This window comes from Providencia sp. CIM-Carb-044 (genome assembly GCF_033901115.1).
GTDB lineage: Bacteria > Pseudomonadota > Gammaproteobacteria > Enterobacterales > Enterobacteriaceae > Providencia > Providencia hangzhouensis.
In genome coordinates, this window is sequence record NZ_JAXADV010000007.1 from 1 (window position 1) to 112567 (window position 112567).

The following is a 112567-nucleotide window of genomic DNA, read 5'->3' on the forward strand; positions in this document are numbered from 1 at the left end:
CGGCACTACACGTTCAACGAAACCGACCTGTCGGTGATCCGTCAGCGTCGCGGCGCCGCGAATCGATTGGGCTTCGCTGTGCAGCTTTGCTACTTGCGATTCCCTGGCACCTTTTTGGGCGTCGATGAGCCTCCGTTTCCGCCCCTGTTGCGCATGGTGGCCGCGCAACTCAAGATGCCAGTGGAAAGTTGGAGCGAGTACGGCCAGCGCGAACAGACACGGCGGGAGCACTTGGTCGAGCTGCAAACGGTTTTTGGGTTCAAGCCCTTCACCATGAGCCACTATCGGCAAGCCGTGCATACATTGACCGAGCTGGCCTTGCAGACCGACAAAGGCATCGTGCTGGCGAGCGCACTTGTCGAGAATCTGCGGCGGCAGAGCATTATCCTGCCCGCCATGAATGCCATCGAGCGCGCAAGCGCCGAGGCCATCACCCGTGCCAACCGACGCATTTACGCGGCGCTGACCGATTCTTTGTTATCACCCCACCGTCAGCGCCTGGACGAACTTCTCAAGCGCAAGGACGGCAGTAAAGTGACGTGGCTGGCATGGCTGCGCCAGTCGCCTGCCAAACCGAACTCTCGCCACATGCTCGAACATATTGAGCGCCTGAAATCCTGGCAAGCACTTGATCTGCCCGCAGGCATCGAGCGGCAGGTTCACCAGAACCGCCTGCTCAAAATCGCTCGTGAAGGTGGCCAGATGACGCCTGCTGATCTGGCAAAGTTCGAGGTGCAACGACGCTATGCCACGCTGGTAGCGCTGGCCATCGAAGGCATGGCCACCGTCACCGATGAAATCATCGACCTTCACGATCGCATCATCGGCAAGCTGTTCAACGCGGCCAAGAACAAGCATCAGCAGCAGTTCCAGGCTTCCGGCAAGGCGATCAACGACAAGGTGCGGATGTATGGGCGCATCGGTCAAGCGTTGATTGAGGCCAAGCAAAGCGGCAGCGATCCGTTCGCCGCCATCGAGGCCGTTATGCCCTGGGACACCTTCGCCGCCAGCGTCACCGAAGCGCAAACATTGGCGCGGCCTGCCGACTTTGATTTCCTGCACCACATCGGTGAAAGCTATGCCACGCTACGCCGCTACGCGCCGCAGTTCCTGGGCGTGCTCAAATTGCGGGCTGCGCCCGCCGCCAAGGGTGTGCTCGATGCCATCGACATGCTGCGCGGCATGAACAGCGACAGCGCGCGCAAGGTGCCCGCCGATGCGCCAACCGCATTCATCAAGCCGCGCTGGGCAAAGCTGGTTCTGACCGACGACGGCATCGACCGGCGTTACTACGAGTTATGCGCCCTGTCGGAGCTGAAGAACGCGCTGCGCTCCGGTGATGTCTGGGTGCAGGGTTCTCGCCAGTTCAAGGACTTCGACGAATACCTGGTGCCGGTCGAGAAGTTCGCCACTTTGAAGCTGGCCAGCGAATTGCCGCTGGCAGTGGCCACCGACTGCGACCAATACCTGCATGACCGGTTGGAATTGTTGGAGGCGCAACTCGCCACAGTCAACCGCATGGCTGCGGCCAACGACTTACCGGATGCCATCATCACCACCGCGTCAGGCCTGAAGATCACGCCGCTGGACGCGGCAGTACCAGACGCCGCGCAAGCCATGATCGACCAGACAGCTATGCTGCTGCCGCACCTCAAAATCACCGAGTTGCTGATGGAGGTCGATGAATGGACGGGCTTCACCCGCCACTTCACACACCTGAAGACCAGCGACACGGCCAAGGACAAAACCTTGCTGTTGACGACGATCCTGGCCGACGCGATCAACCTGGGTCTGACCAAAATGGCCGAGTCCTGCCCTGGCACCACCTACGCCAAGCTGTCTTGGCTGCAAGCCTGGCACATCCGCGATGAAACCTATTCGACGGCGCTGGCCGAGCTGGTGAATGCGCAGTTTCGGCAACCCTTCGCCGGCAACTGGGGTGACGGCACCACGTCATCGTCGGACGGCCAGAACTTCAGAACCGGCAGCAAAGCAGAAAGCACTGGTCATATCAACCCGAAGTATGGAAGCAGTCCAGGACGGACTTTCTACACCCATATCTCCGACCAGTACGCGCCCTTCAGTGCCAAGGTGGTCAACGTGGGCATTCGTGATTCAACTTACGTGCTTGATGGCCTGCTGTACCACGAGTCGGACTTGCGCATCGAGGAACACTACACCGACACGGCAGGCTTCACCGATCACGTGTTTGGCTTGATGCATTTGCTGGGATTTCGCTTCGCGCCGCGTATCCGTGACTTGGGCGAAACCAAGCTATTCATCCCCAAGGGCGATGCCGCCTATGACGCGCTCAAGCCGATGATTAGCAGCGACAGGCTGAACATCAAGCAAATACGCGCCCATTGGGATGAAATTCTGCGGCTGGCCACCTCCATCAAGCAAGGCACGGTAACGGCTTCGCTGATGCTGCGCAAACTCGGCAGCTACCCGCGCCAGAACGGCTTGGCCGTGGCGTTGCGCGAGCTGGGGCGCATCGAGCGCACGCTGTTCATTTTGGATTGGCTGCAAAGCGTGGAGCTGCGCCGCCGCGTCCATGCGGGGCTGAATAAGGGCGAGGCGCGCAACGCGCTGGCCAGGGCGGTCTTCTTCTACCGATTGGGTGAAATCCGCGACCGCAGTTTTGAGCAGCAGCGCTACCGGGCCAGCGGCCTCAATCTGGTGACGGCGGCCATCGTGTTGTGGAACACGGTATATCTGGAGCGTGCCAGCAGTGCTTTGCGTGGCAACGGCACGGCGCTGGACGACACATTGTTGCAATATCTGTCGCCGCTGGGGTGGGAGCACATCAACCTGACCGGCGATTACCTATGGCGCAGCAGCGCCAAGGTCGGTGCGGGGAAGTTTAGGCCATTGCGACCGCTGCCACCGGCTTAGCGTGCTTTATTTTCCGTTTTCTGAGACGACCCCTAATAGCATGATCGGTCATATTTCATTTTGTAAAAGTCGCCATGAAATATGCCAACATACAAAAGATGGTGTAGTTACATGGGCGTTCCACCCTGAACAGCCGCGTCTAGAGAAAAGGGGGAGAAAAAAAGAGAAAAAGAGAGAAAAAAGAGCGAGTCAGGGGCGCAGATGTGTAAGTTTTGCTCCTGTATTTGTTAGACACCTATTTGTATGTTGGCATATTTGGTTATGATTCTTTCTTTCTAAGAACAGGAGTTTCATGTGATGCTTGATAGCTATATTGGTTCATTGCTGAAGTACCTCCACCAGCTTGACTCTCTTTTTCGAGATACAAAGGTAATTTCAGCTCTTACCTGTGTCATTCCACCGGTAGAAAATGGTTGTGATGATATCGGTAAATGCATTGAGCCGGTTGTGAATTGGGGTCCTCATGCCTATACATCGGTTATTATTATCATCAATACTTTGACCGGTGAGCCTCATTCCGCAATACATAGCCACAGTGACGATATATTGCCCGACTGTAAAAACTATGCATATGGGATAGGGTATGAGTCTGCTACTGTTTTGTTTGTGGTGATTGCGGGGATTGAGAGTTACTATCTCGCGCTTAAAGCAAAAGCATATCTGAAGAACCAGAATTATTTACCGTTACTAATAAAATTAAACGGTTTAAATAAACATGCAGGTCGTTCAAACTTCCACTATTAATTATGTAAAAATCATTATGAAAGGCAAGGTTACTATTCCTTTAGATGAGGTAGTTGGCAAGATGCTGGATGCGAAAAATGCTCATTAGATCCCATTGAGCTTACCTCATAAAAAGGTATACACCTCAGAGTTTATCGGCAATTCAAGCCCTATTTTCAGCTTTCTCTTCCCCAAAAAATTTCATACAATTCAAATTGTAACCTCACATAAAAGTGGGGTTTGTAACCAACTTTGGTATGTAGAGGGTTAATATGAGTAGACAACGGGTATCAAAAGGCAGTGTTATACCAAAAAAAGAATTCAAAATAGCAACGGTGCTGTCTCTCCTTGCTGTTGATTGTGATTTTGATTCCTTCTTTTCTGAGTTTAAACGTATCTATCCAAAGGATTGGGAAAGAGTTAATAAGCGTTACCAAGAGCATGAGAGATTAACAAAGCCGGGTAAATCACATCCTATGGCAGAGCCTTTGCAATACATGAAGACTGCTTTCAATAGTTTTAAAAGAAAGCTATTAAAAGAATCTATTACCGCTAAGGATTTCTTATTATCTCTTGAGGAGCCAAAAGAGAAATATAGTGAGTCAGAACCATCAGAAAAAGTATGGAAAGATATTAAAAGAAATATAAGTGTTGTTTACTCCTTTGAGAAAAGGCTACTGGCGATTCACTTACTTGGTAAATATAAGTGTACAGAATGTATAGATATGCTAGTTAATACTATGAACAACGATCATATCTTTGAAGTACAAAAGTTGGCTCATGATAAACTTGTTCGTTTCGGACTCGATGTCGGTGCTCAACCGAAAAGACCACCACACCACACCGACCCTCAAATTACACAAAAAATTGCTTCACTAGGTTTTTCATCAGAACAAGTAAAAGATAAAAAAACATGCGAACGAGCTATCAGCGAGTTCCGTAAAAAGTATCCTATTGATTACGACCTGTACACTCACTCAAAACGCAATCAGTTCAAGGCTTGGTTTAGAAAACAGATCAGTTAATTAGAAATAGCCTCTATTTTCGTTCTCGAAATCATCTCATGAAAACGCTGGTAGTCTGGCTGAAATATCGTAACGGGCATCTCGCATAGTTTCGTCTTAGACTCAATTATGATTGGGGGAAAATGTGCTCTCCCCCATCGCGCATTCAGTTCAATAATAGGCTTACAGTACAATAATTATCTATATCGTGATTTGTGAGCAGCTAAACAGTAAATGCCGTTATCCAGTCATTTTAATATCTAATACATAGCTTGCAATTTCCTAACTCGGATGTATACAATACTGTGTTTTTATACAGTATTGAGATTCGTATGAAATTAATCCCATGTACCGTAGATGAAGCCCTTCCATTACCTTTTTTCGCAGAGCAGATCCCTGCGGGGTTTCCTTCTCCTGCGAGTGATTACTTAGAGGATCGTATCGATTTAAACTCTTTGCTGATCAAGCACCCTTCAGGCACATACTTTTTACGAGTATCTGGTACTTCTATGATGGACGCACAGATTCTAGATGGAGATATCGTCATAGTAGATAGTTCGATTGATGCAAAACATGGAGATAACCACGGAAGCTGGCTGGAAAGCATTCCATATACTGAATGCTATTAATACGCCCTATCGCAACAGATTTGCAAAGAAATATAATCATCGAATGTTTGCAAACTTGAAGGATATCGCTTTTCCCTACCCTATAGGAAAGAGCGCATTGCACACAGTAATTAATACGAAGTTTAACCGCGATAAATTTAATTTTACACTTACAGCAGAAGATATGGGGTATTTACAGACTTCAGACCCAACCCAAACATCTTTTAATCAGGGCGATAAATTTCACTTCTCTCCACATCAGACACGGCGCTCCCTCGCATACTACTTAATTGGTTATGAATTGTGTTCTTTCCCCGCCTTGAAGCAACAGTTTTCGCATTTGTCGATGGCGATGACGCGATGGTATGCCCGAAATGCCTATTCATTTGAAAAACTATACAGCGAAATACAAAAAGAGCGTGTCACACAACAAGCTGAGATATTTGCTCGCATATATCAAAAAATGGCGAATGGTGAGCGTATCGCGGGCGGTAAAGGTCAAGCAGCCGTTGCTGAAATTAGTCGCCAAGGTGAAAGTTATTTTGAAGATGGGGTAAGCAAACGCAAGCTATCAATTGACTACTGGATAGATCGGTTGACCAACGGGAAAGAACACTTACACGCTATTGCTCCTTCGATGTATTGTACTAACACTCAATGTTCAATGCGTATCAACATTGATTTAAGTGAATGTGTAGACTGCGAATATGACTTTATTGAAAATGCTGCTTATGCTGAATCCTCCCGTATGGACGCAATGCGCAACATTGAGTTTTTAAAAGAAAACAATGAATTAAATTCCAGTTCTGCAACCAAATACATGATGCAGGTAAAAGCTGCGGAAGCGATCATGGATGATCTAGGGTTTAAATATGAAAAGTATGAATTTGCAGAAGATGTGCTGAATTTAGTGATCGAAACGACAATGGGGACGTAAGGCATGGCAGACAAGTTTGGATTAAACTCAACAGAAAGGCAGTTAAGAGACGCATTGGCGCGACTTGTTGATCAAAAGCCGATTAACCGGGAGTTGAAACAAAAGCTTAAAGCTAACAAGCTTAAAATTGTTGTTTCTAATGTTGAAAAAGAAGCTGGGTTATCAAATGGATCGGCCAGACGCTATCCAGAAATAAAAGCGCTGATCGAAGGCGCTGAAGCAACGCGTGTTCATGGTGCAAGCAATGTGTCCGATAATGTGATTCGCAGTCACCCTCTCCACATAAAGGCTAAGGAAGACTTAGACAAAGCCAAAAAAGAAATCAAAAAGCTCAAGGGCGAAATTAAAAAGAAAGAACAAAAGCTTGGAGATTATAAAAAACGCTTAAAGTCTCAAGCCGTGAGAATGCACGAAGTCACCGTTGCCATGTGGAAACATATACCTGAAGAATGCAAGCATATTGAGTTAATGATCAAAATGGAAAAAACGGGGTCAACAAACAACGTTCTAGAATTCAAAAAACGAGAGAAGCTAGATTAGTTTTAGCCTCAACCTTTCGTATCGGAATACGGTTAAGTTATTGATGGCTTCTATTTATAATATATTTACAACTACTAAGGACAGATATGAGTGAAAATGAATTGCGATTAGCCTATTTCAAAAAGAAGCTTTTAGCCATGGAACGAGAGTTATTCGATGAGTTATCTGTAGGGATACAAACTGGCGGACATGCAACAGTACAGCTTGATCAACAAAGTGTCGGGCGTTTATCAAGAATGGATGCGATGCAAAGCCAACAAATGGCTTTAGAACACCAAAGAAGACGAGAAATGCAACTGGTTGCTATTCGAGGTGCATTACATAGGATAAAAGAAGATGATTATGGCTATTGTGTTCAATGTGGTGAAGATATCAACCCCAAACGCTTAGACGTTAATCCTTGTGTTATTAAGTGTATAAACTGTGCAACCTAATGACATGTAAAGGATTTGTTAAAAGCAAGCTTTACTTTGATAACAGTCATTGATACTATCAAGGAAACTTTTTTTAGAGCAGGCCAATGTAACAATTATCCATATCAACTATAACTCAGAAAATTTATCTGTTTTTAGTTTTCTTATTTCAAACTAATGAAATAAGTGATGTGGATTAAGTATGGTTTGCAATATTCCATTCACTTATCTTCATTAGATTCTATATAAATTATTTTATAATAAGGGTTTTAATGAACGAGCAAGATGTAGAACTTTATCACCACATGTTAAATGTTGAGTTAAAGTTCGTTTTTAATAATAAACTCCGAACAAATTATGATGAATTTAATTTCCCTAAGTTTGTAATTAAAGAATTTAAAGATCTTAAACGGAAAAAGAAAATATCATTATCATTATTTAAGTTTTTTAATAATGCTTTTATCCCTAATCAAAGCGGATTCTTAAACCGTTGGTTTAAAAGGTTCAAGCGATATGGTGATATATATAAAGTTAATGAGAGATTAAATGGTTGCACGGTCGAAGAACGGCTAGAGATGCTATTTTCTAAGTTGAACGACTATCAATTTGTCATAAAAAAACCACATAATGATAACATTGAGTTTTATGAAAACGAATCCCCTCACATATTATCATTTGGTTTTGTAGGTATACATAGCAATGAATTAGTAAATATAAAATCTGGCAGTAATGAAATTATGCTGACTTATTATATTGGTACTAGTGGGATTGCAGCAGAAACACTACTTATTTACCAACTGCAAAATTATGGCTTTAACATTTCACTTGAACTTCAAAGATCACAAACTCGATTAGCTCATAATGAATTTTCATATTTATTTATCGAACCATTCTATGAAAAATTAAGCTTGTGTTCTAAGGAGATAGAAAAATGATAAAAAATAAAGCACTTGTGGTTGAAGGCGGAGCGATGAGAGGAATATTTGCAGCTGGAGTACTAGACGCACTAATGGCTCATAATTATTATGATTTTAATTTTTTTGTAGGTGTTTCTGCTGGTTCTACAAATCTTGTTGGTTATTTATCAAAGCAAGTTGGCCGTAGTGAAAAAATCATCAAAAAATATGCTACTAGCTCTGAATTCATTAATCTGAAACGTTATATTAAGGGGGGGCACTTGTGCGATGTCGGGTGGCTGTGGAGAAGCTCATATGACAATGAGCCGTTACATAGACCATTTTTCATGCCGCTTTGGGTAGTGACAACAAATATTACTACGGGGGAGCCCTGCTATTATCAAACTTCGAGTGATAATATTAACCATTCTGCGATCATGGCTTCTTGTGCTATTCCGTTAGTTTATCGTTATTATCCCATGGTTGATGGTATACCAATGACTGATGGAGGGATCGCTGATGCTATTCCTGTCAAGTTTGCTTATCAGCAAGGCGCAAGAGATATTACGGTGATATTATCTCAGCCCTTAGGCTATAGAAAAAAGAAGCCATATATTTTAAAGTGGATGAAATCATTAGAAAAAGAGTATCCTCAATTATATACTGCGATGCTTAAGCGTCATGAAATGTATAATCAAGCGTTAGACTTTATTCAAGCTCCTCCTAAAGATTGCAAAATTAATGTGATTGCCCCCCCACCTTCATTCCCTGTTTCTCGTTTTACTCGATCTAAAGGAAAACTAGAATTAGGGTATCGACAGGGATTGGAAAAAGGTATCTTATTTCTAGAAAACGTATGATTGTTGTTTTCCAATCAATTGATTATTGGAGTGATTTTTGAGTAGTTATTTTCGTTTTATGAGCCAAGAATGGCCGCTTTTAAGCTTTGGCTTTATTACTGTTTTTATCGGTAATATTGGCCAATCATTTTTTTTGAGTTGGTATGGCGCAGATATTCAACAATCACTTAACATTTCTGCTGAGGACTATGGTTTCATTTATGCCATTGCCACGTTGTGCAGTAGTGCCGTCATTTTTATGGTTGGCGGCCTTGTTGACCGTTGGGCTTTGCATAAAGTGGTTATTGTCGTGTCATTTTTACTTTGTGTTTCCTGTTTATTAATGGCGAACATTCAAACTGTGTGGATGTTATTTTTTGCATTTTGGGGACTGAGGCTCGCTGGACAAGGACTCTTTCCACATACCGCGCAAACAACCATGCTTCGAGTTTACACTCACCAAAGGGGGAAAGCGCTTAGCCTTTCTGCTAGCGGAGTTGCCTTCGGTGAAATGGTGCTTCCCATAATTTTAATGACGACTATCGCTTTGCTTGGTTGGAGGTGGAGTTGGTTGATGTTGGCATTGATAGTCATGATTATTTATTTACCAATGGCTTTAACTTTATTAAAAAAGTCGAATACATCTGATAAGAAAAAACCTTTGGAACCCAAAAGCACAAAAACACAAGAGCAAGGGCGTAGAGATGTCGTGAAAGATTGGCGATTTTGGTCGATTATTCCTGCCGTTTTATCCGCTCCATTTATTGTGACGGCCGTATTTATTCAACAAAATTACTTACTGGAACAAAAGGGATGGCCTGCAAGTTTATTAGCGAGTAGTTTCGTTGCATATGGTTTTTTACATTGGGCAAGTTCTATGGTCTCTGGCTCTTTGATTGATCGTTTTCAAGCTAAATCTTTATTACCATTTCTTCCATTACCTTTAATTGCCGGTTTATTAGTCTTAACGTTATTGGATAATTACTGGGCTGCACCTCTATTTATGTCCTTATTTGGTCTAGGCATTGGTAGTTCCAGTCCTGTTATTAGTGCATTATGGGTAGAGATTTATGGGACTCAGCATATTGGAGCAATCCGCTCTATGGTGACCTCAATGATGATCTTTTCTACAGCAGCTGCCCCATGGATATTTGGGATATTTATTGAAAAAGGCTGGACAGCTTCCACTCTATTTGGTTTGTTTAGCGGCCTAACTATGATCGGATTATTACTTCTTATACCTGCTTATCAGTCCTTTAAAGATAAACAGTGTCATAGTGACTAAAAGAGTGTTAAAGATTAATTCATCTAATGATGAAGTGAAAAACCGTTTCTTTTTTGTTCTTACCATATAGACCTTTTGTGATATTCGTGTAACAATTCACACATTATTAATTTTAAAAGGATTGTAAGTTGCATATTACGCCGCCTTAGGCTACCCACCTCTTTCTTCAAAATTGTCACCATTTTGCGTGACTATTATGCCGTTTGCCGGCAGGTACCTTAGTACCATTTATTCTATTAATTTCATTAAATACAATTTCAAAGCAGCATAGTGCGTTCACTAAATTATCTTAGGCTAAATCTGCCTATAGGATCTTGTGTGCATCGATGTCGCTTTCTTTTATGATAGGATTTTCATGTTAGAAAAAATAAAACTTGAATGGTTTTCGAATGTTCGTGGCGATTTGCTCGCGGGTATTGTTGTGGCTTTAGCTCTGATCCCAGAAGCTATTGCTTTTTCTATTATTGCAGGTGTTGACCCTAAAGTTGGTCTTTACGCTTCTTTTTGTATCACTTTCATTATCTCTATTGTGGGTGGCCGCCCCGGAATGATTTCGGCTGCAACGGGTGCGATGGCGTTACTTATGGTCACTTTGGTTAAAGACCACGGTTTAGAGTATTTGTTAGCGGCAACTATGTTAACAGGGGTATTCCAAATCATAGCCGGATATTTAAAACTCGGCAGCTTAATGCGTTTTGTATCACGCTCTGTCGTGACGGGGTTTGTTAATGCATTAGCAATTCTTATCTTTATGGCTCAATTGCCCGAGTTAACCAATGTAACTTGGCATGTTTACGCGATGACAGCAGCAGGGTTAGGAATTGTTTATTTATTCCCATATGTTCCTGCTATCGGTAAAGCGATCCCATCTCCTTTGATTTGCATCATCGTTTTGACAATTGTAGCAAGCGTCTCTGGAATGGATATACGAACTGTTGGTGATATGGGGCAACTTCCCGATACGCTGCCTATTTTCTTATGGCCAGAAGTTCCACTTAATCTTGAAACTTTATTCATTATTTTACCTTATTCATTGGGCCTCGCTATGGTTGGTCTGTTGGAATCAATGATGACCGCCACGATTGTGGATGACCTTACGGATACCAAAAGTAATCGTAATCAAGAGTGTAAGGGACAAGGTATTGCTAACATTGGTGCAGGCTTAATGGGCGGTATGGCTGGTTGTGCCATGATTGGCCAGTCAATTATTAATATTAAATCTGGCGGACGTGGACGATTATCCACCTTAAGCTCCGGTATTTATCTTATCATCATGGTAGTTTTTCTAGATGAATGGCTTAAGCAAATCCCGATGGCAGCGTTAGTTGCAGTAATGATTATGGTAGCAATTGGTACCTTTTCTTGGAGTTCAATTAGAGATCTTAAAAAGCACCCATTATCAACAAATATTGTGATGATAACGACCGTTGTTGTGGTTGTGGCAACGCATAACTTAGCAATTGGTGTTTTTGTCGGGGTGTTATTAGCGACGTTATTCTTTGCCAATAAAATTGGTCGTTTTATGGTGGTAAAAACAGAGTCACCAGTAGATGCAAGCCGAACTTATCAAGTTATGGGACAAGTCTTTTTTGCATCATCAGAGCAATTTATTGAATCATTTGATTTTAAAGAGGTGGTGAATAAAGTTGTGATTGATCTCACTCATGCTCACTTTTGGGATATTACTTCAGTATCATCACTTGATAAGGTGGTGATTAAATTCCGACGCGAAGGAACAGATGTTGAAATTATTGGGATGAGTGAAGCAACAGAAACCATCGTTGATAAGTTTGGTGTGCATAATGATCCTAAAGAAGTCGAAAAGCTCATGGCAGGCCACTAAGGAGAAAGTAATGAATAACGTAATTACCTGTATTGATGGCTCAATCTATGCTGATTCCACTTGCCGTGCTGGCATTTGGGCATCGAATAAATTGAATAAAAAATTGTTGTTGTTACACGCAATTGAGAAAACACCATCAACCCAAGCCGAAGATCTTAGTGGTGCTATTGGCTTAGGCGCTCGTTCATCTTTATTAACTGAAATGGCCAGTTTAGATGAACAAAAAAGCAAATTAGCCTTGGAGTTAGGTAAAGAGATGCTGGAACATGCTTCTCAATTAGCGCAAGCACAAGGTTGTCACACAATTGAAAAAATGCAACGACATAGCGGTATCGTTGAAGCCATTTATGATCTGGAAGAAGAGGCTCGTTTAATTGTGATTGGACGCTCTGGTGAAAGCCATGGTGATAATTTCAATGTGGTGGGCTCTCACATTGAGCAAATTATTCGTCAAGTTCATACTCCTGTTGTTATTGCCAATAAAGAGTTTGCAGCCCCTAAAAGTTTTATGTTGGCTTATGATGGGCGTGAAACCGCAGATAAAGCGGTGAAAACTATTATTGAAGGAGGCTTACTTCATGGTTTGACATGTCATCTTGTCAGTGTGAAAAACAATCAACCTAAACAACAAGAAAAGTTTCAGCAAACCGAAGCTATGCTGAAAGAGAATGGATTTGAAGTATGTTCGAGTTTATTGGAAGGCAATGTATTTAATTCATTGATGGAATATAAATCGAGTCATGATGTTGAAATGCTTGTGATGGGCGCATTTTCACGCTCTAAGCTGGCACAGGTTTTCCTTGGCAGTAATACACTTAAAATGATGGAAAGTACTCAACTACCAATGGTAATTCTTCGCTAAGAAATTTTATTGGTTGTACTATTAGTCCAGCACAATTGAGTGCTGGTCTTTTTTGTCAAATTAAGTGTGATATACCTTATCCCTCCTTAATTCTGGTTCAGAAAATCTTTCCACAGAAGTTTCTGTGCGTTTATTGATGACTCAAGTATCAATGAACAACATGTAAAAATCCGAAGTGCAGTGACACTATTTGCCCCTCAATATCAAGAGTACTTGGTTAAAACGAAAAGGCTAACTCGCAACTCTTGGAATGATCCTGTAATGGCTGCTCTATAAGTTACTGGGTATCAAATGTTTGAGTCTAGTACAGTGAAAGTTGCACGCAGGGTTCTCAAGAAGACGGCTTTTAATAACAAATGTCGTCCACCCGACAAAGTGAATTGTGTTGGTGCTGAGTGAAGATTGTACATTCGATCCCTCGGTACTAAACTTAGTACATCTTAGTAATCCAATTGGTAAAAATTAGACATGTTGATGAATACTTACTATTAAAAATAGACAGCTGATTAAGCTCGGTGATTTTTTTAATATTAGATACTATCAACCTATGAAAGGTAATGGTTAATCGCTTACTTATCTATCTTTGACAGGAATTCTTAGCCAACTGTACGCGCTTTATGCTGACATCAGCAACCGCGTAATGGACACACTATCAGGTTTTGCCCCACGAGTAGAAACATATAGTATTGACGAACAATTCCTTGATATGACCGGTATGCTTAGAAATTTCCCGTTAGAAGATTACGGTCGCAAGATACAACAACGAATTTTGCAGATTGCTCATGTACCTGTCGGTGTTGGTTTTGCTCAAACTAAAACACTGGCTAAACTGGCAAACCATGCTGCTAAAACATGGACCAAAACAGGCGGTGTAGTCGATTTGAGTGCTACTTCACGTCAGAAAAGGCTCATGTCCCTTGTGCCTGTTAATGAAGTATGGGGTGTGGGTAGAAAAATAAGTAACCGGCTAAATGCTATGGGAATAGTTACAGCGCTTGATTTGGCTAGGGCTGAAACAACCATGATCCGTAAAACATTCGGTGTGGTTGTAGAACGCACTGTGAGAGAGCTGAACGGTGAATCTTGCATCGAGCTTGAAGAAGTAGCAAAAACTAAAGAGCAAATCATTTGTTCACGTTCATTTGGAAAAAAAATTGAGCTCTATGAGCATATGCATCAGGCTATCTGCGAGTATTCAGTGTAGTGGTCAACTAAAATTGGCCACGGTTTTAGAGTTTTTCCGGTATTGGTTTTCTGATTCGTTTGGTGGTAATCCACCGTTATATTCATGCGGCCTGACCTCGCTGTAATACCCGACGATATAATCCGTTATTGCATGGGCTGCTTCACTGAAGCTGATGTAGCCGGTCACCGGCACCCACTCATTTTTCAGACTTCTGAAGAAGCGCTCCATCGGACTGTTATCCCAGCAGTTACCACGCCTACTCATACTTTGTTTTATCCGGTATCGCCACAGTAACTGTCGGAACTGCCTGCTTGTATAGTGGCTACCCTGATCACTGTGGAACATGAGCCCGGATGGCTTATTTCGTATTTCCCATGCCATTTTCAGCGCTTTGGTGGTCAGTTTGCTGTCCGGTGAAAATGACATTGCCCAGCCCACGGGTTTCCTTGCGAACAGGTCGAGTACAACGGCCAGGTATGCCCAGCATTTACCGGTCCAGATATACGTTACGTCGCCGCACCATACCTGATTGGGCTCTGTCACTGCGAACTGTCGCTCAAGGTGGTTCGGGATAGCAATGTGTTCATGACCGCCACGTTTATACCGGTGAACAGGCTGCTGACAGCTCACCAGCCCCATCTCCTTCATTAGCCGTCCGGCAAGCCATCGTCCCATCCGGAAGCCCCTGTGTGTTGCCATTACAGCGATACTTCTTGCTCCTGCTGAGCCATGACTGAGGCCGTGCAGCTCCTGAACCTGACTACGTAATACGGCTCTCCTGCCGTCCGGATTGTCAGGCCGGTTTTCCCGGTATCTATAGCTGCTGCGGTGAACTCCGAACACGCAGCAAAGAGTGGCCACAGGATAATGCGCTCTGAGTTTCCCGATCACCGAGACCTGTTCAGGGAGTCTGACATCAAGAGCGCGGTAGCCTTTTTTAATATTTCGTTTTCCATTTCAATACGTTGAATTTTTTTCTTCAGCTCACGTATCTCAATTTGTTCCGGCGTGATAGGGGATGCTTTCGGTGTTTTGCCTGCCCGTTCGTCCCGTAATTGCTTTACCCACCGCGTCAAGGTGGAAAGCCCGACATTCATGGCTTTCGCGGCATCTGCAACTGTATAGTTCTGATCCACAACCAGCTGAGCTGATTCACGTCTGAATTCTGCACTGAAATTTCGTTTTTTCATTAAGGCACCTGTGTTGTTCTGAGGTAAGCATATCACCTCTGTTCAGGTGGCCAAATTTATTAAACCACTACAATCCTATGTGGTTCGAAAAAGCCGAACGTTCCCACGGAGGGCCGGGCTCGAAACACTGGCCATTGCACTTGCAATCAGCCCACCCCGATTTTCGTTTGCATTCCCAGCTATGTGAGTCGCCCGTATTACGTCAATATTATGCCGTCAGTGGAAAAGAACCAGTATTTATCAGCCCTCAAGATGCTAGAGCAAGAGGTATTCACAACGGAGATATTGTCAGAGTATTCAATGAACGTGGACAAGTATTAGCTGGCGCGGTGGTTTCTGACCTATATACCCCCGGTGTAGTACGTATTCATGAAGGGGCTTGGTATGATCCCACTAAAGGTGGCGAAATCAATGCGCTATGTAAATACGGTAACCCAAATGTATTAACACTAGATATTGGTACATCTCAGTTGGCACAAGCCACCAGCGCTCACACTGCTTTAGTTGAAATTGAAAAATATACAGGGCAAATAGATAACGTCAATGCATTTAATGGGCCAATTGAAATGGTAGCTCAATGTGAATATGTCCCCGCACAGCAGGTAAAATAAATGACCAAGTCAACCGCCTTAACGCCGGAACAGATAGCCTGTGTTTATGCATGGCTAGCACAACTATTCTCTCATGAATTAGATACGCAGAAACTCGCTCAAATCCAATCCGCTGAAATGGCGGATTGGTTTTCAACCCTCAAAAGTGAAGCCGCATTATGCACTGAGGTTCAATTATTAGAATCGAAGATAGCTACTTTACATGTCAGACACGATGCACAACTTGAATTGGCTGCTGATTTTTGTAGTTTGTTTTTAATGTCAGATAAACAGTCCGCTTTACCTTATGCTTCTGTTTATCCCCACATGAAGCAAGCAAACGAACACGTTAAATGCTTATTACTGGAGGCTGGGTTACAAAGTCATGACGCATTTAACGAACCGATAGACCATTTATCTATCATTCTTGAACTATTGAGTCATCTGCATTTTTCATCGGGCGAATTGCATTTATCCCTTGAAAAGATTGAAATATTACGCCAAAAGACCTTAGATATGCTACTCCAGTGGCTGCCTGAATTTAACGCTCAGTGTATGCGCTATGATGAATTTGGTTTCTATAGTGCATTAAGCCAATTGTTATACGCGTTAGTTCAATTAGATCAGTGCCCACTTAATTTTGTTAAACCTCGTTGAATACATAATAAATTCAGGATAGTTGAAAGGTAAATATCAACTATCCTGATAAATTTATTGTAATGAAATTAATTCTTCACGACTTAACCCTGTACTTTCCATAATAATTTCCAGGCTAACGCCATTTCTAAGAAAGTTACGTGCCAAGGTAATTCTAGCGTCTTGTATGCCTTCTTTTCGACCTTCTTCTCGACCTTCTTTTCGACCTTCTTTTAGCCCCTCTTCTCTACCTTCTTCTCGGCCTTCAAGAAGCCCTTCTTGGCGACCTTTATTATGTAAGCGTTGCGCTATATTCATGACTGTTTCCTTGTGTTTTTCTGTTTGTTCCTCTAACTTTTGTAAGCCACGTTAAATGCATAATAAATTCAGGATAGTTGAAAGATAACTATCAACTATCCTGATAAATTTATTGTAATGAAATTAATTCTTCACGACTTAACCCTGTACTTTCCATAATAATTTCCAGGCTAACGCCATTTCTAAGAAAGTTACGTGCCAAGGTAATTCTGGCGTCTTGTATGCCTTCTTTTCGACCTTCTTCTCGACCTTCTTCTCGACCTTCTTTTAGCCCCTCTTCTCTACCTTCTTCTCGGCCTTCTTCTCGGCCTTCAAGAAGCCCTTCTTGGCGACCTTTATTATGTAAGCGTTGCGCTATATTCATGACTGTTTCCTTGTGTTGTTCTGTTTGTTCCTCTAACACTTGAATAACGTGTTCAAAGTCAGTCGTATCCCAAGTAGCAAACAGATAATTGAGGATAGTAATCACATCATTGCTGCTATTATAGTGCTTATTAATCGCCTGCGCCAAGAGTGGGAGTACCCGTTGGATCTCATCACGGATATGTTTATGTTTCATTGCCAATTCCATCACAGCAACCTTTCGGTGATTAACCAGTTCATCATCATCAATCACCGTGACATCAACTAATGGAAATGGCTGGGTATATAAATCATTAGCAATATCAGGAAACGGGAAACAGTCAGTCCACAGCTGTGTATAGGGATACGGTGAACGCCCTCCATGATAAAAAAGGACAGGGATCACCGTCGGTAATGAAGTATTCCCTTGCTGCATATGTTGATTCATGGCTAAAAAAGCATAGTGCATTAAGCGCCAAGCCATGAGTTTATCAGGAGTTGATTGGTGCTCGACTAATAAGTAAATATACCCTTGACCTTGTGTTGTTTGCACGGAATACAGCACATCAGATAAACGAGAACGTAATTGTTTATCTATGAATGATGAATTAGTCAGCGACAACGTGTCAAAATCGCATAAAGAGCGGAGATGCTCAGGCAGGTGGATCTCAAAAAAATCCCGAGCATTTTCTATTTGCGCCATAAATCCTTTAAAGGCCGCATCATGTGCAGCAGCGATATTTTTTTCCATCATCCCACCAGCTCCTGTGAACAGATGCCAGTCACAATAAGATAAAATCTCCACTACGTCATTTCAGAATTTATTGCTGAAAATCATCGACTTTAAAGATTAAATGATTTTTAAAGGTGATGAGTTACCGATAAAAAAACAAAAAACATTCAATTTTACAGCCCCATATTTTTCAAATTTAAGTTATCAATAAGCACTCTAGACATCATAGATACCCGTTATATGTAATACAATTCGCACTCATAAACTTGGAAAATGAATTTAACGTAACGAAGCCCCCTGCGTTTGGACTTATCATTAAAAGTGAGATTTTTTCTATGCCTATAGATTTTCATGATGAAAAAAACAAATCGACTTACGCTACTCGTTCAGTAGCTAAAGAATGGATGGATTTCATTGAGAAACAAGTGGATATAAAGAATAAAATCGTTGCAGATATTGGCTGTGGTGGTGGAATATACAGCCGAGCGTGGGCTGAATTAGGCGCAAAAAATGTCATTGGTATTGATTTTTCTGAACATATGGTTAAAACCGCTAGAGAAAAATCGATAGATTATCCACAAACCACGTTCCAACAAGGTAATGCTGAAAAAACAGGTTTAGCCTCTTCAAGTATTGATTTAGTTTTTGAACGGGCGTTGATCCATCATTTAGTAGATTACAATAATAATTTTCAAGAAATTCATCGAGTTCTCTCCGATAAAGGCTACTTTATTATTCAAGATAGAACCATGGAGAATGTTACCCTCCCGGGTGGAGAACAACACTTACGTGGTTTCTTCTTTGAATGCTTTCCCAAACTGATTGACGTTGAAGCTAAACGCAGACCCACTCAGAAACAAGTCGAAACTGAATTACAGCAAAATGGCTTCAAACTTGTTTCCTCTCAGGTTTTTTGTGAGACTCGACGTATTTATGATAATTTTTCTTCACTAGAACAAGATATTAGCGCGCGTACAGGGCGTTCCATTTTGCATGAGTTAGATGATAATCAAATTACCTTTTTAGTGAATACATTACGTCATCATCTATCCCATTTATCCCCAATTATTGAACAAGATTATTGGCATATTTGGGTCGCCCAGAAAAACCGTTGATTCTATTTACTTTTATTTCTAACGTTTTAAGAGACGCTATGACTATCCAATATTTCGGTCGCCATACATCGCAGTTATCGAATGACCAAAAAGAGACTATCTACACTTTGTTATACCAAAGCTTTGACAGTGATTTTTCTCGAGATGACTTTCAGCACGCTTTAGGTGGCATGCATATTTTAGCTTATGACCAACAACATATTGTTGGCCACGTTTCCATTGTTCAGCGCAATATGGCATTAGGTCATCAGCCCGTCACAGTAGGCTATGTCGAAGCTATGGCGGTCTTAGATAACTACCGCCGCCAAGGTATTGGTCGACAACTCATGTTAGAAACTAATGAGATAATCGCTAATTGTTATCAACTCGGGCTGTTATCTGCTTCTGAAGAAGGCCGCCATTTATATCAATCGGTTGGATGGCATGTTTGGGAAGGGAAGCTCTATGAGCTCAAACAAGGCTCTTACATTCATTCCATTGATGAAGAAGGCGGTGTTTTTGGATGGACAAAAGATAAAACAATTGATTTTTCCCAACCACTCTATTGTGACTTTCGCAGTGGTGATCAGTGGTAATAGATTGAAGATAATTGATAACGATGCAGAGACTCCCCATGAAAGAACAAAATATTTATGATGACCCCATTTTCTTTAAAAATTATCAAGCATTAAGAGTCAATGATACAGGTCTTAATGGCATCATGGAAGAGCCGGCACTAAGGGCGCTATTACCTGATTTAAAAGGTAAAATCGTTCTCGACTTGGGATCTGGCTTTGGTGATTTTGCACGGTATGCGCACAGTAAAGGGGCGAAAAAAGTTTACGGTATTGAGCTTTCAAGTAACATGATAGAACAAGCCAAAAAGCTGACCCATACTGATGATATTGAGTATATTCATGCGTCAATGACTGATCCTATGACATTCGTTGAACATTTTGACTTTATTATTTCCTCTCTTGCAATCCACTATATCGAAAACTTTAATCAGCTTGCAAGCGAGGTCTATTCTCACCTCAAAGAGGGCGGGAAATTTATATTTTCGGTTGAACATCCAATGTGTACGGCTCATGCATCTTCATTTATGAAAAATGAGTCTGGTGAGTTTATCTGTATGCCTGTCGATAATTATCAGGATGAATCTATACGTCATACCTCATGGTTTGTTGATAACGTCATTAAATATCACCGAACTGTCGAAAGTTATATTATGGGGTTACTCAACGCAGGATTTGTTATCGATGCACTTAAAGAGCCCAAAGTCATTAATGAAGCCCTATTGGCAAAACCAGAAGCTGAAATTTTTAATCGCTATTCACCTTTTTTAATTATTAGCGCACACCGCTAGCACATTCTTAACAATGGGTAAAATGTTGCACCTTTGCTATCTCGGTGATTGCGTTATACTCGTCGCGGGCAAAAAATAAGAAATGTCGCGTTTTGAATGGATATGCCCCAACAACAGGACATATCCACCAAAAAAAAATAAAAGTTAACTCAAAGGGTTACGTTGTTTATCCACCTCTTCGATTAAGCGATTAACGTGCTGACTGGCAAACATCTCTTCTAAAGTATTCGTGAGCTTACGGCGCCAGTTAGGGTATTCATAACTGGTTCCGGGGATATTTACGGGCTCCTTTATTCCTAACCAATCTTCCGGTTGTAACCCCAATAATGCACTGCTTGAGCCCGCGACAAAACGATGTAATTGCTCGACAAGATCTTGTGATACTTCATCTGCCGATAAATGCCCGTTCGCAAGTGGATTATCCGTGTTTCTCGACCTTAACGCGGTTAACAAGCCCTGTTTTACCGCCTCGCGATCCTGTCTTAGGTGAGCTAACATGTTGGCATCGGGATAAAGACCTAATTGCTCACCCAATACAAAGTCATGCCCTTCCCAATATCCTTTTAGTGTTGCCATATCATGTGTCGATATGACAGCCATCGCTTGCTCCGCCCACATTTCAGGAGGTCGGGCTTGACGTTGGTCGTCATGCTCAAACCACAACACTTTGTATGAAAACACACCATAGTCATGCAGTTTACTGACGATTTCCTCAGGGACGATACCAAGATCTTCGCCAATAACCATGCACTTCATACGCTGACTTTCTAATGCCAAGATAGCCAGAAGATCATCCACGGGATAACGCACATAGGCGCCACGCGCTGCGCTTTCTCCTTCGGGCACCCACCAAAGACGTAATAATGACATCACATGATCAATACGCAATGCCCCGCAATTTTCCATATTTGCACGTATTAAGTCGATAAAAGGCGCATAAGCACGTTCTACTAAGGTGTATGGGTTAAAAGGCGCCACTCCCCAATTTTGCCCTAGCGGCCCTAAGATATCAGGCGGAGCACCAGTAGAGGCTTGAGTACAATATAACTTGCTGTCGAACCACGTCTCAGCCCCTCCTTGGGTAACACCAACGGCTAAATCTCGGTATAAACCTATTGGCATATTGGCATCACGGCAACGTTGCCAACAGTCAGAAAATTGCTGCCATGCCAACCATTGCAACCACGACCAAAATGCGATTTCATCTTGATGTTCTGTGCAAAATTGTTTTACTGATGGAGAGTCTGCATGGCGATACTCCTCAGGCCAAACAGGCCATCCCCAATAAGCTTCGTTTTGCGCCATCAAGGTCGCATGTAGTGCATCAAAGGCGGCTTGCCAATATAAACTCTCACCACGTTCATCGACAAACTGTTCAAAAGCTAAACGTAATGAGTCTGCTTTCTCTCGTAATGAAAATTGTTGCCAAGCAAAGGTTAATGCCGTTAGTTTTAATTCAGTAACCGTCGAATAGTCAACAAGATCACTCGTTCTAGCGGAGTGTAAACGAGCCTGCGTTTCCGCTAAATCCCACCAGCGCTTTCCTTGCTCACTTAATTGAAAGTCAGCAACCGAATCCACATCAATATAGATAATATTGAGCCAACTACGTGAAGATGGGCTGTATGGGCTGGCACTTTCTGGGTTTGCTGGAAATAATGAGTGAATGGGGTTTAAGCCCACAAAGCTACCGCCTCGAGTCGCTATTTCCCCGACTAAATGCTGAAGATCACCAAAGTCACCAATCCCCCAATTACGGTTTGATCGTAATGTATAGAGCTGAATATTCGCGCCCCACAGCTTTTTGCCCTTCTCAATTTCAGCCGGTATATAACAACGCTTTGGTGCCACAATCACCGTACAATGCCATTGCTTTTCTTGCTGCTTAAGGAGCAAACTGTGGTAACCCACAGTAAGATTTGCAGGCAACACTAGCGGATGCCCAGCCAACACATTTCCTTGGTGTTGGCATTGCTGATTTTCCGTTTCAAACACCCATTGAAACTCGCCACTCCCTTGAATGGCGATACTGATTTCATCATTCTCACGAATGACTTTTACGGTTGGCAAAGGCAGACTTTGTTGTTTTAAATGGGGGGCCTCCCCCCCCATAGCATCAAACAACTTTTGCTGGATATCTAATTCAATATCCTGCAACTGACCATAGGCATTAATATAGTTTGCAGCGATGTCTGGCGAGAGCCTTTCAACATTCTTTCTTTCACACTGCATATTCTCTCCTATGCCTCACGCTTTGCTTGCCAAATACGCGCTTGATAATCAGCAATGGTACGGTCTGAACTGAACATGCCGCAGCGTGCTGTATTTAAGATGGCTGTTCGTGTCCATGCATCTTGATCTTGATATAACGTTGCCGCTTTTTGTTGTGCATCAACGTAGCTCGCAAAATCAGCCATCAATAAATAAGGGTCTCCGCCTTCTTTGCCCAGACTCTGTACCAACTGTGCAAAGGCTTGCGTATCACCGTCACTGTAGGTGCCATCTTCTAATTCAGTGAGAACCGCATCCAGTACAGGATTATTTTTACGCCATGTGAGTGGGTCATACCCGTTCGCTTTCAGTTGCTTAACTTCATCAACAGTCAGTCCAAAAATAAATATATTTTCTGCGCCCACTTGTTCTGCAATTTCCACCGTTGCACCATCCAGTGTTCCCATCGTCAATGCCCCATTTAACGCTAACTTCATATTACCCGTTCCTGAAGCTTCTTTGCCCGCCGTTGAGATTTGTTCAGAAATATCCGCTGCTGGGATAAGTTTTTCGGCAACAGAAACACAGTAATCAGGTAAAAAGACGACTTTAAGTTGATCCCCCACAATTGGGTCATTGTTTATCGCTTCAGCAACTTTATTGATGGCATAAATAATATTCTTAGCCAAATAATAGCCAGGTGCCGCTTTAGCGCCAAACAAGAATACGCGAGGTACGCGTGGTGTTGTTGGGTTCTCACGAATATCTTTATACAGAGCAAGTATATGTAATAAATTAAGGTGCTGACGCTTATACTCATGCAACCGCTTGATTTGAATATCAAACATGGCTTGCGGATTGATCACGATACCTGTACGCGCTTTGACAAACTCTGCTAATCGTTGCTTATTACGTTGCTTAATTGCACGGTATTTTTGCTGGAATTGGCGGTCGTCAACATGTTCTTCCAAGACGTTGATCGCTTCAAGGTCATTAGCCCATTCATGCTTAACCGTCTCATCAATTAACGCTGCTAACTCAGGGTTACACTGTTTAATCCAACGACGTGGTGTGACGCCATTGGTGATGTTCAGAAATTTCTCAGGCCATAACTGATTATATTCAGGGAATAAATCTGTCGTGATTAACTTAGAGTGCAACGCGGCAACACCATTAATCGCGAAGCAAGATACGACGCACAAGTTTGCCATGCGTACCTGCCCTTCATAAACCACAGCAACTTTAGGCCAAACCGTCTGGTCAGTTGGCCATTTTTGTTCGACCAATTTTTTAAACCGCTGATTAATTTCATGAATGATCTGCATATGACGAGGTAACAACGGCTGCATAATGCTTTCATCCCAGCACTCAAGCCCTTCTTGCAACAGAGTGTGATTAGTATAAGCAAATGTTTGGCTCGTGATTTTCCATGCGGTATCCCAATCGAGCAGGTGTTCATCCAGCAATACACGCATCATTTCAGGAATAGCAATCGTTGGGTGCGTATCATTCAATTGAATCACTTCGTATTCAGGTAATGACGCTATCGCTCTGCCTTCACGATGGTGACGGCGTAAAATATCCGCAACAGAGCAAGCACATTGAAAATATTGCTGCATTAAACGTAATTGTTTTCCTGCTAAGTGATTGTCATTTGGGTATAAAACTTGGGTCAGTTTCTGCGCGTCTACCCCTGTTTTTTCTGCCTCTAAAAAGTGTCCTTCATTGAATAATTCGAAATTAAATGGTTGAGCATGTGACGCTTGCCATAAACGTAAAGGCTGCGTTTCATTATTCAAATAACCGACAACCGGTAAATCCCACGCTTCACCCTGTATGATAAAAGCAGGTTCCCAACGTGAAACATGACCATCTTGTGTGACGTTGCCACCAATACCTACTTGTACATTTAACTCAGCATTATGTCTAAACCATGGATAGCTATCACGCTGCCAATTATCAGGGGCTTCCACTTGCTTACCATCCACAAATGACTGTTTAAACAAGCCATATTGATAATTCAAGCCGTAACCAATCGCAGGTTGACCAACAGTGACCATTGAGTCTAAGAAGCAAGCTGCAAGCCGCCCTAATCCGCCATTCCCTAATGCCGGATCAACTTCTTCTTCAAGTAAATCACTTAACTCAATATGGTATTCTTTTAATATATCTGCAATTTCCTGGTACCAACCTAGGTTTAACAAGTTATTTCCTGTTAAGCGCCCAATCAGAAACTCCATTGAAATATAATTCACATGACGAAGTGTGGAGGATGTGGATTTTTTAGGATTCGCTGCCAATAACTCAGCAACAGCATGACTAATTGCCTGCCACCATTGGTGGGAAGTCATTTCCTGTTCTGACTCCAGCCCTAAAAATTGCCATTGACGTTTTAGTGCTGCCTGAAATTGTGTTTTGTTGAAGGTAAGATGCGACATAAATAACCAGACCTCATTATTAGTAAGAATGTATTGGCCTAGTATGCAGAGCGCTTTAACCCCCTTCCTCATCCCAGACAAAATTCTATCGGGAGTAGGTAGGAGGAGGAGAAAAATAAAACAAAAAATAAATTAAAATCAAAAAGTTAATTTAAATCTTTATCATTCCTCCTATCCCATCTAACCGTTATCTCAATATTCTTGATCGCCTCATCCCCCCATAAAAGCTTTTCGATATTGTTCTATTGCCTCACGCTAAAAATGCGTTCTAACGAAATCAGAGTAAATTGTGATACTGCGCACCTTTGTCATGATCAATGATCTAACATGCTTGCATAAATCTAGAATCTGATAGAAGTTATATAAAGAACTTTGATATATCACGAGCGAGTACTTCTTCCGTATGGTTACCCCACTGAGTATGTTAATTCCGTCTAAGTTAAGCCGTCCTGTCCGCCATCAAAATACGGTGGTGCGCGAGCGACTTTTAACTTTATTAGGGTCAACAACACATTACCGCCTTATTTTAGTCACTAGCCCTGCGGGGTACGGAAAAACGACGTTACTTTCCCATTGGGCAACCGAGAAACAACATATCGGTTGGTACACACTCGATGATGGAGACAACCAATCGGAACGTTTTGCCCATTATTTAATTGCGGCAATCCAACAAGCCACCCAAGGTTGTTGCCCAAATAGCGAATCAATGGCACAAAAACGCCAATACGCTAATTTAAACTCATTGTTTTCATTGCTTTTTATCGAATTAACACAATGGCAGCACCCCATTTGGCTAATCATTGATGACTATCATCTGATCAATAACCCAGCCATTCATGATGCTATGCGTTTTTTTTTGAAACACCAACCTGATAACCTGACACTTGTTATCTCCTCCCGCAATGTCCCTCAGTTAGGTGTTGCTAATTTACGAGTGCAAGAGCAGCTTCTTGAAATCGACAGTCAGCATTTAGCCTTCACCCATCCAGAAGCCAAACAATTTTTTGATAATCGCCTTGAAATCCCACTGGAAACAAGCGAATGCCAACGGTTATGTGATGATGTTGCGGGTTGGGTTACGGCATTGCAGTTAATCGCCCTATCAGCTAAGCAAGACTCCCATGCAGCAAAACACTCCGCACGTCGATTATCAGGGATTAATTCCAGTCACCTAAATGAATATTTAGTGGATGAGGTTCTCGACAATGTAAATGGGGAAATGCGCCGTTTACTTCTGACCAGTTCATTATTGCGCTCAATGAATGATGCATTAATTGCGCGTATTTCTGGTACGGAAAATGGCCAAATGCAATTGGAAGATATCGAACGCCAAGGGCTATTTTTACAACGAATGGATAGCTACGGTGATTGGTTTAATTACCATCCCTTATTTAGTAGTTTCTTGAGGCAGCGTTGCCAATGGGAACTCGCCAGCGAACTTCCTCAACTGCATCACGCTGCCGCAGAAGGCTGGATGGCACTGGGTTTCCCGAGCGAAGCTATCCACCACGCTCTCGCCGCTGAAAATCCATTAATGTTACGGGACATCCTACTACAGCATGCATGGGAGCTATTCCATCAAAGTGAATTATCATTACTCGAAAGCTCATTACAGGCTATACCGTGGGAAATGCTATTGGATAATCCTAAGCTTATTTTATTACAAGCTTGGTTAATGCAAAGCCAGCATCGCTATGGTGAAGTGAATACTTTATTGGATAGCGCCGAGCGAGAAATGACCAAAGAACTCGACCATGCGCTACGGGGTGAATTTGACGCGCTACGCGCCCAAGTTGCTATCAATAAGGGTAACCCAAATGAAGCAGAGAAACTGGCACACTCCGCGCTCAATTTGCTTCCTGAAACCAACTATTATGGGCATATCATTGCAACATCTGTACTCGGTGAAGTTCATCATTGCACGGGGAATTTACAGCGTTCCCTTAGCATGATGCAAGAAATCGAAGCCATGGCCCATCGCCATTCAACTTGGCACTATGTTCTATGGAGCATGCTGCAACAAAGTGAGATTTTATTCGCGCGTGGGTTTCTGCAATCAGCCTATGATATTCAAGAAAAAGCGTCTGAGTTAATTCATGAACAACATCTAGAACAATTGCCTATGCATGAATTTCTCTTACGTATTCGCTCACAATTAATGTGGGCTTGGGGAAGACTCGAAGAATCGGAAAGTGCAGCACGTTTAGGCATGAAAGTACTGTCAAATTACCAACCTCAACAACAGCTGCAATGTGTTGTTTTAGTTGTACTCAATGCGCTCGTTCGTGGTGATATTGATAACGCTCGCAGTCATTTGCATTTAATCGAAAATTTACTCAGCAATGGGATCTATCATGATGACTGGGTCTCAAATGCTGATGAAGCGAGAGTCATTTATTGGCAGTTAATCAATGATAAAACTGCCGCTGAAAGCTGGTTACAACAAACATTAAAACCCGCTTTGGCAAGTAATCATTTTTTACAACGTCAATGGCGTAATATTGCCCGTGCCCAAATTCTACTTGGTGAATATGACTCCGCGTTTGAAATCCTTGAAGAGTTGAATCTTAATGCGCGCAATTTGGAGCTAGTGAGTGATTTAAATCGCAATTTACTGCTGCTTAATCAACTTTATTGGCAGAAAAATGACAAAAATGCCGCCCAATCGACACTGATTGAAGCCCTTAATCTTGCGGGTCGTACTGGTTTTCTGAGCTATTTTGTCATTGAAGGTGAATCGATGGCGCAGCAATTGCGCTTGTTGCTACAGCTTAATGTCCTTTCTGAACTAGAAAGACACAGAGCACAGCATATTTTACGTGAAATCAATCAACATCATCGCCACAAGTTTGCTCACTTTGATGAAAACTTTGTAAATCGCTTATTAACCCATCCTCAAGTTCCTGAGTTAATAAGAATTAGCCCGCTAACTCAACGCGAATGGCAAGTCCTTGGGTTGATTTACTCAGGTTATAGCAATGTGCAAATAGCCAATGAATTTAACGTGGCTTCGACCACAATAAAAACACATATTCGCAATCTGTATCAAAAACTGGGCGTGCTTCATCGCCAAGAAGCAGTGGCACTCGCTCGCCAATTACTGCAAACCATGGGCTATAATGCGGTTTAAATCGAGTAGAAGACAGGAACACTCCTGTCATCCTCTCACACCACTAATAAAAGAGGCCGCACTAGGCAACCTTGAAAAAATTAGAATGAATAACTCGATAAGCACTTTAACTAAACAATTTAGCTTGCCATGTCAGCATTTTTATTGGATTTATTAAGACTGAGAGGAATGGTGTTGTGACTGATATAGTTCAGGCTAAGTACACTATCATCAGATACTCAGTTCGTGATAACCGCACATTACACCACTATCAAACGTACCCTTGCATTTTTAATCTAAACATATAGTTTTTGTTGATTGTGGCACCTTGATACACAGAATATAAAATTCTAATTAAAAAGATCACCGATGCTAGCCTAGTGTCACCAGTACTTTCTGCAATACCGTTCGCACCAAGCGACAACGTTATAAATATAAGACCAACAACTAACCACAGAGCAAAAGACCCCCACATTTTTCTATACAGATACACCCAAAAACCAAAGAAAAATGCCGTCCATGAGAATCCGTTTTTGACTATAACGGTGTTCGTACCTTTCGTAAACGTTATATATTTAAGGTTAGCATTTATTGAATTATCCATAATTCTTTCATCACATAAGTTAAATTTTACTTGCAATGTACAATAAAAAATAAGCTTATAGCGAGCTTCAGTTCGATTACAACGTATTCACTCTGATCAATCTAGAATCGAATAGGAGACTGGAACACCCCCGTACATACGAAGTTGGTTCATGTTAATGCAGGAACGGCCAGCACAGCAAACAGACAGCACCACGCTCGACGCATCATTAAAAAAGTGCGCATTACGCGCACTTAGAGGACATAGAACAACAACGAGGTATTTAAATTTATGGCTTTTTCACATTTTCAATAAATGTCTTACGTGCCGATTTGGATCCTAAACGTTCAGCTTCATCAAGCAATTTCAATGCACTATCTATATCACCGTTATCAATCGATTTTTTAATAGCCTGATTAAAGTAATCTTCTGTACCGGATAAAATTTCGGCTTGTTTTACTGGCGGAGTAGCCACTGCAACCGATGTACTTGCAGTATCCCCCACAGTGACAGGGGCAACTTTAGGTGAACCAAATAGTGCACCAATCAACACGCTTGAATTCGAATTTGAAGCGACATTTAGCTTTAACTTACCTTGAGTTACGTGCTTAGCGATGGGGTCTGGAATATCAGGCACCGCATTTCCGACACCCTTCGCGTAAGCTTTTGCTGGGTCAATTTGAGTTGTCGTGTTCTTTAAATCATCCGGTGTGGTAAACACCAGTAAATAAAGCTGTTTTTGGCCTAATGCAGGAGTCAGTTTAATTGTGCCACTCAGGCTATCACCTTCCATGACACTGGCCTCTTGATAAGTAAAATATTGGCTAGGGAAATAAGCAAAAGGCGTCATATTTTGGTCAAAAACCAACACATTAGGCGAATACACTTGATGGCGGTTTATTTCGCTATTCAAGTTTATGGTTAACTCACCCATATTGGCAGGAACACTATAAGCAGCAACAGGGCCACTAATATTGGCGAAATTAAGGGATTGCCCTTGTTGAGCTAAATCAATAATTGATTTTTCAGCTGGATTAACTGGTATCCATGATAGTTGCTGTAATGCAGTTGTCGCTATATTGGGTGCTGCTGATAAATCTTGCGGCACGATATTCACTTCTGCGAAACTGATAGCAGGTACCCCCGCCAGCAACCCCATACTTAAACACAGCGCTAAAAGTTTCTTTTTCATTATATTTTTCACCTATCATCGCATTGATAATAAATGGGAAGATATCGCTACCTTCCCTTTGTAATTACCACCAAATTTCCATTTGAGCGCCATAAGTGAATTCGTCATTATCACCACGACTATTGGTTAACGTGCCTTTACCGCTATTATCTCGGAATGCATTATTGGTAATATCGCCGCTGCTATTTTTCGCATAGCCCCAGTTTTCATCCCATTTTGCATAACTTACATAGAAACGAATGGCGGGACGAGACCAAATACTATCTCCGGCTTGCCATTGCTGGGCTAACGTCATTTTATATTGGCTATTATGTGAGCCAACCTCTTGGGATTTCACGTTATCGTACCCAACTTCAAATAATGTGCTCATTATTGGTGTCCACTTGTACATAGGTCTGACACCGACCGTCCACCAATCCGTTCCTTTGCCATTATCCAAGTCGAGTTTTTGGTACATTCCGACATACATTAAGTCCCATTTATCACCGAGGGAAATACCTCCGTGATCAATAAACCGCCATAGCTTACCGTCATTGTTAATACTTGAGCCTTGCGCCACACCTTTCCCTTGAGATGTCATCGCATCCGTTGCGTACTGAACAACAAATTTATTGAAGCCATTGAGAACACTTTGAGTGTGTTCCGCAGTGAACATCCAACCATTTTTTGAGGCATCATTTTCTAAATGGTAACCATCAGAAGGGTTTGCACGCCCATAGTCGATTCCCAGTTCTAGAACACCACCTGGGTTGACTTCAAGGTTTGATAGACGGACATCATAGGTATCATTTGCAGTACGATCTGCATACTTACGTTGCTGATTACTAATGAAGTTGTAGGAACCACCCGTTTCAGAAGCGCGAGTCGCCGCTAACGCCAGTTTTCCGAAACCTAAATCAATATTATCAATCCCTGTGCCTGGACCTGAAATATCCCAATAGTAAAAGTCAATCATATGAATATCGTGACGTTTATAGAAACGCTTACCCGCCCAAATATCAGCTTCTGGTAAACTGTCGATCAGGTTATTCCCTTGCACAAAAACCTCACGAAAAGCGGGGCTAGTGCTTTCCCAGTCATTCTGCTGCGAAACGGAATAAGCGACATTCGTATCAAAATAAAAGCTCTTATCGCCTTCTTTCCATACCTCTTGCCCTAATTTTAACTCTGCGTAAGTTTCACATTCATTACCTAAACGGTATTTACTTTGTGCACCTGTGACTTGAAAACATTTTTGCTCTCCACCGCTTCCCGTCCAACCAATACCAGAACGCGCATAACCGTGGAAATCAACTGCGAATGCCTGTAGTGGAACTGTTGCTGCAAGAATAGCCATAGTTAACGAATGCTTACGCAAAGTTATCATTTTAATACTCCTAGAGTTGCTTTTATTATGTAGGGATAGTGTTAAACGCCCTGTTCTTTATGCAACCGACGACACGCAGTACCATCCTCTCGAAATAGGTGGCAGCGTTCAGGTGGCAGACCAATGGCGAATGAGGCCCCCTCCTCAACTAACACAATATCGTTTTGCCGATATACAAGGTTTTGGGAGATAGCAGGGATCTGAATATAGATTTGTGTTTCATTACCTAACTGCTCAACAACTTGCACAGTCCCCTCTAAAACAATGCTGGCAATGTTGCTCGGTAAAAGATGTTCAGGGCGAACCCCTAAAGACATCCGGCTACCGACTTGAACATTTGAGCTATCAACAGGTAGCCAAATCTTTTGGTTATTGGGTAATTCAACTTGAACTTGTTCTACTGCGGTGGCAGTTACCTTTACAGGTAAAAAATTCATTTTTGGCGATCCAATAAACCCTGCAACAAAACGGTCAGCAGGATAATGGTAAAGCTCCAGAGGCTTACCCACTTGCGCCACTCTTCCGGCATCCAGTACCACAATTTTATTGGCAAGAGTCATCGCTTCTACTTGGTCATGAGTCACATATATCATTGTGCGTTTCAACCGTTTATGCAGCTTGGATATTTCAATACGCATTTGCACTCGCAAAGCCGCATCAAGGTTAGATAACGGTTCATCCAATAAAAATACGTTTGGCTCCGCAACCAAGGTACGCCCAATGGCGACACGCTGACGTTGCCCGCCGGATAGCGCTTTAGGCCGTCGCTCAAGTAAATGAGCCAGTTGCAAAACCTCGGCGACTTGTGTGACTCGTTGGTTTCTTATCGCTTTACTAACACCGGATAATTTCAAACCAAACGACATGTTTTCGGCAACGCTCAGGTGCGGATAGAGTGCATAAGACTGAAAAACCATTCCAACACCGCGTTCTGCAGGTGGTATTTCATTCATTTTTGTTTCGCCGATGAATAAATCACCACTAGTGATATCTTCAAGGCCTGCGATCATCCGCAATAACGTCGATTTACCGCAGCCTGATGGCCCAACAAAAACAACAAACTCACCCTCTTGGATATCGAGATTGATATTTTTCAATACCACGACATCCCCCCACGCCTTAGTCACATTCTGTAACTGCACACTCGCCATACTTCTAATCCTCATGACATCTTACTGTTTGCAAACAAGTATATTTCAATGGCAGGGACTATAACGGATTGTTGAAAATGAATAATCATCCGTCCGTACTTTTTTATGGAGGGAGGAGAAAGAAGGATAAAATTGAACCGTCATGAGAAAATTACGTAAGCTATTGATGATTTTTGGGCGCTAGGCCATGATATTCCACCTGATTGTTGTGACCTTGATTGCAGAAATAGCAATTATGTTAATTAGATCACAATGCAACAGGTGGAGGCGTAGAGTGGGGGATGATGAGAATATCGTTTTGACAACGCAAACTTAAAACAGTACTGCTCTCTATCACAACTACAGGACGGGAACATGAAAACAAAAACTAGCACTCGCCTACTCGTGCTTTCAACATTAATTACAGCAATATTCTCTACCTCTGCATTAGCAAAAATGGAAGAGGGAAAACTCGTCATCTGGATCAATGGTGACAAAGGCTATAATGGTTTAGCTGAAGTTGGTAAGCAATTTGAAGAAAGTACCGGTATTAAAGTCAGTGTCGAGCACCCTGACAAGTTAGAAGAAAAATTCCCTATGGTGGCAGCAACAGGAGATGGTCCGGATATTATCTTCTGGGCCCATGACCGATTTGGCGGTTATGCACAATCGGGTTTATTAGCTGAAATCACCCCTGACCAAACATTTAAAGACAAAGTGTTTGATTTTGCATGGGATGCAACGGTATTTGACGGAAAACTCATTGCCTATCCTATTGCCGTTGAGTCTTTATCGCTCATCTACAATAAAGACTTAGTCCCTAACCCGCCTAAAACATGGGAAGAAATCCCAGCGCTGGATAAACAACTGCGTGAACAAGGCAAAAGTGCCATCATGTTCAACTTACAAGAACCTTACTTCACATGGCCACTCATTGCCGCTGATGGCGGATACGCATTTAAGTCCGTCAATGGCAAATACGATGTTAAAGATATCGGGGTTAATAATGCAGGGTCGGTTGCAGGGCTCTCATTTATCGTTGATATGGTAAAAAATAAACATATCAGCCCAGACACTGACTACTCCATTTCAGAAGCGGCCTTCAATAAAGGCAATACCGCGATGACCATCAATGGTCCTTGGTCTTGGGGAAATATCGATAAAAGCAATATCAATTATGGCGTCGCTGTTTTACCGACCTTCCACGGACAGCCGTCAAAACCTTTCGTCGGTGTTCTCAGTGCTGGGATCAACGCAGCCAGCCCAAATAAAGAGCTCGCCAAAGAGTTCCTCGAAAATTACCTAATAACAGATGAAGGGTTAGAAAGCGTTAATAAAGATAAGCCACTCGGTGCTGTCGCCTTAAAATCTTACCAAGAGAAACTGGAACAAGACTCACGTATTGCCGCTACCATGCAAAATGCGCGCAATGGTGAAATCATGCCTAACATCCCTCAAATGTCTGCTTTTTGGTATGCCGTTCGTACTGCAACCCTGAATGCGCTTTCTGAGCGCCAAACGGTCACTGATGCATTAAATGATGCGCAAAAACGTATCGTGAAATAATTTGCCTAACGACCCCGTTAAGGTTTAGCGGGGTCATCAAGCATTCCATTGTCGAGGAACAACTTCATGGATGTCGTAAAACGACCTCATTGGTGGCAGAACCATTTGGTCAAATGGTCTCTTGTTAGCCTACTTGGCTTATTATCCTGCTACCTTGTGGTTTTAATGTATGCACAAGGGGAATACCTGTTTGCCATTTTAACCCTAACATTGTGCTCCGTGGGGTTATATATTTATGCTAATCGTAAAACCTATGCATGGCGCTATGTATACCCAGGCTTGGCTGGAATGGCCTTATTTGTGCTTTTCCCATTAGTTGCCACAATCGCCATCGCGTTTACCAACTATAGCAGCACCAACCAACTCACCTTTGAGCGAGCACAAGAAGTCCTATTAGATAGGTCATTTCAAACAGGAAAAGCATTAAATTTCAATTTATATCAACGAGATAACCAATGGCAGCTCGTGCTTAAAGATGGTGAGCAATTATTCAGCTCCGCCCCTTTTTCGTTAGATGGTAAACAACAAATTTCGCTAGAAGAAACGCCAAAAGTGCCAGAAGGTGAACGCGCAACACTGCGAACGGTCACGCAAAACAGGCAAAAACTGGCTGATATCACTGCGGTGATGCCTAATGGTGCTAAATTAGTGATTAGCTCTCTACGCCAATTTTCCAGTACAAACCCGTTATACACCTTAGCGGCAGATGGCTTGCTAACAAATAATAAAACTGGGGTTGTTTATCGACCAAATAATGAAGTTGGTTATTATGAAGCAATTAATAATTTAGGTGAATGGACAGGCGAACGCCTTACTCCTGGCTATACGGTCACCGTTAATTGGGACAACTTCGCTCGCGTATTTACGGATGAAGGTATTCAAAAACCCTTTATTGCGATTTTCCTATGGACCATTGTTTTTTCCGTACTGACCGTCGTTTTAACTGTCGCGGTTGGCATGGTGTTAGCCTGCCTAATTCAATGGGAGCAACTTAAAGGGAAAGCAATCTACAGGCTGCTACTCATTTTACCTTATGCCGTTCCTGCGTTCATTTCCATCTTGATATTCAAAGGGTTATTTAATCAAAGTTTTGGTGAAATCAACATGGTATTGAGCACCTTGTTTGGTATAAAACCAGACTGGTTTAGTGACCCAAATACTGCAAGATTAATGATTATTATCGTCAATACATGGTTGGGCTACCCTTATATGATGATTTTATGCATGGGGTTACTTAAAGCCATACCAGAGGATTTATACGAAGCATCAGCAATGGATGGTGCGGGGCCTTTGCAAAATTTCTTTTACATTACGCTGCCCTTATTACTTAAACCACTAACCCCATTAATGATTGCCAGTTTTGCCTTTAACTTTAATAACTTTGTCCTCATTCAACTACTGACGAATGGTGGTCCAGATCGCATCGGAACAACAACCCCTGCGGGTTATACAGACTTACTGGTAAGCTACACTTATCGGATTGCTTTTGAAGGCGGTGGTGGGCAAGAATTTGGTTTAGCCGCAGCTATTGCCACGTTGATATTCTTAATTGTTGGTGTCTTAGCCATTATTAACCTTAAAGCAACCCGCATGAAATTTGATTAACGGAGAAGCCAAACTATGTCGATGGTACAAGCTAAATCACAGAAATGGCGCATTGCATTTACACATTTATTTTTACTGGTTTTTATCGCTGCCATTATGTTTCCACTTCTAATGGTGGTCGCGATTTCATTACGCCCCGGCAACTTTGCAACAGGGAGTTTAATTCCTGAACATATCTCTTGGGATCACTGGCGTCTGGCTCTTGGCTTTAGCATTGAACATGCTGATGGTAGAGTCACTCCACCGCCTTTTCCCGTTTTATTATGGCTGTGGAACTCCGTAAAGGTGGCAGGTGTTACCGCGATTGGTATCGTCACCCTATCAACCACCTGCGCTTATGCTTTCGCACGCATGAAATTTAAAGGTAAGTCTACAATATTAAAGGGAATGTTAATTTTCCAAATGTTCCCTGCCGTACTCTCTCTTGTGGCTTTATATGCCCTATTTGATCGCCTAGGGCAATACATCCCCATCATTGGTTTGAATACCCACGGTGGCGTTATCTTTGCTTATTTGGGCGGTATTGCTTTACACGTTTGGACGATTAAAGGCTATTTTGAAACTATCGATGGCTCACTGGAAGAAGCCGCCGCTTTAGATGGCGCAACACCGTGGCAAGCCTTTAGATTAGTCTTGCTCCCGTTATCCGTTCCCATTTTAGCCGTCGTGTTTATTTTATCGTTTATTGCTGCGATCACAGAGGTTCCCGTTGCTTCATTATTATTGCGTGATGTTGAAAGCTATACGCTCGCTGTCGGAATGCAACAATATCTCAACCCACAGAACTACTTATGGGGCGACTTCGCGGCTGCCGCGGTACTTTCCGCCATTCCAATCACTGTCGTCTTTTTACTCGCACAACGTTGGCTAGTTAATGGCTTAACCGCAGGTGGGGTTAAAGGATAACAGCACAAAAGCGTTGAAGGCATACAGCTTAAGTGGCCTTCAACATGATAAAAACTGCGATTTTGTTACGATAAGCAAACCGGAGATAGCTATTTTAATAGTGACTCTCCGGTCAATATTTGGCGCTCAGTGATAGCTAATCATTCAACTTAATATCGATGCAATCGCCACTCTTGGCGGAATTTCATCAATGACTCAGAATCACATTTATATAAATGTGATTAACTCAGCTCAGCTTAATTTTTCCGTATAGAAACAAGCATTCAATATAAATCGATTAGCCTATAAACAGTTCCCCGCTTATTTACCTTGCTTATCAATCACAACCTCACCATCTTCTTTGATAAAATCACTTTGTTGCCTATTTGGTAAAATATCTAATACCACTTCAGAAGGCCGGCACAACTTTACGCCTAGTGGAGTGACGACAATCGGCCGATTAATCAGAATCGGGTACTGCAACATAAAATCAATGAGTTGGTCATTTGTATAGTTATCTTGTTCTAAATTTAATTGCTCATATGGTTCAACATTTTTTCGCAGTAATGCCCTTACCGTGATTTTCATATCGGCAATAAGTTTTACTAACACATCCTTAGTCGGCGGCGTGTCAAGATAGTAAATAATCGTTGGCTCAACACCACTATTGCGGATCATTGCAAGGGTATTGCGCGAAGTACCGCAATTGGGGTTATGGTAGATGGTGATATCATTCATTGGGTTACCTTTAATTTAATAGTGAAAGTCGGAGCACTAGCGCAACAAGTGTGACTATGAGCACCGGGATCGTCATGATAATCCCTGTTTTGAAATAATATCCCCATGTAATGGTCATGTTCTTTTGTGATAAAACATGAAGCCACAACAATGTCGCCAAACTCCCTATTGGTGTGATTTTAGGCCCCAAATCGGCACCAATCACATTGGCATAAACCATTGCTTGTTGGATTAACCCCGTCGCGTCACTCCCTTCAATAGATAGCGCACCAATTAATACCGTTGGCATGTTATTCATTATTGAGGATAAAAATGCAGTGATAAATCCCGTACCAATTGTTGCTACCCATAACCCTTTATCCGCAAGGTAATTGAGCGTTTCAGAAAGATAATCGGTTAACCCTGCATTTCTTAAACCATAAACAACCAAATACATACCTAAAGAGAAAATGACGATTTGCCACGGTGCACCACGTAAGACTTTTTTGGTATTAATCGTTTGGCCTCTGGCTGCAATCACCCAAAGAATTAAGGCGCCAATAGCGGCAATCGCACTAACCGGAATCCCCAAAGGCTCTAAAACAAAAAAACCAACCAGTAATAACACCAGTACTAACCAACCCGCTTTAAAGGTAGTCATATCCTTAATGGCTAAAGTCGGTTCACTCAGTTTGGTTACATCATATTGTTTAGGAATATCTTTACGGAAAAACCAATGCAACATCACGAGTGTTGCAACAATTGCTGCAATATCTACTGGCACCATAATCGATGCATATTCAGTAAATCCAATATTAAAGAAATCCGCAGAAACAATATTAACGAGGTTCGAGACAATCAGCGGCAAGCTTGCTGTATCTGCGATAAACCCTGCCGCCATGACAAAGGCTAACGTCGTGCCTTTATTGAAACCAAGCGCAAGTAACATTGCAATCACAATGGGCGTTAATATCAATGCCGCACCATCGTTGGCAAATAAAGCAGCCACCGTTGCACCAAGTAACACAATATAGCTGAATAACAGTCTTCCTTTACCCCCGCCCCACTTGGCAACATGTAATGCCGCCCATTCAAAGAAACCACTTTCATCTAAAAGTAGGCTGATAATAATGACTGCAACAAATGTCGCTGTGGCATTCCACACAATATTCCAAACTATCGGAATATCTTGAAAGCTAATGACGCCAAAAATAAGGGCTAAAACGGCCCCTGCCGTAGCACTCCAGCCAATACCCAGTCCTTTGGGCTGCCAAATAACAAAGGTGATCGTTAAAATAAAAATGAATGCGGCAATAAACATAAAAACCTCATGAAAAGGTGCTTTTCCGCACCTTTTATTTTTAGAAAATAAAACTTATTCTGCGAGCTGACTTAATGCAGATATCCCCACAGGCTCTGTTTCAAGCAAAGGAACAATAGCAACACGTTTTGCCAATGTTGATGTCACCTTTTCAATCTGAGCGACTTCCTGTTCTGCTCTTGAAAGTAACAATGGTGATGTTGTTTCCGTGATAGATAGACTGTTATTGATCACCCACGCCCACGGATGTATATCTGCCCGTATTAAATCATTTTGTAAGTTCTCCGCCTCAAGCACAGGCGTAGTTTCAGCGAGTGTCGTAATAATAACTTTGGTGCGTTCAGGATCTTGTAATTGCATCATCGGTGTTAAATAGTGGCCTTTTTCGCCCATTTTTTTAGCAATTTCTTTATGGTATGCCCCTGTTGCATCTAGAAGTAATAATGTATGTCCAGTCGGCGCAGTATCCATGACGACAAAACGTTTACCCGCGTCTCTAATGATGCGAGAAAATGCCTGAAATACCGCTATTTCTTCTGTGCATGGAGAGCGTAAATCTTCCTCTAGTAATGCACGCCCCTCTTCATCTAAATCTTTCCCTTTGGTTTCTAAGACATAATTACGATAACGCTCAGTTTCAGCGATAGGGTCAATTCGGCTAACTTGAAGATTGGGTAAAACACCATTGAGGGTTGATTCAATATGCGCAGCTGGATCAGATGTGGTCAGATGTACATCAAGCCCTTTTTCTGCCAATTTAACTGCAATTGATGCCGCAATCGTTGTTTTCCCTACACCACCTTTGCCCATTAACATAATCAGCCCATGCTGTTGCTGAGATATTTCGCCAACCAGTTCTGACAAGGTAGGTAAAGAAATAGGTTGTTTTGTCGGAGTAATAGTTGGAATTTGTGGCATCTCATTAGATAACAACTGCTTCAGTGCATCGACACCCACCATATTGATATTTTGTAAATAAAGAATATCGACAGGTAACGAGCGTAGTGCTTCAGGCATAGACTCTAATGCCGCTTGTTCACGAGAGTAGAGCGCATGGGATAACTTATCATTTTCAGTCACCGCCGTTTCAGGGAAAACACCATTGACAATTAATTGCTGATTTCTGATACCCAGAGATGACAACTCGCTATAGGTTCTCGCAACCTCTCTCAATGCCGCTGATTGAGGTCGTGCAACTAATACTAACCTTGTTAGTGATTTATCACTCAACGCTTCCACCGCCATGCTGTACTGTTCACGTTGTTTATCAAGACCAGACATTGGCCCTAAACATGACGCACCATCAGGATTATCAGTAATAAAATCACTCCATGCACTCGGGAGTTGTAATAAACGGATGGTATGCCCCGTTGGTGCGGTATCAAAAATGATATAGTCAAATTGCTTTGTAATTTCGGTATTGGTTAACAACCCAGTAAATTCATCGAAAGCTGCAATCTCTGTGGTACAGGCACCTGATAGCTGTTCCGTAATACTTTGAATTACCGCTTCAGGTAAACTTTCTTTGATTGGATTAATAATTTTGTTTCGATATTCTTCAGCGGCAGCTTGAGGGTCTATTTCAATAGCAAATAAATTTGGAACCCATGTTATTGGCTTAATATTGTTGCCTATCGATTGAGAGAATACTTGCCCAACGTTAGAAGCTGGATCAGTGCTCACCAGTAAGACTTTTTTCCCTTTTTCAGCCAACTTAATTGCGGTCGCACAAGAAATAGAAGTTTTACCCACACCACCTTTTCCAGTAAAAAATAAATAATTAGGTGTGTTATCTAAAAATTTCATTTTATTGCTCCTGTTAACAACACGTTTTACCATTACCACAACACGATTTAACAATTTCGGCTTTTTCAATATTCGGCCGAATACCAAACCATCTTGCTAGCTCATGTCGTTTTGGGTATCGACCAGTCAGCACAATCTCACCATCAAGAATCAATAGTGGAAGTGACTCGGCGCCTGCGGTTTCCAAAAATGTTTTTGCTTTTGTGTTGTTAACGAACTCCATAGGCTCTTGCGCTAAATTAAAACGCCTTATACTTGCCCCTTGTTTTTTTAACCAATCCACATCTGTTGCGAAGTCTACCAATGCTTGATCGACTTCGGTTCCGCAAACACCAGTGCTACAGCATAATGCGGGATCAAATACTTCTAATTTTTTCATATCTCAACCTTATATATGTTTTTTCGAATATGTTAACTTAAAAATTTTTATATAGAACAGCTACTCGCAGGTTCTTTTGTCTCTAAGCTTTTGAGTAAATCTGCAACTCTATTTTTCTCTGTGGCATAGGTGACATCAATGATACTTTTCACCCACGGTAGTAATGCTGGAGATAATCGATAATGAACCCATTTACCATGTTTTGAATCGAGCAAAAGACCCGACTCTCTAAGCATTGCTAGATGTCGAGAAGTCTTTGGTTGCGATAAATTCAAGGCCGTATAGATGTCGCAAACACACAGTTCACCAGATGCTTTTAGCAGTAGCACGATATCCAGTCTGGTTTGGTCGGCTAAAATTTTAAACAGCAGTAGTGGTTCCATACTTTCTCCTATATTTAATGTGTGTAAGATATACCAAGGAAATACATTCGTCAAAACATATATATTGGCCTATGAATTATCTAAACGAACGCTATCTTTATTTATTGATAATTCCTTACTGAGGAAATTAGAACCTTTAATTTTTCAATGTAATAGTATCAAGTGTTAATACTGTCGTATAACACACTATCTGTAGCCCTTGATATTACAGGGCTAGGAGCAAACTTTGGACTTTTCGATGAAATGGGCACACAACCCCTGCTTGCCGTTAATTTGTTTAAGCAATCACAGCATTTTCGCGAAAAACAAAAGATCGAGGATGCAATTCATTACGGCCTAATGGCCTGTAATTCATTCACAGAATCCAGCGAATACTGGCTCGCTTTAGCCGGTTTATATCAACAATCGAAAAATAGACTTCTGAGTATCAAAGCCGCCTTAAATTCTTATGTGTCGAACTGGGGATTCGGAGTACCGCATGACAAAGTGCTTTATTTTTTGAAGCAAGGCATGGATTTTTCAGAGCTCAGCTCAGATCCTGTTATTCAAAAAGTCACTAGTGGTGGGCTTGACTTAAATTTCGGCGGCACAAAAACCAATCATAACTACCCGATGATGAAAGAATGCATCGACGCATATTTCTCTCTTAACCAGCCAGTCACTGCCCTAAAGTTATATCAGAATTATGCGTTCTCCATGTACACAGAGACAAGTGCATTTCAAGAACGCTATGATTTTCGAATTGAGGAATGGAAGTCTGACTTTAAAGCTTTATGCCTGAAATATCTGAATGACTCCAGATCTGAAGTTACATTAAAGTGATGTATGGCTAGAAACAAAAATGCCGCATGATTAGTGCGGCATTTTGCTGGTGGCTTAATCTACCCCGCTCTGGGGGAACCCCTCGCGCGGCGCGTCCCCTCAGACACGCTCGCTACTTCAGTTGCCATCAGCATATCACACCGATCGCCGATCGCAGATTTTTTATACCTTTTCTTTCTGCTTCAGCTTTTCGTACAGAGCCATATGCCACTGGTAAGAGTCCGTTCCAACATGCTCGATGATCTCGTGGCATTTCAGTTTATTCATTCTGCCGAACTGGGTCGGTATGCCCATTTCTAACAACACGCATTCTGTCGCATAATGCTTAGCTTGCTTCGTGTCTTCAGTGTTGACAGTTGGCAGCATACAGCAAGTCAAAAAGACCGACAAAGCCAAAAGAAAAACAAAAAACGTCGGGACCAACAAAAAACCCAGCCTATCCCTATTCCAGAAGTAAACAAAAAACACAGCACTGGCAACTGTAATACCCAACGAAATCAAGCTCGGTAATTCTACCGATTCAGCCATAATCATCCGCAAACTCCTTCGGATTTCACGTAGCGCGATCGAAAGTGACCACTTTACGATGCATTCACTCGGTTTCTTCTGGGATCACTGCGAGCGGCAGATCACTGTGAACAACCTGCCAGCATTTAGCGAACTTCAACCGCAGCACTCTCTCTTGACAAACCAAGACGGTGTCTTCGCTGTCACGTAACGCCACCAGTTTTTTACCCGCCTGCATAGGCGTAAACCTGCCCGACACACCCGATAAAACATGTTTACTGCCTGCCAGATGAATAACGGTGTTATTGCCATCAAAGGCACGGATCAGTGAATAGCGATATGGCCCTTCAAAATAAACCGGCTGTACCAGTTGCTGCTGCTCCCCTTCGACCAGAGAATTAACAAAAAACCGGTCCAAATTCATGCGTAATTTTTTTACGCCGGTCGGATCCTGATTTGCCACTGAAGATGGCACCACAAAATTCACCGATTGCATTTCTGCCGAAACAACCTGAGCGGAAACGGCCATTGCCACTACAGATACGATTACCCTGATCATGATTTTCATATGCTCAACTCGTTTGTAAAACCCTTACGGGTGGCGGTCGCCGTGCCGGTTACCCCAACAATGGATAATTATCCTGGTATACCGACTACCTTCAATTTATGGGCTTTTAGGTTTCCTCCCTGTCAGCCCGTGGAAACGTCATCCTGATTATCGTCTGTAAATTTGTGATAATCAGGGCTGTGACTTTACAGCGGTGTTTCTTCATTTTTCGGCACAAACAGCACACATGAACCGTTGCCTGATTGCACCACCTCCGGCGAGCAAGCGTATGTTTCCTTTGTAGAGGCGAAGACAGTGAATGCCCAGCCACCAGGAGGCATGTTGCCTTTTCCAGGACTGAGCCAATCCACCTGCCCTTTCAGTTCGTATCGGCTTCCGTCGTAAATAACGACGGTGTGCAGCGACTGGTCAACGGAAGTCACTTCCTCAACCAGGAATAATTCGACCGGGCCATCATGGACGTGATGTTTGATTTCAGAATACGGCCGAGTTTCCACAGGGCTTGCACCGATCTGATTAATGCGAGAGTCCTGTTGCTGATCGGATGTATCGACTGAGGCATGGAGCTCTGCTGTCAACATGAGCATACCAGCCAGAAGCAGGAATGGCTTTTTCAACACTTACCCCCTTTTATCGCTCCCCCACGGAGCACAAACAGAAAGTTTGCCCCTCAGCAAACTCACTGTTTTTTGATACTGACCGACTGACGCATGATTGCCAACACATCACTGGCTGACATTTTCCAAGCTTCAGCTTGACGTCGCAGTACAAAAGCGCCCAACTCTATTCGCCGAGCATGATCTAACATGAATGTCATTGTATTCCCGGCTTCAGAGATCGTCATGCCGCAACCCACTGACCCATTGTTATTTACCACAAAGCCTTTGTTTTTGTTCGCGCCGTGGAACTTAGCACGCATTTCTTTTTCAAGCCCGAATAAAGCGCCGCAAAATGCGGTCAATTCATACCGGGACAGTTGTATCGTGATTTTCTGATCCCAGAGCACATCGCGCCCTTCCAATGTCATGGGTGCCATCGAGATATTCAGCGTCAGAAAACCTTCTTTTCCTTCGGACTGCACGTATTGAACATCCAATGCCGTCCGCTTTTTTTCATCGCGCTGGCGATCAGAGTACAGCTTCAGCTGTTCACCAAATTGATTCATAATTCCTCCTGATACCATAGTATCCCCAGCCAAGCCCGTGACGAAATTTTCGCCACCAGGTCAAAAGGTGAGATTGAACGGGTAGTTTTATTGTTTTATTGCATTCAGACCATGCCCCGAATCTCACCAAAGTGAGTTTGAGCGGGAAATATATACTTAGTTTCGGTGAGTTTGAACGGGAAATATAGTCTTGTTGATCAAGGCCTGACGAAAAAGGTGTGATTGGATGGGATGGCAAGGGAATAATGTTGATTTTTTACCCTGTTTTATGTCCCTACAGCCCGCTTCTTGTCTAAAACTCCTGAGTTTGTTCTCTTTTTAACCGATCAGTTCCCGCTATAACACACTTTATCGCTAGGTTACCCGCTACGACTCACTTTGGACAGGACGCATACCCACCACAACTCACCTTTCTCAAGCTTACTCCTATCAGAATTACCCGTTCAAACTCACTCTTTCATTCGTTTTGTTTACCAAATAAAAAACCCGCCTTTCGACGGGTTTCCGATATGACTCGCTTAATCCAACGTCGGGTTTCGGTTGTGAACATGCACGACCGAGTCCCGTCCAGCCTTGATGACCTCGTATTGCAAATAGCCAATACTATTCAGTTCGTTGAGAGCGTCGGTGATTTTACGGTTTTGGTCTGCGACCCTACCATTCATCATCAAGCGTTCACGAAGCCTCGACATTTGGATTGGCGCAGGCTGTCGTGGCAACGCTTCGAAATAAGTATACAGCGCCTGGGCTGTCTCATTTCTCGGCAGTGCCATTAGCGGCTTGCGTCGTAACAAACTTAAGTGGTCATTGCTGTAGAGCTCCCAAAGGCGCTCATCTGCTTCCAGTACAACCAGATCATCGACAACATCAAATTCTGCCTTCAACAGCAAGCCTGTTACCAAAAACTTCTTGGTACCTGGCGTTGTGAATGTGATGGTCTTTGCCCTGATTCGAGTTAACGAGTCGGCTATCTCCTTACGCAATTTCGAATCTAGCCGCTTCGATGGATACCCGCAGAACTGCGAGAACTCGCTGAATTTAACCTTGATCTTATTTCCATGCAGAGCATCAGGACATGCGCTAAACGCATGGATAATCCCCAACCAGCAACGAAAATCAATGAAATAGTTAAGCTGTGGACCGGTGATCACCACGTTGGTGTAGCCTTCACTACGGGCATACTCCAGGTAGCTGAGCGATTCGCTCGCGTCCAACGGCTTACCAACCTTTCCTTTCGATCGGATATTCGGTGTAAACACGCCAAGCCGCAATAACGAGACGGGTTGAACACTCGAACTGTTTGTTATTGTGAGTTTCCTGTGTGACGAATTTTCGTCAGCAGGTATCGCATCCTTGAATAACAGGATGTTATTACTACAATTTTGTTGCATCAAACCATAACCCCTCATGGTTGTGAATAAAAACTCGGCTTTCCCCTTTCAGACTCACCGAGTTTCCCACTGTACCACACCCAAATCCCATCCAAACTCACTTTCTTCCCTTTCAAACTCACTTTCCTCCCTTTCAAACTCACCTCAATCCTCTGTAGGCCACGCCACCAGCGGCCTGCGAGCGACAGGGATCTTTTAGGATCTGTTAGGAACTAATTAGGTTAATTATTAGGATCTAGCTTGTTGAAAAGTTGATAAGTGAAAACCAGCGCCCAACACAGGTACTGGTTTTTGTTTGGGTGGCTATTCTGCCCAATGGGCTTTGAGTTGTCTGTTAGCTTCATCTAACGCAGCTGAAGCTGAGGGCATGATGCGGTTATCGAAAACCCAGGGCGCATCTTTCCAGTTGCCTTGCTGCCGAATATAGCCCAGTCTTATCGCTTGCATGAATGTCATCGGCTTTGGGCTAATAGGATTCACCACCAGCCCCTTGGCGCGATTGACACGCACTTTCAGGTAAGCCAGCACACGCTCAGCCTGCGCTTCTTTTTGCCCTGACAAGTCCCAGATACTGCGTCTCAAATGCTTAATGGCTTCTTCACTGGTCACGCGTAATCCCTCGTAGAGTTCAGTACACTGATGCTTGGCAAATCGCACTGAAATTCAGTGTCATCGGCACGGTCTATCCAAGTTATACACGCTCCAGATCGCCATACCGCCAGAACGGGGTCGCTCATGCAGTTTTCAACACTCTCATCCGAGTCATCAAAGTCGTCGAACGTCGCTTCGCTATAGATGACAACATGGAGGAATTGCGGGTTTCTTTCCAATACAGCAAAAGCGTCGATCAGCGCGGATTTGTCAAATTTCAGCGTTACGTTCAAACAGCGAATATTATCTTGGAGTTTAAGTTCAGTCAGCATTGGTTACCCTTTCATGCCCTGAGGCTCTCTCATGGCGATCCTCAGCAGTTTTACGATGTTTTGTGCGAAATGATGCGATGAGTACCACATCGCATCGTAGAAAGCGTTACAGCGCTATTTCATTGCAGGCTCTTTTCGACCCAACGATATTCTTTGGATTGGAAATTATCCTGCAAGCAGATCGTGCATTTTCCGTTGCGGCACTCTGCGTAAACACTCCAGTGGAATGCGGGTGTATCACAGCTGCCGGAAACTGATTTAACAAAGCCACCGAGCTCATGCTTTTTTGCAATGGTAAGTTTGGACGTGGCGATAGCTGAGCGGAGCTCAAACGCATCAAACTCCACGGTAATTGACCCAGCTGGGAGCGTCACTTCGTTACAGACGGAGTACAGTTCGCGAGGTACGGTAAAGCAGGTATTAGCCAGCGCATATTGCTCAGCTGTTAGGTTTCGTGGCGACTCCACTGCACAGAGCAGCGTATCCCATGTAATGCCGATGTTTGCATCATGAGTTCGATCCACCAGCTGAAGCGCCTTGTGTGCCTCATATTCAGAAATGGGTTCCATCTCATTGTCAGACAAAACTTGGTGGATGTCTTCAGTATCCCACAGCTTGGAAAGCACAACATCGTATTGATTTTTTGTGGACAGGTGCGCGATTAACTCTTTGACTGTGCAGTACATAAGAAACCTCTTTTATTGATATTGTTTGTTTTGTTTACCTCTTTATTGAAGCATGACCTCAACCGCTGACGAAGAATAGATAGCAGAATAATTAATTTATTAGTTGCCATATTGGCAACCAATAGTTTAGATGCTACAATGTTGACAAATAGGAAACATGAGAGATGCAATGCACGTAATATCAAGAGAACCTTTTGACCAGGCATCCAAGCGATTTCCAAACAGTGCTCAGGCGCTATCTGACATATATCGAACACTCAAGCGCGACAGTTATCAAACGCCTGATGAGCTTAAAAAGGTTTTCCCCAGCCTTGATCGGATGAAGTATAGAGAGAAATGGTGGGTCATCGACATCAGTGGCAATTCATTAAGAATGATGTTTTTTGCCGACTTTGACCGGGGGAAAATATTCGTGAAACATATAACAACCCACGCTGAATACGATAGGTTGACTGATCACTACCGGAGAACAAAAGCATGATGTTTCAAGATGCAGTAAACGCAGCACAAAACCTGATAAGCATTGTGCCGTTATTGGGAAACAGCCATTCTCGCGAAGACTATGAAAAAGCCGTTCAACTGGTTGAGCACCTTGTCGAAAATGACCCAGACAACCCGCTTATCGACTTGATTTGCGCGAAGATTGATGCGTATGAAAAAACAGCGCCCGAATTTGCTGAATTTAACGAGCGCTTAGCAAAAAGCAATGGCGGTGTAGCAGCATTGAGAACGCTGATGGATCAATACCACCTTAATACGACAGACTTTCAAGATGAGCTCGGTTCGCGCTCATACGTTAGCCGCATCCTCAACGGTGAACGAGGATTAACACTGGAGCACATTAAAAAACTGTCTGCGCGTTTTAATATCCCTGCCTCCATTTTCATAGACTAAACGGTTACAATCGAGTTCCTACACTAACAAAAAACCCGCTTTTTATGCGGGTTTCTTTTTTGATTCAGTGGACAATCTTACCGAATTAGCTGCCGGTTGTGCAGAACAGTACAGGTCGCACCAAGACCCGCATGCAGCACGAAAGCTATCAACACAAATCCCCCTGAAGCTGGGATATGAAACGAGTCTAGGAAAGCCGTTGTCACCGTCAACATCAAACCAAAAAGGCCTATGTATTTAACCGCCAACGAGAGACACACAACCACTGGACTTCGCAGCCCTGGCAATTTGTGTGTTTCGTGATACTGGTACTTTGCATACAATCCACACAGCACCAGCAAGGACAATGTCATCAACGTTAAAGTGCCGATCAGTAGTGCCAGCATGACAACCCCCTTAACCCCAACTTGTCAGCCAATATGGCAAACGCTTTTCCACAGCTTTCGCGCTTCACCACTCACGTCGAATGAGTAGCTCTCACCCAACTCGTTATCATCGAACTTGCACACCAGGCCATACGGCGTAATGAGCATGTGCGCACCCGATACGCTGATCCCAAACAACCGGATGCTGATATGTACGGGAACAGACATCACCCCTTTACCCCTCTGGCGATATCGCTCTAACGCCGAACTGAACATGCCGCGATTAATCAGCACCTCCAGCAAGTGTTCGTTAACCCAACTACCCTGGCCGCCAAAGACGGTTGAATTCGGATTTACGCTGATAATGTTTCGTGGCTTCATCTATCCCCCCAGCGCTCTTTTCAGCGCCTCACTTTGGATGGCGTTCCCCCCCGGTATCGGGAAGTTCCAGTATCACTCAGCAGATATCGCTGACGAAAAAACCGCCCGAAGGCGGCTTTGACATTGGCTGTTAGAGGTCAATTTCCAGTAGAACAGTTTTGACCATCGTGCCGGACTCTTTGAAAGCTTTGTCTTCCAGTTCAGTGAATGAGCCCCCGAGCAGTTTCACACGCTCACGGAAGGCCTTGGTCAAGGCATCTTCACGGAACAGCACGCCCGCAGACAAAATGCCCCGCAGGCGACCACCTTGCGTATACACCCCACCTGAAAGCAGCAGATCCAACGCTCGGTTTGTATGCTTAATGTCGGCCTTATTTTTGAAAGGCGGGTTCATGATGATGACATCGAATTTCTCGTCCATTTCATGGCTGAGAAAATCAGCATTGACCAGTTCAAGGCTTGTGCCCGTAAATTCAGGGTTTACCAGCGACGTAATTTCAGGGTCGCTGTTCAGTTGCTGAACGCGCTTTTCATCCAGCTCAACAGCCACGATATTGAGGTTTTTTGCCGCTTTAGCCACAGCTTTGACAATACGCCCATCACCGCAGGACGGCTCCAGCACTCGATCCCCGTCCTGAATATTGGCACTGGTAACCATCGTATTGATGATTTTTTCCGGCGTTGGAAAAAAGTTGAAGTCGTCTTTTGGCACCACAACCGATCCAGACAGGATAATGTCGTCGATACGCCCTTCCGCACTGCCATCAAAAATATGGGCTTTCTCTTTGCGGTTCCACTTCCCACCAGCGGCTTCAAGCACCTTGTTGGTGTTGGTGTACAGGCGACGATCCAGCTGGCCTTCCAGGAAGAGTTTGTTGCCCTCCACACGCGCTTCAGACAGAACTGCGAGGACGTCATTTGATACTTGCATTTCTTACCCCAATTTATTGATATTGAATTAGCCACCAGCCCCACGCTGACGGCTTAAATTGCTTTACCCGATCACTACGACGGATTGATAGCTTTCAGCAGCCAGTACGTCGTCTTCATCGTTGTCCTGCCAGAACATGGCTGGTAGACGATCAACTTCAAGATGGCTTGGCATCCATCCCAGAGTGCGTGCAACCCAGAAACTTCGGGTATGCCCAGCATTATCGACAACGGATACCCGTTCGCCTTCATAGCCCACCAGCTGAGGACTCAGGTTCCCAGTGCATTGCAAACCGGTGCGCTTCGCGTACTGATGGCCTTTTTCCATCATTGCCATACACTCGGTGTAATGCTCGAAAGAGCCTGCTTTGCTCTTCGGTTCGACAACCCCCATCCACTGAGCCACGGCTTTTGCACGCTTCGCCAGCAGGGCTATCCCGACCTTGAAAACACCACGGTCTTGAGTGAAAACGTATTGCTGTTTTAGCTTGTCGATTTTCAGCTGGTTCATAACGGGTTTCCTCGTTGCGATAATGTTCGGCCTGCGATCAGACCGAACGATTAGGTGTCAGACTACGTACTGTACGTTTAACTCTTGATGAAGCTGCTTTAGGACTGTTTCCCCACTCAATTCCAGCGATTCCATTTTTCCACCGATATAGGCAGCGCCAGTCACTTCAGTGTGGAAAAACGCGCCACGATAAATGATGCTATTCATGACAATGGAGATAACCCCCACGCTGCGAAGCTCATACAACAGCTCTTCTGCCGTCCATTCCATCGCATTGATCCAACCACGCAAATCCTCCAATGCCCCTTCATCTGGCGTAGGAGCCGCAAGCAGTTCATCCAGCTGCTGCACAAACTCATGGTCTGGCTTAAACGCTCTAAGAAAGCTACCAATCGCTTCTTTTCCACTTAGTCGATTAAAACCGAATGAGACACTGCGATTAGATGAATGGAAAAACTCCAACCCTTCTTTGGGCAAGGATCCAATGGGCGCATCTGCACTAAACGTGACGATAAAACTTTGGATAAATTCTTGCTTATCTGACATGTGAATCCTCTTTTCTTATTGGTATCGTTGTTTTGTTTACTTAACCAGTAAAACATGACCTAAGCCGCTGACGAATAATAGAAAAGAGATTATTTTGAGAAACAATATCGAGTAGTGAAAATGTTATTTCCGGAAGGACTCCACAGCTATTTTCCCGTGGTAATGATGAAGCGCGCGAACGCTTTCCTTGTGGTCGTCATCACCCGCCTTGCCCGATTGGCTGTATCGCTTAGTTGTCTGGTATCGCTCAACCAAAGCCATATACTCCGGATCATTTGCCCGGTCATAACGGACAGCAAAGCGACGGCTGACCCCAAACTTGTTTCTACGGTTGGCACCCATGAATCTTCCTTTTAAACCCGAGTTGGTTCGATAGGAAGATCATCCCACAGGTTCAGCGCTGACAAAGAGGTTCAAAATAAAATACATTCCCCCTGTTTTTACTGGTTGAACAGCCTCCCAATTATCAAATCACTACCTTTGCTCGTGTAATGTATCCCGTCATGGGTTCGTACCTGCACATCGTTCACGGTAAGGTTAAACTGACGCCCAATAGCGACCTCGGGGTCGAAAAAAGCGATCTGTGTTTCATCCACCGCCTGACGGATTGCTTGTCTGGTATTTACCAAGGCGGCTTCGGTGGCAGGATTCTTCATTGCAGGTGGCAATATCCAGATAATCGATGCACCGGGGTTGCTCTGCTGGATTTGCTGGATAAACTGTGTTGCCTTCTGCTGGTAGTTCGTGACTTGGTTTGCACCGATGCCGTCATTAGCCCCCAGAGAGATAACCACGGTCTCATAGTCCTGAAAACTCATTGTCTGAACATAATCGTTCCACTTTACCGAACTGCGGTCGGTAAGCCCTGTGCTCTCCTTATAAAGGCCGTCTACTGGGATGTGCTTCTTTGCGCTCGTCGCGAGGGTATAGGTTAAGCTATCACCGATAAACAGTGGCTTAGCCAATGATATTGCAGGCAGGAACAGGGTAAGAAATAAGGCAGTTTTCATAACTATTTCCAGGTCGATACACTGCCGATGATTTTAAAAAAGATACTTTTTTAATCCACGTTAAAGGCCGACGCTTTGCGGACAAAAAAGCCCACACCATCTGGTGCAGGCTTGGAGTCGAACTTTTTAGCACGCCTCATCAGGCCATTGCGGTTTCGGCCAGAGACAAAGCTTGTTCTTGAGTTTTAGCGATCCCCAACCACAAGATCCTTGCTGAAGGAAAGTCGAAGCGCAGGATGTTCAAAGCGCGCTGTTCATCCTCAGCAAACACGGGCTTGTATGCCGCGACACAGCGCTCATACTCAGCACCTTTTCGTAGCTGAGGAATTGCATAAACGATGAAGCAACGGTCTTCTGGCTCACCATATTCCGGTCCTGCTATTGATACAGCGTAATCGAACGCAAATTTTTTCACGTCATAGAAACTACCACTTTCTTCATGTGACATCGTGTATTCAATTTTTGTCCCAGCATTAGCACGTTTTTTCATGTGCTCAGTTTGCTGAGCATTGTTCCAGCGGTGCAATTGCATACGGCTGGCTTCTTTGCCCTTCAGGACAGCCTTGGCGTTTGGCTTGTAGCCTTGCGCGATCAACGCGTCAATCCACTCGCGGACAGTCACTACTGAACCGTTGAAACGGATTGCTGAAGCTAAATGGTTTTCAGCACGTTTTTCGTTTGCATTGACTAATGGGGTCATCGTAACTTCCTCGGTTTATTCATTTTGTTGACCCAATCATTCAAGCATGAGATTGACCGCTGACGAAGTGATTACACGCTGATTTTTATCATAAAAAATGCCCATCGAGGGTGATGGGCATTAAGGGGTATCGTGGGTTTGGGAAGCCCACTTCATTGATCAGACGCTAAGCATGTGTGGCAGCGTCGAACTCGGGTGAAAACACTGGGTTAACGCGAATGACTGTAGCCATTTCGACTTTCAGATTTACCTCCACATATTCCCCGTGCTTTAGAAACTGAACTTTCTGGTCGATACGACGCATTCCAATGCCGTTAGATTGAGCCTGAACCCACCAATCAAAGTCGGGCGGGATTGTCAGAGTTAATCCGTGCCATTGGGTCATAAACACGTTACCCATTGGCTTATACGTTTTCTGAGGCTTGCACCAGAATGGAAACATCAGCTGAACTAATGCACCATTGCGTGGGTCTACAAACTCCAGGAAAACACCAAAAGGTGACTCTCCTAAGACCTTTTTAAAATCCATCCACGCAGCGTGACAGAAGGTATTATCTCTCAATACTTTAACCATTTTCACGTCGTTCATTTCATTCAGCCTTGTTGGTTTCTATGTAATTAGTAAACCATGACCTCAGCCGCTGACGAATAGCGTAAACTATATTATTTTGAATTATTTCTTTTGTGATTGGTTTTGCTTCAGGCAAAAAAATGCCCACCGAAGTGAGCGATTAAAACGGGGCAACTTAACCTTTCCCGTTGATGATCCGAATCAACCTTTCATTCTGCTCCTGTGCCAGTGCTTCCGCCATTTCCTGAACGGCCATCATACGTTTGGTTGGCATGGGCTCGCTGAACAACGACGCAGTAGCAATAGCTTCAAGATACTCAGACTTCAGCTGATTTGCCTCTGCATCAGCGATGGGGAAAGTAGGTAACGGTACGCGTTTCGCGATGGAGGTTGCGACAGATTTCTGCGTTTTCATCGCTGAATTAGTCACAACAAATAACAGGAAATATCCCGCTAAGATACCCAGGCCAATTTTAGCGATCTTTGCTTTGACTCCTTTCGCGGTCAACATGGCTATCGCTGAACAGGTAATGCCCAGGCAAATGAAAAAGAGCGCCCCACCAGAGGTAGAAGCCACTGCGGTGAATAAAGTGATCATATTTCCTCGCTTAAGTGTTGTGGTAGACCAGGATATTGTCCCCCGTAGACAACCGGTAATGAAATTTCTAATCCTCATTTTAAAAATCAAGCCCCCTCTAACTTGACAAGACCGCTAGCGAGGATATTGTTTTGATTAAAATTAATAACAAGGTGGTTAATATGGACAGTCGTCTTCGCGACCTAATCAATGATTATTTAAAACGCGTTTCTGAAGCCATTGAGTTAATGAAGCTCTCAGGGTTCGAATTGCCAATATCTAATAACGCGTGGGCAGGAAACAGCATTCCACAAAGCGGGGAGTTGCATAGTGGCATCAGGTATTTCAAACATGGTTACGGATGCGCCGTGCATTTACGAACGGGCACTATCGATTTTGATTTTGGAGAACACGGGGAATTCAATGGTTTCGATTTTTGGCGCTTATCCGGCTTTGCAAAGGACAATTTAAGCCAATATGGATTTCAAACACCTGATGAATTAAAGCAATGTTTCGACGCTGAAATAACGAAAAGCAATCTGCTTTATTCTGGTTACATTCTTTATTATCTAAATGAACAGCAATAGGCCGGAAACCGGCCTATAAAAACACATATCGCCTACTTATCCGTGAAAGAAAATAGGCATGTTTAATACTCCGTGAAAGAAAATAGGCATGTTTAATACGCCGCTGATAAAGTCCTTTTCAGCTTTCAAATCACGGTAAAACGGTGAGTGAGCCTCTGCCAGTGCCAACAACGCACCACGCTCCGGACCAAATTCATTCACCTGCTGGGTGATCTCCGCAAAAATTTTACGGACGGTTTCCAGGTGACTGGCTGGTAAGCCGTCTTCCTCCAGTAACTGAAGGAATTCCGTGAACATCACATTGCGCGGGATCGGGTTATATTCTTGAGACACATTCACCTCCTAAATGCCCTCAGGGGCGGTTGATAATGCTATTCATACACTGTATTAATTACGCGTTGTCCAGCGTGTCACGCCTTCAGGCAATGGCACTTCCACCTCGGAGAAGTAACCGGTCTGGTATTTTCTCGCTTCTGAGTTACGCGAAAAGATGTAATGCAACGCCAGTTCTTTGTTGGCAAAAGTCATCCTGGTAAAGGTTTTCACTGGTGCAATAATGCCCTCCAGACATTGATTTTCGTTGTACCCAACAGGGCAGATATCGAACCAATGAGCATGGTTGAATGGTGCTTTTGTCTTCGCAATCTTCGCTTTATTCGGATCGTCATAACGCTGAGGCAACGTCACTTCAATCACATCGACAGGGGCATCCTGGTGGAGGTGAGGACTACCAAGCAGTGTATCGATCATAGGCCTGCCGCTTTCATCGCGTAGGCTCTCTGCAAGCCACAGCGTGCTCTTAGAACGATGTGGATGTGACACGTATTCCTGTGCGTAGCGCCAGCGGACATCAAAGCTGTGTATTTCGGATACAGAGTTGCTATTCAGTGAATAGTCCAGCCCGCTGTATTCGAGATCCTTGTTCGTGCTGAACATGTTCACGTCGGGCATTTCCTTAGAGGAAAACATCCACATGTCAGCAGCCTTTGTGCTCAGTTCTTTGATGCGCCCTTCAGGGTGTTTGTAGAACGATGCATACATCTCCGCCAGACCGCTCTTGGCGCTCTCACTTTCCAGCAACTGATAGATGCAGTGTACCGATCGGCTTATAGAGCCCACGTACACAAAGTTCCATTCACTGCCTTCAATGCGGATGCCGATCGGGATCATCAAAGCTGGAACCTGGACTTGCCCACCCGTCTCATGAACGTAGTTCATCTCGTAGTAAGCTTCTTTCCAAAGATGAGACATTTCCGCCAGACGTCTTTGGTTGGCTGGGTTTAAACGATGTAGATCACCGGCTCTGCTTTCCACAAAGCTAAACGCTTCCTGTTTTTCTTCATAACTGCCAAAAGCAGCATTCAGATTCTTCCACGCCTCCGCCTCCGGCCATTCAAAAATTGTTGTTTCCGCCACATTCGAGGCGTTCAGTTTCACCCAGCTGCGTGAGCCTTCTTTGATTCCCGTTTTCGTCAGGTTGAAGTTAATGCGCTGCACCCAGATATGCGGCTCTATCCGATCATCACGCTCACCATCCGTTGGCGCAACGTACAACGATAATTTACCATTCGTGTTCACAATGAGGCGCAAAGGTGCGGCCTTAATTATGCGCGCAAAATCGACTATCTGAGGCAGCATATTCATGCCCCGGCAGGCGATCATGTCCATCACGCCCAGCAGGTTTTCCCACTGCGCTTTGTCGGCCATCGCCTCTGCCAAAGGTGCTCCACGGTTCGCTGCACGCCATGCCATGACTGTTTTGTCGATAACGGTATCTTGGTCGGCTTCATTCCCCACACGCCCTACCACCAGCGCTGCTTTCAGCAGGTCGCGAGACTTCTGCTCTGACTGACGCTCTTCTCGTAGGTACTTAGCCAACGATTTGAACAGCGCAATGTAGTAGGTGTGGTCCGAGCGCACAGCCCGAGAATAGATGTAGTGCTCCAGATGCTCAGCGGTGACCGCGTCCAGGCACAGGTAAGGCAAACGTGCGTCGTCTTCCTTCCACTGTTTGTTGTACTTTTCGATACAGACGTTGACGTTATAGTCACGCGTCACACTTCCTCTCTTGTTGCTATAACTGGTCTTGCTGACTGGCGCTTTGACATTCAACAGGCCGTCTTTGATAAAGGCTACAGCTACGTTGCGGTCGTCTTTAAAGTCCACGGTAAAACTAAAGGAACCATAGGAACGATCGTCATTTTCTTTGGCTGCACCTGGCGCAGTCTCTGGGTTCGCCAGTGAATGCCATTGGCACATCACACGAGAGCCGCTACGTAGGTGACTGTTTGCCCATTCGATGAAACCAGCCAAGGATGGATACTTTTTATTTTCTGGGTTACTCAGCATGCCTGTACCGTCAGCATCATGAATGAAGCGGCAATGTTGCTCTTGGAATTTCATCGACACAAAATTCAGACCCAGACTCCGGTCGTAGAAATCACCAAATAGTTGTTCCCGATGGTCAAGCCCACAACACATAATCAGGAAACGTTTGTAGTGCAGTGCCATGCGCTCATGCGCCTTCAGCCGATCAGAATAAGCGACGTTTTGGAATTTAATTTGTTCCCCATCCATCCCCCGGAACAAGCGCTCTTGCTCATCCCGAGACGGGAACAGCATGTTCGCACCCAGGTGAGACTCCACAGGGGACACGATGCGATACAGGTTTTCGCCGTCGCGAACCATCAAGAATACCTTGGCATTCTCGCTGTTATTAATAAGGTTTTCCATACGGTCTTTGTAGTCGATATAGCGGCGAGTCGTTGCCATGACCAGTACGCAGCGCGGCGAAGGGAAAATTTGATCCACCAGCGCATGGGTATTGCACAGCGCTTGATAGAACTTGTCCAGGTCACCAAAGTCGAACCAGTCACTTAAGTCGTGGTAGATGGCCAACTCTTCATCGACCATCAATTTCTGCTGAACAAAGGTCAGAGGCTCATTGCTGGGAGCGGACTGCCCTTTACGGATCACCTTCACGTTGACGTCTTTGCCAATATAGAGATCTAAAGACTTGATACCGTCCATCAGTTTGTCAACCTGAGAACGCGCATCTTCTGTTGCAGCCAGCTGCGCCGCTGCCATTTCGGCAAAATAAGGCACCACAGCCTGAACTGCCGCTGTAATTTCGATATTACGCTCTTGGATCCACTCGGATTGGATTGTCGCTATTTGATGGTTTTGCTCGGCCGCATCACGCATGTTCTTGATATCGGCTTCAGTCACGCCCGCTGCAATAGCATTACCCACCGAGCCTGTAGCCAGGCGAATAGCGTTATTACTGATAGCAGGCATGGTGCTCGCACTTACACCTTTCTTTGCGGCTTTTTGCTCAATACGTTCTGTCACAATAGCTTTCATCGCCTCAGGGTTAGCGAGAGACTTCGACAGAGATTGAGTTAGATCGGTAACACGCTGCTGGCACAATGCGACTTCAGCATCACGGATCTGACGCGCATCATCAGCGAATACAAAAAGCTCAACAAAGTCATTAAACAAGAATCGGTGCTCTTTGACAGTTCGCTTAACACTGTGAGAAACGCCGTCTTTGTCTACTGTGACAAAGGTTGCGTATTGCTCGTAGTGCTTCGGATGTGCGCGGAGGATGACGGTATGAAGCTGATTTTCAACCCAACGTAGGGATTCGATGAGAAGTACCTCATCCATCAGGATAGCTTCTTCTGGGATATCCTGCATTGCGCGCCAATATTGCCCGCTTTGAAGTGAGTTGAAACGCTGGATACGTTCGACGTGTTCTTCACGAACTACAATGCCTGTCATGGCTCTGCCCTCAATTGTGATTCATTTTCTATTACTATCTTTACACGTAGTGAACAGCTGACGAATAGGTCACAGGCGCACAGAAAGACATATTTGAATAGGGATAGAGGGATCTGACCAGCGCATGTTTGCAGGGCGAAACCACCTTCATTCACCTGCATGTTTGCAGGAGGAAACTCCGCCCCATCGTTACGCGTCTGCGGAAAACAGCATACTTGCAAGGGGTAAAATCAGCTCCTACGCTGCATGTTTGCAGGGGAATAGCATATTTGCAGGGGGTAAACTCAGCCCCTCCGCTGCATGTTTGCAGGGGAATAGCATATTTGCAGGGGGTAAACTCAGCCCCCTCCGCTGCATGTTTGCAGGGGAATAGCATATTTGTAGGGGAATAACACTGCCGTTCCGCTGCATCTTTGCACGGGAATAGCATATTTGCAGGGGAATAACACTGCCGTTCCGCTGCATATTTGCAGGGGAATAGCATATTTGCAGGGGAAATTCCCTGCCGTTCCGCTGCATGTTTGCAGGGGAATGCATATTTGCAGGGGGAAACTCCAGCCCCTCCCCTACATGTTTGCAGGGGAAAAGCATATTTGCAGGGGAAATTCACTGCCGTTCCGCTGCATGTTTGCAGGGGAATGCATATTTGCAGGGGGGAAACTCCAGCCCCTCCCCTACATATTTGCAGGGGAAAAGCATATTTGCAGGGGGGAAACTCCAGCCCCTCCCCTACATGTTTGCAGGGGAAATTCACTGCCGTTCCGCTGCATGTTTGCAGGGGAATGCATATTTGCAAGGGGATAAACTCAGCCTACTACTGCATGTTTGCAGGGAAAAGCATATTTGCAGGGGGGATATAACTGCCGTTCCGCTGCATGTTTGCAGGGGAACAGCATATTTGCAAGGGGATATAACTGCCCCTCCGCTGCATGTTTGCAGGGGAACAGCATATTTGCAAGGGGATATAACTGCCCCTTCGCTGCATGTTTGCAAGGGAATAGCATCTTTGCAAGGGGATATAACTGCCCTTCCACGACATGTTTGCAAGGGAACAGCATGTTTGCAGGAGGAAATCACGGTTCCTCAATAACATGTTTGCAGGGGGACGCATACGCCCTGGAATATACTTAATCCAGGTCGGTATTTTTCAACAAATCTGGGTCACGCGAATTGATTGAGAAAAAAACTTGTCGCTTTCCTTTCGACACCCTATAGCCTTCAGTGTACTTGAGGTATTTGACGTCTTCTAATAACTTCATTGCCCTTCTAACCATTTCAAGTTGCTTATAAGGGTCTGAGCGCATATTTAAACGCTTCATCAACCTTTCAAATGAGACTATCTGCACCCTATTCTCACTGTTTGGCAACCCTTCAAGAAAAGCATAGATAGCCTTTGCCACTTCATTTCTTTTGATCGCAGGGAATACCTTCAGCTTCAGAACGCGCTTGTAGTCCATTTTGTACAAGTCACTTAATTTTGGATTGAATTCCAAAATAACTTCGTTTGCAGCTGTATCCACCCTGGAGAAATTCAACAAGTGAGTTGTAGCACTAATCAAATCATCGCCAGTATCTTTGTACACAGATATTGAAGTGGATGTAATTTTTCGAAGTGATTTAGCGACCCTTTCTTTCAGGATTTTGTTAATTTGCCTTGTGTTGTAATCACACATCTTTGCAAAATCACTGAAGGGAAGCACAACTTTATTGTCTACCATTGGATATTCACTGAGTGACTGAATTATTGAAAGCCAGATACGAAAGTCTGTATCCATATCTAATTTAGGCCCAGATATGGTGACTCTGTCATAACCTTCGCTATTAACAATCTCAAGGTTTCTCAGCTCTTCCGAAGCATCCATCACCCTGCTACCAACATTTTTCTTTTCCCTGCTACTAACGGGACTAAAAACACTAAGCCTAAGCAGTGAGATAGGTTGAATCGATCGCGTATCTGTTGATGATATGTAATCAATTTCGCCCGTCGTCTTGTTTTTTACTTCCACAGACAGGCCTAAATCATTAATATCCTTAGCCATAGTTATTCCTAAAATATTATTATTTGTTAACAGGCATTTTGAGCCTTTGCATATTTGCAGGGGGATGTATAACATGTTTGCAGGAGGAAATCAGCATATTTGCAAGGGAAAAATGCATGTTTGTAAGCTGATCTTGCATGTTTGCAAGGGGAAATAACATGTTTGCAAGGGAATTTAACTCTGCAACTGGTTGAAAATAAAATAAAATATCAACCTTAGATCACTTAGTTGTTTTTAGTTATTTAAGATCACAATAGATCCAATTATTAGATCACTCCTGTTAATAACGGGGATAACTTCCTTACCACCCTTCAATTTACTTTAAAAACTCTAAATGTATTTCCATTGGGAAAAATAATTTCAAATCCTACTTTTTCACTCCGCATCTCTATTAAAAACCGATGCCTTTCCGTCCCTAGAAATCAGTGGATTATTCAGTAATAACTCCTTTCCTTCATTCTTGCATAAATCAAAAACCACCTTTAATTGATTGATTTTAAAGATTAACTATAAGGATTTGGTTTCCTTTATTTGTCCACAGCCGGAAGTAACATATACATGTTTGCAGGGGAATGATTTGCATGTTTGCAAGGGAAAATATGCATGTTTGCAGGATGATCTTACATACTTGCAAGGAGAACTTACATATTTGCAGGAGGAAACAGCATGTTTGCGGGGGAAAAATGTTCTATAATACTTTGATAGTATTAATCAATCTCGCCCTTAGATCCCTTAGGTCTTTTTAGATCAGTTATTAGATCAAAAGATCCAATTATTAGATCATCCCTGTGAATAATGGGTATAACTATTTGAAAAGCGGACATCTGGAATGCAATCCGCTTAAAGTTTAAGTAGCCACACGGGATCGAATTTATTTAAAAAGCAATATTTTTTGCCAGACCAAAAACAAAATCATTAGTGAATGTAAAATCACGCCACACCAGGCAACCATCCGCATCACGAATTTCTACCTGAGTTGATGTCTTACTATAACGAATGATCTCAATAGTCTTTCCAGACAAACCACCAGCTCTGATCAATGCTTCTGTAACCTTCAGACCTTCTTGTTGACGAAGGTCATATGCATTGTCATCCGATTCAGTGGAACCCTGTTCAGCACGGGCAATTTGAGCCTCAGCAGAGCGAAACAGGTCAGCCAATTCTTTCCCTTTATTTCGCTCTACACCTGCAAAAACTTCTTCTAAATACGTCATATTTTACCCTTGTGACCAATTTGAAATGATCGTGCTTGTGAAACCAACGATCTCTTTTGAGATCACTTCTTCGGCTTGGAATACTTCGATGCAAATTTCTTTAGAGCCAGAAGCGAGTTCTACCCGACACAATGGAAACGTACCCATAATGTCCCGCTTAAGCTTCGCCAAAAGCTCGCTAAGTGATTTTCCAGGGATCTTTGGAGCTAAGTGAGCAGGAACTGAAACTTGCAGGCAAATCGCCTCAGGGGCGTTACAAGCGCTATCACACATCAAACTCATCGTGCCATAACCGACCAGTGAACGATGATAGAACACCGCTTCACGGGTAGCAGACTCGTGATTGGAGATCAGCGCATAACCATTTTTTTCCAATTCTAGATAGTCGCTATTAGCAATACGCTGAGAGTAGTCCTCACCCCAGGATGCATTATTACGGCCTTCAAAACGGGCATGGTGATAGTGAGACTTTAAAAAAGCATAATGCTCTTCACGGGAAGGCATGGGAATGTGTGAGTAATTCATCAGTGTTTATTCCTTTGCGTATCAGACTTTCAGTATCAAGCCTCCCATGCAGCTGACAAAGGGGTAAACACAACGGAAATCGAAAAACAAATTTAGTTTGTGGAAATGGGTGGGTAATCCCACCCACTGAAATTACTGGCCGACGTTGGTTAACACTTCACGAATGCGATCAATGGTGGTTTGGGCTTTATCATCCCCCACTCCCGCCCCCCTATTGTGAATTTCGGCCGCAATATGACACACTTGGTCAATGACCATTTCAGGAACTGCCTTCACCACACTTTCCGGACGTGCTAATACGAGATTCATTTCGCAAACAGTGACACCAGCACGACGTGCCATAGCTTCACGTTCACCTGCCGCTACACGCAGATCGTCAATCGATTGCAGCATCGCTTCATTATCTGGCTTACACCCCAGTTCATCGGCAATCTCTTTAATGCATTGCGGAAGCACATCGTCTGAGAAGTGCTGAAGCCGGAACTGGATCAGCGCCAGCTGTTCATCCGGTGTTAAGCTCACGCCTGCCCCCCAGAATGAAAGGCGATTTTTCATGTCCACGAGTCGGGCATGGTTGGTCAGAATATTGGCGTTGCGGGTACCATCAACATCAGGCCCAGCATTCGTTTTTTCAGGTGTCGGATTCATGAAAACCTCATTTTCGGAATGGGTGAATTTCTCAACTACAGTTGCACTTCAACATGAGTTGCTGAAATGTCATGTCGGACATTTTCACTACTTTCTCAGGCACTTCAGCACCGAGACTCTTCAAGTGTGCTCTCAGTTCGTCCCGCTCCTTCATCGTTTCAATCAAGAGCCGAGACACCTGTGCTGACCACTCTGGCCGCATGTGGACTGGCGACTCCGGATAATTGTTCCAGTGCGCCATCATGGTTAAAGCCACGCGCAATGTGTCGCGTTCGAAAACCGAGAGTGACTTAACGCAGATCCCCGGAGGGAATTTTTCCGCCTTAATTAATTTAAGATAGTTAATTTGAGGCCGATTGTTTGCCAGGCTCATGATGCCTCCGTAAAAAAGCAGGTTTTGTGATAATAACGTCCACATCCATGCAACGATTGTCCTGACACATTTGCGCCTGACTTTTGTCGTAGAGCATCAACGCGACACGCTCGCCGGGCAGAGGCAGATCTTTTTCTGCCGGGATCTCACCCACTACATCAATACGGACGGTACTTTTGTTACTGTACAGGCTTAACCCGTCACGTTTTTCAATATCGACTCGGTATTCAGCGATGACAGAATCGGTTTTCTCCTGGCTGGGCATCAATTCGAACCCAGCGATCAGAGCGCCCCCTAACACCATAATCAACGCACCATCTAACAACACATCGGTCATATTCGTTTTCATCATTCATATCCTGTATGAATAGTAAACTTCAATACTGACTCAACTTGTACTGCCGACGAAATTAAGCGTTTCACGCTGCCTCCTGAACGAAGCGCTCCATTGTTCTCACCACGAGACGGAAGTGTTTGCTTAGCGCAACAGGGTCCCGCCCAGCCATTTTGGTGATGGGATCGGAGTCATGCTTCAGCATCAAGCCATCATCCAGTCGCCACAGCATCCGCAGATACTCCAGTTTCAGTTGATTGACGATCACTTCTCTCAGATGCTGAGAGAGCCCCTGGCAGCTTGTAATTGCATTACGACGAGTATGTTGATGGTAACGACGAAAAGCGCGCTCAGTGGACGTGCCGGACTTACTCAGCTTCAACGAGCACCAAGCACTGGTATGTCCGATCACGAAAACCGAAAGTGTGTTTTTGGCCCTATTTTTCTCTTGCTGCATGGATAGTTCATCCTCGCGCGTCAAAGATGCACGGATCCATTGACCGGTTGAGGTCTGATTCGCCAAGTGCCACTGCATGGTGAATGCCAGATTAGCCCACCAGCGTAGACGGATGATACTGGCGTTCACTTTGTTGGCGATCAGAAACTGATAGCGTTCCGTCGTTAGTACACGCAGGTCTTTACGAGACGCAATCCCATCCATTGTCTGATGGCCGTTTAAGCCCAGGCTGCGATAAGTTTGGCCGCGCTGCATCATGCGGTTGTACAGTGCTGACTTTCCTTTGCACAGGGAAACTGCACCGAAGCGCAGATAAAATTGAGCAGCACTGCCGGAGGTGTATTGCCCAGCCAATACCGCTTCACGCAGTCGAGGATATTCCTCCCAAATGATGAACTCAGCAGCATCCGCGTCGATGGTCACTTCACTGTCCTCGCTGAAGCTAACCACGCGACGTTTTCCGTTCGGCGTATTGATAATGCGGCTGGCACGCTCATCGTCGGCACCGTTAAAATAGGCCATTTCAGCGATGGGATCAGCCAGGCCATCCATACCGGAATCATTACCAAACTGCCCGACCTTGACCCACAATGCTTTGGGCATAGGGGTCTTTGGGGTGACAGGCATTTCAGGCTCATCTTCCAGTAAGTCGAGCTCACCTTTTGCCCAGACGCGGCGATAGATTTCCAGAGCATGAAACGGTTTTTCGTTAAAATGGTGGAATGACCACATGAAGTCTATATGGATTAACGCAACCTCACTGACAATGCGAAATTGAGGTGACGCCATGCGGCGGTTGTGGGCGGTGTTTTCCAGTTCGCCCGATCGAAGTTTATCGGCTACATCCTCAGCACGCAGCTGCTCAACGTAGTCCATACTGCAACAAACATGCAGCAGGCGCTCCAGGAAGCGCGGTGAATAGACATCAGGCTGAACCTTGATGAAGCCTCCAGCATACAAGGTGCGACCCACAGGATGCCTATCTTCCCACGCATTGCGACGCTTGGACAAAAATCTCTGAATACGGTTGAGCCCAGCCATGTAACCGTGGCGATCGTCATCAGAACGCAGAAGGTTTTCCATTGATTTATCGAGACCGACCGCCTGGCAAGCCCAACATCCAAACCGGCTCCCACAGGCTTCACTGGATTTTTTCTCAGAACCCGACCAAACACATTCCCCTGTTGCGGCCTTGTAGAGCTCAGCGGTGTCGTTGTTGCTGTCCAGGTAGCTCGGCAGCAGATACTTAGAAGCGCTTCCGGCGCTTAGCAGAAACTCCCACACGTCGCCCTGTAACCAATGCCTGATGGGGTACAATTCGCCGCCTTCTTTTGTGATCTTAACCTGACTCGCATTCCCGCCTTTTAAGGCGATGTTTTTGGCTCGGATAACGCCCTCTGCATCGCGGCTTCCCAGCAGCAAACAGACGCGTTTACCCACGGATTTTGGCAGGCTTTTCACGTATGCCGTTTTGGCGCGTTTGGCCGCAAAAATCTTCAAGTCGTTGGAGCACTGACGCACTGAGCTGTTGGTGAACGTGGGCAAGCCACGCCCCGTCAGTATCCGCCCCGTCCAGCTGGAGGTGAGCCCCGGTTTTGCGAGAACAATAGACAGCGGCAGGTTTTCTTGATCGATGAACTTTTCAAGCGCAGCCAGTTTCTGATCGGCGAGCCAGCGTATCTCAGGGGTTTCAATGCCAGTATCGGTATGCAAAAGGTAATGGTGTTGGCTAATAGGAATTCCCGCGCGAACAGCGCGCACCAACGCCATGAGGAATAAGTGCAGGACAATTTCGGAGTCTTTACCGCTACTCCAGGCGAGGGAGATCGTCCAATTATCAGCAAGGGCTTGGTAGATAGAAGCTGTGCCATTATGGATGAGATCAGCCATGCTGACTCCACGACTGGCATCACGATAGTTCAGGTCGGCATCTTCCTTCAGTGTTTGCCATACGGCCTGCCACTTATCCGCTTTTAAGACTGATATGGAAGGTAGTTCCGGATTTTTAAAGTTGAAGGAATGCTGCATAAATCACCTGTTATTTGTTTTGTTTACAGGATATTTTCTCATGAGGCAGACAGCTGACGAAGTAATGAGCGCTAAAAACAATTCTTTAGCTAGATAATTAAATTTATAATATTCTGTGATAAATTAGACTAAAACCTAAAAGGTTATCTCATGTGGCAAATTGAACTGGAAAGTATAATTAAGAAATTGGATTCAGATTACGAAATTGCGAAGGAGGAAACATTATGCTGTTCAGGGGCAGCTTATTGTGCTTTTGAAGCAAATACAGAAACCTTCAAATATGCAATTGGTTTTATAGAAAGATTTTTTTCGAATAGCAAATTCTTCACCTACATCCTAACATCCTATGAAAATCAAGAAATAATTAATCAGTATATTTCTAATGATGAAAGTAAAGACATTTCATTCGTAATTAAAGGGGCTGACATTTATAATAATTGTAACTGCCTACGCAGCCACCGAAATATTATTAGCCTTAGCTTTATCAATGAGCATAAAGAAAAAACAAAATGGAAATGCCATCATGGCGGCTCTTATGCATCTTGGTTGAGTGGTGCGCACGAAAGAATTGATGTAGCAACATATAACTTGCAACAAATAAAGTTAATTAAAAACAAACTTGAGTTATTTGATTTTATAGAAAAACGATATTACTATCCGAATGAAACATCAAGTGTTAATGATAATAAAATAACACAACATAAAGACAATTATAAGTATTACCATATTTTAGATAGTATTATAAAACAATTCAATAGGGATAAACCGAACGATCTAACAGAAAGAAATGTCGATATCGAATCAATTTCTCAGGAATACAATGCCAATGGAGTGAAGCTAAAACTGGTTGACGCACAGTTTGCCCGGTATAGCTTGTTATCTATTAATGAGTTTACTAACATAGAAAACGACGGTCCGTTTGGTGCTGTGTTTGACAGTCGAATAAATAAGAAATTGCAAATTAATACTTCTCCAAAGTTATTAAATATATTTAAAGAGTTGATCTCCTGTAACTATTTAAAAAATCTAGCATTAAAGCCAATGGGTATCATTGACGTAGGTTTCGGATTGGAATCTATAGAACGAGGCGCCCCTCTTGGTGCATCAATAAAAATGCTACCTTCATTATCTTGTTTTTATGGTGTGATATATAATGATAAATTAATAGTTTCACACAACAAAGAAAAGCAAGAAATAACATTTGAAGAATTAAGGGATGATTACAATCTATTGGATGACGGCTGCGTTGTTACTCAAGTTATTCACATTAAATATTTTATAGTCAAGAATGTGGAGAATACTTCATTGAGCATCTAGATCATGAGTATATTTTATATGATTCATCTGAATATACATTAAAAGAGGAAAAACCTGAACAAAAAGGCAGTGTAGATAAAATAAAAACATTTAAAATTGACAACTCGAAAATTCCTTTTTTCTATAAGCATAAAGGTAATTACTTGCTACTCATAATTCTTGAGCTATATTTTATGAATAAAGAATTATTGCGAGAGTATTTTGAAGAAGTAAATAAGAACAAATAGATAAGTTTAAAAAAAGCCAGAATACCCTGGCTTTGGTAACATTCAATATTCTTCAAACTGTGGTCCGGTGTAGTTGTCAAATCGCGACCACTGGCCGTTGAAGGCCAAACGAACCGAGCCGATAGGCCCGTTACGCTGCTTACCCAGGATAATTTCGGCTACCCCTTTGTGCTCGCTATTCTCGTTGTAGACCTCGTCACGGTAGATGAACATGATGAGGTCCGCATCTTGCTCTATCGAACCCGACTCGCGCAGATCCGAGTTTACGGGTCGTTTATCTGCTCGTTGCTCCAGTGAGCGGTTAAGCTGCGATAAGGCCACCACGGGTACCTGTAGTTCCTTCGCAAGCGCCTTCAAAGAGCGGGATATTTCTGCTATTTCCTGTGTTCGGTTGTCTTTCAACGCCGGAACCCGCATCAACTGAAGGTAGTCCACCATGATCAGGCTCAAACCACCGTTTTCACGAAACACTCGCCGTGCCCGCGATCGCAATTCAGTCGGAGTTAGGCCGCTGCTGTCGTCGATATAGACGTTTCGTTTTTCCAGCAAAATGCCCATCGTGCTTGAAATACGAGCCCAATCTTCGTCATCCAGTTGGCCCGTCCTGATTTTGGTCTGGTCAACGCGGGACATGGAAGCCAGCATACGCATCATGATTTGTTCACCTGGCATCTCCAGGCTGAAAATCATCACAGGCTTGTCCTGTGTCATCGCTGCGTTCTCACAGATGTTCATCGCAAAGGTGGTTTTACCCATTGAAGGGCGCGCTGCGACGATGATCAGGTCGGACTTTTGGAGTCCGGCTGTCTTTTTGTTCAGATCGGTGTAACCCGTATCGACGCCTGTCACCCCGTCATGCGGTGTTTGGTACAGCTGCTCGATGCGCGTTACAGTTTTCTCCAGAATGGCATCAATGCCCATCGGCCCGCTGTCTTTATTAGTTCGAGCCTCTGCAATCTGGAACACACGGCTTTCGGCCAGGTCCAGTAATTCAGCACTATTCCGACCCTGGGGATCGTAACCCGCATCCGCAATATCATTGGCCGCAGTGATCATTTCCCTCACTACGGCACGCTCACGCACGATGTCGGCGTAGGCTGTGATGTTAGCGGCGCTTGGGGTATTTTTCGACAGTTCGGCCAGATAGGCAAAGCCACCGACCAAGTCAAGCTGGTTGTGTTGCTCCAGTGCTTCAGCAAGTGTGATCAGGTCAATCGGTCGGCTTGATTCCACCAGCCGTTGCATCATGGTAAAAATACTTTTGTGGGCACGGGTAAAGAAATCCCCTTCCACAACACGTTCGCTCACCAAATCCCAGCGTTCATTGTCCAGCATCAGACCGCCAAGAACGGATTGCTCCGCTTCAAGTGAATGGGGAGGCATTCGAAGACCAGCCAGACGCATATCTTGTTCAGTGGCGATCGTGGACGAACGTTGATTTTTCTCTTTCATCACCGGCCTCACAGCGTGTTTCGTTGCGCGATTTGGCGTTCACATTCAGCCGCCAAGGACGGGTAATGCTGTGCAATTGCAGAATACAGTTGCTGGCTCATGCAAGAGGCTTCACGTTCCTGCCCAGAGCTACGATACGCATTTTCTTTATCGTGATCGTAGTTGCTGAGCAGCTGTCGAACGTAATTCACTTTTATGCGAGCCAGAAACGCGTCGGTGTTTTTGCCTTTTCGGCGAATGGAATGGCCTTTCCCCAGCGCGCGCGGCTTACAGCCTCGGCTTTCATAGTGGGAGATAGCTAACGTTTCCAAGGAAGCGTCATCAATGACGCGGATGGTGATTTTAGGCAGGATAGGCAGTGCGTGATCCATAAAACCTCCGAGCTGCCGTGACGTTATTTTTTTATTGAACGGCACGGGCGGTGTAGTGAAGTGAGATAAAAAAGGCCGGAGAACCGGCCTAATCTTGCGAAGACAGCGCGTTGGTTTATGCCTCAGCGTCGCCCTCGCCTTCACCGTCATGAGCCTCAGTGGCTTCTTCATTGCCTTCGTTTTCAGCCTCAGCAGCTTCTTTCGCCGCCTGTTCGGCTTCCTCTTCCAGCTTGGCCGCTTCTACATCGCTCAGCGCTGCCATCAGCTGGCGGGCAACTTCAGGGGACAGACGCAGCACCACTTCTTCCGGCACGGTCTCAGCGATTTCAATCTGGTTTTCGTGCTCAGCCGTTGGTGCGGGAGGGATCTGCGAGCGCAGCTGATCCAACGTCGGCAACAGGCTTTCGAAGGTTTTGCGCACGACTTTTGGTTTCACCTTGGCTTTCTTCGGCGAAGACACATAGCGCGCGGTGACGCGGTTTTTACCTGCTTGCTCGGCTTTAGCCAGAGAAGCCATCAGGATGTCGAAAGCGTCACGGTCGGTGCCTTGGCAATCAGTGATCACGTCAATCGCAACATCACCGGACACTTTATCGTCTCGTACCAATTTTTTAATGCGCTCTTCGGCTTTAGCCAGGATCAGGCTGCGACGAACGGTTACGCCGGACAGACCCAGACGACGAGCGATAGAGTCGATTTCGTGGCCCCAATCAACCAGACGGCGGAAACCTTCAGCGCGCTCAATCATCTTCAGGTGCTTGGTGTTGGCGCTTTCGATCATGTTGAAGACTTCTTCGTCCTTACCGCCTTCGAACTCTTCAATGATCAGCTTTTCAAATACTGCACCTTCAGCGATAGCGGCCATCAGGCCGGTGAAGCGGTGGTGACCGTCGATGATTTTCAGGCGAGTCACACCGTTCACAACAACCACTTTAACGCGGATAGCCGGGACGCTGCTCGGGTGGTTCAGGTAGGCGTTCTTGAACATCTCTGCGCGCTCTACATCAACCTCACGCAGGTTCAGGCCTTCTTCAACGTACAACCATGAGACGCTGACCGCGTACACGTTGTTTCGACCAACGTTCAGCTCTTCAAACAGCGCGCTGTTTGCAGCTGTTTTGCGCTCTTTGGATACGAAGTCGCTCAGACCACGCAGCGTGGATGGGGCCTTGTCCATCTGACGCATGATAGCGCCCAGATTGCCCATCAGCTCGTTGTCACGGGAAGCTTGGAAGATTTGTTGTACGTTGATAGTCATGATAGTTACTCCGCAAATTGTTATTGGTTGTTTACGTGTTTGTGCTTACTTCTGAATCCAGTTAAACACGGCGTGTACCGGTGACGAATAGCAAATGCGGAAAAAAATAGTCTTTTTTCGATTGTTTTTTTATCGATGGGAAATGGGCGTAAAAAAAGCCAGTATTGCTGGCCTTTGGTTGGAGAGTTCCGTTACTGTGAGTTGGCTTTCGCTTCCGTCATGATTTTGTTCATTGCAGCGGCAAGCTGCTCGCTTTCACCTTCGGTGTAATCCGGCCAAGGAACGAAAGGACGATTTGTTTTGTTCAGCAAAGAGAAACCTGTAGGGCACCGCCATTGCATTGGAGTCGTTTGACCTTCAGTGAAGTTAACCAACATCAGTTCTTGCTCGCAAGTGACATCTTTCACACCACCGATCTCAATCAGGCGGGTGCTCATTATCCCAAAATGTTCATCTGCAAACTTCAAGTGGTCATAGGCCGCAAATGTGCTGTAAAGGCCGACCCACAGAAGGATCTGGATATTAAGGATAGTGCCTATCTGTCCGAGAGTTTTTTCTTTCATGGCTTTGCGTAATAAAAGCGCGGCACCAAACAGCAAGTACAGGCCACCAGCCAGGAAAAGCCATACAGGTAAATTGGAGCCTGATTGGTCCACCTGTTCAGAGCCTGCATCCATCAATGATTTGATGAATGGAGCAAGGAGCAAGAAGAAAGCCGGAACATAGAATAGCCAAGTCAATTTTACTTGTCCGATAGCTGCTATACGTTTTTCCTTGTCAAGGCTCGCTTCTTCTAGCACAACTTTCATTGTTTTTGCGAAGGAAAATATCGCTGCGATCATAAATAGGACCGTCATTATTAAATACATTTACTCTCCAAAACTCAGGAATACATACTTTGAAGCAATGGTACAATGTTAATAATTAAAATAGTAATTAATTCAGTCGCAAATTGAGGGGCATTTTCAGGTAACGGTAAATGAACTGCCACCCTTCCCCGTGTGGTGTACGGTAATCCAGGCGCGGTAGATGCTGCTTTGCATCGTGTTGATTATAGTTTTTCGATGCAGTATTGAATTGGAAAAAATGCGCGAGCTCATGCGCTACCAGCGCCCGAAGATGGTCTAGTCGGTTAATGGAATAAAATGAGCCAATTTCCTTATCCTTGCAAACATGCGCGTACTCGTGAAAGTAGCATGCAAACATGCGCAGGCCGTATATTTCGACCAAATCCGTCTCGAAGATGAGTAACCAGTACTGAAAGGTTAGGTGCTAATATAGTACCTAACCTTTATTTTCAATGTGTTATGTGAATATTCGCGTGCTGATGGTAATTCAAGGGGCACCAATGGCACATGTACATTTCATGTATATTTCATGTAATTCTCGTGGTTATTATATTTGGCAAAAGTCATATGTAGGAAAGCTAATTCGATTTGACTTGAGAACTAGAGATCTACAAATCGCTCATAAACGTTCAAAAATTCTACTTAGTACTTTTCATCGATTAAAAAAAGAATGCACTGATTTTGATGAGATCAGAGCACATTTAATTAATGAACGAGATATGTTCATCGAAGAAGGGATTCATTTAGAGGCAAACTACATTTATTGGATTAATAGCGGGAATTTACCTAGTAGACAGCAGAATGATAGCCGCTTTCAAGCTAAAGGGCATAAAATTAGCCAAGTTGCTGATGAGTGGTACAACGAAATGAAATCTGAATGGAGGCCATTAACATTTAAAGGTAACAAGGCTGCGATTGATTATTTAATTAGCCTATATGGTGATAAAGATATTCAATCATTTAACAAACCAAAGGTAGCTAGTTTTAAAAAGGCTTTAAAGAATAAGTATAAGTCTGAATTCTCTAGCCAATCCATGTTTAAGAAAGTATCAGCTCTTTTTAGCTTTGCCGCTGATAAAAGGGATTATATTACTAAAAATCCTTTTAGTAATATGGGATATAAGAAGATTAAAAAAATTAACCCTAGAATCTCAGTATCCACTGAATCACACAAAAAAGTACTTGAACTTATAGAGCACAAATCTCATCTGTGGTGGCTTATACAGGTACTATATTACACAGGTATGAGAGTGACCGAATGTATACAGCTAACAGAGCAGGATTATGTATACATTGCGGATAAAGGACAAAAGATAGCTTGTATAAGTGTTAATGATAGGGATGGTAAGAGGATTAAAAATTCAAGTAGTATAAGAACTATACCAATTCATAAAAATTTACTTCAAAGCGGAATTATGGATGAGAAGCCTGTATTTCCATGGGCTGTTCATAATCCAGTATCTAATGCTGTAGCAAACCTATTTAAAAAAATAGATGTGTAGTGGTCAACTAAAATTGGCCACGGTTTTAGAGTTTTTCCGGTATTGGTTTTCTGATTCGTTTGGTGGTAATCCACCGTTATATTCATGCGGCCTGACTTCGCTGTAATACCCGACGATATAATCCGTTATTGCATGGGCTGCTTCACTGAAGCTGATGTAGCCGGTCACCGGCACCCACTCATTTTTCAGACTTCTGAAGAAGCGCTCCATCGGGCTGTTATCCCAGCAGTTACCACGCCTACTCATACTTTGTTTTATCCGGTATCGCCACAGTAACTGTCGGAACTGCCTGCTTGTATAGTGGCTACCCTGATCACTGTGGAACATGAGCCCGGATGGCTTATTTCGTATTTCCCATGCCATTTTCAGCGCTTTGGTTGTCAGTTTGCTGTCCGGAGAAAATGACATTGCCCAGCCCACGGGTTTCCTTGCGAACAGGTCGAGTACAACGGCCAGGTATGCCCAGCGTTTACCGGTCCAGATATACGTTACGTCGCCGCACCATACCTGATTGGGCTCTGTCACTGCGAACTGTCGCTCAAGGTGGTTCGGGATAGCAATGTGTTCATGACCGCCACGTTTATACCGGTGAACAGGCTGCTGACAGCTCACCAGCCCCATCTCCTTCATTAGCCGTCCGGCAAGCCATCGTCCCATCCGGAAGCCCCTGTGTGTTGCCATTACAGCGATACTTCTTGCACCTGCTGAGCCATGACTGAGGCCGTGCAGCTCCTGAACCTGACTACGTAATACGGCTCTCCTGCCGTCCGGATTGTCAGGCCGGTTTTCCCGGTATCTATAGCTGCTGCGGTGAACTCCGAACACGCAGCAAAGAGTGGCCACAGGATAATGCGCTCTGAGTTTCCCGATCACCGAGACCTGTTCAGGGAGTCTGACATCAAGAGCGCGGTAGCCTTTTTTAATATTTCGTTTTCCATTTCAATACGTTGAATTTTTTTCTTCAGCTCACGTATCTCAATTTGTTCCGGCGTGATAGGGGATGCTTTCGGTGTTTTGCCTGCCCGTTCGTCCCGTAATTGCTTTACCCACCGCGTCAAGGTGGAAAGCCCGATATTCATGGCTTTCGCGGCATCTGCAACTGTATAGTTCTGATCCACAACCAGCTGGGCTGATTCACGTCTGAATTCTGCACTGAAATTTCGTTTTTTCATTAAGGCACCTGTGTTGTTCTGAGGTGAGCATATCACCTCTGTTCAGGTGGCCAAATTTATTAAACCACTACATAGGTAAATACCATCCATTTTTATAGGAGGCTTACCAAATGCTATATAGTGGCATGCAGCAGTAGCTAAATATACATCTCGAGTAAAATGTGTGCCGTCTGAATCTTCGTATAACTCTTCAGGTGTAGCAATCTGATTGTGCTGAAGAATTTTACGAATATTAGAGACTGTTTTATTTTGCGGATCTGGATACGTTGCGGTCAGGAAATTAGACAATACTACCTTACTAGGGAGGGACACCCAGATACTGTGATTACCAATATCACGGTGAGCCACATCTATATCATGAAGATTCGCAAGACGACTAACAAGAGCTTGAATTAAGTTAATTCTATTTTCTTCAGTAAGTTTTAAACTATTCTTTCTAATAAATGTATCAAGACGCTCTTTTTTGTTTGGCCACTCATACAATTCAACAAAGTCAGAAGATAACTCACTAGGTAAATATTCTAATCGCAAATATGTATCCCTAAGATCTTCATCCTGACTTGCTATATAACCGAGTACATCACTTTCTCTGTGGGCAATTAGCGACCTCTGTTCAGGTGTTCTGGCATGCTCAATGATACAAGGAGAAGTAAAGTCCCAGCGCCGCATTAGTGCTTTATAATTATGATTATCAGAACGTTGACTCAGGTACTCTGCATAAAGTCCATCACGATGCCGGAATTGAGGTTTACCTTGAAGAACATAATTATTGATAGAAAAGTCTTTGGCTTTAAAATCAGCACTATTATTAGAGAAAATCCTATCCCACTGTTTCAGGTTCTTATTAGGCGCATCTTCCTTACGCTTAATCATCCACGACTTATCTTTGAAGTATTGTTTATAAATCTTATCATCACCAATTTTTGAAAATTCTTCTAACGAGAAAACGTACTCTTGTTCGTCAGGAGGAAGATCATCTTTGGTTGCGGTTCCACATAGAACCACACAAAAATCAACCCAAGGTATAAACTTATTGCCCAACCTTTCTTTTAATTTGGTTGAGAGTATCTTTGCAGATCTACGAGACTGATTAACTCCATGTTTTCGATGTTCTTCATTACCATTAGGAAACTGAACTACCCATTGACCGTCCTTCGAAAAAACTCTTCCTGACCACTTTTTAAACTCAACATTTATTATTCTATCGTGAGTGATAATAATTAAGTCACCTTCAAATTCTCCACTTTGTCTACCTCGCATTTCCAAGGATGAATAACCTTTCCAGTTTTGAGGTAGACTAGCTTCAAGTTTTTCATTAGCTTCTCGTTCATAACTGTTAATTCCTAAAGGGTCCAAGCATTTTATTTTCATTATTTTTATTCCTAACTAACCTAAAACATATTGGTTATTGACGTACATAAATCCTGATTTATGATTTTAATTTCTTTGTAAATATGTTATTTCTATTTTCGACCTACGCGTTCTGACTTTCTACAGCCATTGCATTCTCTTTACAAATAATATCAAATAACTATATTGCTGTTTTAATGCTCGGTTGTGACCGATTTCCATCATTTCATCAGGTTTTTATCTTTAAAGTTGTTCCAACGCACATTGCTTTCATTTTATCTAAACATTGACTGGGCACTGGTTTGTCCCATAGTTCAGCGTGTTCAGTATTTTTTAGCTCATTTTAATGTCAGATGAGTAAAAAGTAAGAACTACAAAAATGGGATTGCAATACCACCTGTTCAAAATTTCCCTAAATTTCATCTAGTTGATTGAGTACTTCCCTGTTAACATGGAGTTTCCCATCAATATGATCAGCCAACTAATTTACTTATATTGGATTCATTTTACTGAATAAGCGCTACTTTAGCATTTTGTTTTCCTAGTTATAGGACCATTATCCCGGCTTTTGACTGCTGGCAAAGAAAAGCCCGGACATTGCCGGGCTCAGTTCGCACTCGCTGATCTTACTTCTTGAACAAACGTGAGATTAACTTAATCCCGAATTTATCCAGGCCGTCAAGTTGCTTATTGATGACTTGTGACAGCGTATGGATTGACAACAGACTCATGCCAATGAACACACAGATGAACAGCAATGTGATGCATCCCGCCCCACCAGCAACGAGGTATCCCCAAAACGTTGTTGGGGCATCAATGATGGTCAGACAACCGGGCTCAGGTTGCCATTGCCAAGAAAACCCTCGGAGCGCATAAGGGAAAGCATCAAGCCCGTTCATAACGGTGGTGATCAGCCATCCCGTCCCGAAGAGCAATGCCACTCCAGAAGAGAACAGCAAGAACATAAAGGTAATGCCCGCCCCTCTGGGCAATTCGCGGCTTTGTTTAAAAGTCATTACGGCCTCTCGATTTTGACAGCAACACTCTGCTATTGGTTTATGGCTTAGCCTTTGTGTTGACTGCTTCGGAGAATTGCAGCCCAGCTCTTCTCAGCCAGAAGGCCACCGCCTTTTCAACGGCATCTTTGGCTGCGGCCATATCAGGGAAATGTCCCAGATCGCCTTTGAGGCCTGGCAGGCTGCAACGGGTAGCATAAGCCTCCTGCCCACGCGTATGCGTCGCATCGTAGTAAGCTGAACCGATCTTAAATTGACCCAAATAAAGTTGCTCGCCTTGGTTCCAACGGCTTTCGCTCGGTTTCCAGTTAAGAGTTGTCATTGCGGTGTCTCGATCGTGAAAAAGGTGCTTTCATTATGCGAGCAGTAAGGCGGGTGACGAAAAAAAAGCCCTGCATTCCGGGCTTGATCAGTTTGGATGAATACCCATTGCGAGTTGCAGATCGGCGAGTGTTATCATTAGCATCATAGGGTCAAGTGGTGAAGGGACGAAACCAATGTGTTCATAGAAGCGTTTAGCATCATCAGTTAGAGCGTGGACCACTATTCCTCGTATGCCCACCAGCCCAGAGGCCTGAATAACACGATGACAGGCATCTTTGACCAATCCCCTTCCAACTCCAAGCCCTTTAGCTCTTGTATCCACTGCCAGTCTACCGAGAAGGATGACTGGTATGTCAGAAGGCATATTGCGGCGGAATCGGCCAACAGCTTGATTGGTGCTCACAATCCCGGAAGACAAGGCATAATACCCCATCACTTGGTTATCAGAAGTGGTTACAAATGTTCGTGAAGCTCCTGAGTTTTGATTACTCATGGCCCGATTTTTTAGCCAGAGATCTAAAGCCTCTTCACCAGATGAAAAGCCTTCCAGCAAATGGCCTGTTTTGAGGGGTTCGGGTGCTGTCAGCTTCAATGTCATTTCTCCCAAGGGGATTTAGACATCAATGTTTTTCGTAATGCCTCATTGTTCCTTGGTGCGGCATCAAGCTGATTAATAAACTCCTGGTATACCTCGGGGCTGACGTTAATAACCCGCAGGTCCGCCAGTGTCTCTTCAGCAGCTCGTCGAGCGGCTTCCAGAACGAACTCAGTTCGATTTTTGCCTACCGCATTTGCGGCGCGGTCGATCAGGATTTTGTCTTCCGGTTTAATTCTCAGGTTCAGAGATGAGCGTGTTACCGCTACATCATTTTGAGTTGCCATATATGCCTCCCAATTAATTGCTTATTCTGCTAAGTATATAAGAGTGTAATGTCGTTGTCATTACAATTATAAATAGGCTACTGCACAAGAAACCTAGCAAAAACTAACAATTTACAGCGCTAGGTATCTAAGAGAGATGGAAGAGTTAATCTAAGTGTTTGTTAAAGATATGATTGAATAGATTTTTAACTAGATTGCACCTTAACTTGATTATATCGCTAAAGTCCTCCGTTTTTCTAAGAGGTATGGTGACATGATCAAAAATGTCACTAAAAAGCGATGCGTTAGGGGTCAGCTCCTCCCCTCCATTTCGATAGAACTCACTGTTGGGTGATATTTCATGGACATATTGCTGCGCTAATTCATTACCTATAGATGCACAATCGAGCTCATATCTTATCCAGCTAACAATATCACCTTCGCTTAAGCTATTAATTAAGAAGAAATAAAAGAAGTATAAAACAGTTCCGTCATGTAAGTGACTTGCTTCATTTAATACCAGAGGGTAGTTGGATAGGTCGGCAGACAGTTCCTTAGCTTTTACCAGTTCTTTTATGTGCCTCAGAGCCCCTTGATGTCCTTCATCTTGTGATTTTATGAACAATTGCATGGAATCTTCATAGCTATAATCACATCCATTTCCATTTTTATACATTAGTGCCAAATTGAATGTAGCTGAAGTATGTCCATATTTAGATGCAATCTTAAAATTATTAAAGGCCATTTTAAAATCAGCTATTTTTAGATATTCAACACCTTGTTCATATATTTTATTTGCTGATTCGTTATCGCTTTTAATGCAACTTGAAGACACAGAGTATTCAGTATTGGTTTTAGGGTAACAGTACACCTGTGCTTCAGGTTCACTATGTGTAGTTTGTTTGGTATGCCAAAATTTTTCCTTCAGCAAATCCCCTTCCCCTTGCTCGAAAGTATCTTCACTAATTAAATAACCAAAGGTTTGGTTGGCGTTAATCAGAAAATTTGTACTGTTTTTATTATATAATTTATATGTGTACTCATACTGAACTGAATATCCTTCCCACGAAAACACACCATTAATACGATTGCTGGAAAAGAATCGCATCAAAGATTGCCCAACAAATTCAAATCTATCTTGTAAGTTAGCTTGTAGAGTGAACATTATATAGGCGTCATTTTCATCAAAGCCAATAAAGACTTGCACTTCATCCTTTGTTGTTTCACCTAAGTATTTGTAGTTCACTACGCGACCTTTGAAAAGGCGGTCACCACCACGATCGACCTCAAAGAGGTTTTCTATTTCATGGTTTACATACAAAACATCGCCATTCTTAATTATAAAGAGGATATCCACTTCGGCATCGTTTAATCGCGCTCCGTTACTCAAAATTTTCTTATCTACCAGAGGTTTACGGTTTGGTCTGGAAAATATCTTATTGAAGAATCCCATTTTAAATTCCCTATTACTAGTGAGATGTTATAAACCTAATTAAACCTGTTAAATCATGCGCTTAAATACTCTTTTTTAATGGGGTAACTATATTGTTATTCCTCTAATCTATCGCAGGCCTTGTTACTTCCAAGCGAACATGACTTCTTAAATAGTTTGTTAGCTTTTGATTTATCCTTTTCAACTCCGTTACCTGTTAAATACAGCAAGCCGAGAAAGTAATTTGCATCTGCATTTCCTTGCGCTGCTGATTTCTCAAACCAGTATTTTGATTTTTTATAATCTTCTTTGACATACCCATTTGAGTCACCATACATAAATCCCAATTGCAATTGAGCATAGGCATTCCCTTGCTTGGCCGATAATTCAAACCATTTAAAAGCTTCCTCATAATTATGGCTGTTATAATAGTGTGAGCCAAGGCCATATTGAGCTTGGTCATTTCCTTGTTCAGCCTCCCTTTTAAGTATTTTTAATGGTTTATCATCCATTATTCCAACTGTACTTTTACCATTTTCAGTTTGATTATTTAACCTTGCCAGTACATCAGCAGCCTCTTTAACTCCTCTGCTCGAGGCTGACTGAAGGTATTTAATACCTAAGACTTCATTTTGCTTCACCCCCTCACCGACCATGTACATAGAGCCCAAAACTACGTCAGCTTGGCCAGAACCGTTCTCAGACGCTCTCTTTAGCCAATACAAAGCTTTTGAGTAGTCTCGTTTCCCGTCATAGCCCATATAGTAAAAAAATCCAGCCTGAGCTTGAGCTTCAGGGTTATTTTGTTCTGCTGATTTCATATACCATTTAATCGCCTCTTCGGGGTTTCTTTCGACTAGCCGCCCCTCTAGGTATACATTGCCTAAAGCTTGTTGAGAAAGAGCATCGCCATTGTTTGCCAGGGTTGTTAGTTTAGATATCAAGGATTGCTCACTTTTGACAGGCAAATTATTAGCAGTAGCACTGAGGCTTAATATCAATGTTAGCGATATAAAAAAAATCCGTTTCATATGTAAACCCTTTAATTGCTTATAAATACTTGGTGATTTTTGATAATTATACGTATCAACCTAAGATTGGCTGATCAAGCTGAAAAGTCTAAGAAATAGTATTTTTAATACCTTTAATTAAAGACAATAAAATAACGTATTTTTTCAGTATACATAAGGGGAATTTTGATATCCTCACGTACAGGTCATCAGCTGTTAATGATTAAAAAAAGCCCGACATAATGGGGTCACTTCATAAGCAGGACTTTCTGGGGGAAGTAGGAAAAAGAAGGAGAGGTGTTATTTTTGTACTTTGACCGCTTCAGCCTTCATGGCTGCATCAATTTGTTCTCGCAGCTTAGTGGCGTGATGATCATCCTCTTCATCGGTTATGGTTTGGGCTGTGAACATAGCCTCACTTCCATAGCGAAGCGGTTTTCTAACCGCAACATGATGCGCCACCAGCCAATTCATGCGCCGGGCATCGTCTGCTAACGTGTAACAGCTACTTACAGGCTGAGCAAGCAATGCGGTGCGGTAGGCGTTCCAGCCTTTGCACTCAGCAATAGCTTCGATAACCTCTCTATCTTGGCTGGTAGTGTCGAGATCTGAATAATCGACAGCATCTGGCACTGCTGGCGCTGGTGGAACGGCGACATTGCATAGAGCAGCACGTAGACCGACCTTGATTTCTTCTAGTTCGTCGTTGCCGATACTGCCATCAGTCAGGGCGTGATGAAAGTCGAGCGCCATCCGTTCTGTTACTTGAACTGCCTGAGCCTCTCGGCTCGCCCGCCCTTTCCACCCTTCCCACATGGCCGCAGCCATCATAAACCAGACGTTGCCACAGCTGTCTTTTTTGTTGTCGAAGAACCAATTCACAAAGTCCATCGACATGGCGTTATCTTTGGCAAACTGCTCACGTTCGGTCATGCTATCGTTTCCTCTGACTGCCCGGCCAAAGCCAGGTGCTGTTGCAGTGCAGCCCGAACGATGTCAAACATGCTATTCAGGCGGATAAAGACTGGGTTCGGCACCGTCGGCCACGGCAGGTACCACGGTTCAGTGCTGAAGTATGGCACCTCACTGATCACTGAAGAATAGGCACAGACTGTGCTTTTGATATCGTCAGATCCGTCGATTTCCTCCCAGCACACACGGGCTTGGTCTTTGGATAACTCCCCTTCCCGGCGCAGGCGCAGCACTTCACTGAACATGAAACGCATATTCGCCTCATTGTCATTGTCGATTTCGCTGCTCACGTTACCGGCCATGCAATTGACCAGGTAATCATTGCCGCAGTCACAGAAAAACTGCTCAACGGAGCGGTCGCTCATTGCGAACCAGGAGCCTGTCCACGCCTTGCCCTCACACGTTATCGTGATTCGGCCACGCCCAGGCCCGTAGTTTTCAGTCACCACGCGGATCGGGTCAAAGTCCCGAAGCTCGCTGATCTCAAGGCTCATCACCTTGGTTTCAGTTACTTTCATCGTCATTACCTTTTGTATAAGTTGACTTTCATCAGCGCGCGGGTGGCTTAAGCCAACATCTACTGATCGGTTAGTTTTACCAGCAAATTCCACATCACAACTTCTTCATCAGTGGCCGGACAGCACCCACCGCCAGACTTCCATTGTTTGACCCAAATACCCGAACGGTCTTCAATGAAAAAATCCAGATCCTGGAGAATTGGATTTTCCGCTGGCTTCTCTTTTGCAATTGGCATGATTAACAACCCCAATAATTTTCAGAAAGATAGAACACGGTACTTTAACGCTTGAATTTTTGAGTCTAACACCGGGTTCACCTTCCGGGAATTACTGACATTGCTTTTAACTCTGCTTGATTTCAGTAGGCAGATCCGCCTCAGGTGAAGCACACATCGCCGCAGCATACTGACGGGTAGCGACATCAATGTCGTCTTCAGTCTTTTTCGCTGACTTCGGCCCGTTGTCTGGGTGGCGAAGGTGTTCACGGTAGATCGCAGGCCACTGCACTGCGAGCATCGCCCGCAGCTGTTCGTCGGTCGGTTTTTTCGGTACCAGCATAAACCCGACAGGAATATGCAGCGCTGGTGGAGCGGCAAACACCGGCACCGGGTTTGTAATGCGATCGGCACGGTCAACCGGATAAATGAAGCCTTTGCCGTTTTCGGCATAACCCAATGGAGGCGCTTCCTTCAGTTCGGCCAGCTCTTCCAAAGCATCAGCATTATCCCGCAGCCGTTTCGTTTGCTCGGAATAGCCCATGTCTTCCCAGCGCAACGCCTCCAGACGAAATGCCGCAGCGCGCGTTTTTAACTGCTCTACTGTCATTGCCATTACGATTTCCTGTTTTGCTACGTCAATTAGAGGGTATGTGGCTTTTCAAACAGCTCACGGAACTGGTATGAACCATCGGTATGAATAGCCCGCATACGTTGGTACAGCGATTCGTTAGGGATGGAGTGCCGGCGCTCCACATACTGCGATCGGAAGAACTATACCGGTATTGATACTCCGCCACCGGCATAGGCGCTGTTGCCCTGTATAGTTCCGCCTCCACAGAGGCCTTTTCACGGCGCGCAGTGTCCAGGTCTGTCTGAAGCTGAATAACCCAGCGCGCGAGCTCACCGGTTTCATTCCGGAGGCGGCTCAGGTCTTGAATCTGGTATTTGTCAATTTTGCCCATTAGCAGGGAATCCCTTTTCAGTGAAGAAAGCCAGCCCTTCGGAGTACATCTGCTTCAGTTCAGCAGAACCCGGCTCAGCAGCGCACTCCGGCGACCATTTCGCCATGTCGGCCAGACCGACAACCAGCTTTTTAACGATCACACGCTGAATGTATTCCCGTCGCTCTTCCAACAACCAGGCAGAAGCTTCAGTCATGTAGAAATGCAGGGTCTTGGCGAAGCCCACTCGCTCTGTCGTTTCAGCCCGGCCAGCCAGATAGTCGCAGCGTGCGATCGCAATGCTCAGACCATCTTCAGTGAGTGCATAAGCACTATCCCCCTCGGAGTGGGTTACACCGGACTTCATCACGCAGTAAGCATCTTTATCGCGCAACACCCAAAATTTTCCATTCTCGTGAACGATGTCTTTTTCCTGCATGGGGTATTACTCCTGCTTTACAGCCGAATCGAAGTCAGTTGCCCGGAACGAACGGCAGGTATTGAAGATTGCCCAGCAATTGGGACAGTTAACTTTTGCGCCACGAGGTGCGGGTTTGGTTTCCATCGCCGTGTCGCTCAGGCCACCATCAAGGCCGCACAGAGTCGTATAGCCGCCACCCGTGCCCAAATCCCCCACGGGCAAGTGAACATGCTCTTCCCCGCCGTCTTCCAGCAAAGTCACAACAACCAGGCGGCTCATCGGGCATCTTCCACGACTTTGAAGTCGATCACCCAAACCATCGGATTGGCCTCCCAGCAGTCAACGCCGTGGATAACCGACCACTTACGGGCGAACACATCGGCCAGGCAGTCACCGCTGCGGGTATCCCTGATAGAACAGCCTTCCCTCAGCGCATCGGCATCACTGATGTCGCGAAGGGGCTCAATACGAACCGCCGTAATCTCCAGCGTAATTCGCGACTCAAACTGCGTCATTTGCTGCGCCGGAAACCAGCGTTTAACTTTATTGGCTGAGCCATCTTCAAGGTCTGCACGATAGACCAGTCGCACACCGCAATCGCCATAGGTTTCACGGACCCACAACCGATCGCCTACATGCCCGAAACGACAGAAAAACGTCGGCCCAAACTTGGGGGGCAAAACCTTATCCACCAGCGCGCGCTGGCGTTTGGTCAGGGATTCCGGGAAGGTATCGAGGCAGATTTCTTTGATCAGTTGGCGGGTTTGCACCTTCTGGCCGCTGTGGATTGCCCGTACCTGTTCGTCGGTGAAATTGATAGGAAACAGTTTCATGCCCTTTCCCCCTGCAAACATGCTGCTTTGGTTTCGGTATCATCCGTATGCTCATTAGGTACGAGCAAGCTGAATACCGCATGTGGACGAAGGCCAGTCTCGAAAAAGCTCAGTCGGCCGCGAATAGACACTGGCTTCAGCGTCTTGGCATCCGCCAGCGTGAAGCCTTTCGGCCCGAAGAACCACGGAGATTCGCTCTCTTCGACACAGCCTGTGATTGTGGCTACGCCGACAATCGCGCCGTAAGATAAATACTTTCTTTCAGGCAGCATCAGGGAATCGCCATATTTGGCGCGCAGGATCTCCCGCGCCTTTTCCATGTCGGCTTTGGATGCCAGTTGCGCACTGGCGTGAATGAGCACCGGTCCGCGCTGGTGGGTGTTCCAGCTGCGGTTTTCGATGTCCTTGTGGCCGTGAGTGATAAGCCATGCCCACGGCTGTCGGATAGATAATGCTTTCATGCTTTGGCATCCTTCGCTTCGGAGCGCTTAGCTGCACTCAAAATGGCTTCCACCACGGATTGTGCGATAACGGAGCTACCCAGACCGCCGACATATTTCACGATCTGTTCACGGAACGCCACAGCACCCGGAGCGCTGATCGTTTGGCTTATTTCAGCGCGCTGCGCCGCATCAATCACTTCATTAGCCCAATCGCGGTCGAACCCTGGCATTGCAGGCAAACGTGACACAACATCAGACGGCAGCTCGTCGATGTAATCGCGCATTGCAATGACAACTTCCAGCAGTTCGTTTTTCATGTCAGATCCTTATCGCGCTGATGGCGCATAAATTATTTATGGATTGTGTGGCGGTGTTGCTTGCCGTGAAACCAGTATTACCCCACCCGTTCAGCTGACGAAGTTATTGAAGGCGCCTATTTTATTGCTTACCGATCTGATTTTTGGCATGAGGCATGAGTGATGTATAGAATGGATATTTTGTGTTGGAAGGTTTGGCACTCACAACCTTCCATACACTTTAATTTGATAGTTGTCATTCGCTACAGTTGCGTTAATGAATTATAGTGAACGTCGTAACGGAATCTGTTATTACTCAGCTCAATTCATTTTTGCTAGAGGGGCTTATGGAATTAAATAAAAATGGCTATCCAACTGGCTTGCTAGTGCGGGCGGTTTGGGACTGTTGTGATGATCTTTATGAAAAACTTGGCCGCGCTCCTAGCCGTCAGGAATTTAACAATGAAATACGAAAACGTGAGCCCCATCGAACTGGTATTAGCACTCATTCTCGGCAATGGGGAGAATGGATTCGTTTTCATAACTTTTCAACTTATGTAGCAGACATTCCGGGGATTATTCCTGAAGAAATGCTTCATCCTCAATATCTTCGTGTTTGGTATGCTGTCACTCAGCTTAGTTCTGCTTCAGCAGTGGATATTGTCAAATGGATTCTTAATAGCAATGCTCCGTTAAAGGAATCTGAAGTTCGTATTCAATTAGATGCATTAACAGTTAACAGCAAGGCCAGATATAGATATCTTGGTAGCCGCAAAAATGCACGTTCTGATCAGGGCAGCCCATATGACTTATTATTCCGTACAGGAAAATTGAGAAATACAAGATATGAGCTATATGTTCAGGAGCTTCATGGAGTTTGGGATATTAGTGATGATGGCAAAACGCCAAAGCGCATTATTTCCCCTAGGCAATGTGATCGCTTAGTTGTGGAAGCTAGGGATGAATTATTTGCTGATTTATCTGAAGAAGAAGTTGATTCCCGATTAAAAGCTTTACGTGAAGTTGTTATTCGACAAGGCCAGCCAGCGTTCAGAAGAAAGCTGATTGAAGCTTATGAGGGTAAGTGCGCTGTGACAGGGTGTTCTATCCAAGTGTTATTAGAGGCTGCTCATATAATTCCCTATGAAGGCCTCTGGCACACCCAAGTCCAGCATGGATTGTTACTTAAAACAGACATTCATACTCTTTTTGACCGAGGCTTGCTTTGGATTGATTCCAAAATGTTAATTAGGTTATCTGATTTGTTAGCTGGAACAGAATATGCAGAACTTGATGGGCAAAAACTAAGATTACCAAGTGATAAACGACATTGGCCATTAGAAATTCACTTGGAAGAACATCGTCAATATTGTAATGAAGAATTAAATGAAAATTAATATCTTTTTTATTCCTTATTTACTGGAACTCCAATCAACCCCCGATGTTCTGTTATGAGGAAAGCAGAGCTATCGTACTATCTTTGGCAGCCTTATCGTGCCAAGTATGGCATATTCAAGAGGGGGAAACCTCTGAAAGGAGATATAACCAATGTTTCGTGTTGATGTAGAAAATAAGTCATTAATCAAACTAAAACCAACAAGCTTTTCGGAGCTTGGGCTAAAGGAACGCTTTGATATTCAGGAGTGGATCGAAAAAAGTCCAACTATTTTAGGCCAGGAACTCCTTGTTATTGGAAAAGAGGTCACCCTTACTTCCAACAAGCGTCTTGATTTGCTTTGCGTGAATAAATCGGCAGCACTTGTTATTGTAGAACTAAAAAGGGATGATTCAGGCTCGTCCGTTGAATGGCAGGCAATAAAATATGCATCGTATTGCTCAAGCCTTTTACCCAGTGAGATTTTTAAGCAATACGCGTCGTATTTAGGTAAATCAGAATTTGATGCAACAAAAGAAATTGAGCAATTTATCGATGCTGATATCACGTCACTTAACACTAAACAGCATATTATCTTGGCCTCAAAGGAGTTCAATTCGGAAGTCATCTCAGCAGTATTATGGTTGCGAGAATATGGTGTAGACATTCAATGCACTCGCTTGGCTCCATATGTTGATTCCAATGGGGAGCTATTTATTAAGCCTGAAACGATTATTCCGTTACCGGAGGCTAAAGATTATATTGAACGAAAAGAAGTTAAGCAAAGAGTCATTGCTTCAAGTCAAGATGATTGGACTGGTAGTTGGTTCGTGAATGTAGGTGAATGCGAATATAGAACTTGGGATGATAATAGAAAATTTGGATTCATTGGCGCAGGTCAAGGGAAAGTGTATTCATCTGCGCTTAAGCGACTTGCAGTTGGTGACAAAATTTATGCTTACATGAAGGGATGTGGTTATGTCGGTTTTGGAGAAGTAACCAAATCAGCAGTTATGATTCGCGATTTCATTACTGATTCAAATGTTCCTCTTCTCTCTGCCGGATTAAAAGCGCAATACCCAGACGAAAACGCTGACAATGAAGAGCTTTCAGAATGGGTTGTTGGTGTTCGCTGGATCAAACAACTTCCGAAAGAGCAGGCGAAAACGTTTTCAGGCGTCTTCGCGAACCAAAATGTCGTTTGTAAATTACGGCATGAGCAGACATTAAAATTTGTACAATCCCAACTTGGTCAGTAAGAACTGCTAAGTTGGGACTATAACTGCCTACTTTCACCTTTCAGTTCGCTGATCATCTGCTCAGCCAATACCGCCGCAGAGCGCGCCTGGTTAATCAGCGCCGTGCTCATGCTGTCGTCCACTAGCTGATTAGCGCGCTGGTACATGCGAGCAACAAAGCGCTCCAACCCAGCGATTTCAGCCCCAGCCAGCAAAGGTGCAACGCCTTCAGTCAGCTGGTTAAGCGCTTCGTGCATACCGTCCACAAAGCCTTCGCAGTAGTCGCCGCTTTTACCTGTGCGATCGCTCACGCAGTCCATATCATCGCCATCCAACATCCGGCGCATCGTTGCCTTCAGGTTGTTCATTGGCCGTTCCCTACATGTTCCGCCAGCACAAGGAGGCGACGACCGACGGCCTTGACAACTTCCTGGCTAGTTTCACGCGTCATTTCCTGCGCAATGTTACCGGCATGGTTTGCCGCTGCGATGGTGGCATCCTTCTTGATTTTCCGCAGGCCGCGTTCAATCGCCGGGTAGTCCGTGTTGTGGAGAGCGTCGTTTGCGATCATAGCCGCAGTACCGGCCGCGCCTTTGTCCGTCACGTCGATGTGCTCAAGAATGGCCGCATGAGCATCTTTCAGCATTTTACCTTCAGCCATCAGCTGTTCCACTTCAGACGTCGGGATGTAACCTTTCGTCGGGCTGTTTTCCAGTGCAGGCATCAGTGCATAGCCACAAACCTGAGTGATGTGACGGCCCACGCTGTCTTCCGGCCCCACTTCGCGCAGGTCGGTCTGACTGGCGCGTTGCACGACGATACCCCAAACAACCTGGTCTGTTTCTTCAGGCCAGCCGTCACAGGCCTCTCCCCGGTAGTAGTCGATATGCTCTTCAGCGGCTTTTCGGGCTTTGTCGGCGCTGTCGTGCTCATCGTAACCGCCGTCGGTACTGTAGGAGAAAAACTCCAAACCGTCGGTCACGCGCTTGAGCTCTTCCACCAGATGGATGTTCTCAGCGCGCATCTGCTCGCCTTCAGTCAATTTGCGCGCCAGATAATTCACCAGCGGCTCGTTGACCTTCATGTCGCGAGGAATGCATTTGCCGTCCAGCAGACCTTGGATCTCAATTGGTGTCATCTTTCTTCTCCTGATATACCAGTTTGCCAGTCAAAATGGCGTCGCGGATGGTGTTGAACTCCTTCGCCCAATACTGCGAATCGACGAAAATTTCCAACTTGTTGTAGTCGTGCTTTTTGCGTTGAATGAAGGCCTGCGCGGCTTCGCGCGTGAAGTGTGCGTTGACGTATTCCCACTCCCAGACGTAGCCGGTTACGGTATGCTCTGGTAACTCGCCGAGCACATCCCATTGCTGATCGACGCGAATAGCCAGAAAATCAGCTTGGTATTCGGCCTGGCATTTTTGGTTGAGCTCGTTTCGCTCGTCCGTATCCAGGTCATCCCAGTATTCTTGGGGGCTAAACCAGCGAGCATCATCTACGGCCACCAGCCGGTCTTCGATGTAGTCCATATCCAGCCCCGTGATCAGGCGTTTCTTTTGAACGACGAACAACGGGTCTGCGGTACAGTGCTCATCAACGCCTTTGCCGACGCAGTGATATTTCAGGCGGGAGACAAAATCAGCCCAGGTTTCCGCGTTTAATGGCGCACCGGTCGCGAGCGAGGGTTTCTGTTCAGTAGTCATTGTTTCGTTTTTCCATCCAAAGGGCGCTTATATTCCACAACCAGTATCGCCCCGCCCTCTCAGCCAACGAAGCTATTGCAGGTACAAAAAAAGGGGCTTTCGCCCCTGTCATTTGCAACATGACCAGAAATGTTTGGCGTGCTCTCCTGGCAATGTATATTGCTTCAGCGGCGAGACGAACTCAGTCAGCAGCGGATCCCTCATCCAGACGTTGAACAGCGTCGTTAACGTGAGCACTTCATTTTTAAAGCACTCACCTTCAGCCAGATCGCGCGCGCGGATGCGGGCTTCAGGCGACAGTGTTTGCCCCGCAATCTTCTCCAGAAAATTCACCAGTTCTAAAGGGATCCGGCCTAGCGATGATGGTGCAGGTGGCTCATTTAACAGGTGAGTGATGATTTTGAGCCAATCATCATTGTTAACGACCACCAGGGGGATATTGCCAGGACGGAAATACTCAACCGATACAGCCCCGCCGTCATAGGCCTTAACCGTTGCACAATCGGATAAGACAGCCCTGTTTTTGCCTATCACATAATACCCCTGGTGATCGCTGTGCGTGCAGGTGTGAATTATCCGCAGCCCCGCTTCCAGTATCTGTTCGCTGGTGGTTTTAGCTGGTGAGTGGCTCATTACTGCATATCCTTTTTTTCCTGCCGACGGTATAGCGCTGTAACGATGAACACAATCAGCGCGGCCATAATGAGTGGGTTTTTAAACGGTGGTTCAAAGGGACCGAAACCGATCACGATCGGCCCGCCAAGGGCACACGCCCACAGCGATAACCAATAGATGGTTTCAGGGAAGTTCTCTCGGACAGAAGGCCTGGAAAAAATGAGAACATGAGAAACCAGCGCAATCGCGACTCCCATCCACAGTGAGTTGATATCCAACGCTCCCAGAATTCCCGCGACGCCTGCACCAAACAGTGCGTATGCCAAAGCGGCATACTGAACCAGCATGGCAAGTTCCCGACGGTCGGCTTTTTGCTCTTCCGTTAATTTCATCTTTTTCTCCAGGGTTAATGAATGAGGGAAAACTTATCGCTAACCTGCGCCATGTAGCGGATCATCTCAATCCCTACCCACTCGCCGACGTAGGTGCTGACACCGTTACCGATCTGCTTATACGCGGAGGTATCGCATACCGGGAATTCAAACCAGTCTGGAACCCCTTGCAAACGTGCATATTCACGCACTGAATACGGACGCGCTCCCAGAGGGAAACGTTTATCAACGACTAATCGTGTCGATTTATCCTTTGCATAGTGAGCTACACACGTCGGCGCGATATCGTCTTTGGCCGGGTCGCTAATGATGGGTAAATCGCGATATCCGCCCTGTAGGCGTGTTTCTACCGACTTAGGGATACGAACATCCGGGTTATCCTCTAAAATCGCGCTGAGGGGGATTGGGCGCGTATTTTCCGGCGGGCGGATATCGAACGGGCGTCGTGTGCCAATGATGATCAGGCGGTGCCGACGCTGCGGTACCCACAGCTCAGATTTCACGGGGCAGAATACCTGAATGAAATAGCCCGCCAGCTTGGTCATGGCTTCCATAACGACCGGGAAAGCCTGCATGCCCGGCACGTTTTCAATGACATAGAACTCAGGCCGGGCGACAGCCAGGTGGCGCAGTGCGTGAAGGAATAGCTCATCACCCGTTCGCGTGCCGTGGATGTCGCCGATCGTCGAATACTTCGTACAGGGATAGGTAAACGACATGCCGTGGCAGCTATCCTGCTCCAGCACCATTTCCTGTGTGATATCGCAGTGTTTGATATGGTCGCCCAGGTTGTGGCGATAGGTCTTAACGGCATCTTCGTCCAGTTCGAAAGACTGGGCGATCTGAATACCGGCATTCTTCAGGCCGATATCCATCAGCCCGGCACCGCAAAAATAACTGTTCATCAGAACTGGTGACATTCGACTTTCCTCAGAGATGGTCGATGATTTCTATGGCTATGCTCAGCCATATTGCACAGAGAGAAAGTGACAACATCACGCGGTAACGTTTAGGAATGTCATTCTCGCTGTTGAATTGAAAAAGGGCCCAACCGAATATCACACTCATCAGCCCAAGAAGAAAATAACCCAGGGTAGCGTGCCCTTCTGGTGTTTTACCGATAGCCGATAAAATCTGGTTTAAATGGCCCATTAATGACAAATCGCCTTAAGGTCTAAGCAAAGTTAATCCAAAGAATTGTGGCAATTGCACCCAGCCCAGCAATTCCGCCCGCCACCATCAGACCCAATGATGGGCGAGGGATACAGCACGCTACGACGAAAAAGAGGATGAAAAAGGCCAACATAACAATGGCAAAGGGTGAAATGCCACTCGCTCCTGATACAAAGTCGTGTACAGTCATTATCGATACTCTTAGTGATTGGTTTGACGTTCAGCGGCATACAGGCGAGCCAGAATGCCATCCAGCGCGCCATCCAGCGCTTTGTAAAACGAATCTGTGCCAGCCATTTCGTCACGCATATCCAGCAGCGCTTCCAGCTCGGCATCGTCGATCGGCTGCACGGCATTGCTGGTGGCCGACACTACTTCGCCCGGATCAACAGGAACCCCGGCTTTAAACAGTACGTCGATAGCGTCCTGTCGGTACATCACCGGACGGCCGGAAGGCGGCGTCCAGTTGATAGGCTCCAGCATCACTTTCATTTCGACTTTTGCATCCACCAGCGCTTGTGTCAGCTCGGCGAGCAAGACAACGTCAGCCCCGCTTGGTGGTTGAAGCCCTAAGGCTGGAGGGATTGCGACGGTTTGATAGCTCACGGCATTCACCTTCTTACTTGGCTTCGCCAGGAGCCGAAAACAGTTCAGGCTCGCGCATCTCGATCATGACACACATCCGGGTATAACCAGAGATAGCATCGCCTTCTGGCTTTCCGTCAATCAGCGCCTTGATACAATCGGGGCGATAACCCGACCAGGACACCGCTTCGCCTGCATCAGGCTCCACCAGCACAACCGGCGCAGACTTGAAGCCCATATTGCGGAACAGCTCGCGATGAATTTCGATGCTGCCTTCTACGAACTCAACACCGTTTGCGGCCAGGCGCTCTTTGGTCATACGGCAAGGCTGGCAATTTGGGAGGCTGAAGATAATGACTTTCATGGTGACCCCTGTTATCGGTTAGTTTGTTTACCTGCAACCAGTATCCCCTCCCCCCAACGGCTGACGAAGCATTTGACATAAAAAAAGCACCTCGAAAGATGCTTTTATTTTGGTATTTTAAAACGCCAGGCCCGCATGATGTTTGGTGGAAAAATGGGGGGCGCTGCAACCGTGCTTTTACTGATAATTGGAAAGTGGTTGACCGATCATCCCAGTGACCTTCAACAGTTCTCCAGCGGTGACTGTGCGCAGCATTTCGGAGCGCCCGAACTTAACGTAATCCTCACGGGACATGGTTTTGTAATCCGGATGTGGCCTGTCGTTACAAAGCTGCCAATTCTGGTCAGCGCTATCGCGGCGAAGCACGAAGACATCGACCGACATGTGCAGGCCAGCGCCAAACATTGCCGTAGCAACAATTTTTGCCTGCGAACCATCATTGCGCTGAATAAGCTGTTCCGCTTTGGTGACCAGTTCTTGTTCTTTCATTTTTCGTTCCTCAGCTGGTGGTTGTCATAAACAGGGGGAACCCCCCTGCCCTATTGGTTATGGACGGTCTTCCAGTGCCAGGATCTGTTTATCAATCGCCTGAAGCTGTGCAGCGAAACGCTTTTCGATTTCGTTACGCAGTGCCTGATAGGCAAGTAGCTTGGTCGAATACAGCGGCAAGCCACCGTAGAATTCAGTTGGGTTACCGGCCGCGCCGTGTGAGTTAGGTTTTGACCAGGCCGGATAAATAGCAATGGTTTCACCTTTGAACGAACCGATCTTGGCAGCGTCGTAGGTAAAGCCAGTAGTTTTACCTGAAGCCGGGATAGCAATATCAGGCTGAACCTGATCAGTAACACGCAGAGCAGCAAGAAGAGTTTTCATGATGATTCCCTTATGTTGTTTGTTTTGTTTACCTGCAATCAGTATCATCCCACTCCACCCGCTGACGAATAGCTAAAACAAAAAAAGCACCAAAAAAGGTGCTTTCTATGCATAGTGGGATTTGCCTTACAACGACAGTTCGTTAATCCTGCCCTCCGGCCGTTTACCCAAGGTCGTCATCTCGCCGAATTCAAAGAGGCCGCAAATCTCTTCCCCGATCGGAGCCACCAGCACGCGCCAGCGACCTGTACCATTCTCACCCCAAAGCTTAACACCAGCAGCGTCCAGCTCTTCTTCTGTGGCGAAGAACTTTGCTCCTTCCAGTTTATCGACAGCGATCAGTAACTGGCTATCTACCGTAAAGCATATCCCGTGCTGGTTCATGAAGAACAAACGACGTTGTGCATCACGGGTAGAGATAATAGTTTCCCCGTTTGGTAGCGGGGTGGCTGAAGTGGTTTTCACACTAATCAACCGCCCTGCTTTCTCCAGTCCACCGATCAGGATACCTACGGCATTGGTCAAATCGCTGTAAGGCGGTAAACCCACCAGCTTTTGGAAAGCCATACGTTCATCGTGTGTTTTCAGCTCCGTAGTGCGAGTATGAATTTTACCATCGTCGTGATCGGCTGCGCCCTGCTCTGCCAGAATTTTTTGCAGCATCAGGTTGCCTGCTGTCCCAGGGTCATTCCACAGTTTCTCGCCCTTCAGTAGGTTTTCGGCAAACAGGCTGCTTGTGGAAAAAGGTGCGGGCACTTTGCCTACAAACTGAAATACCACAGTGATGACACTTTCATACTTTTCCATTACACACCTATTCATTCGTTTTGTTTACCGAATGATACCACTATCTGATCACACGGCGAAACGGCGGAAGCGAGTCGAGAATGTTCTGGCCGTACCGTGTGTTCTTGATGCGAGAGTCCAGTATCGTCACTGCACCTGTATCGGTCTCGGTTCGGATGAGTCGCCCCACAGCCTGGATAAGTTTGATACACGCCTGAGGAACGGTTATTTCTTCAAAGGTGTTACGCCCCGCCTTCTCCATCCACTCAGTCATCGTCTGACTAACCGGATCGCTCGGTACGCTAAATGGCAGCTTGGCAATAATCACGTTATCGCAGTAATCCCCAGGCAGGTCCACGCCTTCACTGAAAGAGGCCATGCCGAAGATAATGCTTGGCTCGCCACGATCAATACGCAGCTTATGACGGGAAACGATTTCCGTTTTCGGCATCGTGGTCTGCATGAGGATGTGCTCTTTGATGTCCTCCGGCATACCCTCACACACCTCTGTCATTTGCTTGCGGGATGAAAACAGCACCAGACATCCTTTACGCCGTAACATCAGCTTAGGCATCAACTCGATCAGCTCATCGGTATGCGCCTCGGCATTCTTTGGGGTACTGCGCATCCTGGGTACGAACAGAACACCGTTGTTCTCGTAGTCGAACGGGCTTCTCGCCAGCAACGTTGGCGTGTCCATTTTCAAACCCGCTTCATTCAGGTAGGCATTGAAGTTGCCCATTGTCCGCAAAGTCGCTGAAGTAATGATCACCCCATAGGCTTCGTTCCACAGCTCTCTATCCAATTGCTCACCAGCATGCACTGGGCTGCTATGAATAATGACCTCGGATTTATTGTCACGCTTGATGTTTACCCAGCGCGCTACCGGTACTGCAAACTCACCTTTCTTCGCCGGGGCAGCAAAACGACTCATCGCTTCAAGCAAGTTTTCTACACGGTTCTTTAAATCACCGATAGCCATTTTGTGGCGGGCATTATCCTCAGCGACAATTTTATCGCCTGCCTCATCAATGATGATTATCATTTTCTCAACCAAACTCTGCATTTGGTTTGCCAGGTACAGCCCGTTTTTAAACAGTGCGCGCACATCATTGGGTACGTCACCTTCAGGGAACCGATAGACGTCAATGTTACCGTGGTCGTTCCGGAAGTTGAGTGAAGATAAAAGAGTTCCGCGAACTGTCATCATCTCGGCAGCCGTGTCCGATGCCAGCGCCACCAGCTTGTAAACGTGGTCATTCATCTTCTCACCGTAAGGGGTCTGCATGTCCATCACCATGTCACTGACGTCACCCAACCAGCGCGCCGTGTTATCCAACGAGGCATTTGCGGCAAAGTGCTCAATGGCCTTACTTGTAAGGTGATGGCCTTCGTCGAAAACGTAGATGGTTTCTTTCGGCGGTGGCAGGATGACACCACCACCCAAAGACAGATCGCTCAAAACGATATCGTGGTTAGCTATCACCACATCGACTTCTTCCAGTCGGCTACGCGCGGCAAAGAAGGGGCAGTTTTTGTAATGCGGGCATTTAATCTTAGGGCACTGGCTGGCGACCGCATTAACTTTGTTCCAGGATTTGTCGGCAAGCTCCAGCGGATATGTATCACGCTCACCATTCCAGTCACCACTTGCGAATTCGTTACCCAGACTCGTCATGTCGTCGCGAACGTAACCATACGCATTATGCTCGGCATCGACGTGCGCATCGTAGCGCAGTCGGCAGAAGTAACGGCCACGACCTTTCGCCATAGCGTATGAAAATTTAAGACCGCCCTGGCTTTGGATTTCCGGCAGGTCTTTAACGACAACTTGCTCCTGAAGCGCCACGGTTGCTGTAGACAGAACGAGAGTCTTTCCCTTTTCCATCGCCAACGGGATCAGCGGCAGGCAGTACCCCAGCGTTTTACCGGTGCCGGTACCGGCTTCAACTACACCGACAATAGGCTTGTCGTTATCTTCGGGAATGTTGGTAATGATGGATGAGCAAAAGCGGATCATGTCTTGTTGACCAGCACGCGGCTTCAGTCCCTTGGATTCCAGGAAGTTGCTGTATGCTTTTGCCGTTTGTTCTTCGGCGGTCAATTTGGTTTTGCTGCTCATCGTTCTATCCCATAGATTTATTATTTACTGATTTAATTTTATCGCACCACCAGCGCTGACAAAGTGACATCCAAAATTAAACCGCCACAAAGGCGGTTTAGTTCACTTACTCCACAAACCAGAGCGAGGCAAGATAGGCGCACCCGGCAATCTTTTGTTCGTGCTTCGGGTCGAAGCTTTTCAGGATAACCACGATATGCGCCAGCGCCCATTTCAGTTCGACACCTTCCTTGGCTGCTGGTGGGCATTCAAGCCCGTGGTAAAACCAACGCTCAATGAATGCAATCCAGGGGTTCTTTCCCTGTTTGAATTCGTCAGGGATGAGATCCCATTTTGGCAGAAACTTTTCAATGTCCGGAGGCCCAAATGCCAGAATGACCTGTGTGATGTTCTCGTTCGGCGTCCACGTCTTCATGATTTTCCTTTCCAGCGTCAGGATTTGGTTTTCAGTGATTCGGCAATTTTGGTGAGCACCGCACGCAGCTGAGTTTCATCGGCGATGATAGCCGGGATGGCGTTCAGGCATTCCTGGGGCAGGTAGATATTACCGAAGAATACCAGCTGATCTTGAGTTGGTTGGAAGCTGCAAATCCACTCCCAATCGTTATTGGTTTCCCAAATACACAGCAACTCGGTACCGTCGTTGTTTTCGGTCGTCAGTTCCAAACCGCGACGCTCGGCAAAGCTATGGGTTGTCTTTGAGATCTGCATTTTTAATCCACGAGTAAGGGCGGTATTGAGTTCTATTATCCAGCAGTTCTACAGTTGACGAAGGGGGATGGAGGTGTTTTTTGTTTTGGCGAACAAGGGGGTGGTTTTTATTGGTTTTTCTTCTGCTTTAGTTGATATTCTATCGTAACACGCTGTTTATTAAGCGATTTTAAACTTTGGTTTTTTTGGCGAAAAAAATGGTTTTTGCTACAGGAAATGAGGGGAGGGGAGGGCTGTAAAGAAAAAGCCACCGGGGTAGGTGGCTTAGAAAAGAACTTACTCACTGTCTTCCTGAAGACTTTTTGTTAGCTTCAGACGTATCAGACGCTCTATGTCTTCGACGACTTTTTGATTGAGCCTGTTAAACTCAAAGCGGACTTTCCGGCCGTTACCACTGTAACTGATTCGTGCATACTGATCCTTGTTCTCGAATGCGACAATATCAGATGTTTTCCATGCAGCGGCGGGCTTCGCTTTATCAGCCATGATTTCCAACATAGTGGCTACTTCTTCCAGGATATCTTTCTGCGTCTCCTGAATATTCTCAACAGGCTTGTCCTTACGGTTGTCTTGGACTTCCTGGCACAGCTCACCAATGTCGATCATTTCCTTCTTCGCCGAACCCTGCACCTTCGCTAAACGGCTATAGAAAGTATTCGGGATACCTTCGCAATCTGGGAACAGAGCGATCAGGCGAGGGTCGATTTGGGCAGCTTGAATCCGCTTACGGACAGACTCGGTACTAATGCCGATATGCTGCGCAAGTTCCTCATTGGTCGTGAAACCATTCTCTTCCATCAGTTTCAAATACTGCATACCAACTTCGCGATACGAGAATTTGCGAGAGCTTTGTGCGGCGCTGATGATAGAGAAGATATCTTCGTTTGAGATATCGTTTGGTAATACCCACAGCGGTAAATCAGCTGATAGCTTTTCACAGCAGTAGCGGCGTCGGCTACCTTCAATGAGTTGATAGATTCCATCTACGCGGACAGCGATACCTTCGGTATCCACCCCTCTTTCCCTGATCTGCTCAAGGATGTCACGCATGGAGTTCTCGTCGAGCGCTTCCTGGTTGCGTGGGTTGAGGGCGTGAACCACTGTTTGCTCAGATACTTTACTGCCAGGAACGACAACATGCTCGGCATCGACTTTACGGCCATCTTTTAAGGTGAATGTTCTCTTAGGTGCGCCTGCACCCCGCAGTGGTGGTAATCCGCTTTTTTGCTCAAAGCCGGTTCGCTTGCCTGCACCCAGATACATATCCTTGCTTGTGCCTCTTTCTACGTCGGTCATTTTTATTTCTCACTTTTCGCCGAAAAACTTTTGATTTCATTAATAAATTGCTGATACACAGAAGTGACTGACATTTCTGCCATGTCAAATTGTTTTGCAGGGCACAGGTCTTCTGACTTCTTGATATCCAAGACGGTGCGGCCTCGTTCGGCCGCAGCAACAAACGCTTCAGAGTGTTTGATGTTCGTAGTCATAAACTTGTCCTGCACAGTTCGCACCAGCTTATTCAGAGTGCGAACTTCGTGCTGGCTTTTATCATCGACATTAACAGCCAGCACCTTCATCCATTTGATGTTTTCACCCCTGGATGGAAGTTGTTGCAGACGAGCGCCGATCGTCAACATGTAGTTCGTCGTGGATGCAAAGTCATATTCACGCGGAGTGATAGGAACGAGAAGGGCGTCGGCGGCTTCGTTCGTAGACCAGATAATTGGTGAGTCCTGCGGTGGGGTGTCGATGAAGATTAGGTCGTAATGCTGTTTCAGCACAGGGATAACAACATCTCTAAAGCGCGTTAAAAGCGTATTGCGCTCTTCCTTGTTCAACCGCCAATAGGTATCAGTAAAACGGTCATCAGTAGGGAAGGCCGTGATGACGTCCATATTTGGCAGGTGAGTGCTAAACGGAATGTTGGCAATGATGTCCGCTTCTGAGTAACCGGCGTTGATGTACTGTGAGAAATCACCCTCAGGCTCGTATTCGGCTAACAGCACATCAGTGATAGTCAGATAGATATCATCTTCGCTGGTGGAGCGGATCAGGTTGTTACCGATAGACCCTTGGGGGTCAAGGTCAATGATGCAGCAACGCGCGTTCAGATTTAAATCCAAAGCTGACGCCAAGGCGATCGTCGCGGTCGTGGTACTTTTGCCTGTACCACCTTTGTGGTTTTCAACGACGATAACCCGAGACTCATACATGTCGGAGTAACGGGGCGCGCCCAACTCATTCATGATGGCCTGCACGTCAAATCGTGTGTAAAGGTGGTTTTTGTTTTGGAAGATAGGCTCACCAATAATTTTCTGATCTTGTAACTCGGTCAGAATTTTAGTGAACGTATTACGTGACTTGCCGAAGAAATCAGCGAGCATCGTTTTGTTCAGGCAATGGTTATAAATGAGTCTATCTAAGCCATCTACCTGCTCATCAGTGACCTTGATGGTATTGGCTTCGGTGATGGATTCTTTCAGAGAAATTTGCTCGGCTTTCATTCGCTGGCCGATGACCAGGATTTGATCAAGAATTGACATAAATAGCCCTCTAATTGTTTTTCATTATTATTAATGCAAATTGAGCGCAAGACAAGGTAAAAGTGCATTGTAATGCATAATTATTAAATATTCGCATCGTGAATGTCAGGGTGGGGGTTGGCGAACAAGGGGGTTGTTTTCACATTTAAAAGATAGGTCACCCCCTCCAATGCACTGGCATTACTGTGTTTGAGAGGGAATGTACGTTTGACGAATTATTGAGTCTGTAACGCAGCGACTTCCGCTCTTGTGGCAAGGCGCTGACTACCAAACAACCCCTTGATCAGAACAGGTTTCTCTTTTTTCCATCCCTTGATGGAGTTCAAGCCAAACGGCTTCGGCTTGTTGTGATTCCAGCTTGCGATAACACTGGTCTCATTGACCTCGACGATCAGGACAGGGTGTACAGACACGGTGGGAATATTCGTGCTCCCCAGTTTGTGGCGAGTGATAGACCATACGGTATCGCCCACCTTCAGTTTGCTAATGACCATAGCAGAGTTCCCGGCAGATAAAATGAAGCCGCCCGCAGGCGGCTGGTGGATGGACGTTAGGAGTTAACCCAGCTGGTGGTTTGCTCCAGCGCGAACTTAACGATGTCACATTGGTAAACGTGCCCCTCGTTAGCATCGTTCGCGATCTTAGCGCCGATAACTTCAGCCACTTCGTAATACCAGATGCCCGGCCCTTCTTTCCCGGTGAAGGTCTCATCGCACTCTTCAACGATGTCGATAGCCAGTTCACGGATCCAATCGGCACATTCGATTTCACCACCACCAGCAACGTTGAAGTCGATACGTTCCTGCGCGGTGTCATCATTCACGATGAGTGGGACGCGGGTTTCGTTGAAGCTGCTGAAGATGAACATCGCGACCAGAGTTGGGTTCAGAGACATGGTGTATCCTCGTTTGTGTTATCAGTTGTTGGACTTCCAGTATCCACCAGCACCAACCGGTGACGAAGGCAAAAGGATGAAAAAAACATATTTATTACCGCTGCATCACTTGAGGGTTACCGCAGTTCCGATATACAGCATGCCGCCGTTCAGGAGTGGTGTTGCTTTAACACCGTACACGGCATTCGCCTCGCCATTTGACGCCTCGGATGCAGCCGCACTTAATTCCTCCAATGCGACGCGAGCTTGCCTTGACGGTATCACTCCCCGCCTATTGGCTTCAAAATTAGCGATGACTTGAACCATCCCATGAATTTTTTGTATGGCATAAATATCAGGAATGAGATCGGTTGTAAGTATCAGCATTGTTCTACCTCACGCGACTTGATTCACTCGCTACGCAGCGGGTGGAACTTCTTTAACGACCAAGATCTCAACTTCAGCGCCCTGTTCCTTTTGCGTTAACTCGACACAGCGCAACGCCGCAGATTTTGCAGAGCACCACGAGTGCGCATACCAGTCACGCTCTCCAGTTCGGCAGGCAACAGCATGGGTAGCTTTCCACGTCAGTTCCGCTTCTTGCACTTTGCCATTTGGCAGTGTGCAGTAAAATTTGCGCAGCCCCTTTTTCATTTGTCACCGTCCTGTTGGGCAATACCCAGAGCTGCGATCTCTTTGCGAATATGGTCAAAGCCAGCCCCAGTATTCACATCATAATCACTGACTACCGCATTCAGCACCTGTACCTGTTCGGCTGGAGTAAGGGCGCGTTCCAGGGAAAGGTCAGAAGCAACATCCGCGACGTTTTCGAGCGTCAGTGTATCGATGGCAATCATCTGGCCTTCTTTGAAATTGCTCATCAGATAATTGATCAGGTACTCACGAGTGCCGAAATTCATACAAATTCCTCAGATTGGGAAATTAGCCCCCGTAACCGGAGGCGATACAATTACGCTCGACGGCAATATGCCTGTCTGAGTTTAAAGGCTTCTTCAGCAAGATTGAATGCCACGTTAGCCGCTTCGCTATCCCTCGGCCCCGATGGACGGTTATTGTCCCAAAGGGTAGATGCCACACCCGTAAGCGCGCTTGCCAAGAGTGAATCGAAAACAGCTTGTACCTCGTCAGAGGTGATGATTATCTCATATCCCATTATTGCCTCGTTATTGGTATAGGGAAGGGGGAGTGACCGCCGGAGCGGTCAGTCGTCAGTCAATTAAGCTGCGAGGAACGTGATCTCATACGAACTCAGTTTATCGTCACGTTCCATGCCTTCAGTCAGCGCGATGATTTCTTGCCAGAGGGCTTTGGTCTTCTCACCGCCACCTTCAACCATGCCATCGACCTTCAGGTAGCGTTCTGGGTGGGTGACGGTCAATCTGCGCTTCACGGGATCCCAGCCACTGTAATGACTGATTTGAATATCGATATCCGCCAGCTTTTCCGGCGCGGTACGTTTGAGGTTAAGCACAGCATCGAAGGTAAAGACAATACGGTCGTTATTGTCTTCGGTGTCGTACCAGACCGTGTAACGAGGCTTCTGACGCACACCGCGACCGGAGCGACCCCAATTGGTCGTGTGCTGACGGATGGATAGCAGGGTACGTTTATGGGAAGTGATACCTGCGTAACGTAACAACTCAGCTAAAGTATGCATCGGTTTTCCTCGTGTTATTTGTTTTGTTTACTCATTAAATTCTCACACGACCCGAACTGCTGACGAAGTGAATCACGATAAAAAATACGCGCCCTTTCATCCCATTCCCCAGGAAAACCAGAGCCAAACTCTTGGCCGCAAAATTGGCAAGCAGACATACCCCGCTCGACGCGCGTTCGGGCAGGGTATCGAGTTTTGAAATGGCTAATCAGTGTAGGGATTTCACCAATAGGCCGTTATCGCGGGCATGTATTAGCAAAGCATTGTGCCGTGACTGTACATCTGCCAAGTCACTTACGCTGCCGTTAGTGATCAGCCAACCATTGGTGCCTGGGGTGCTGTATTGCACCATGCGCTTGCCACCCGCCTGAGTGTAACGGTGTGCGCGCACCTCTATACCCTGAGGAAACATACCTACCCCCTAACTTCGCTCAATGAGGAATTGCATAGCATCATCGTTGCTACGCAGAACAACGTCTTTGTGCTCCACCCACTTGAAAGCACCGTTACTGCATTGGACAGGATCCCTGACAATCAGCGAACCATCAGCGCCAATGACATACTCATACCCAGCTTCTGCAATTGCTAAGCGATAATTGGAAGCCACCAGCATTAACAGTGTGTCGAATACTCCAGAGGCCAAGGCTTTTTTAGCGGCTTGAATGCGTGCCGATGTTCCGGCGTTTGGTTCCAACTGCTGAATACGCGTTGCATCTTCCAGGAGCATTACGATCAGGCCCTTCAGTTCGTCAATCATGGAGGTAACTCTCAATGCAGGGTGCCCCGAAGAGCACCGAGGGTTTTATTCAGGCTTGAAGTCCGAAGGGACGACAACGCGGAAAAAATCGAAGTCCTGCACGGTGGCCTTACGCATGTCATCCGATGGGGTGATCAGCTGCGGCTCCATAGACAGGCACGCACCTAACTGCGGCTTGCTTGCCAGAACGCCTAAGATGTTCGGTTGCTCAGGAAAGGTATAACCAAATGTGTGGCCGTTCTTGACCCAGTATGTACCGTTGATTGCGCTCATCGCTTTTGTCCTTACGCTGGTGGATCAGTGGGTCAGATAATGGTTGATGGCACGCTCAACGAACGAGACCGGCAGACCACTGCCATGCGCCAGGCGCTGAGTGTTAGAACGAACCAGCTCACGCTCATAACCAAAGCTGCTGCTGTAGTGGTACCACAACGTGCGACCTTTCTTGAACAGGTCGGACTCGTTTGCTATGCGCATGAACTGAGCCGGAGTCTGGCTCGGGCGTTTTGGTTTTTGGTTGATAGCGTTCATAGTAATGACCTCGATAACTGTTATTCGTTTTGTTTACTGCCTCTAAAAACAGTATCACCCACGGGTAACCGCTGACGAAGCAAATCGAAGGAAAAAAAGATATTTTTTTGAGAGGGGAGGGCAAAACAGAATGGGGGAGATCCCCCCATAGTTTAGATGGCGTATTACCGTTCGGTAATGCTGGTGGCATTTTGCATTCCGGAAAGTTTCACCCAGGCCATAACTTGTTCTTTGTCCAACTGGCCGCTCAGGGTGATGTAAGCCGGAGCGGCAACCAGGAGCGAATTACCGATAGAGAAATGGACGTTCACATCAACGCGGGACGCCCAAGGTATAGCAAACCAGAACACGGCATCGAATGGGGAGTGGATATTGATGCCATGTATCAGCTTCACTTCCCAGCGAACACCATATTCACCTCTGATGCCACGATAGAGGTGACCACGATCGCAGGCCCAGTCATCACCATCTACGTCACGCCAGATAAGCAGTTTATCATCTACAGCCTTAACGCTAGCCCCATAACGGGATAACAGATTCAGGATGGCCGCTGGTTCCTTAGCGAGGATGCTTTCAAGAACCACTCGCGAATCACCACGAACCTGTGTCACCGTCACAGTATCGTTTTCACCGAACCAAACTTGATGACCACTTTCTGCCAGGTGAGCAATCAGATTTAACATTGTAACTCCATGTGTTAATTATTTTTGTGTTAATAGTTAACCATGACCTTTACCGCTGACGAAGTTAAAAGGACGACAAATTTGGAAGGTGTTAAAACGGGGATTAATTGCAAAGAGATTGGCAAACCACATCATGCTTAGGTCTGCCGATATGAATGGCGCAGCAGATCTCAGTTTTTGCAGTCGAGCTTTTTGACGAGCCAGCGCTGAACCGGGAGGGTCTCTAACTCCATTTCAATGGTACATCTCTGGTCTGCAATGATGGCTTCATAGGTTAACGTGTCTTTAGAAACCGTACCCTGGGAAATGAAAATCTTTGCATTTGCTAAATAATCAAATGCAACCTTGCGAGCGATGTGCTCGTTCTCTTCGTTCAGATGCAGTTTTGGCAACTCACCCTCAGCCGTAGTAGCTTGAGCCAATGTAGGTAACGCAAGGGTCAGCGACAATAAAATAAGCAATCTTTTCATTGGATATTAACCTGTTGGGATTATAATCTGCCGAAGCATATCATTTCTGATATACCTCGGTTCTGTTTTTTTGGGTTATCCGCCAGGGTAAAGCAACTCGAAACGTTGAAGGAAAGCAACGCGGGCTTCCTCCGCCGGGAGAAGTCGTAACCCCATCAAATCCGCTGGTGGATATTTAGCGGGATCCGGAAACGCCTGGGCACCATGTCGGCCGAACATACTCATTTCAGTTGCGAGCATACGCAAATCAGCCACTTTCACCTCCGGCGACTCCACCAGCGGCAAACCATACTTTGCTCGAATAGCGCGATCGACACGACCTTCGATTTCACGGTAGTCCGGCAAGCGCGCTTTAAGAGGGCTGCTCACATCACCGCAGTATGCTTCACTGGCATCATGCATCAAGGCTTCGAACGCAAGATGCGGTTCAACCAAATGGCTGACCAGCACGCAATGCTGAGCCACGCTGTAATGCTGATCCAGGTGACCGGTAAAACGACAGATATTGGACAGAGCCGTCGCGATATCCTCAATATTAATCGCATCAGGGTTGATATCTTGGAACGAAAAACGTTTCCCGCTGTGGGTCAGTATCCAATCCGGGGCGGAGCCTTGTTTTACTTGTACGTGCATAGCTGCCAACAACTGCGCCACCAGCGACCGCTCCAACACAGTCAAATTACCAGACGTATCTGCCTGAAGGAATTCAAGCTGCTGTTTAGTGTACTTCGGCAAAGTCATCTTCTCTCCGATTTCATAAACGCTTTAACGCGCAGATTTTAAAGCCAACTTGTAACGGGTCTTTACTGCTTACTGACTGATTTTGCTCTTCTGAATTTGTTGCCAGGCCTCAATCTCTCTTTGAGAATCAGCATCCATGTCACCGGCCTGCAATGTGATTTGTTCCTCCAGAATGGAATCGAGATAGAGGTGATAGCGAGCACGCCGCTGTATACGCATAACAAAGAGAGCAAATACCAATACCCCACTACCGATCAGCGAGAAGGAAATGGCTGGGAGTGATGTCATCGGCATAGAGGAACTGCCGTCGTTAATCCACATAGACAGCTTTACCACCAGCACCGCAATGACCAATAGAACTACTGGGCGCATGATTGGGCGAATGGTACTGAAGCGGTCATCCCGGATGGAAAGGAGAACACCTTGAGAGGGGTCGTAGAGTGCCATCGTAAATACTCCGGTTGTTAATCTTAAAACAAAGCTAGCACGGTGCATTTGGCTGACGAATAGCGAGCGGCCACAGTAGAACGTCTTTTTTGGGTAAGTGAGAGCGCTTGATTACGTATGAGAGATACCAGAAAAAAACGCCACTGTTGCTGGTGGCGCTTAATCATATCGTGTATGAATTATCGAACGGAACAGACGGAAGCGATTAGATATCCAGCTCAACGTCAGTTCGGGGACGACAACAACAAGGCAACACTTCGCCTGGATTCACAAAGGCCAGGGGCTTAGTCACATACTCCACCGTACCGGCCAGTAAAGACACTCGGCACGAACCGCAGTAACCTTCCCGGCACTGATACTCAACCACAATGCCTACTGACTCCAGTCGTTCGAGGATGGTACTCACGTCGCTGGTGGCTTCAATCCGCTTTTTGCTATGTACTGCATGGATACACCCAGACATAATTCCACCCTATGTAGTGATACTGAACCAAGGGATCTTAAAATGTGCTAAAAACGCCTCAGCGGCTCCCAGAGGCGTTTCTTTGTTTCCAGTGCAATCGTATGTGGATTTAAATCAAAAAGTCGCCCTGAGACGTTTTCATGGCGAATGAGAAGGGATCCCGATCCTTCTCCGATCTACTTTACGACGCCGTGGAGCGACTCACGGCGTCGATAAAACGTTTTTCCCCAACACCAAACAAGAACGAGTCCAGCGCTTTACGGCCCGCTAACTCAGCCCCTTCCAATGCCGTTGCCAGGAAGTCGATCGGGCACACCATGCGGCCAGACAGCTTATGGGTGACCACCAGGTGATGGTCATTCATGGAGCGGGTAACCAGAAACTCTACTTGTTCACCATGTACCGATCGGCTGAAGCTCGCTTCCACTGAAACATGCGCATAACCATTTGCCGTTTTTACCTTGCCTGCCAACTCCATACGCTTCTCCTGTGTCGTTTTCTTGTCTGTGGTCAATCCTACCACCAAGCACCCTCCGACAAAGCGGGATTAACACAACTTGCCAGCGATTCTCTCGGCCAACCCCTCACAGGAGAACAACAAGTTATTTTCCTGTTCACGGTTCCCAAAATGAAAAAACCGCCCAAGTGAAGGCGGTTTCAAATCCAGCATATTGCTCGCGTTATTCCTCGGTCAGAGGCTTCAACGAGAAACGCCCAATCCGGGTATAGCGACCCAGATAGAACCCGACGAACGAGCTCAACACCACACACATGGTTCCAGTAAACCCAATTGGTTCATGCAGTACATGCTGCTGAATGTTCATGATCGCCCACATGCAACCGGCGTAACACAGAAAACCAGGAACGGATACCAAACGTTGCTCTCCGTTTGTCAATGGCCTTAGCCACCCATACACCGCGCAACCAAATAAAGCGAAACAGATAAACAGGCTCGGAAACGCTCCATCAGCCAGGGCATTCATCCCCGCCACAACCAGAAACAGTAACGATACGTTAAACCAGTACAGAGATCCCGGTGCCGGTATTTTAGTGCCAAACAATCCAGACTCACTCGGTGCCTTTGCCGCTTCGATGCTCATGCTTACCCCTCGTTGATTGTTAGTTCGTGATCGGCCAATCCAATCACTTGAGCCCTCGACATCCCCCACGGATAACGAGAGCAAAACTCAGAACTTTAAAACCCTGCCCAGCCTCATCACCAAATCGCGATAAAGCCACTTTCTTCGCCCCCGACAGAGTGACCCACCTTGTGACACAACATCACCAGATGAATATTAAGACCCATACGCTCCGTGACGAAATTGCTTAACGAAGCCAATGATGAGTATCCAATTTCGTCACTGAATGCCTTGCCCGCGAAATCACAAAGTAACTTCACCAAACCTATCTCATCCACCAGCGCCAGGCTCAACGTCAACGCAACTACCTCTGTGCGCTCTCCCACCCCAGATGCTCGTTGCGCCGATCGCTCTGTGGCAATTCCGCCGCATCCGACAAGCTCGGCTCCACACTTTTCAACAGCGTGAACTATGGGGACCCCCAAAACTCTCCCTCAGGGCTTCCTTCTCAAATAACCGGGTGGAAAGCTGAACCCTCTTTCACACCCGAGAAACGACTCAAAGAGTACGGGAGCCAAAAAAATCAGGCAAAGGTTATCGGCCTCGTTTTGCGCCCGTTTTGGGACGGACTCAAAACCAAATCCGTTAACACCCCCAGTGGAATAAACCGTAAAAAACCCCAAAACCCCCGGAGGAAACTCACTCCAAAAATCCAAAATGCATTCACACCCCTCAACAACCCCCGGAGGAAAATCATTCGAGGCATCCTGCTCATCTAAACCTCATACTGAACCCGCCATCCGCGACCCGCGAAGTGCTCTAACTCAACACCCTAAACAATCCCACCCATATCATTGCCCGCAATCCCTGAGAAAAAACAAAGCGCCATTTCCGTACCTCATTCTCACTTTGTTTACCCGAATTACATTCACATCGAGAACAAAACAAAAACAAAATCGCTCCTTCTTGTTTCGTTTACCTTCCCACCTTTCCCGATCGCAAATAGTCACCGCAAAAAAAACAAACCCGGCCATCCCGAATTCATTCTTGATACCCCAGCGCCCGTTGAAAGCCCGAGAGTCGCCTAAAGGCTCACTAACTGATCGCCTGAAGGCTCACTTTACAGAGGGAGACGTGTTTAAAATTAGGCGTAAAAAACCGGGACGGTGCCCGGCTTCAGATGTGCTATGGCGATGCGTTAAGTTAGCTCATAGAGGCAAGCTCATGGATTGGCGCGCTCATATTGAGAGACCAGCGGGAGACCTTGTTCTCAGCATCAACTTGATAGCTGACCAGGAACATGTAAATCCCGAAGCACAAGCGTGAAGGCTCAGTGAAGCCCAGCATGCATTTCGATTCCCTCGCCCCGAACAATGCCATCACCTTCAAGAGAACGTCCTGATCCCATTCATCAGCATGATGGATATACACCAGAGTGTTGCGTTGCAGACCCTTCGCAAATACTTCAAGTGCAGCCAGATCACTATTGGTATCAGCCAACACCTTAACGGCCGCGATCTTTTTGTGATTCGCCATTGTCATTACCGTTTCGACAGTACCGTCCAAAACTTCATGGGTCGCCTTTAGTCCCCAAAGTAACTCTTCGTGTTTTGTACCCAGGTTGCGGGTGAAATTTGCGCACACTTCACTGATTGCAATTGTTGCGTGTCTGTTAACGTTTTCGTGAGACATTCTCAACATTCCTCTTGAGTTGATTTTAACCATACCGGTCGTTTTGTTTACGCAGCTATAACCCCACGCTAAAGCTGCTTCCTACTCTCTGTTATCCGCCGGGATAACAGCTGGCGAATTGCCCGGTTCTTTTTCATCTCAGAACGGATCAAACTCAGCTGCGGTTCGTAAGTAACAATGAGCGTCAATTCACGGGGTGTAGCATCCGTGAAAACTTTCGCTGGATAGCTTTCCCCTTTGTTCACTTTCAAATACTTCGGAACCACCCTTGCAATTTCCCCTCCCGCCTTTCGCAATGGAGTCATCCTCGCCCAGCGGATCCGAACGGATGGACCCTGCTTAACAACGTTGAATGAGTAATGCGCTTTTTCACCACCGGCCGTTGCCAGCTTCCAAAAATCTTCTCTCAGCGTCGTTGCTTCGGCAGTCAAAACATCAGCCGATCTGTCCAAGGCTTTGACGCTTTCCTCCAGATGCTTGATGTAGCTTTCCACATCCATAGAGTTACCCTCACTTTAAAAATTCAAAAAGACCAAAAAAACGGAACCCCTATTATTACCCCACATGAGATCTCTTCCGGCTAAAGCAAAAACACCCTAAATAGGTTCAAAAACTCAGCCCCCCCAAAAAAAGCGGTAATATTATTACGCCGCCTTAGTGATCTCATGGACTGTTTCTCTTCTTTTGCACTCTCATGGCGAAAAGAAAGGCATCAGAGTTGTTGGGTGAACACATGAAAATACCTTTTTGAGCAAGACTGCGATTTTGGGGGGCAAAGAGGCTAAATCACTGCCTTTTAACTAACCCCGTATATAATATGGCAGCAGAGTGATCTTGTGGCATTTCCCTTGATTAACACTCTTATGGCGAAAAGAAAGGCATAAGAGTTCAATAGTCGTTACGTAATCCAGTCACCAGGCACACTAAGCACTAAAACAGCACATCAACTCAAGGTTTTTCGTCCCCGAAACGAGGCGCTTTTCCGGCTTGCGATCGAAATCGTCCCATCAAAATCTATCCTGGTAACAGCCGAAACATCGTGGAAAAGAGATGAAGATTAGCAGGTGTTGCCACTCAAAATAATTTGGTTCAATCGGTGAGTTTCTGACCTGTATTTGGGTTAGTTAATTTCGTCAGCGGTTATCCCCATGATAAAACGAGAGGGGTAATCCGTACCAAAAACAAGAATTATTTTTAAGTCGATAGCCCTGATTTACGGCCATATCTAGCCGTAAATCAGGGATAAAAAAGGCCATGAATGAAGGCTAAATCTGGCCTTAAAAATTGGCTAAATATAGCCGTAAATCATGTCCTTTTTCGTCCTCGTTTTGTCGATGAAAAAGGATGTTTTGTGATTTTCGAATGGCTATGATGTGCTCCGATTGTCTCGGGGCGAACGAATTTTTCGGGGTGATATCTCGACTGTCTCACTTTGTTAGCAGCATGAAGTGGCAAGGATGGGGGGGACGGAAGGGTATCACAAGCTGTAATTGTGTTAATAAAAGGTTAACAAATGAGTAAGAAAAACGCGATCGTATGTGGTGTGGACATTGGTTATAGCAACGTCAAAATTGCGACTGGCGATGCTTTTGCTTCTGTACCAGACGTCTCAATCTTCCCAGCGTATGCCACCACGGAAGAAGAAGAGGATGTAAATCTGGTGAAGCGCAATCGTGACCACGAAGTCACCGTCTACCCGAACGGAAACATGTGGCGAGCATTTACTGATCGTCCAGATGGGCGTGAACTACATGACAGTTATCACACCACGGAAATGTACTTGGCGCTGTACTTTGGCTCGTTGGCAAAAATTGCCGAGAAGGTCGGTAGCACCATTGACCTGTTGGTAACTGGTTTGCCTGTAAGGCTCGCCAGTGATGATAACGAGCGCTCCAAGTTGGTCGCCAGGTTGACAGGTACATTCACGATTAATCCGTCCACAAAAGTGACGGTCAAGCAAGTGATGGTAATCCCGCAAGGTGTTGGTGTTATCAACGATGTCGCGAACCGCGAAGGCTTTATCAGTGAAGATGAACTGTCAGAATCTAATATTCTGGTCATCGACCCTGGTTTTTTCTCGATGGACTATGTGGCCTTCAGTAATGGTAGCCGCGTGATGGGCTCCAGCGGCTCTTCACTGAAAGCCACCAGCACGATCATTGAAGGAATTGTTCGCACTCTCAATGAAGAAAACCCGCATGAGCGGCGTGATGATCTTCCTGAAATGGTCGAAATTGCGTTACGCAAAGATGCGGCTTCGTTCTTCAATGGTGCCCGCCACATTGAAGTAAAACCGCTGCTAAGCAAAGTTATTCCGCAAATCGCTGGTGGCGTAGTAAAAGAATTGCGCAAAAATGTCCGTGCGTTAGGGGCTATTCACATCATTGTGACCGCTGGTGGTGGAGCTCCTTATTATGAGCAGGCCGTGCGCGAAGCGTTCCAGAATGCCCGTATTGTAACGAGCCCAAATCCGGTCGCAAGCAACGCAATTGGCTTCTGGAACTACGGCGTTGACACCGTCATCTACGGTGACGAATAACGGATAAGGATACGTAATGCAGTTACGGGTGACGATTAATGACATTCTTTGTCCCGAGCTCGCTGCGTACCTTGAGTCCTGTCCACCAGGCAAAAGAAGTAGCGCACTGGTTGCCCTGGCGAACAGGGCTTATCTTGAAGGGTTAGGGCGTGAGGCAACGCCCAACATCTACAAGAAAGGAAAGGTAAGCGAGAAGCCGCGCTCACAAAAATTGGCAAAAGGAGGAAAAACAGGGCAGAATATTTCGTCGCCGGTGGGGACCGGTCTACAATCGTCTTATTCTGAAAACCAACCTGAGTTAGCAAAGCAGCAAGTAGCTCAGCCGTTGGCATCAAAAGCAGTAGAAGCAGTATCCGTTATACCAGGAAGCAATATTGAGTCTTCGGAGCCGCGTGGGGCGGTGTTGATGAAGAGCGAGGCAGGAAGCGAAAATACATTGTCGGTATCAGTAGATACTCAATCTACTGAGAGGGATACCGATGTTAACGCTGAAAAATCGATCCATACAGAGACCGCGTTGCCGCGTAAGCGGTTCCGCTTAGGCTAAGCCACTCTGTTGGGTTAGGGGTAAACAAAATGGGTAAATTACTGTTAAGCGCCAGTGTGGCAGCAGTAATCCTCTCATCTCAAATACTCCCGGCACAAGCTGGGGTGGTTGATTTGAAAGGAACGGCATGGGAAAAACATGCCAAGAATGAATGCGGTCTGGACCCGCATCTCTTATACGCCGTTGCTTTGTGGGAAAGCAAACAGCGTGCCGGTGGCGGCGGTTATGTCGCCCCAAGCCCTTGGGCACTGAATAATGCAGTTTACGGTGCCTACTATCCAAAAAACTACGAAGATGCGAAGCGCGCGCTTAAGCGCTACATAGCCGCATCTAAAGTAACCGATATCGGTATCGCCCAGGTCAACTATCGCTGGAACGGGAAGTATGTCAGCAAGCCAGAGGATCTTCTGGATGTAGACACTAACATTCGGGTTGGCGCGAAAGTGTTATGTAACGCTATCAAAAACTCCCCAGATGACATCGTTTTAGCAATAGGTAGTTATCACACTCCGAACCCGGAACTGCGTGACAAAGCGCGTTGGTACGGTACGAATGTGCTCAGAATCTGGAAGAGGCTGATTGAAAATGGTTAATGAAAACATATCGCTATTGAGCTGCGCTGCTTCACTGGAAACACGCGCGCAATCTTTTTTCCGCAGTCCGTTTGTTCTGTCTGAAGATGATCGCTTAGTGTTAAAAGACAAAGACCTTCTAGCGCAGCTGACAAAATCTGTTAAATCATACAACGTACCTGTTTTTATAGTTGACTACATGCCTGGACGCAAACTTACAGAAGTGGATAACTTCGTCCGGCATGACTCCTATATTCTTCGGCTTGCACTTCTCGTGTACAGCATCAGGGTGAAAATTCTCAACGGCACGCTGGCCGAGTCATTTTACTGGTTGGGCTCCGATGAAGCGTTGAATTTCATTGAGCGGCTTGACGATAGTCAAACCATTGACGCCATCATCAAGGGCGAACTGTATATCAAACCGGTTCGTTCGCTGCGGGAGCTCGCTTCTGGGGAGTGGAGCTCTGTTTTTGGCAGTGATAACCCGCACATGACTTTGCCAGCTTATTTGCAATTACGTTTTGAACATTGGAGCACAGATCTATGAAAGCCGCACTCGTAAAAGATGAAGACATTTTTGCTTTGGCACAGCGGATGGTCAAACTGGGCTTCCGTCGTCGTATCATTACCACGTCGCTTAATGCAAGTGACCGACTCATTGACCATTTGAAAAAACAGTTCGGTCAGGAAGAAGTGGCAATCG

At 45.3% G+C, this 112567-nt stretch carries 134 protein-coding genes and 2 pseudogenes (1 of these 136 cut by a window edge); 35 read left to right on the forward strand and 101 right to left on the reverse strand.

Annotated features, from left to right (window positions below; all coding sequences use genetic code 11):
* The 13 genes and pseudogenes from SJ312_RS14215 to SJ312_RS14275 all read left to right on the forward strand — a co-directional run.
* On the forward strand, positions 1–2895 hold a 2895-nt coding region (locus SJ312_RS14215), incomplete at its 5' end, for a Tn3 family transposase (RefSeq protein ID WP_319868060.1).
* A 297-nt stretch (positions 2896–3192) separates the two neighbouring features.
* Positions 3193–3639, forward strand: coding sequence for a hypothetical protein (locus SJ312_RS14220; RefSeq protein WP_196053729.1), 447 nt, complete (start codon positions 3193–3195; stop codon positions 3637–3639).
* Positions 3640–3890: 251 nt separating this feature from the next.
* Positions 3891–4643 (forward strand): hypothetical protein, encoded by a 753-nt coding sequence (locus SJ312_RS14225; RefSeq protein ID WP_071547970.1) that lies wholly within the window; start codon positions 3891–3893, stop codon positions 4641–4643.
* Positions 4644–4954: 311 nt separating this feature from the next.
* Entirely contained in the window at positions 4955–5251 is a 297-nt protein-coding gene (locus tag SJ312_RS14230; RefSeq protein WP_141240729.1) for a S24 family peptidase, read from the forward strand.
* Positions 5196–6167, forward strand: coding sequence for a hypothetical protein (locus tag SJ312_RS14235; RefSeq protein ID WP_207393063.1), 972 nt, complete (start codon positions 5196–5198; stop codon positions 6165–6167). Before SJ312_RS14230 ends, SJ312_RS14235 begins: the two co-directional genes overlap by 56 nt.
* Positions 6168–6170: 3 nt before the next feature.
* Positions 6171–6707 carry a hypothetical protein gene (locus tag SJ312_RS14240; RefSeq protein ID WP_024008855.1) on the forward strand — a complete coding sequence of 179 codons (537 nt, stop codon included), beginning with the start codon at positions 6171–6173 and terminating at the stop codon, positions 6705–6707.
* Positions 6708–6844: 137 nt separating this feature from the next.
* Positions 6845–7141: a TraR/DksA family transcriptional regulator gene (locus tag SJ312_RS14245; protein ID WP_197701527.1), complete on the forward strand. Its 297-nt coding sequence runs from the start codon at positions 6845–6847 to the stop codon at positions 7139–7141.
* Positions 7142–7392: 251 nt separating this feature from the next.
* On the forward strand, positions 7393–8055 hold the full coding sequence (locus tag SJ312_RS14250; RefSeq protein ID WP_024008857.1) for a hypothetical protein: 663 nt from the start codon (positions 7393–7395) through the stop codon (positions 8053–8055).
* Positions 8052–8876 (forward strand): patatin family protein, encoded by an 825-nt coding sequence (locus tag SJ312_RS14255; protein ID WP_024008858.1) that lies wholly within the window; start codon positions 8052–8054, stop codon positions 8874–8876. The genes SJ312_RS14250 and SJ312_RS14255 overlap by 4 nt, the downstream gene beginning before the upstream one ends.
* Positions 8877–8913: 37 nt before the next feature.
* A complete protein-coding gene (locus SJ312_RS14260; protein WP_024008859.1) occupies positions 8914–10140 on the forward strand; it encodes an MFS transporter in 1227 nt (408 codons plus the stop codon).
* A 355-nt stretch (positions 10141–10495) separates the two neighbouring features.
* A complete protein-coding gene (locus tag SJ312_RS14265) occupies positions 10496–11983 on the forward strand; it encodes a SulP family inorganic anion transporter (RefSeq protein WP_024008860.1) in 1488 nt (495 codons plus the stop codon).
* Between the two features lie 10 nt (positions 11984–11993).
* Positions 11994–12845 (forward strand): universal stress protein, encoded by an 852-nt coding sequence (locus tag SJ312_RS14270; protein WP_024008861.1) that lies wholly within the window; start codon positions 11994–11996, stop codon positions 12843–12845.
* 592 nt (positions 12846–13437) lie between these two features.
* A pseudogene (locus SJ312_RS14275) lies at positions 13438–14043 on the forward strand (DNA polymerase V subunit UmuC); the annotation flags it as partial.
* Positions 14044–14052: 9 nt separating this feature from the next.
* On the opposite strand, the gene SJ312_RS14280 reads toward SJ312_RS14275, so the two are convergent.
* Positions 14053–15221 (reverse strand): IS3 family transposase gene (locus SJ312_RS14280; protein WP_094963256.1). Its coding sequence is split into 2 segments (ribosomal slippage): positions 14053–14972 and positions 14972–15221, totalling 1170 coding nucleotides; the frame shifts between segments, so codons are not numbered across the junction.
* A 71-nt stretch (positions 15222–15292) separates the two neighbouring features.
* On the opposite strand from SJ312_RS14280, the pseudogene SJ312_RS14285 reads away from it, so the two are divergent.
* Both SJ312_RS14285 and torD read left to right on the forward strand, forming a co-directional pair.
* A pseudogene (locus SJ312_RS14285) lies at positions 15293–15832 on the forward strand (molybdopterin dinucleotide binding domain-containing protein); the annotation flags it as partial.
* The gene (gene torD / locus SJ312_RS14290; protein WP_094963254.1) at positions 15833–16468 is read left to right on the forward strand and encodes a molecular chaperone TorD; all 636 of its coding nucleotides are present in this window, start codon (positions 15833–15835) and stop codon (positions 16466–16468) included.
* Between the two features lie 54 nt (positions 16469–16522).
* On the opposite strand, the gene SJ312_RS14295 is transcribed toward torD, so the two are convergent.
* On the reverse strand, positions 16523–16765 hold the full coding sequence (locus SJ312_RS14295) for a hypothetical protein (protein WP_166268366.1): 243 nt from the start codon (positions 16763–16765) through the stop codon (positions 16523–16525).
* 109 nt (positions 16766–16874) lie between these two features.
* Positions 16875–17861, reverse strand: a complete 987-nt coding sequence (locus SJ312_RS14300; RefSeq protein ID WP_191901242.1) for an Rpn family recombination-promoting nuclease/putative transposase — start codon at positions 17859–17861, stop codon at positions 16875–16877.
* 314 nt (positions 17862–18175) lie between these two features.
* Here SJ312_RS14300 and SJ312_RS14305 point away from each other — a divergent pair, with 314 nt between their 5' ends.
* The 3 genes from SJ312_RS14305 to SJ312_RS14315 are packed head-to-tail and all read left to right on the forward strand — an operon-like array spanning position 18176 to position 20300.
* Positions 18176–18955 (forward strand): class I SAM-dependent methyltransferase, encoded by a 780-nt coding sequence (locus tag SJ312_RS14305; protein WP_094963186.1) that lies wholly within the window; start codon positions 18176–18178, stop codon positions 18953–18955.
* Between the two features lie 38 nt (positions 18956–18993).
* Positions 18994–19530: a GNAT family N-acetyltransferase gene (locus SJ312_RS14310; RefSeq protein WP_094963187.1), complete on the forward strand. Its 537-nt coding sequence runs from the start codon at positions 18994–18996 to the stop codon at positions 19528–19530.
* 38 nt (positions 19531–19568) lie between these two features.
* Positions 19569–20300: a class I SAM-dependent methyltransferase gene (locus tag SJ312_RS14315; RefSeq protein ID WP_172412311.1), complete on the forward strand. Its 732-nt coding sequence runs from the start codon at positions 19569–19571 to the stop codon at positions 20298–20300.
* Between the two features lie 144 nt (positions 20301–20444).
* Here the strand turns inward: SJ312_RS14315 and malQ are convergent, their stop codons facing one another.
* Positions 20445–22532, reverse strand: coding sequence for a 4-alpha-glucanotransferase (gene malQ / locus SJ312_RS14320; RefSeq protein WP_094963189.1), 2088 nt, complete (start codon positions 22530–22532; stop codon positions 20445–20447).
* An 8-nt stretch (positions 22533–22540) separates the two neighbouring features.
* Entirely contained in the window at positions 22541–24949 is a 2409-nt protein-coding gene (gene malP, locus SJ312_RS14325; RefSeq protein WP_094963190.1) for a maltodextrin phosphorylase, read from the reverse strand.
* A 421-nt stretch (positions 24950–25370) separates the two neighbouring features.
* Between malP and malT the strand changes: the two genes are divergently transcribed.
* Positions 25371–28079 carry an HTH-type transcriptional regulator MalT gene (malT, locus tag SJ312_RS14330; protein ID WP_094963191.1) on the forward strand — a complete coding sequence of 903 codons (2709 nt, stop codon included), beginning with the start codon at positions 25371–25373 and terminating at the stop codon, positions 28077–28079.
* Positions 28080–28329: 250 nt separating this feature from the next.
* Here the strand turns inward: malT and SJ312_RS23515 are convergent, their stop codons facing one another.
* From SJ312_RS23515 to malK, 4 genes are all read right to left on the reverse strand, one after another.
* A complete protein-coding gene (locus SJ312_RS23515) occupies positions 28330–28662 on the reverse strand; it encodes a DUF2628 domain-containing protein (RefSeq protein ID WP_094963192.1) in 333 nt (110 codons plus the stop codon).
* Between the two features lie 268 nt (positions 28663–28930).
* Positions 28931–29833: a maltose operon protein MalM gene (gene malM, locus SJ312_RS14335; RefSeq protein ID WP_094963193.1), complete on the reverse strand. Its 903-nt coding sequence runs from the start codon at positions 29831–29833 to the stop codon at positions 28931–28933.
* A gap of 64 nt (positions 29834–29897) precedes the next feature.
* Positions 29898–31199: a maltoporin gene (locus tag SJ312_RS14340; RefSeq protein WP_094963194.1), complete on the reverse strand. Its 1302-nt coding sequence runs from the start codon at positions 31197–31199 to the stop codon at positions 29898–29900.
* Positions 31200–31240: 41 nt separating this feature from the next.
* Complete coding sequence (gene malK, locus SJ312_RS14345; protein ID WP_094963195.1) at positions 31241–32350, reverse strand: maltose/maltodextrin ABC transporter ATP-binding protein MalK; 1110 nt, start codon at positions 32348–32350, stop codon at positions 31241–31243.
* A gap of 354 nt (positions 32351–32704) precedes the next feature.
* Here malK and malE point away from each other — a divergent pair, with 354 nt between their 5' ends.
* The 3 genes from malE (at position 32705) to malG (ending at position 36406) form a co-directional block, all read left to right on the forward strand.
* Entirely contained in the window at positions 32705–33895 is a 1191-nt protein-coding gene (malE, locus tag SJ312_RS14350) for a maltose/maltodextrin ABC transporter substrate-binding protein MalE (RefSeq protein WP_094963196.1), read from the forward strand.
* Positions 33896–33961: 66 nt separating this feature from the next.
* Positions 33962–35500 carry a maltose ABC transporter permease MalF gene (gene malF / locus SJ312_RS14355; RefSeq protein WP_094963197.1) on the forward strand — a complete coding sequence of 513 codons (1539 nt, stop codon included), beginning with the start codon at positions 33962–33964 and terminating at the stop codon, positions 35498–35500.
* A gap of 15 nt (positions 35501–35515) precedes the next feature.
* Positions 35516–36406: a maltose ABC transporter permease MalG gene (gene malG, locus SJ312_RS14360; protein WP_094963198.1), complete on the forward strand. Its 891-nt coding sequence runs from the start codon at positions 35516–35518 to the stop codon at positions 36404–36406.
* 300 nt (positions 36407–36706) lie between these two features.
* Here the strand turns inward: malG and arsC are convergent, their stop codons facing one another.
* The 5 genes from arsC to SJ312_RS14385 are packed head-to-tail and all read right to left on the reverse strand — an operon-like array spanning position 36707 to position 40991.
* Complete coding sequence (arsC, locus tag SJ312_RS14365; RefSeq protein WP_094963199.1) at positions 36707–37123, reverse strand: glutaredoxin-dependent arsenate reductase; 417 nt, start codon at positions 37121–37123, stop codon at positions 36707–36709.
* A 10-nt stretch (positions 37124–37133) separates the two neighbouring features.
* Entirely contained in the window at positions 37134–38423 is a 1290-nt protein-coding gene (locus SJ312_RS14370; protein WP_166267946.1) for an arsenic transporter, read from the reverse strand.
* Positions 38424–38477: 54 nt separating this feature from the next.
* Positions 38478–40229, reverse strand: a complete 1752-nt coding sequence (gene arsA, locus SJ312_RS14375) for an arsenical pump-driving ATPase (RefSeq protein ID WP_191901270.1) — start codon at positions 40227–40229, stop codon at positions 38478–38480.
* A gap of 13 nt (positions 40230–40242) precedes the next feature.
* On the reverse strand, positions 40243–40608 hold the full coding sequence (arsD, locus tag SJ312_RS14380; protein ID WP_042847034.1) for an arsenite efflux transporter metallochaperone ArsD: 366 nt from the start codon (positions 40606–40608) through the stop codon (positions 40243–40245).
* A gap of 47 nt (positions 40609–40655) precedes the next feature.
* Positions 40656–40991 carry a metalloregulator ArsR/SmtB family transcription factor gene (locus tag SJ312_RS14385; protein ID WP_042847035.1) on the reverse strand — a complete coding sequence of 112 codons (336 nt, stop codon included), beginning with the start codon at positions 40989–40991 and terminating at the stop codon, positions 40656–40658.
* Positions 40992–41234: 243 nt separating this feature from the next.
* Here SJ312_RS14385 and SJ312_RS14390 point away from each other — a divergent pair, with 243 nt between their 5' ends.
* Positions 41235–41813, forward strand: a complete 579-nt coding sequence (locus SJ312_RS14390; protein ID WP_042847036.1) for a hypothetical protein — start codon at positions 41235–41237, stop codon at positions 41811–41813.
* A 162-nt stretch (positions 41814–41975) separates the two neighbouring features.
* On the opposite strand, the gene SJ312_RS14395 is transcribed toward SJ312_RS14390, so the two are convergent.
* The 8 genes from SJ312_RS14395 to SJ312_RS14430 form a co-directional block, all read right to left on the reverse strand.
* Positions 41976–42347 (reverse strand): hypothetical protein, encoded by a 372-nt coding sequence (locus tag SJ312_RS14395; RefSeq protein WP_042847037.1) that lies wholly within the window; start codon positions 42345–42347, stop codon positions 41976–41978.
* A 58-nt stretch (positions 42348–42405) separates the two neighbouring features.
* On the reverse strand, positions 42406–42888 hold the full coding sequence (locus tag SJ312_RS14400) for a hypothetical protein (protein WP_042847038.1): 483 nt from the start codon (positions 42886–42888) through the stop codon (positions 42406–42408).
* 185 nt (positions 42889–43073) lie between these two features.
* On the reverse strand, positions 43074–43505 hold the full coding sequence (locus SJ312_RS14405; protein ID WP_144138807.1) for a hypothetical protein: 432 nt from the start codon (positions 43503–43505) through the stop codon (positions 43074–43076).
* Positions 43506–43567: 62 nt separating this feature from the next.
* Positions 43568–44053 (reverse strand): hypothetical protein, encoded by a 486-nt coding sequence (locus SJ312_RS14410; RefSeq protein ID WP_226617273.1) that lies wholly within the window; start codon positions 44051–44053, stop codon positions 43568–43570.
* Between the two features lie 518 nt (positions 44054–44571).
* Positions 44572–45444 carry a RepB family plasmid replication initiator protein gene (locus tag SJ312_RS14415; protein WP_052219406.1) on the reverse strand — a complete coding sequence of 291 codons (873 nt, stop codon included), beginning with the start codon at positions 45442–45444 and terminating at the stop codon, positions 44572–44574.
* A gap of 303 nt (positions 45445–45747) precedes the next feature.
* Positions 45748–46026, reverse strand: coding sequence for a hypothetical protein (locus tag SJ312_RS14420; RefSeq protein WP_162762192.1), 279 nt, complete (start codon positions 46024–46026; stop codon positions 45748–45750).
* Between the two features lie 23 nt (positions 46027–46049).
* On the reverse strand, positions 46050–46367 hold the full coding sequence (locus tag SJ312_RS14425) for a hypothetical protein (RefSeq protein WP_042847040.1): 318 nt from the start codon (positions 46365–46367) through the stop codon (positions 46050–46052).
* A gap of 119 nt (positions 46368–46486) precedes the next feature.
* Entirely contained in the window at positions 46487–47053 is a 567-nt protein-coding gene (locus SJ312_RS14430; RefSeq protein WP_042847041.1) for a hypothetical protein, read from the reverse strand.
* Positions 47054–47222: 169 nt separating this feature from the next.
* Between SJ312_RS14430 and SJ312_RS14435 the strand changes: the two genes are divergently transcribed.
* Both SJ312_RS14435 and SJ312_RS14440 read left to right on the forward strand, forming a co-directional pair.
* Positions 47223–47534 carry a type II toxin-antitoxin system HigB family toxin gene (locus SJ312_RS14435; protein ID WP_042847414.1) on the forward strand — a complete coding sequence of 104 codons (312 nt, stop codon included), beginning with the start codon at positions 47223–47225 and terminating at the stop codon, positions 47532–47534.
* Positions 47531–47947, forward strand: coding sequence for a helix-turn-helix domain-containing protein (locus tag SJ312_RS14440; RefSeq protein ID WP_042847042.1), 417 nt, complete (start codon positions 47531–47533; stop codon positions 47945–47947). The genes SJ312_RS14435 and SJ312_RS14440 overlap by 4 nt, the downstream gene beginning before the upstream one ends.
* A 77-nt stretch (positions 47948–48024) precedes the next feature.
* On the opposite strand, the gene SJ312_RS14445 is transcribed toward SJ312_RS14440, so the two are convergent.
* From SJ312_RS14445 to SJ312_RS14490, 10 genes are all read right to left on the reverse strand, one after another.
* Complete coding sequence (locus SJ312_RS14445) at positions 48025–48333, reverse strand: hypothetical protein (protein ID WP_166268285.1); 309 nt, start codon at positions 48331–48333, stop codon at positions 48025–48027.
* Positions 48334–48357: 24 nt separating this feature from the next.
* A complete protein-coding gene (locus tag SJ312_RS14450; protein ID WP_166268283.1) occupies positions 48358–48693 on the reverse strand; it encodes a hypothetical protein in 336 nt (111 codons plus the stop codon).
* A 130-nt stretch (positions 48694–48823) separates the two neighbouring features.
* Positions 48824–49624 carry a methyltransferase gene (locus SJ312_RS14455; RefSeq protein ID WP_042847045.1) on the reverse strand — a complete coding sequence of 267 codons (801 nt, stop codon included), beginning with the start codon at positions 49622–49624 and terminating at the stop codon, positions 48824–48826.
* A 63-nt stretch (positions 49625–49687) separates the two neighbouring features.
* Positions 49688–50134: a hypothetical protein gene (locus SJ312_RS14460; protein ID WP_052219361.1), complete on the reverse strand. Its 447-nt coding sequence runs from the start codon at positions 50132–50134 to the stop codon at positions 49688–49690.
* A gap of 57 nt (positions 50135–50191) precedes the next feature.
* On the reverse strand, positions 50192–50680 hold the full coding sequence (locus SJ312_RS14465) for a hypothetical protein (RefSeq protein WP_042847046.1): 489 nt from the start codon (positions 50678–50680) through the stop codon (positions 50192–50194).
* Between the two features lie 123 nt (positions 50681–50803).
* Positions 50804–51022: a hypothetical protein gene (locus SJ312_RS14470; RefSeq protein ID WP_042847047.1), complete on the reverse strand. Its 219-nt coding sequence runs from the start codon at positions 51020–51022 to the stop codon at positions 50804–50806.
* Positions 51023–51120: 98 nt separating this feature from the next.
* Positions 51121–51690: a GDSL-type esterase/lipase family protein gene (locus tag SJ312_RS14475; protein ID WP_072035184.1), complete on the reverse strand. Its 570-nt coding sequence runs from the start codon at positions 51688–51690 to the stop codon at positions 51121–51123.
* A 139-nt stretch (positions 51691–51829) separates the two neighbouring features.
* Complete coding sequence (locus tag SJ312_RS14480; protein WP_042847048.1) at positions 51830–52390, reverse strand: hypothetical protein; 561 nt, start codon at positions 52388–52390, stop codon at positions 51830–51832.
* A gap of 166 nt (positions 52391–52556) precedes the next feature.
* The gene (locus tag SJ312_RS14485; RefSeq protein WP_042847049.1) at positions 52557–52979 is read right to left on the reverse strand and encodes a hypothetical protein; all 423 of its coding nucleotides are present in this window, start codon (positions 52977–52979) and stop codon (positions 52557–52559) included.
* 157 nt (positions 52980–53136) lie between these two features.
* A complete protein-coding gene (locus tag SJ312_RS14490; RefSeq protein ID WP_162762193.1) occupies positions 53137–53559 on the reverse strand; it encodes a hypothetical protein in 423 nt (140 codons plus the stop codon).
* Positions 53560–53720: 161 nt separating this feature from the next.
* Between SJ312_RS14490 and SJ312_RS14495 the strand changes: the two genes are divergently transcribed.
* Positions 53721–54125 carry a DUF6896 domain-containing protein gene (locus SJ312_RS14495; RefSeq protein ID WP_042847052.1) on the forward strand — a complete coding sequence of 135 codons (405 nt, stop codon included), beginning with the start codon at positions 53721–53723 and terminating at the stop codon, positions 54123–54125.
* Positions 54126–54161: 36 nt separating this feature from the next.
* Here the strand turns inward: SJ312_RS14495 and SJ312_RS14500 are convergent, their stop codons facing one another.
* The 9 genes from SJ312_RS14500 to SJ312_RS14540 form a co-directional block, all read right to left on the reverse strand.
* Entirely contained in the window at positions 54162–54458 is a 297-nt protein-coding gene (locus SJ312_RS14500; RefSeq protein WP_042847053.1) for a hypothetical protein, read from the reverse strand.
* A 54-nt stretch (positions 54459–54512) separates the two neighbouring features.
* Complete coding sequence (locus SJ312_RS14505; RefSeq protein ID WP_042847054.1) at positions 54513–57908, reverse strand: hypothetical protein; 3396 nt, start codon at positions 57906–57908, stop codon at positions 54513–54515.
* Positions 57909–59035: 1127 nt separating this feature from the next.
* Positions 59036–59947, reverse strand: a complete 912-nt coding sequence (locus tag SJ312_RS14510; RefSeq protein WP_042847057.1) for a RepB family plasmid replication initiator protein — start codon at positions 59945–59947, stop codon at positions 59036–59038.
* 875 nt (positions 59948–60822) lie between these two features.
* Complete coding sequence (locus SJ312_RS14515; RefSeq protein WP_191901268.1) at positions 60823–61161, reverse strand: hypothetical protein; 339 nt, start codon at positions 61159–61161, stop codon at positions 60823–60825.
* A 3-nt stretch (positions 61162–61164) separates the two neighbouring features.
* Complete coding sequence (locus SJ312_RS14520; RefSeq protein WP_191901267.1) at positions 61165–61686, reverse strand: hypothetical protein; 522 nt, start codon at positions 61684–61686, stop codon at positions 61165–61167.
* A 132-nt stretch (positions 61687–61818) separates the two neighbouring features.
* Positions 61819–62334 (reverse strand): hypothetical protein, encoded by a 516-nt coding sequence (locus tag SJ312_RS14525; RefSeq protein WP_042847059.1) that lies wholly within the window; start codon positions 62332–62334, stop codon positions 61819–61821.
* Positions 62335–62365: 31 nt separating this feature from the next.
* Complete coding sequence (locus tag SJ312_RS14530; RefSeq protein ID WP_042847060.1) at positions 62366–62707, reverse strand: hypothetical protein; 342 nt, start codon at positions 62705–62707, stop codon at positions 62366–62368.
* Positions 62676–63059 (reverse strand): hypothetical protein, encoded by a 384-nt coding sequence (locus SJ312_RS14535; RefSeq protein WP_166268273.1) that lies wholly within the window; start codon positions 63057–63059, stop codon positions 62676–62678. The genes SJ312_RS14530 and SJ312_RS14535 overlap by 32 nt, the downstream gene beginning before the upstream one ends.
* Before the next feature lie 67 nt (positions 63060–63126).
* Positions 63127–65526, reverse strand: coding sequence for a phosphoadenosine phosphosulfate reductase family protein (locus SJ312_RS14540; protein WP_166268271.1), 2400 nt, complete (start codon positions 65524–65526; stop codon positions 63127–63129).
* A gap of 150 nt (positions 65527–65676) precedes the next feature.
* Here SJ312_RS14540 and SJ312_RS14545 point away from each other — a divergent pair, with 150 nt between their 5' ends.
* On the forward strand, positions 65677–66843 hold the full coding sequence (locus SJ312_RS14545; protein ID WP_166268269.1) for a hypothetical protein: 1167 nt from the start codon (positions 65677–65679) through the stop codon (positions 66841–66843).
* A 269-nt stretch (positions 66844–67112) separates the two neighbouring features.
* Here the strand turns inward: SJ312_RS14545 and dnaB are convergent, their stop codons facing one another.
* The 4 genes from dnaB to SJ312_RS14565 form a co-directional block, all read right to left on the reverse strand.
* Positions 67113–68522, reverse strand: a complete 1410-nt coding sequence (dnaB, locus tag SJ312_RS14550) for a replicative DNA helicase (protein WP_042847063.1) — start codon at positions 68520–68522, stop codon at positions 67113–67115.
* Positions 68523–68530: 8 nt separating this feature from the next.
* Positions 68531–68893, reverse strand: coding sequence for a hypothetical protein (locus SJ312_RS14555; protein WP_042847064.1), 363 nt, complete (start codon positions 68891–68893; stop codon positions 68531–68533).
* 115 nt (positions 68894–69008) lie between these two features.
* Positions 69009–70151: a ParB/RepB/Spo0J family partition protein gene (locus SJ312_RS14560; protein ID WP_042847065.1), complete on the reverse strand. Its 1143-nt coding sequence runs from the start codon at positions 70149–70151 to the stop codon at positions 69009–69011.
* 191 nt (positions 70152–70342) lie between these two features.
* Positions 70343–70891 carry a hypothetical protein gene (locus SJ312_RS14565; RefSeq protein WP_166268267.1) on the reverse strand — a complete coding sequence of 183 codons (549 nt, stop codon included), beginning with the start codon at positions 70889–70891 and terminating at the stop codon, positions 70343–70345.
* 608 nt (positions 70892–71499) lie between these two features.
* On the opposite strand from SJ312_RS14565, the gene SJ312_RS14570 reads away from it, so the two are divergent.
* A complete protein-coding gene (locus SJ312_RS14570; RefSeq protein WP_196053769.1) occupies positions 71500–72501 on the forward strand; it encodes a tyrosine-type recombinase/integrase in 1002 nt (333 codons plus the stop codon).
* A 3-nt stretch (positions 72502–72504) separates the two neighbouring features.
* Here SJ312_RS14570 and SJ312_RS14575 read toward each other — a convergent pair.
* The 17 genes from SJ312_RS14575 to SJ312_RS14655 form a co-directional block, all read right to left on the reverse strand.
* A protein-coding gene (locus tag SJ312_RS14575) for an IS3 family transposase (RefSeq protein ID WP_094963266.1) occupies positions 72505–73673 on the reverse strand; the annotation gives its coding sequence in 2 pieces (ribosomal slippage) (positions 72505–73424 and positions 73424–73673; 1170 coding nt in all).
* A gap of 42 nt (positions 73674–73715) precedes the next feature.
* Positions 73716–75044, reverse strand: coding sequence for an NERD domain-containing protein kinase family protein (locus SJ312_RS14580; RefSeq protein WP_204162592.1), 1329 nt, complete (start codon positions 75042–75044; stop codon positions 73716–73718).
* Positions 75045–75649: 605 nt separating this feature from the next.
* Positions 75650–76039 (reverse strand): hypothetical protein, encoded by a 390-nt coding sequence (locus SJ312_RS14585; RefSeq protein ID WP_042847106.1) that lies wholly within the window; start codon positions 76037–76039, stop codon positions 75650–75652.
* A 40-nt stretch (positions 76040–76079) separates the two neighbouring features.
* Positions 76080–76361, reverse strand: a complete 282-nt coding sequence (locus SJ312_RS14590) for a hypothetical protein (RefSeq protein ID WP_042847108.1) — start codon at positions 76359–76361, stop codon at positions 76080–76082.
* Between the two features lie 87 nt (positions 76362–76448).
* Entirely contained in the window at positions 76449–76955 is a 507-nt protein-coding gene (locus tag SJ312_RS14595) for a GNAT family N-acetyltransferase (protein ID WP_373370580.1), read from the reverse strand.
* A 2-nt stretch (positions 76956–76957) separates the two neighbouring features.
* Positions 76958–77245, reverse strand: a complete 288-nt coding sequence (locus SJ312_RS14600) for a DUF1778 domain-containing protein (protein WP_042847112.1) — start codon at positions 77243–77245, stop codon at positions 76958–76960.
* Between the two features lie 145 nt (positions 77246–77390).
* Positions 77391–78677 (reverse strand): sel1 repeat family protein, encoded by a 1287-nt coding sequence (locus SJ312_RS14605; RefSeq protein ID WP_042847114.1) that lies wholly within the window; start codon positions 78675–78677, stop codon positions 77391–77393.
* Positions 78678–78772: 95 nt separating this feature from the next.
* Positions 78773–79687, reverse strand: a complete 915-nt coding sequence (locus SJ312_RS14610) for a tetratricopeptide repeat protein (RefSeq protein ID WP_042847118.1) — start codon at positions 79685–79687, stop codon at positions 78773–78775.
* Positions 79688–79966: 279 nt separating this feature from the next.
* On the reverse strand, positions 79967–80599 hold the full coding sequence (locus SJ312_RS14615; protein WP_052219367.1) for a hypothetical protein: 633 nt from the start codon (positions 80597–80599) through the stop codon (positions 79967–79969).
* Complete coding sequence (locus tag SJ312_RS14620; RefSeq protein WP_052219368.1) at positions 80596–81156, reverse strand: hypothetical protein; 561 nt, start codon at positions 81154–81156, stop codon at positions 80596–80598. The genes SJ312_RS14615 and SJ312_RS14620 overlap by 4 nt, the downstream gene beginning before the upstream one ends.
* A 59-nt stretch (positions 81157–81215) precedes the next feature.
* A complete protein-coding gene (locus SJ312_RS14625) occupies positions 81216–81392 on the reverse strand; it encodes a hypothetical protein (protein ID WP_162762197.1) in 177 nt (58 codons plus the stop codon).
* Between the two features lie 106 nt (positions 81393–81498).
* Complete coding sequence (locus tag SJ312_RS14630) at positions 81499–81987, reverse strand: hypothetical protein (protein ID WP_166268109.1); 489 nt, start codon at positions 81985–81987, stop codon at positions 81499–81501.
* A gap of 335 nt (positions 81988–82322) precedes the next feature.
* Complete coding sequence (locus tag SJ312_RS14635; RefSeq protein ID WP_042847127.1) at positions 82323–82754, reverse strand: hypothetical protein; 432 nt, start codon at positions 82752–82754, stop codon at positions 82323–82325.
* 6 nt (positions 82755–82760) lie between these two features.
* Positions 82761–83015, reverse strand: coding sequence for a hypothetical protein (locus SJ312_RS14640; RefSeq protein WP_042847130.1), 255 nt, complete (start codon positions 83013–83015; stop codon positions 82761–82763).
* Complete coding sequence (locus SJ312_RS14645; protein WP_042847132.1) at positions 83012–83569, reverse strand: hypothetical protein; 558 nt, start codon at positions 83567–83569, stop codon at positions 83012–83014. The genes SJ312_RS14640 and SJ312_RS14645 overlap by 4 nt, the downstream gene beginning before the upstream one ends.
* Complete coding sequence (locus tag SJ312_RS14650) at positions 83566–84030, reverse strand: ASCH domain-containing protein (protein WP_052219369.1); 465 nt, start codon at positions 84028–84030, stop codon at positions 83566–83568. Before SJ312_RS14650 ends, SJ312_RS14645 begins: the two co-directional genes overlap by 4 nt.
* A complete protein-coding gene (locus tag SJ312_RS14655; protein ID WP_222669433.1) occupies positions 84027–84329 on the reverse strand; it encodes a hypothetical protein in 303 nt (100 codons plus the stop codon). Before SJ312_RS14655 ends, SJ312_RS14650 begins: the two co-directional genes overlap by 4 nt.
* Before the next feature lie 326 nt (positions 84330–84655).
* On the opposite strand from SJ312_RS14655, the gene SJ312_RS14660 reads away from it, so the two are divergent.
* Together SJ312_RS14660 and SJ312_RS14665 are read left to right on the forward strand one after the other, a co-directional pair.
* On the forward strand, positions 84656–85705 hold the full coding sequence (locus SJ312_RS14660; RefSeq protein ID WP_052219370.1) for an HNH endonuclease: 1050 nt from the start codon (positions 84656–84658) through the stop codon (positions 85703–85705).
* A 151-nt stretch (positions 85706–85856) separates the two neighbouring features.
* On the forward strand, positions 85857–86942 hold the full coding sequence (locus SJ312_RS14665) for a hypothetical protein (RefSeq protein ID WP_042847135.1): 1086 nt from the start codon (positions 85857–85859) through the stop codon (positions 86940–86942).
* A gap of 17 nt (positions 86943–86959) precedes the next feature.
* Here the strand turns inward: SJ312_RS14665 and SJ312_RS14670 are convergent, their stop codons facing one another.
* The 39 genes from SJ312_RS14670 to mobI all read right to left on the reverse strand — a co-directional run bounded on the left by SJ312_RS14670 (position 86960) and on the right by mobI (position 108706).
* A complete protein-coding gene (locus tag SJ312_RS14670; protein ID WP_042847137.1) occupies positions 86960–87289 on the reverse strand; it encodes a hypothetical protein in 330 nt (109 codons plus the stop codon).
* A complete protein-coding gene (locus SJ312_RS14675) occupies positions 87286–88059 on the reverse strand; it encodes a hypothetical protein (protein WP_166268107.1) in 774 nt (257 codons plus the stop codon). Before SJ312_RS14675 ends, SJ312_RS14670 begins: the two co-directional genes overlap by 4 nt.
* Entirely contained in the window at positions 88046–88624 is a 579-nt protein-coding gene (locus tag SJ312_RS14680) for a hypothetical protein (RefSeq protein WP_042847139.1), read from the reverse strand. The genes SJ312_RS14675 and SJ312_RS14680 overlap by 14 nt, the downstream gene beginning before the upstream one ends.
* 108 nt (positions 88625–88732) lie before the next feature.
* A complete protein-coding gene (locus tag SJ312_RS14685) occupies positions 88733–89257 on the reverse strand; it encodes a hypothetical protein (RefSeq protein WP_042847142.1) in 525 nt (174 codons plus the stop codon).
* On the reverse strand, positions 89257–89631 hold the full coding sequence (locus SJ312_RS14690; protein WP_042847144.1) for a hypothetical protein: 375 nt from the start codon (positions 89629–89631) through the stop codon (positions 89257–89259). Before SJ312_RS14690 ends, SJ312_RS14685 begins: the two co-directional genes overlap by 1 nt.
* A gap of 14 nt (positions 89632–89645) precedes the next feature.
* Positions 89646–90551, reverse strand: a complete 906-nt coding sequence (locus tag SJ312_RS14695) for a DNA cytosine methyltransferase (RefSeq protein ID WP_080750912.1) — start codon at positions 90549–90551, stop codon at positions 89646–89648.
* Positions 90552–90561: 10 nt separating this feature from the next.
* The gene (locus SJ312_RS14700) at positions 90562–90783 is read right to left on the reverse strand and encodes a hypothetical protein (protein ID WP_042847145.1); all 222 of its coding nucleotides are present in this window, start codon (positions 90781–90783) and stop codon (positions 90562–90564) included.
* Positions 90784–90805: 22 nt separating this feature from the next.
* Entirely contained in the window at positions 90806–90994 is a 189-nt protein-coding gene (locus SJ312_RS14705) for a hypothetical protein (RefSeq protein WP_042847147.1), read from the reverse strand.
* A gap of 11 nt (positions 90995–91005) precedes the next feature.
* Positions 91006–91410, reverse strand: a complete 405-nt coding sequence (locus tag SJ312_RS14710) for a hypothetical protein (protein ID WP_166268103.1) — start codon at positions 91408–91410, stop codon at positions 91006–91008.
* Between the two features lie 13 nt (positions 91411–91423).
* A complete protein-coding gene (locus SJ312_RS14715) occupies positions 91424–91753 on the reverse strand; it encodes a glutaredoxin domain-containing protein (RefSeq protein ID WP_052219372.1) in 330 nt (109 codons plus the stop codon).
* Positions 91754–91930: 177 nt separating this feature from the next.
* Positions 91931–92242, reverse strand: a complete 312-nt coding sequence (locus SJ312_RS14720; RefSeq protein ID WP_042847150.1) for a hypothetical protein — start codon at positions 92240–92242, stop codon at positions 91931–91933.
* A gap of 57 nt (positions 92243–92299) precedes the next feature.
* On the reverse strand, positions 92300–92674 hold the full coding sequence (locus SJ312_RS14725) for a hypothetical protein (RefSeq protein WP_042847151.1): 375 nt from the start codon (positions 92672–92674) through the stop codon (positions 92300–92302).
* Between the two features lie 78 nt (positions 92675–92752).
* Positions 92753–93433 (reverse strand): hypothetical protein, encoded by a 681-nt coding sequence (locus SJ312_RS14730; RefSeq protein ID WP_052219373.1) that lies wholly within the window; start codon positions 93431–93433, stop codon positions 92753–92755.
* Positions 93434–93473: 40 nt separating this feature from the next.
* Positions 93474–95534 carry an ATP-dependent DNA helicase DinG gene (dinG, locus tag SJ312_RS14735; RefSeq protein ID WP_072035186.1) on the reverse strand — a complete coding sequence of 687 codons (2061 nt, stop codon included), beginning with the start codon at positions 95532–95534 and terminating at the stop codon, positions 93474–93476.
* Positions 95535–95640: 106 nt separating this feature from the next.
* The gene (locus SJ312_RS14740) at positions 95641–95949 is read right to left on the reverse strand and encodes a hypothetical protein (protein WP_042847153.1); all 309 of its coding nucleotides are present in this window, start codon (positions 95947–95949) and stop codon (positions 95641–95643) included.
* A 17-nt stretch (positions 95950–95966) separates the two neighbouring features.
* Complete coding sequence (locus tag SJ312_RS14745) at positions 95967–96245, reverse strand: hypothetical protein (protein ID WP_166268101.1); 279 nt, start codon at positions 96243–96245, stop codon at positions 95967–95969.
* Positions 96246–96521: 276 nt separating this feature from the next.
* Entirely contained in the window at positions 96522–97541 is a 1020-nt protein-coding gene (locus SJ312_RS14750) for a ParB family protein (RefSeq protein ID WP_042847158.1), read from the reverse strand.
* 2 nt (positions 97542–97543) lie between these two features.
* The gene (locus tag SJ312_RS14755) at positions 97544–98791 is read right to left on the reverse strand and encodes a ParA family protein (protein ID WP_042847160.1); all 1248 of its coding nucleotides are present in this window, start codon (positions 98789–98791) and stop codon (positions 97544–97546) included.
* A gap of 215 nt (positions 98792–99006) precedes the next feature.
* Positions 99007–99285 (reverse strand): hypothetical protein, encoded by a 279-nt coding sequence (locus SJ312_RS14760; RefSeq protein WP_042847162.1) that lies wholly within the window; start codon positions 99283–99285, stop codon positions 99007–99009.
* Positions 99286–99341: 56 nt separating this feature from the next.
* Positions 99342–99686, reverse strand: a complete 345-nt coding sequence (locus SJ312_RS14765; protein ID WP_042847164.1) for a hypothetical protein — start codon at positions 99684–99686, stop codon at positions 99342–99344.
* A 105-nt stretch (positions 99687–99791) separates the two neighbouring features.
* Complete coding sequence (locus tag SJ312_RS14770) at positions 99792–100052, reverse strand: hypothetical protein (RefSeq protein WP_042847166.1); 261 nt, start codon at positions 100050–100052, stop codon at positions 99792–99794.
* Between the two features lie 30 nt (positions 100053–100082).
* Complete coding sequence (locus tag SJ312_RS14775; RefSeq protein WP_042847168.1) at positions 100083–100319, reverse strand: hypothetical protein; 237 nt, start codon at positions 100317–100319, stop codon at positions 100083–100085.
* Positions 100316–100585 carry a hypothetical protein gene (locus tag SJ312_RS14780; protein ID WP_042847169.1) on the reverse strand — a complete coding sequence of 90 codons (270 nt, stop codon included), beginning with the start codon at positions 100583–100585 and terminating at the stop codon, positions 100316–100318. The genes SJ312_RS14775 and SJ312_RS14780 overlap by 4 nt, the downstream gene beginning before the upstream one ends.
* Positions 100586–100635: 50 nt before the next feature.
* Positions 100636–100839, reverse strand: a complete 204-nt coding sequence (locus SJ312_RS14785) for a hypothetical protein (protein WP_166268099.1) — start codon at positions 100837–100839, stop codon at positions 100636–100638.
* Between the two features lie 63 nt (positions 100840–100902).
* Positions 100903–101343 carry a hypothetical protein gene (locus SJ312_RS14790; protein ID WP_042847174.1) on the reverse strand — a complete coding sequence of 147 codons (441 nt, stop codon included), beginning with the start codon at positions 101341–101343 and terminating at the stop codon, positions 100903–100905.
* A 208-nt stretch (positions 101344–101551) separates the two neighbouring features.
* Complete coding sequence (locus tag SJ312_RS14795; protein ID WP_162762199.1) at positions 101552–101734, reverse strand: hypothetical protein; 183 nt, start codon at positions 101732–101734, stop codon at positions 101552–101554.
* Between the two features lie 30 nt (positions 101735–101764).
* Positions 101765–102070 carry a hypothetical protein gene (locus SJ312_RS14800; RefSeq protein ID WP_162762190.1) on the reverse strand — a complete coding sequence of 102 codons (306 nt, stop codon included), beginning with the start codon at positions 102068–102070 and terminating at the stop codon, positions 101765–101767.
* Between the two features lie 75 nt (positions 102071–102145).
* Positions 102146–102373 (reverse strand): hypothetical protein, encoded by a 228-nt coding sequence (locus SJ312_RS14805; RefSeq protein WP_042847181.1) that lies wholly within the window; start codon positions 102371–102373, stop codon positions 102146–102148.
* Positions 102374–102397: 24 nt separating this feature from the next.
* Positions 102398–102631 carry a hypothetical protein gene (locus SJ312_RS14810; protein ID WP_162762200.1) on the reverse strand — a complete coding sequence of 78 codons (234 nt, stop codon included), beginning with the start codon at positions 102629–102631 and terminating at the stop codon, positions 102398–102400.
* A 164-nt stretch (positions 102632–102795) separates the two neighbouring features.
* Positions 102796–103314 carry a hypothetical protein gene (locus SJ312_RS14815; protein WP_042847185.1) on the reverse strand — a complete coding sequence of 173 codons (519 nt, stop codon included), beginning with the start codon at positions 103312–103314 and terminating at the stop codon, positions 102796–102798.
* Between the two features lie 170 nt (positions 103315–103484).
* Complete coding sequence (locus SJ312_RS14820) at positions 103485–103784, reverse strand: hypothetical protein (RefSeq protein WP_042847189.1); 300 nt, start codon at positions 103782–103784, stop codon at positions 103485–103487.
* 75 nt (positions 103785–103859) lie between these two features.
* Complete coding sequence (locus SJ312_RS14825; protein ID WP_052219409.1) at positions 103860–104417, reverse strand: hypothetical protein; 558 nt, start codon at positions 104415–104417, stop codon at positions 103860–103862.
* Positions 104418–104594: 177 nt separating this feature from the next.
* The gene (locus SJ312_RS14830) at positions 104595–104972 is read right to left on the reverse strand and encodes a hypothetical protein (protein ID WP_042847192.1); all 378 of its coding nucleotides are present in this window, start codon (positions 104970–104972) and stop codon (positions 104595–104597) included.
* Between the two features lie 205 nt (positions 104973–105177).
* Entirely contained in the window at positions 105178–105435 is a 258-nt protein-coding gene (gene yfaE / locus SJ312_RS14835; protein ID WP_080750913.1) for a class I ribonucleotide reductase maintenance protein YfaE, read from the reverse strand.
* 181 nt (positions 105436–105616) lie between these two features.
* Entirely contained in the window at positions 105617–105913 is a 297-nt protein-coding gene (locus tag SJ312_RS14840) for a hypothetical protein (RefSeq protein ID WP_042847195.1), read from the reverse strand.
* Positions 105914–106115: 202 nt separating this feature from the next.
* Positions 106116–106535 (reverse strand): hypothetical protein, encoded by a 420-nt coding sequence (locus tag SJ312_RS14845; protein ID WP_144139060.1) that lies wholly within the window; start codon positions 106533–106535, stop codon positions 106116–106118.
* Between the two features lie 116 nt (positions 106536–106651).
* Complete coding sequence (locus tag SJ312_RS14850; RefSeq protein ID WP_162762201.1) at positions 106652–106834, reverse strand: hypothetical protein; 183 nt, start codon at positions 106832–106834, stop codon at positions 106652–106654.
* 883 nt (positions 106835–107717) lie between these two features.
* The gene (locus tag SJ312_RS14855) at positions 107718–108206 is read right to left on the reverse strand and encodes a hypothetical protein (protein WP_042847204.1); all 489 of its coding nucleotides are present in this window, start codon (positions 108204–108206) and stop codon (positions 107718–107720) included.
* Between the two features lie 68 nt (positions 108207–108274).
* Positions 108275–108706 carry a conjugative transfer protein MobI(A/C) gene (mobI, locus tag SJ312_RS14860; protein WP_042847206.1) on the reverse strand — a complete coding sequence of 144 codons (432 nt, stop codon included), beginning with the start codon at positions 108704–108706 and terminating at the stop codon, positions 108275–108277.
* A gap of 1013 nt (positions 108707–109719) precedes the next feature.
* On the opposite strand from mobI, the gene SJ312_RS14865 reads away from it, so the two are divergent.
* The 5 genes in view from SJ312_RS14865 to SJ312_RS14885 are tightly spaced (at most 29 nt apart) and all read left to right on the forward strand, a layout consistent with a single transcriptional unit that may run on beyond the window.
* Entirely contained in the window at positions 109720–110745 is a 1026-nt protein-coding gene (locus SJ312_RS14865) for a ParM/StbA family protein (RefSeq protein ID WP_042847207.1), read from the forward strand.
* A gap of 16 nt (positions 110746–110761) precedes the next feature.
* Complete coding sequence (locus SJ312_RS14870; RefSeq protein ID WP_042847210.1) at positions 110762–111292, forward strand: hypothetical protein; 531 nt, start codon at positions 110762–110764, stop codon at positions 111290–111292.
* Positions 111293–111321: 29 nt separating this feature from the next.
* Positions 111322–111885, forward strand: a complete 564-nt coding sequence (locus SJ312_RS14875; RefSeq protein WP_042847212.1) for a transglycosylase SLT domain-containing protein — start codon at positions 111322–111324, stop codon at positions 111883–111885.
* Complete coding sequence (locus SJ312_RS14880; RefSeq protein ID WP_042847215.1) at positions 111878–112411, forward strand: hypothetical protein; 534 nt, start codon at positions 111878–111880, stop codon at positions 112409–112411. Before SJ312_RS14875 ends, SJ312_RS14880 begins: the two co-directional genes overlap by 8 nt.
* Positions 112408–112567, forward strand: the beginning of a protein-coding gene (locus SJ312_RS14885; protein ID WP_042847218.1) for a FlhC family transcriptional regulator. 356 nt of this gene lie beyond the right edge of the window; only the first 160 of its 516 coding nucleotides appear in the window; the start codon lies at positions 112408–112410; its stop codon lies off the right edge, out of view. Before SJ312_RS14880 ends, SJ312_RS14885 begins: the two co-directional genes overlap by 4 nt.

Excerpts from the sequence above, each read along its gene's own strand:
- arsC (WP_094963199.1), bottom strand. The coding sequence starts at position 37,123 with ATGAATGATATCACCATCTACCATAACCCCAATTGCGGTACTTCGCGC.
- SJ312_RS14370 (WP_166267946.1), bottom strand. The coding sequence starts at position 38,423 with ATGTTTATTGCCGCATTCATTTTTATTTTAACGATCACCTTTGTTATT.
- SJ312_RS14315 (WP_172412311.1), top strand. The coding sequence starts at position 19,569 with ATGAAAGAACAAAATATTTATGATGACCCCATTTTCTTTAAAAATTAT.
- malE (WP_094963196.1), top strand. The coding sequence starts at position 32,705 with ATGAAAACAAAAACTAGCACTCGCCTACTCGTGCTTTCAACATTAATT.
- SJ312_RS14300 (WP_191901242.1), bottom strand. The coding sequence starts at position 17,861 with ATGATGGAAAAAAATATCGCTGCTGCACATGATGCGGCCTTTAAAGGA.
- SJ312_RS14540 (WP_166268271.1), bottom strand. The coding sequence starts at position 65,526 with ATGCAGCATTCCTTCAACTTTAAAAATCCGGAACTACCTTCCATATCA.
- SJ312_RS14230 (WP_141240729.1), top strand. The coding sequence starts at position 4,955 with ATGAAATTAATCCCATGTACCGTAGATGAAGCCCTTCCATTACCTTTT.
- mobI (WP_042847206.1), bottom strand. The coding sequence starts at position 108,706 with ATGGATGTGGAAAGCTACATCAAGCATCTGGAGGAAAGCGTCAAAGCC.
- SJ312_RS14845 (WP_144139060.1), bottom strand. The coding sequence starts at position 106,535 with ATGAGCATCGAAGCGGCAAAGGCACCGAGTGAGTCTGGATTGTTTGGC.
- SJ312_RS14480 (WP_042847048.1), bottom strand. The coding sequence starts at position 52,390 with ATGACCCCATTAGTCAATGCAAACGAAAAACGTGCTGAAAACCATTTA.
- SJ312_RS14450 (WP_166268283.1), bottom strand. The coding sequence starts at position 48,693 with ATGAAGCCACGAAACATTATCAGCGTAAATCCGAATTCAACCGTCTTT.
- SJ312_RS14665 (WP_042847135.1), top strand. The coding sequence starts at position 85,857 with ATGTTTCGTGTTGATGTAGAAAATAAGTCATTAATCAAACTAAAACCA.
- SJ312_RS14495 (WP_042847052.1), top strand. The coding sequence starts at position 53,721 with ATGGACAGTCGTCTTCGCGACCTAATCAATGATTATTTAAAACGCGTT.
- SJ312_RS14820 (WP_042847189.1), bottom strand. The coding sequence starts at position 103,784 with ATGAAAAGATTGCTTATTTTATTGTCGCTGACCCTTGCGTTACCTACA.
- SJ312_RS14770 (WP_042847166.1), bottom strand. The coding sequence starts at position 100,052 with ATGCTGATACTTACAACCGATCTCATTCCTGATATTTATGCCATACAA.
- SJ312_RS14270 (WP_024008861.1), top strand. The coding sequence starts at position 11,994 with ATGAATAACGTAATTACCTGTATTGATGGCTCAATCTATGCTGATTCC.
- yfaE (WP_080750913.1), bottom strand. The coding sequence starts at position 105,435 with ATGTCTGGGTGTATCCATGCAGTACATAGCAAAAAGCGGATTGAAGCC.
- SJ312_RS14510 (WP_042847057.1), bottom strand. The coding sequence starts at position 59,947 with ATGGCTAAGGATATTAATGATTTAGGCCTGTCTGTGGAAGTAAAAAAC.
- SJ312_RS14875 (WP_042847212.1), top strand. The coding sequence starts at position 111,322 with ATGGGTAAATTACTGTTAAGCGCCAGTGTGGCAGCAGTAATCCTCTCA.
- SJ312_RS14800 (WP_162762190.1), bottom strand. The coding sequence starts at position 102,070 with ATGCTCCTGGAAGATGCAACGCGTATTCAGCAGTTGGAACCAAACGCC.
- SJ312_RS14780 (WP_042847169.1), bottom strand. The coding sequence starts at position 100,585 with ATGAATTTCGGCACTCGTGAGTACCTGATCAATTATCTGATGAGCAAT.
- SJ312_RS14690 (WP_042847144.1), bottom strand. The coding sequence starts at position 89,631 with ATGAAATTAACGGAAGAGCAAAAAGCCGACCGTCGGGAACTTGCCATG.
- SJ312_RS14695 (WP_080750912.1), bottom strand. The coding sequence starts at position 90,551 with ATGTCACCAGTTCTGATGAACAGTTATTTTTGCGGTGCCGGGCTGATG.
- SJ312_RS14620 (WP_052219368.1), bottom strand. The coding sequence starts at position 81,156 with ATGAAAGTAACTGAAACCAAGGTGATGAGCCTTGAGATCAGCGAGCTT.
- SJ312_RS14755 (WP_042847160.1), bottom strand. The coding sequence starts at position 98,791 with ATGTCAATTCTTGATCAAATCCTGGTCATCGGCCAGCGAATGAAAGCC.
- SJ312_RS14470 (WP_042847047.1), bottom strand. The coding sequence starts at position 51,022 with ATGGGTGCCAACCGTAGAAACAAGTTTGGGGTCAGCCGTCGCTTTGCT.
- SJ312_RS14245 (WP_197701527.1), top strand. The coding sequence starts at position 6,845 with ATGGAACGAGAGTTATTCGATGAGTTATCTGTAGGGATACAAACTGGC.
- SJ312_RS14585 (WP_042847106.1), bottom strand. The coding sequence starts at position 76,039 with ATGACTTTTAAACAAAGCCGCGAATTGCCCAGAGGGGCGGGCATTACC.
- dnaB (WP_042847063.1), bottom strand. The coding sequence starts at position 68,522 with ATGAAAGAGAAAAATCAACGTTCGTCCACGATCGCCACTGAACAAGAT.
- SJ312_RS14560 (WP_042847065.1), bottom strand. The coding sequence starts at position 70,151 with ATGACTATCAACGTACAACAAATCTTCCAAGCTTCCCGTGACAACGAG.
- SJ312_RS14775 (WP_042847168.1), bottom strand. The coding sequence starts at position 100,319 with ATGAAAAAGGGGCTGCGCAAATTTTACTGCACACTGCCAAATGGCAAA.
- SJ312_RS14730 (WP_052219373.1), bottom strand. The coding sequence starts at position 93,433 with ATGGAAAAGTATGAAAGTGTCATCACTGTGGTATTTCAGTTTGTAGGC.
- SJ312_RS14440 (WP_042847042.1), top strand. The coding sequence starts at position 47,531 with ATGATGTTTCAAGATGCAGTAAACGCAGCACAAAACCTGATAAGCATT.
- SJ312_RS14700 (WP_042847145.1), bottom strand. The coding sequence starts at position 90,783 with ATGGGCCATTTAAACCAGATTTTATCGGCTATCGGTAAAACACCAGAA.
- SJ312_RS14435 (WP_042847414.1), top strand. The coding sequence starts at position 47,223 with ATGCACGTAATATCAAGAGAACCTTTTGACCAGGCATCCAAGCGATTT.
- SJ312_RS14840 (WP_042847195.1), bottom strand. The coding sequence starts at position 105,913 with ATGGAGTTGGCAGGCAAGGTAAAAACGGCAAATGGTTATGCGCATGTT.
- SJ312_RS14455 (WP_042847045.1), bottom strand. The coding sequence starts at position 49,624 with ATGCAAGTATCAAATGACGTCCTCGCAGTTCTGTCTGAAGCGCGTGTG.
- SJ312_RS23515 (WP_094963192.1), bottom strand. The coding sequence starts at position 28,662 with ATGGATAATTCAATAAATGCTAACCTTAAATATATAACGTTTACGAAA.
- SJ312_RS14680 (WP_042847139.1), bottom strand. The coding sequence starts at position 88,624 with ATGACTACTGAACAGAAACCCTCGCTCGCGACCGGTGCGCCATTAAAC.
- SJ312_RS14295 (WP_166268366.1), bottom strand. The coding sequence starts at position 16,765 with ATGAATATAGCGCAACGCTTACATAATAAAGGTCGCCAAGAAGGGCTT.
- torD (WP_094963254.1), top strand. The coding sequence starts at position 15,833 with ATGACCAAGTCAACCGCCTTAACGCCGGAACAGATAGCCTGTGTTTAT.
- SJ312_RS14340 (WP_094963194.1), bottom strand. The coding sequence starts at position 31,199 with ATGATAACTTTGCGTAAGCATTCGTTAACTATGGCTATTCTTGCAGCA.
- SJ312_RS14310 (WP_094963187.1), top strand. The coding sequence starts at position 18,994 with ATGACTATCCAATATTTCGGTCGCCATACATCGCAGTTATCGAATGAC.
- SJ312_RS14580 (WP_204162592.1), bottom strand. The coding sequence starts at position 75,044 with ATGAAAATAAAATGCTTGGACCCTTTAGGAATTAACAGTTATGAACGA.
- SJ312_RS14670 (WP_042847137.1), bottom strand. The coding sequence starts at position 87,289 with ATGAACAACCTGAAGGCAACGATGCGCCGGATGTTGGATGGCGATGAT.
- SJ312_RS14385 (WP_042847035.1), bottom strand. The coding sequence starts at position 40,991 with ATGGAACCACTACTGCTGTTTAAAATTTTAGCCGACCAAACCAGACTG.
- SJ312_RS14725 (WP_042847151.1), bottom strand. The coding sequence starts at position 92,674 with ATGATACTGATTGCAGGTAAACAAAACAAACAACATAAGGGAATCATC.
- SJ312_RS14705 (WP_042847147.1), bottom strand. The coding sequence starts at position 90,994 with ATGACTGTACACGACTTTGTATCAGGAGCGAGTGGCATTTCACCCTTT.
- SJ312_RS14430 (WP_042847041.1), bottom strand. The coding sequence starts at position 47,053 with ATGTACTGCACAGTCAAAGAGTTAATCGCGCACCTGTCCACAAAAAAT.
- SJ312_RS14615 (WP_052219367.1), bottom strand. The coding sequence starts at position 80,599 with ATGACCGAACGTGAGCAGTTTGCCAAAGATAACGCCATGTCGATGGAC.
- SJ312_RS14650 (WP_052219369.1), bottom strand. The coding sequence starts at position 84,030 with ATGAAAGCATTATCTATCCGACAGCCGTGGGCATGGCTTATCACTCAC.
- SJ312_RS14490 (WP_162762193.1), bottom strand. The coding sequence starts at position 53,559 with ATGATCACTTTATTCACCGCAGTGGCTTCTACCTCTGGTGGGGCGCTC.
- malM (WP_094963193.1), bottom strand. The coding sequence starts at position 29,833 with ATGAAAAAGAAACTTTTAGCGCTGTGTTTAAGTATGGGGTTGCTGGCG.
- SJ312_RS14685 (WP_042847142.1), bottom strand. The coding sequence starts at position 89,257 with ATGAGCCACTCACCAGCTAAAACCACCAGCGAACAGATACTGGAAGCG.
- SJ312_RS14745 (WP_166268101.1), bottom strand. The coding sequence starts at position 96,245 with ATGCAGATCTCAAAGACAACCCATAGCTTTGCCGAGCGTCGCGGTTTG.
- SJ312_RS14485 (WP_042847049.1), bottom strand. The coding sequence starts at position 52,979 with ATGAACGACGTGAAAATGGTTAAAGTATTGAGAGATAATACCTTCTGT.
- SJ312_RS14635 (WP_042847127.1), bottom strand. The coding sequence starts at position 82,754 with ATGCAGGAAAAAGACATCGTTCACGAGAATGGAAAATTTTGGGTGTTG.
- SJ312_RS14825 (WP_052219409.1), bottom strand. The coding sequence starts at position 104,417 with ATGCACGTACAAGTAAAACAAGGCTCCGCCCCGGATTGGATACTGACC.
- SJ312_RS14570 (WP_196053769.1), top strand. The coding sequence starts at position 71,500 with ATGGCACATGTACATTTCATGTATATTTCATGTAATTCTCGTGGTTAT.
- SJ312_RS14460 (WP_052219361.1), bottom strand. The coding sequence starts at position 50,134 with ATGAACCAGCTGAAAATCGACAAGCTAAAACAGCAATACGTTTTCACT.
- SJ312_RS14660 (WP_052219370.1), top strand. The coding sequence starts at position 84,656 with ATGGAATTAAATAAAAATGGCTATCCAACTGGCTTGCTAGTGCGGGCG.
- SJ312_RS14760 (WP_042847162.1), bottom strand. The coding sequence starts at position 99,285 with ATGGTCATTAGCAAACTGAAGGTGGGCGATACCGTATGGTCTATCACT.
- SJ312_RS14390 (WP_042847036.1), top strand. The coding sequence starts at position 41,235 with ATGGGCACACAACCCCTGCTTGCCGTTAATTTGTTTAAGCAATCACAG.
- SJ312_RS14520 (WP_191901267.1), bottom strand. The coding sequence starts at position 61,686 with ATGAATTACTCACACATTCCCATGCCTTCCCGTGAAGAGCATTATGCT.
- arsD (WP_042847034.1), bottom strand. The coding sequence starts at position 40,608 with ATGAAAAAATTAGAAGTATTTGATCCCGCATTATGCTGTAGCACTGGT.
- SJ312_RS14515 (WP_191901268.1), bottom strand. The coding sequence starts at position 61,161 with ATGACGTATTTAGAAGAAGTTTTTGCAGGTGTAGAGCGAAATAAAGGG.
- malG (WP_094963198.1), top strand. The coding sequence starts at position 35,516 with ATGTCGATGGTACAAGCTAAATCACAGAAATGGCGCATTGCATTTACA.
- SJ312_RS14785 (WP_166268099.1), bottom strand. The coding sequence starts at position 100,839 with ATGGGATATGAGATAATCATCACCTCTGACGAGGTACAAGCTGTTTTC.
- SJ312_RS14395 (WP_042847037.1), bottom strand. The coding sequence starts at position 42,347 with ATGATTATGGCTGAATCGGTAGAATTACCGAGCTTGATTTCGTTGGGT.
- SJ312_RS14655 (WP_222669433.1), bottom strand. The coding sequence starts at position 84,329 with ATGAAAAACGAACTGCTGGAAGTTGTCATTGCAATGCGCGATTACATC.
- SJ312_RS14240 (WP_024008855.1), top strand. The coding sequence starts at position 6,171 with ATGGCAGACAAGTTTGGATTAAACTCAACAGAAAGGCAGTTAAGAGAC.
- arsA (WP_191901270.1), bottom strand. The coding sequence starts at position 40,229 with ATGAAATTTTTAGATAACACACCTAATTATTTATTTTTTACTGGAAAA.
- SJ312_RS14870 (WP_042847210.1), top strand. The coding sequence starts at position 110,762 with ATGCAGTTACGGGTGACGATTAATGACATTCTTTGTCCCGAGCTCGCT.
- SJ312_RS14590 (WP_042847108.1), bottom strand. The coding sequence starts at position 76,361 with ATGACAACTCTTAACTGGAAACCGAGCGAAAGCCGTTGGAACCAAGGC.
- SJ312_RS14250 (WP_024008857.1), top strand. The coding sequence starts at position 7,393 with ATGAACGAGCAAGATGTAGAACTTTATCACCACATGTTAAATGTTGAG.
- SJ312_RS14265 (WP_024008860.1), top strand. The coding sequence starts at position 10,496 with ATGTTAGAAAAAATAAAACTTGAATGGTTTTCGAATGTTCGTGGCGAT.
- SJ312_RS14625 (WP_162762197.1), bottom strand. The coding sequence starts at position 81,392 with ATGCCAATTGCAAAAGAGAAGCCAGCGGAAAATCCAATTCTCCAGGAT.
- SJ312_RS14880 (WP_042847215.1), top strand. The coding sequence starts at position 111,878 with ATGGTTAATGAAAACATATCGCTATTGAGCTGCGCTGCTTCACTGGAA.
- SJ312_RS14815 (WP_042847185.1), bottom strand. The coding sequence starts at position 103,314 with ATGTTAAATCTGATTGCTCACCTGGCAGAAAGTGGTCATCAAGTTTGG.
- malT (WP_094963191.1), top strand. The coding sequence starts at position 25,371 with ATGTTAATTCCGTCTAAGTTAAGCCGTCCTGTCCGCCATCAAAATACG.
- SJ312_RS14535 (WP_166268273.1), bottom strand. The coding sequence starts at position 63,059 with ATGATGAAAACGAATATGACCGATGTGTTGTTAGATGGTGCGTTGATT.
- malQ (WP_094963189.1), bottom strand. The coding sequence starts at position 22,532 with ATGCAGTGTGAAAGAAAGAATGTTGAAAGGCTCTCGCCAGACATCGCT.
- SJ312_RS14750 (WP_042847158.1), bottom strand. The coding sequence starts at position 97,541 with ATGACCGACGTAGAAAGAGGCACAAGCAAGGATATGTATCTGGGTGCA.
- SJ312_RS14610 (WP_042847118.1), bottom strand. The coding sequence starts at position 79,687 with ATGAAACGGATTTTTTTTATATCGCTAACATTGATATTAAGCCTCAGT.
- SJ312_RS14645 (WP_042847132.1), bottom strand. The coding sequence starts at position 83,569 with ATGAAACTGTTTCCTATCAATTTCACCGACGAACAGGTACGGGCAATC.
- SJ312_RS14235 (WP_207393063.1), top strand. The coding sequence starts at position 5,196 with ATGGAGATAACCACGGAAGCTGGCTGGAAAGCATTCCATATACTGAAT.
- SJ312_RS14830 (WP_042847192.1), bottom strand. The coding sequence starts at position 104,972 with ATGGCACTCTACGACCCCTCTCAAGGTGTTCTCCTTTCCATCCGGGAT.
- SJ312_RS14505 (WP_042847054.1), bottom strand. The coding sequence starts at position 57,908 with ATGACAGGCATTGTAGTTCGTGAAGAACACGTCGAACGTATCCAGCGT.
- dinG (WP_072035186.1), bottom strand. The coding sequence starts at position 95,534 with ATGAGCAGCAAAACCAAATTGACCGCCGAAGAACAAACGGCAAAAGCA.
- SJ312_RS14220 (WP_196053729.1), top strand. The coding sequence starts at position 3,193 with ATGCTTGATAGCTATATTGGTTCATTGCTGAAGTACCTCCACCAGCTT.
- malP (WP_094963190.1), bottom strand. The coding sequence starts at position 24,949 with ATGTCGCATCTTACCTTCAACAAAACACAATTTCAGGCAGCACTAAAA.
- malK (WP_094963195.1), bottom strand. The coding sequence starts at position 32,350 with ATGGCGAGTGTGCAGTTACAGAATGTGACTAAGGCGTGGGGGGATGTC.
- SJ312_RS14475 (WP_072035184.1), bottom strand. The coding sequence starts at position 51,690 with ATGAAAACTGCCTTATTTCTTACCCTGTTCCTGCCTGCAATATCATTG.
- SJ312_RS14720 (WP_042847150.1), bottom strand. The coding sequence starts at position 92,242 with ATGAAAGAACAAGAACTGGTCACCAAAGCGGAACAGCTTATTCAGCGC.
- SJ312_RS14465 (WP_042847046.1), bottom strand. The coding sequence starts at position 50,680 with ATGTCAGATAAGCAAGAATTTATCCAAAGTTTTATCGTCACGTTTAGT.
- SJ312_RS14715 (WP_052219372.1), bottom strand. The coding sequence starts at position 91,753 with ATGAAAGTCATTATCTTCAGCCTCCCAAATTGCCAGCCTTGCCGTATG.
- SJ312_RS14600 (WP_042847112.1), bottom strand. The coding sequence starts at position 77,245 with ATGGCAACTCAAAATGATGTAGCGGTAACACGCTCATCTCTGAACCTG.
- SJ312_RS14410 (WP_226617273.1), bottom strand. The coding sequence starts at position 44,053 with ATGAATCAATTTGGTGAACAGCTGAAGCTGTACTCTGATCGCCAGCGC.
- malF (WP_094963197.1), top strand. The coding sequence starts at position 33,962 with ATGGATGTCGTAAAACGACCTCATTGGTGGCAGAACCATTTGGTCAAA.
- SJ312_RS14805 (WP_042847181.1), bottom strand. The coding sequence starts at position 102,373 with ATGAGCGCAATCAACGGTACATACTGGGTCAAGAACGGCCACACATTT.
- SJ312_RS14640 (WP_042847130.1), bottom strand. The coding sequence starts at position 83,015 with ATGAGCCGCCTGGTTGTTGTGACTTTGCTGGAAGACGGCGGGGAAGAG.
- SJ312_RS14415 (WP_052219406.1), bottom strand. The coding sequence starts at position 45,444 with ATGCAACAAAATTGTAGTAATAACATCCTGTTATTCAAGGATGCGATA.
- SJ312_RS14425 (WP_042847040.1), bottom strand. The coding sequence starts at position 46,367 with ATGCTGACTGAACTTAAACTCCAAGATAATATTCGCTGTTTGAACGTA.
- SJ312_RS14855 (WP_042847204.1), bottom strand. The coding sequence starts at position 108,206 with ATGTCTCACGAAAACGTTAACAGACACGCAACAATTGCAATCAGTGAA.
- SJ312_RS14810 (WP_162762200.1), bottom strand. The coding sequence starts at position 102,631 with ATGAACGCTATCAACCAAAAACCAAAACGCCCGAGCCAGACTCCGGCT.
- SJ312_RS14865 (WP_042847207.1), top strand. The coding sequence starts at position 109,720 with ATGAGTAAGAAAAACGCGATCGTATGTGGTGTGGACATTGGTTATAGC.
- SJ312_RS14225 (WP_071547970.1), top strand. The coding sequence starts at position 3,891 with ATGAGTAGACAACGGGTATCAAAAGGCAGTGTTATACCAAAAAAAGAA.
- SJ312_RS14675 (WP_166268107.1), bottom strand. The coding sequence starts at position 88,059 with ATGACACCAATTGAGATCCAAGGTCTGCTGGACGGCAAATGCATTCCT.
- SJ312_RS14555 (WP_042847064.1), bottom strand. The coding sequence starts at position 68,893 with ATGGATCACGCACTGCCTATCCTGCCTAAAATCACCATCCGCGTCATT.
- SJ312_RS14255 (WP_024008858.1), top strand. The coding sequence starts at position 8,052 with ATGATAAAAAATAAAGCACTTGTGGTTGAAGGCGGAGCGATGAGAGGA.
- SJ312_RS14545 (WP_166268269.1), top strand. The coding sequence starts at position 65,677 with ATGTGGCAAATTGAACTGGAAAGTATAATTAAGAAATTGGATTCAGAT.
- SJ312_RS14305 (WP_094963186.1), top strand. The coding sequence starts at position 18,176 with ATGCCTATAGATTTTCATGATGAAAAAAACAAATCGACTTACGCTACT.
- SJ312_RS14445 (WP_166268285.1), bottom strand. The coding sequence starts at position 48,333 with ATGCTGGCACTACTGATCGGCACTTTAACGTTGATGACATTGTCCTTG.
- SJ312_RS14400 (WP_042847038.1), bottom strand. The coding sequence starts at position 42,888 with ATGAAAATCATGATCAGGGTAATCGTATCTGTAGTGGCAATGGCCGTT.
- SJ312_RS14605 (WP_042847114.1), bottom strand. The coding sequence starts at position 78,677 with ATGGGATTCTTCAATAAGATATTTTCCAGACCAAACCGTAAACCTCTG.
- SJ312_RS14765 (WP_042847164.1), bottom strand. The coding sequence starts at position 99,686 with ATGTCTCTGAACCCAACTCTGGTCGCGATGTTCATCTTCAGCAGCTTC.
- SJ312_RS14630 (WP_166268109.1), bottom strand. The coding sequence starts at position 81,987 with ATGGCAATGACAGTAGAGCAGTTAAAAACGCGCGCTGCGGCATTTCGT.
- SJ312_RS14740 (WP_042847153.1), bottom strand. The coding sequence starts at position 95,949 with ATGAAGACGTGGACGCCGAACGAGAACATCACACAGGTCATTCTGGCA.
- SJ312_RS14790 (WP_042847174.1), bottom strand. The coding sequence starts at position 101,343 with ATGCATACTTTAGCTGAGTTGTTACGTTACGCAGGTATCACTTCCCAT.
- SJ312_RS14525 (WP_042847059.1), bottom strand. The coding sequence starts at position 62,334 with ATGAATCCGACACCTGAAAAAACGAATGCTGGGCCTGATGTTGATGGT.
- SJ312_RS14530 (WP_042847060.1), bottom strand. The coding sequence starts at position 62,707 with ATGAGCCTGGCAAACAATCGGCCTCAAATTAACTATCTTAAATTAATT.